The 93,816-nt window shown below is 61.5% G+C and carries 88 protein-coding genes (1 of these 88 cut by a window edge); 41 read left to right on the forward strand and 47 right to left on the reverse strand.

Translation table 11 applies throughout. The features are described 5' to 3' along the window. The 3 genes from G7009_RS19285 to betC form a co-directional block, all read right to left on the reverse strand. Positions 1-1,454, reverse strand: the 5' portion of a protein-coding gene (locus G7009_RS19285; protein ID WP_181131688.1) for a SulP family inorganic anion transporter. Its footprint begins 112 nt before the window's first position; only the first 1,454 of its 1,566 coding nucleotides appear in the window; its start codon is at positions 1,452-1,454; its stop codon lies beyond the left edge, outside the window. Between the two features lie 665 nt (positions 1,455-2,119). Beyond that, positions 2,120-3,052 (reverse strand): choline ABC transporter substrate-binding protein, encoded by a 933-nt coding sequence (gene choX / locus G7009_RS19290; protein WP_181131689.1) that lies wholly within the window; start codon positions 3,050-3,052, stop codon positions 2,120-2,122. Between the two features lie 16 nt (positions 3,053-3,068). Further along, positions 3,069-4,580, reverse strand: a complete 1,512-nt coding sequence (betC, locus tag G7009_RS19295) for a choline-sulfatase (protein WP_181131690.1) — start codon at positions 4,578-4,580, stop codon at positions 3,069-3,071. 109 nt (positions 4,581-4,689) lie between these two features. Between betC and G7009_RS19300 the strand changes: the two genes are divergently transcribed. Beyond that, positions 4,690-5,589: a choline sulfate utilization transcriptional regulator gene (locus G7009_RS19300; RefSeq protein WP_181131691.1), complete on the forward strand. Its 900-nt coding sequence runs from the start codon at positions 4,690-4,692 to the stop codon at positions 5,587-5,589. Here G7009_RS19300 and G7009_RS19305 read toward each other — a convergent pair. Next, positions 5,586-6,203 carry an NAD(P)-dependent oxidoreductase gene (locus tag G7009_RS19305; protein ID WP_181131692.1) on the reverse strand — a complete coding sequence of 206 codons (618 nt, stop codon included), beginning with the start codon at positions 6,201-6,203 and terminating at the stop codon, positions 5,586-5,588. The genes G7009_RS19300 and G7009_RS19305 overlap by 4 nt on opposite strands. A gap of 78 nt (positions 6,204-6,281) precedes the next feature. Here G7009_RS19305 and G7009_RS19310 point away from each other — a divergent pair, with 78 nt between their 5' ends. Further along, positions 6,282-6,614, forward strand: coding sequence for a DOPA 4,5-dioxygenase family protein (locus G7009_RS19310; RefSeq protein ID WP_181131693.1), 333 nt, complete (start codon positions 6,282-6,284; stop codon positions 6,612-6,614). 51 nt (positions 6,615-6,665) lie between these two features. Here the strand turns inward: G7009_RS19310 and trpA are convergent, their stop codons facing one another. Both trpA and trpB read right to left on the reverse strand, forming a co-directional pair. Next, positions 6,666-7,475, reverse strand: coding sequence for a tryptophan synthase subunit alpha (gene trpA, locus G7009_RS19315; RefSeq protein WP_181131694.1), 810 nt, complete (start codon positions 7,473-7,475; stop codon positions 6,666-6,668). Then, on the reverse strand, positions 7,472-8,689 hold the full coding sequence (trpB, locus tag G7009_RS19320) for a tryptophan synthase subunit beta (RefSeq protein WP_181131695.1): 1,218 nt from the start codon (positions 8,687-8,689) through the stop codon (positions 7,472-7,474). Before trpB ends, trpA begins: the two co-directional genes overlap by 4 nt. A gap of 109 nt (positions 8,690-8,798) precedes the next feature. Here trpB and G7009_RS19325 point away from each other — a divergent pair, with 109 nt between their 5' ends. Then, a complete protein-coding gene (locus G7009_RS19325; protein ID WP_181131696.1) occupies positions 8,799-9,695 on the forward strand; it encodes a LysR family transcriptional regulator in 897 nt (298 codons plus the stop codon). Here G7009_RS19325 and G7009_RS19330 read toward each other — a convergent pair. Continuing rightward, positions 9,692-10,018 (reverse strand): DUF883 family protein, encoded by a 327-nt coding sequence (locus G7009_RS19330; RefSeq protein ID WP_181131697.1) that lies wholly within the window; start codon positions 10,016-10,018, stop codon positions 9,692-9,694. The genes G7009_RS19325 and G7009_RS19330 overlap by 4 nt on opposite strands. 155 nt (positions 10,019-10,173) lie before the next feature. Here G7009_RS19330 and G7009_RS19335 point away from each other — a divergent pair, with 155 nt between their 5' ends. Then, positions 10,174-10,389, forward strand: coding sequence for a dodecin (locus tag G7009_RS19335; protein ID WP_181131698.1), 216 nt, complete (start codon positions 10,174-10,176; stop codon positions 10,387-10,389). 106 nt (positions 10,390-10,495) lie between these two features. Next, entirely contained in the window at positions 10,496-10,714 is a 219-nt protein-coding gene (locus tag G7009_RS19340; protein WP_181131699.1) for a DUF1161 domain-containing protein, read from the forward strand. Between the two features lie 328 nt (positions 10,715-11,042). On the opposite strand, the gene G7009_RS19345 is transcribed toward G7009_RS19340, so the two are convergent. Continuing rightward, the gene (locus G7009_RS19345; protein ID WP_181131700.1) at positions 11,043-12,047 is read right to left on the reverse strand and encodes an LLM class flavin-dependent oxidoreductase; all 1,005 of its coding nucleotides are present in this window, start codon (positions 12,045-12,047) and stop codon (positions 11,043-11,045) included. A 149-nt stretch (positions 12,048-12,196) separates the two neighbouring features. On the opposite strand from G7009_RS19345, the gene G7009_RS19350 reads away from it, so the two are divergent. Together G7009_RS19350 and G7009_RS19355 are read left to right on the forward strand one after the other, a co-directional pair. Beyond that, the gene (locus tag G7009_RS19350; RefSeq protein ID WP_181131701.1) at positions 12,197-12,622 is read left to right on the forward strand and encodes an OsmC family protein; all 426 of its coding nucleotides are present in this window, start codon (positions 12,197-12,199) and stop codon (positions 12,620-12,622) included. Between the two features lie 71 nt (positions 12,623-12,693). Then, on the forward strand, positions 12,694-12,927 hold the full coding sequence (locus tag G7009_RS19355; RefSeq protein ID WP_181131702.1) for a DUF1161 domain-containing protein: 234 nt from the start codon (positions 12,694-12,696) through the stop codon (positions 12,925-12,927). A 3-nt stretch (positions 12,928-12,930) separates the two neighbouring features. On the opposite strand, the gene G7009_RS19360 is transcribed toward G7009_RS19355, so the two are convergent. Then, positions 12,931-13,344, reverse strand: a complete 414-nt coding sequence (locus G7009_RS19360) for a PA0061/PA0062 family lipoprotein (RefSeq protein WP_181131703.1) — start codon at positions 13,342-13,344, stop codon at positions 12,931-12,933. Between the two features lie 54 nt (positions 13,345-13,398). Then, on the reverse strand, positions 13,399-13,812 hold the full coding sequence (locus G7009_RS19365) for a PA0061/PA0062 family lipoprotein (protein WP_181131704.1): 414 nt from the start codon (positions 13,810-13,812) through the stop codon (positions 13,399-13,401). A gap of 68 nt (positions 13,813-13,880) precedes the next feature. Here G7009_RS19365 and G7009_RS19370 point away from each other — a divergent pair, with 68 nt between their 5' ends. Then, positions 13,881-15,005 (forward strand): aminopeptidase, encoded by a 1,125-nt coding sequence (locus G7009_RS19370; protein ID WP_181131705.1) that lies wholly within the window; start codon positions 13,881-13,883, stop codon positions 15,003-15,005. Positions 15,006-15,238: 233 nt separating this feature from the next. On the opposite strand, the gene G7009_RS19375 is transcribed toward G7009_RS19370, so the two are convergent. Both G7009_RS19375 and G7009_RS19380 read right to left on the reverse strand, forming a co-directional pair. Continuing rightward, positions 15,239-15,898 (reverse strand): HAD family hydrolase, encoded by a 660-nt coding sequence (locus tag G7009_RS19375; protein ID WP_181131706.1) that lies wholly within the window; start codon positions 15,896-15,898, stop codon positions 15,239-15,241. Positions 15,899-15,905: 7 nt separating this feature from the next. Next, positions 15,906-16,478 carry a gamma carbonic anhydrase family protein gene (locus G7009_RS19380; RefSeq protein ID WP_181131707.1) on the reverse strand — a complete coding sequence of 191 codons (573 nt, stop codon included), beginning with the start codon at positions 16,476-16,478 and terminating at the stop codon, positions 15,906-15,908. A gap of 66 nt (positions 16,479-16,544) precedes the next feature. On the opposite strand from G7009_RS19380, the gene prlC reads away from it, so the two are divergent. From prlC to G7009_RS19410, 6 genes are all read left to right on the forward strand, one after another. Further along, complete coding sequence (gene prlC, locus G7009_RS19385) at positions 16,545-18,632, forward strand: oligopeptidase A (protein WP_181131708.1); 2,088 nt, start codon at positions 16,545-16,547, stop codon at positions 18,630-18,632. Beyond that, positions 18,629-18,907, forward strand: coding sequence for a YheV family putative zinc ribbon protein (locus tag G7009_RS19390; RefSeq protein ID WP_219856674.1), 279 nt, complete (start codon positions 18,629-18,631; stop codon positions 18,905-18,907). The genes prlC and G7009_RS19390 overlap by 4 nt, the downstream gene beginning before the upstream one ends. 123 nt (positions 18,908-19,030) lie before the next feature. Further along, on the forward strand, positions 19,031-21,064 hold the full coding sequence (locus G7009_RS19395) for a M3 family metallopeptidase (protein WP_308813336.1): 2,034 nt from the start codon (positions 19,031-19,033) through the stop codon (positions 21,062-21,064). Between the two features lie 66 nt (positions 21,065-21,130). Then, positions 21,131-22,189 carry a PA0069 family radical SAM protein gene (locus G7009_RS19400; RefSeq protein ID WP_181131709.1) on the forward strand — a complete coding sequence of 353 codons (1,059 nt, stop codon included), beginning with the start codon at positions 21,131-21,133 and terminating at the stop codon, positions 22,187-22,189. Positions 22,190-22,432: 243 nt separating this feature from the next. After that, the gene (locus G7009_RS19405) at positions 22,433-23,152 is read left to right on the forward strand and encodes a carbonic anhydrase (protein WP_181131710.1); all 720 of its coding nucleotides are present in this window, start codon (positions 22,433-22,435) and stop codon (positions 23,150-23,152) included. Positions 23,153-23,335: 183 nt separating this feature from the next. Continuing rightward, complete coding sequence (locus G7009_RS19410) at positions 23,336-24,865, forward strand: SulP family inorganic anion transporter (RefSeq protein WP_219856675.1); 1,530 nt, start codon at positions 23,336-23,338, stop codon at positions 24,863-24,865. Here the strand turns inward: G7009_RS19410 and G7009_RS19415 are convergent, their stop codons facing one another. Continuing rightward, positions 24,866-25,951 carry a hypothetical protein gene (locus G7009_RS19415; RefSeq protein ID WP_181131712.1) on the reverse strand — a complete coding sequence of 362 codons (1,086 nt, stop codon included), beginning with the start codon at positions 25,949-25,951 and terminating at the stop codon, positions 24,866-24,868. Positions 25,952-26,072: 121 nt separating this feature from the next. Further along, positions 26,073-26,720, reverse strand: coding sequence for a hypothetical protein (locus G7009_RS19420; protein WP_181131713.1), 648 nt, complete (start codon positions 26,718-26,720; stop codon positions 26,073-26,075). Between the two features lie 365 nt (positions 26,721-27,085). Here G7009_RS19420 and coxB point away from each other — a divergent pair, with 365 nt between their 5' ends. Genes coxB through G7009_RS19440 form a run of 4 tightly spaced genes read left to right on the forward strand, consistent with a single transcriptional unit; the run spans position 27,086 to position 31,331 of the window. Continuing rightward, positions 27,086-28,210 (forward strand): cytochrome c oxidase subunit II, encoded by a 1,125-nt coding sequence (gene coxB, locus G7009_RS19425; protein WP_181131714.1) that lies wholly within the window; start codon positions 27,086-27,088, stop codon positions 28,208-28,210. 52 nt (positions 28,211-28,262) lie between these two features. Next, positions 28,263-29,852, forward strand: a complete 1,590-nt coding sequence (gene ctaD, locus G7009_RS19430) for a cytochrome c oxidase subunit I (RefSeq protein ID WP_181131715.1) — start codon at positions 28,263-28,265, stop codon at positions 29,850-29,852. Positions 29,853-29,865: 13 nt separating this feature from the next. Further along, complete coding sequence (locus tag G7009_RS19435; RefSeq protein WP_181131777.1) at positions 29,866-30,432, forward strand: cytochrome c oxidase assembly protein; 567 nt, start codon at positions 29,866-29,868, stop codon at positions 30,430-30,432. Between the two features lie 11 nt (positions 30,433-30,443). Beyond that, positions 30,444-31,331, forward strand: coding sequence for a cytochrome c oxidase subunit 3 (locus G7009_RS19440; protein WP_181131716.1), 888 nt, complete (start codon positions 30,444-30,446; stop codon positions 31,329-31,331). 6 nt (positions 31,332-31,337) lie between these two features. Here the strand turns inward: G7009_RS19440 and G7009_RS19445 are convergent, their stop codons facing one another. Further along, entirely contained in the window at positions 31,338-31,541 is a 204-nt protein-coding gene (locus G7009_RS19445) for a twin transmembrane helix small protein (protein WP_181131717.1), read from the reverse strand. 61 nt (positions 31,542-31,602) lie between these two features. On the opposite strand from G7009_RS19445, the gene G7009_RS19450 reads away from it, so the two are divergent. The 4 genes from G7009_RS19450 to G7009_RS19465 all read left to right on the forward strand — a co-directional run bounded on the left by G7009_RS19450 (position 31,603) and on the right by G7009_RS19465 (position 34,717). After that, positions 31,603-32,343 carry an SURF1 family protein gene (locus G7009_RS19450; RefSeq protein WP_181131718.1) on the forward strand — a complete coding sequence of 247 codons (741 nt, stop codon included), beginning with the start codon at positions 31,603-31,605 and terminating at the stop codon, positions 32,341-32,343. After that, positions 32,309-32,893: a hypothetical protein gene (locus tag G7009_RS19455; RefSeq protein WP_181131719.1), complete on the forward strand. Its 585-nt coding sequence runs from the start codon at positions 32,309-32,311 to the stop codon at positions 32,891-32,893. Before G7009_RS19450 ends, G7009_RS19455 begins: the two co-directional genes overlap by 35 nt. A gap of 9 nt (positions 32,894-32,902) precedes the next feature. Continuing rightward, on the forward strand, positions 32,903-33,976 hold the full coding sequence (locus G7009_RS19460; RefSeq protein ID WP_181131720.1) for a COX15/CtaA family protein: 1,074 nt from the start codon (positions 32,903-32,905) through the stop codon (positions 33,974-33,976). A gap of 108 nt (positions 33,977-34,084) precedes the next feature. Continuing rightward, the gene (locus G7009_RS19465) at positions 34,085-34,717 is read left to right on the forward strand and encodes an SCO family protein (RefSeq protein WP_181131721.1); all 633 of its coding nucleotides are present in this window, start codon (positions 34,085-34,087) and stop codon (positions 34,715-34,717) included. Between the two features lie 82 nt (positions 34,718-34,799). On the opposite strand, the gene G7009_RS19470 is transcribed toward G7009_RS19465, so the two are convergent. From G7009_RS19470 to G7009_RS19480, 3 genes are all read right to left on the reverse strand, one after another. Continuing rightward, positions 34,800-35,570, reverse strand: coding sequence for a MetQ/NlpA family ABC transporter substrate-binding protein (locus G7009_RS19470; protein ID WP_181131722.1), 771 nt, complete (start codon positions 35,568-35,570; stop codon positions 34,800-34,802). 62 nt (positions 35,571-35,632) lie between these two features. Then, the gene (locus G7009_RS19475; protein WP_181131723.1) at positions 35,633-36,304 is read right to left on the reverse strand and encodes a methionine ABC transporter permease; all 672 of its coding nucleotides are present in this window, start codon (positions 36,302-36,304) and stop codon (positions 35,633-35,635) included. Beyond that, a complete protein-coding gene (locus tag G7009_RS19480) occupies positions 36,304-37,311 on the reverse strand; it encodes a methionine ABC transporter ATP-binding protein (RefSeq protein WP_181131724.1) in 1,008 nt (335 codons plus the stop codon). The genes G7009_RS19475 and G7009_RS19480 overlap by 1 nt, the downstream gene beginning before the upstream one ends. A gap of 425 nt (positions 37,312-37,736) precedes the next feature. Here G7009_RS19480 and katE point away from each other — a divergent pair, with 425 nt between their 5' ends. Then, on the forward strand, positions 37,737-39,881 hold the full coding sequence (katE, locus tag G7009_RS19485) for a catalase HPII (protein ID WP_181131725.1): 2,145 nt from the start codon (positions 37,737-37,739) through the stop codon (positions 39,879-39,881). Between the two features lie 182 nt (positions 39,882-40,063). On the opposite strand, the gene G7009_RS19490 is transcribed toward katE, so the two are convergent. The 4 genes from G7009_RS19490 to zur form a co-directional block, all read right to left on the reverse strand. Further along, positions 40,064-40,777, reverse strand: coding sequence for a PA5502 family lipoprotein (locus G7009_RS19490; protein ID WP_181131726.1), 714 nt, complete (start codon positions 40,775-40,777; stop codon positions 40,064-40,066). A gap of 135 nt (positions 40,778-40,912) precedes the next feature. Continuing rightward, complete coding sequence (gene znuB / locus G7009_RS19495; RefSeq protein ID WP_181131727.1) at positions 40,913-41,695, reverse strand: zinc ABC transporter permease subunit ZnuB; 783 nt, start codon at positions 41,693-41,695, stop codon at positions 40,913-40,915. Continuing rightward, positions 41,688-42,461, reverse strand: coding sequence for a zinc ABC transporter ATP-binding protein ZnuC (gene znuC / locus G7009_RS19500; protein WP_181131728.1), 774 nt, complete (start codon positions 42,459-42,461; stop codon positions 41,688-41,690). The genes znuB and znuC overlap by 8 nt, the downstream gene beginning before the upstream one ends. Continuing rightward, entirely contained in the window at positions 42,458-42,943 is a 486-nt protein-coding gene (gene zur, locus G7009_RS19505; RefSeq protein ID WP_181131729.1) for a zinc uptake transcriptional repressor Zur, read from the reverse strand. The genes znuC and zur overlap by 4 nt, the downstream gene beginning before the upstream one ends. Before the next feature lie 66 nt (positions 42,944-43,009). Here zur and znuA point away from each other — a divergent pair, with 66 nt between their 5' ends. Further along, positions 43,010-43,948: a zinc ABC transporter substrate-binding protein ZnuA gene (gene znuA, locus G7009_RS19510; protein WP_308813337.1), complete on the forward strand. Its 939-nt coding sequence runs from the start codon at positions 43,010-43,012 to the stop codon at positions 43,946-43,948. A gap of 103 nt (positions 43,949-44,051) precedes the next feature. Here the strand turns inward: znuA and G7009_RS19515 are convergent, their stop codons facing one another. Further along, entirely contained in the window at positions 44,052-45,002 is a 951-nt protein-coding gene (locus G7009_RS19515) for a homoserine kinase (RefSeq protein ID WP_181131731.1), read from the reverse strand. 69 nt (positions 45,003-45,071) lie between these two features. Next, positions 45,072-45,359 carry a DUF2782 domain-containing protein gene (locus tag G7009_RS19520; RefSeq protein WP_181131732.1) on the reverse strand — a complete coding sequence of 96 codons (288 nt, stop codon included), beginning with the start codon at positions 45,357-45,359 and terminating at the stop codon, positions 45,072-45,074. Positions 45,360-45,434: 75 nt separating this feature from the next. Between G7009_RS19520 and polA the strand changes: the two genes are divergently transcribed. Further along, positions 45,435-48,206 (forward strand): DNA polymerase I, encoded by a 2,772-nt coding sequence (gene polA / locus G7009_RS19525; RefSeq protein ID WP_181131733.1) that lies wholly within the window; start codon positions 45,435-45,437, stop codon positions 48,204-48,206. A 394-nt stretch (positions 48,207-48,600) separates the two neighbouring features. On the opposite strand, the gene yihA is transcribed toward polA, so the two are convergent. Continuing rightward, positions 48,601-49,233: a ribosome biogenesis GTP-binding protein YihA/YsxC gene (gene yihA / locus G7009_RS19530; RefSeq protein WP_181131734.1), complete on the reverse strand. Its 633-nt coding sequence runs from the start codon at positions 49,231-49,233 to the stop codon at positions 48,601-48,603. A 124-nt stretch (positions 49,234-49,357) separates the two neighbouring features. Between yihA and G7009_RS19535 the strand changes: the two genes are divergently transcribed. The 7 genes from G7009_RS19535 to G7009_RS19565 all read left to right on the forward strand — a co-directional run bounded on the left by G7009_RS19535 (position 49,358) and on the right by G7009_RS19565 (position 56,777). Next, a complete protein-coding gene (locus tag G7009_RS19535) occupies positions 49,358-49,729 on the forward strand; it encodes a c-type cytochrome (RefSeq protein WP_181131735.1) in 372 nt (123 codons plus the stop codon). A gap of 31 nt (positions 49,730-49,760) precedes the next feature. Further along, positions 49,761-50,378, forward strand: coding sequence for a c-type cytochrome (locus G7009_RS19540; protein WP_181131736.1), 618 nt, complete (start codon positions 49,761-49,763; stop codon positions 50,376-50,378). A 205-nt stretch (positions 50,379-50,583) separates the two neighbouring features. Further along, positions 50,584-51,216, forward strand: coding sequence for a thiol:disulfide interchange protein DsbA (gene dsbA, locus G7009_RS19545; RefSeq protein WP_181131737.1), 633 nt, complete (start codon positions 50,584-50,586; stop codon positions 51,214-51,216). 11 nt (positions 51,217-51,227) lie between these two features. Further along, positions 51,228-52,082, forward strand: coding sequence for an endonuclease/exonuclease/phosphatase family protein (locus G7009_RS19550; RefSeq protein ID WP_181131738.1), 855 nt, complete (start codon positions 51,228-51,230; stop codon positions 52,080-52,082). 27 nt (positions 52,083-52,109) lie between these two features. Next, positions 52,110-54,107 (forward strand): diguanylate cyclase, encoded by a 1,998-nt coding sequence (locus G7009_RS19555; RefSeq protein WP_181131739.1) that lies wholly within the window; start codon positions 52,110-52,112, stop codon positions 54,105-54,107. A 198-nt stretch (positions 54,108-54,305) separates the two neighbouring features. Then, on the forward strand, positions 54,306-55,082 hold the full coding sequence (locus G7009_RS19560; RefSeq protein ID WP_219856677.1) for an N-acetylmuramoyl-L-alanine amidase: 777 nt from the start codon (positions 54,306-54,308) through the stop codon (positions 55,080-55,082). A gap of 72 nt (positions 55,083-55,154) precedes the next feature. Continuing rightward, positions 55,155-56,777: an EAL domain-containing protein gene (locus tag G7009_RS19565; RefSeq protein ID WP_181131741.1), complete on the forward strand. Its 1,623-nt coding sequence runs from the start codon at positions 55,155-55,157 to the stop codon at positions 56,775-56,777. Here the strand turns inward: G7009_RS19565 and G7009_RS19570 are convergent. Then, positions 56,774-58,540, reverse strand: a complete 1,767-nt coding sequence (locus G7009_RS19570; protein WP_181131742.1) for a KinB sensor domain-containing domain — start codon at positions 58,538-58,540, stop codon at positions 56,774-56,776. The genes G7009_RS19565 and G7009_RS19570 overlap by 4 nt on opposite strands. Before the next feature lie 8 nt (positions 58,541-58,548). Next, positions 58,549-59,895, reverse strand: a complete 1,347-nt coding sequence (gene algB, locus G7009_RS19575; RefSeq protein WP_181131743.1) for a sigma-54-dependent response regulator transcription factor AlgB — start codon at positions 59,893-59,895, stop codon at positions 58,549-58,551. Positions 59,896-60,101: 206 nt separating this feature from the next. Between algB and G7009_RS19580 the strand changes: the two genes are divergently transcribed. The 6 genes from G7009_RS19580 to G7009_RS19605 all read left to right on the forward strand — a co-directional run bounded on the left by G7009_RS19580 (position 60,102) and on the right by G7009_RS19605 (position 65,521). Next, the gene (locus G7009_RS19580) at positions 60,102-60,932 is read left to right on the forward strand and encodes a BON domain-containing protein (protein ID WP_181131744.1); all 831 of its coding nucleotides are present in this window, start codon (positions 60,102-60,104) and stop codon (positions 60,930-60,932) included. Between the two features lie 175 nt (positions 60,933-61,107). After that, positions 61,108-61,395, forward strand: coding sequence for a hypothetical protein (locus G7009_RS19585; protein WP_181131745.1), 288 nt, complete (start codon positions 61,108-61,110; stop codon positions 61,393-61,395). Positions 61,396-61,441: 46 nt separating this feature from the next. Beyond that, positions 61,442-61,603 carry a DUF1328 domain-containing protein gene (locus G7009_RS19590; RefSeq protein WP_181131746.1) on the forward strand — a complete coding sequence of 54 codons (162 nt, stop codon included), beginning with the start codon at positions 61,442-61,444 and terminating at the stop codon, positions 61,601-61,603. Between the two features lie 2 nt (positions 61,604-61,605). Then, a complete protein-coding gene (locus G7009_RS19595; protein ID WP_181131747.1) occupies positions 61,606-62,073 on the forward strand; it encodes an inhibitor of vertebrate lysozyme family protein in 468 nt (155 codons plus the stop codon). 727 nt (positions 62,074-62,800) lie between these two features. After that, positions 62,801-64,132: a glutamate/aspartate:proton symporter GltP gene (gltP, locus tag G7009_RS19600; RefSeq protein ID WP_181131748.1), complete on the forward strand. Its 1,332-nt coding sequence runs from the start codon at positions 62,801-62,803 to the stop codon at positions 64,130-64,132. Between the two features lie 159 nt (positions 64,133-64,291). Next, positions 64,292-65,521: a nucleoside recognition domain-containing protein gene (locus G7009_RS19605; protein ID WP_181131749.1), complete on the forward strand. Its 1,230-nt coding sequence runs from the start codon at positions 64,292-64,294 to the stop codon at positions 65,519-65,521. Here the strand turns inward: G7009_RS19605 and G7009_RS19610 are convergent. From G7009_RS19610 to G7009_RS19630, 5 genes are all read right to left on the reverse strand, one after another. After that, positions 65,503-66,537 carry a DUF5924 family protein gene (locus G7009_RS19610; RefSeq protein ID WP_181131750.1) on the reverse strand — a complete coding sequence of 345 codons (1,035 nt, stop codon included), beginning with the start codon at positions 66,535-66,537 and terminating at the stop codon, positions 65,503-65,505. The genes G7009_RS19605 and G7009_RS19610 overlap by 19 nt on opposite strands. Before the next feature lie 43 nt (positions 66,538-66,580). Continuing rightward, complete coding sequence (locus G7009_RS19615) at positions 66,581-67,993, reverse strand: M16 family metallopeptidase (protein WP_181131751.1); 1,413 nt, start codon at positions 67,991-67,993, stop codon at positions 66,581-66,583. 32 nt (positions 67,994-68,025) lie between these two features. Continuing rightward, the gene (locus G7009_RS19620; protein ID WP_181131752.1) at positions 68,026-69,684 is read right to left on the reverse strand and encodes a Na/Pi cotransporter family protein; all 1,659 of its coding nucleotides are present in this window, start codon (positions 69,682-69,684) and stop codon (positions 68,026-68,028) included. Positions 69,685-69,973: 289 nt separating this feature from the next. Then, positions 69,974-70,744 carry a TerC family protein gene (locus G7009_RS19625; RefSeq protein ID WP_181131753.1) on the reverse strand — a complete coding sequence of 257 codons (771 nt, stop codon included), beginning with the start codon at positions 70,742-70,744 and terminating at the stop codon, positions 69,974-69,976. Positions 70,745-70,815: 71 nt separating this feature from the next. Further along, positions 70,816-72,123 (reverse strand): CitMHS family transporter, encoded by a 1,308-nt coding sequence (locus G7009_RS19630; protein ID WP_181131754.1) that lies wholly within the window; start codon positions 72,121-72,123, stop codon positions 70,816-70,818. 270 nt (positions 72,124-72,393) lie between these two features. Between G7009_RS19630 and G7009_RS19635 the strand changes: the two genes are divergently transcribed. Further along, a complete protein-coding gene (locus tag G7009_RS19635; protein WP_181131755.1) occupies positions 72,394-72,846 on the forward strand; it encodes a GFA family protein in 453 nt (150 codons plus the stop codon). Here G7009_RS19635 and G7009_RS19640 read toward each other — a convergent pair. The 15 genes from G7009_RS19640 to G7009_RS19710 form a co-directional block, all read right to left on the reverse strand. Then, a complete protein-coding gene (locus G7009_RS19640; protein WP_181131756.1) occupies positions 72,802-73,887 on the reverse strand; it encodes a hypothetical protein in 1,086 nt (361 codons plus the stop codon). The two genes, G7009_RS19635 and G7009_RS19640, sit on opposite strands and share 45 nt — an antisense overlap. Before the next feature lie 16 nt (positions 73,888-73,903). After that, positions 73,904-77,587 carry a tubulin-like doman-containing protein gene (locus G7009_RS19645; protein ID WP_181131757.1) on the reverse strand — a complete coding sequence of 1,228 codons (3,684 nt, stop codon included), beginning with the start codon at positions 77,585-77,587 and terminating at the stop codon, positions 73,904-73,906. A gap of 108 nt (positions 77,588-77,695) precedes the next feature. Then, positions 77,696-78,094 (reverse strand): hypothetical protein, encoded by a 399-nt coding sequence (locus tag G7009_RS19650; RefSeq protein WP_181131758.1) that lies wholly within the window; start codon positions 78,092-78,094, stop codon positions 77,696-77,698. 27 nt (positions 78,095-78,121) lie between these two features. Next, a complete protein-coding gene (locus G7009_RS19655) occupies positions 78,122-79,597 on the reverse strand; it encodes a hypothetical protein (RefSeq protein ID WP_181131759.1) in 1,476 nt (491 codons plus the stop codon). Next, positions 79,585-81,030: a hypothetical protein gene (locus tag G7009_RS19660; protein WP_181131760.1), complete on the reverse strand. Its 1,446-nt coding sequence runs from the start codon at positions 81,028-81,030 to the stop codon at positions 79,585-79,587. The genes G7009_RS19655 and G7009_RS19660 overlap by 13 nt, the downstream gene beginning before the upstream one ends. A 177-nt stretch (positions 81,031-81,207) precedes the next feature. Then, complete coding sequence (locus G7009_RS19665; RefSeq protein WP_181131761.1) at positions 81,208-83,166, reverse strand: DUF7844 domain-containing protein; 1,959 nt, start codon at positions 83,164-83,166, stop codon at positions 81,208-81,210. After that, positions 83,163-83,483, reverse strand: coding sequence for a DUF2388 domain-containing protein (locus G7009_RS19670; protein ID WP_181131762.1), 321 nt, complete (start codon positions 83,481-83,483; stop codon positions 83,163-83,165). The genes G7009_RS19665 and G7009_RS19670 overlap by 4 nt, the downstream gene beginning before the upstream one ends. Further along, positions 83,468-83,812, reverse strand: coding sequence for a DUF2388 domain-containing protein (locus tag G7009_RS19675; protein WP_181131763.1), 345 nt, complete (start codon positions 83,810-83,812; stop codon positions 83,468-83,470). The genes G7009_RS19670 and G7009_RS19675 overlap by 16 nt, the downstream gene beginning before the upstream one ends. An 81-nt stretch (positions 83,813-83,893) precedes the next feature. Continuing rightward, entirely contained in the window at positions 83,894-84,211 is a 318-nt protein-coding gene (locus tag G7009_RS19680) for a DUF2388 domain-containing protein (protein ID WP_181131764.1), read from the reverse strand. Between the two features lie 308 nt (positions 84,212-84,519). Continuing rightward, on the reverse strand, positions 84,520-84,735 hold the full coding sequence (locus G7009_RS19685; protein ID WP_181131765.1) for a DUF1127 domain-containing protein: 216 nt from the start codon (positions 84,733-84,735) through the stop codon (positions 84,520-84,522). Positions 84,736-85,053: 318 nt separating this feature from the next. After that, positions 85,054-86,547 carry an acetyl-CoA hydrolase/transferase family protein gene (locus G7009_RS19690; RefSeq protein ID WP_181131766.1) on the reverse strand — a complete coding sequence of 498 codons (1,494 nt, stop codon included), beginning with the start codon at positions 86,545-86,547 and terminating at the stop codon, positions 85,054-85,056. A gap of 179 nt (positions 86,548-86,726) precedes the next feature. Beyond that, positions 86,727-88,163 (reverse strand): NAD(P)(+) transhydrogenase (Re/Si-specific) subunit beta, encoded by a 1,437-nt coding sequence (locus G7009_RS19695; protein WP_181131767.1) that lies wholly within the window; start codon positions 88,161-88,163, stop codon positions 86,727-86,729. A 2-nt stretch (positions 88,164-88,165) separates the two neighbouring features. Next, positions 88,166-88,480: an NAD(P) transhydrogenase subunit alpha gene (locus G7009_RS19700; protein ID WP_181131768.1), complete on the reverse strand. Its 315-nt coding sequence runs from the start codon at positions 88,478-88,480 to the stop codon at positions 88,166-88,168. A gap of 12 nt (positions 88,481-88,492) precedes the next feature. Next, positions 88,493-89,614: a Re/Si-specific NAD(P)(+) transhydrogenase subunit alpha gene (locus tag G7009_RS19705; protein WP_181131769.1), complete on the reverse strand. Its 1,122-nt coding sequence runs from the start codon at positions 89,612-89,614 to the stop codon at positions 88,493-88,495. 399 nt (positions 89,615-90,013) lie between these two features. Next, positions 90,014-90,940, reverse strand: a complete 927-nt coding sequence (locus G7009_RS19710) for a LysR family transcriptional regulator (protein ID WP_181131770.1) — start codon at positions 90,938-90,940, stop codon at positions 90,014-90,016. Between the two features lie 160 nt (positions 90,941-91,100). Here G7009_RS19710 and G7009_RS19715 point away from each other — a divergent pair, with 160 nt between their 5' ends. Together G7009_RS19715 and G7009_RS19720 are read left to right on the forward strand one after the other, a co-directional pair. Beyond that, entirely contained in the window at positions 91,101-92,282 is a 1,182-nt protein-coding gene (locus tag G7009_RS19715; protein ID WP_181131771.1) for an acyl-CoA dehydrogenase, read from the forward strand. 15 nt (positions 92,283-92,297) lie between these two features. Further along, on the forward strand, positions 92,298-93,518 hold the full coding sequence (locus tag G7009_RS19720; protein WP_181131772.1) for a CaiB/BaiF CoA transferase family protein: 1,221 nt from the start codon (positions 92,298-92,300) through the stop codon (positions 93,516-93,518). The last annotated feature ends 298 nt before the right edge of the window (positions 93,519-93,816 follow it).

Genomic DNA, 93,816 nt, shown 5'->3' on the forward strand with positions numbered 1-93,816 from the left:
CGTCGCGCTTCACGATGCAGCATGTCTACCCCCGAGTAATCGATGAAGTTGATCTGTCGAGCGTCGATCACCACATGCGGGCCTTGGCAGCGTTGCAGTCTTACTTGTAGATAGTGAGCGGCCCCGAAGAAGATCGACCCTCCGACGCGCAGTACATCGGCATCGTTCTCGCGCGATTGCTGGACCCGTGGCCGTGATGTGCGCTTTAGGTAGAAAAACAGCGACGCCAACACGCCCGCGTAGATGGCGGTCTGCAGTTCCAGCAACAAAGTCGCGGCCGTGGTCAGGGCCATGACCAGAAATTCCGAGCGACTGACACGCAGCAGCGCCCGCATGCCACGATGATCCACCAGCCCCCAGCAGATCAGCAGAATGCTCCCCGCCATGGCAGGGATCGGCAGATGAGCAATCAGCCCGGCGCCGGTCAGGGCAAATATGCCGACCCATAACGCTGAAAACACTCCCGCCATGGGTGATCGGGCGCCTGCTTCATAGCTCAGGCCGGAACGGGTGAAGGAGCCCGCAGACAGGTAGCCGGAGAAGAAGGCGCCGACGATGTTCGACAGTCCCTGGGCACGGACTTCCTGATTGGCATCGGTCAATTGCTCCGAGCGGGCCGAGAGGGAGCGGGCAATCGACAGGCTGGTCACCAGCCCCAGCATGCCGACGGCGACGGCGCTTGGCAGCAACCGCAGGATCAGTTCCAGGTCCAGCAGCGGCAAGGGGCTCAAGGGCGGCAGCTGCCCGACGAAGCCGGGTACCCGCTGCACATGGCCGAAGATCGACGGTAGCATCCACGCGATGAGGCTGACGCATACCAGACTTATCAACAGCCCCGGCCAGCGTGGGCGCCAGAGTTTCAGCAGCAAGCCCAGCACAAGCGTGCCCAGACCCAAGGCCAACGACGGCAGGTCGATCTCGCCAGCGTGCCCGAGCAGTTCCTGAAATGTTTTCAACGCGGTCGCCTGGCTGGGCAGATCCATGCCCAGCAGGTTCGGCAGTTGCCCCAGGGCAATGACCACCGCTGCCCCCAAGGTGAAGCCGAGCACCACGGAGTGCGAGACGAAGTTGACTACCGCGCCGAAGCGCAGCAGGCCGAGCAACAACTGGAAGATGCCGCCCAGGAAGGTCAGCAGCAGCACCAGGGTGATGTAATCATCGCTGCCACTCACGGCCAGTGGGCTGACGCTGGCGTAGAGAACGACAGACAGGGCTGCCGTCGGCCCGCAGATCAGGTGCCAGGAAGAGCCCCACAGACAAGCGATCATTACCGGGACGATCGCGGCGTATAGGCCATATTCCGCCGGTAGGCCGGCGATCAGTGCGTAGGCGATGGATTGCGGCAGGGCAAGAATGGCACCGCTCAGGCCGACCAGCAGGTCCTGCCGCAGGCTTCGGCGGGTCTGTAGCCGGAGCCAGCTGAGGAAAGGCAGTACAAGGTCGAGCCGGGGCATGCGAACTCTCGATTGTCCAGGGGCGCGGGCTTGGCCCTATGCCAGTCTGTTGAGGAAATGAAGCCGTTTTTCAGGCACAGAAGCTTATTTTGCAGCTCCTGAATTTCCTGTGAAGCTTGTGGCCTCATCGCGGGGCAAGCCCGCTCGCCACTGGTGCGTGGTGCAGCGCAGATATATTTTTGGTGAATTTTTAGTTCCTGAATTTCCTGTGAAGCTTGTGGCCTCGTCGCGGGGCAAGCCTGTTCGCCACTGGTGCTTGGTGCAGCGCAGATATATTTTTGGTGAGTTTTTAGTTCCTGAATTTCCTGTGAAGCTTGTGGCCTCGTCGCGGGGCAAGCCCGCTCGCCACTGGTGCGTGGTGCAGCGCAGATATATTTTTGGTGAATTTTTAGTTCCTGAATTTCTTGTGAAGCTTGTGGCTTCGTCGCGGGGTAAGCCCGCTCGCCACCGGGAATGTGACTTGGCTCCGCCGCGCACCGGTGGCGAGCGGGCTTGTCCCGCGATAGCGTTCTCAGCAACACAGCAAATCTCAGCAGCAGAAATCGTAGGCTTTTTCTCCTGGACTGGCTGGCAGGAGGTTAGACCACGATAGCGTTACAAAGCGCGCCAGTACTCGGAACACGGGTAGTGGGTAAGCCGAACGCCGCTTGGAAACAAGCGCACGGCTACAACTTGGCCTTCACTGCCTCTACGGCACTGCCACCATCCTTGCTGCTGACTCCGGCCAGCCAGTCATCGAGCTGGTCGGGGTGGGCCTTGACCCAGGCTTTGGCAGCCTGGTCGAACTTCACCTTCCTGCTTTCGACCTCGGCCATGATGCTGTTTTCCATGTCCAAGGTGAAGATCAGGTTCGAAAGCAGCTTCGCAGCATTCGGACACGCCTGTGGATAACCCTTGCGCGTCAGGGTGTAGACCTCACCCTTGCTGCCGAACCACTTCTCGCCCCCGGTCAGGTAATGCATCTTCAGGTTTATGTTCATGGGATGGGGCGTCCAGCCGAGAAACACGACGAAGTCCTGTTTCTTGGTCGCCCGCTGGACCTGGGACAGCATGGCTTGCTCGCTGGATTCGACCAGCTTCCAGTCACCCAGGTCGAACTCGTTCTTGTCGATGATTTCCTTGAGGGAAAGATTGGCCGGTGCGCCCGAGCCGATACCGTAGAGCTTCTTGCCGAACTTGTCGGCGAAGCGCTGCAGGTCGGCGAAATCCTTCACGCCGGCATTCCACACGTAATCGGGTACCGCCAGGGTGAACTCGGTTCCTTCCAGGTTTCGGCTCAAGCGGTGCACATCGCCTGTCTCGACGAACTTGTCATGAAAACCCTGGTGAGCAGGCATCCAGTTGCCCAGGAATGCATCCACCTGACCGTCCTTGAGTCCTCCATAGATGATCGGCACGGCCAAGCTGTCGATCTTCACCTTGTACCCAAGGCTTTCCAATAGCAGACGAGCTACGGCATTGGTCGAAGCGATATCGCTCCAGCCTGGATCAGCCATCTTGACGGTCGTGCAACGGTCGTCCGTGTCGACGGCGGCCCGAGCGGTGACAGCACAAAGGCTGAGGGCAAGGAAAGTCAGGGCTGTGGACAAGTTTTTCATGGCGACCTCTTTGCAATCATTTGGCGGGCTGTGGATAACGGGCCTTGCGCTCGAGGTCGTCGAGATCGATGTGGTTGCGCATGTACTGCTGGCTGGCATCCACCCAAGGTTGGTGGTCCCAGCTGTGCAGCTTGCCGACGGCCAGTGCCTCGGCTACCAGGCGGCGGCGACGTTGGCTGGCCAGCACCTGCCGACGCAGTTGCGGAACATCCCAACGCTGGCGGGCTTCATCGACAAATGCCTGCAGCAGCGCTTGGTGATCCAGGCTGCCGGCGAGATTCTCCCGCTCGTGCGGGTCGTGGCTCAGATCATAGAGTAGACAAGGGTCGTCCTCGCTATACACGAACTTGTACGGGCCTCGACGAATCATCATCAATGGGCCGACTGTCCCCTCGGCCATGTACTCGCCGATGACCTCGTCATGGCCGCCCTGCCCTTGCAGGTGCCCCATCAGAGAGCGTCCATCGAGCGCCAGGCCCGGTTCGGTCGTACCGCCCGCCAGTTCGACCAGCGTCGGCAGCAGGTCGCAGGTCGAGACTGCGGCGCCGACTCGACGCGCCGCGAACTGGCCAGGCGAATGGATCAACAGCGGCACGCGGGCCGCCATCTCGAACCAGTGCATCTTGTACCAGAGACCACGCTCGCCGAGCATGTCACCATGATCGCCGGAGAAAACGATCAGGGTATCGTCGGCGAGATCGCACGTTTCGAGGGTCTGCAGCAATCTACCGATAGTGTCGTCGATGTAGCTGCAGGCGCCGAAATAGGCGCGTCGGGCGTCGCGGATCTTGTCCGTTGGCAACGGCTTGTCCCACAGGTCGTAGACCTTGAGCAGACGCTGCGAATGCGGGTCCAGTTCATCCTGGGGCAAGGTCTCGTGCGGCATCGGAATGTCCAGGTTCTCGTACAGGTCCCAATAGGGCTTGGGAATGGTGTACGGATCATGAGGGTGGGTCATCGACACCGTCAGGCAGAAAGGCCGCCCGTCGTCGTTGCGGATATGGTCATAGAGATATTGCTGCGCCCGGAAGACCACCTCCTCGTCGAAATCCAACTGATTGGTGCGCACGCACGGTCCGGCCTGAAGAACCGAAGACATGTTGTGGTACCAGCTCGGACGTTCATCCGGGGCGTCCCAATTGACCGACCAGCCGTAATCGGCCGGGTAGATATCGCTGGTCAACCGCTCTTCGTAACCGTGCAACTGATCGGGTCCGCAAAAGTGCATTTTGCCGGACAGTGCCGTGTGATACCCGAGCCGGCGCAGGTAATGTGCATAAGTGGGCGTGTCGGCCGGAAAATCGGCGGCGTTGTCGTAGGCGCCGATGCGGCTTGGCAATTGCCCGCTGACCAGGGTGAAGCGCGAGGGGGCGCACAGTGGGCTGTTGCAATAGGCGGCGTCGAATACCACTGCCCGCTCGGCCAGCTTGCTCAGGTGCGGCATCTTGATCGGCGACGGACCGTAGATCGGTAACACGGGCGCGGCCATCTGGTCGGCCATGATGAAAAGTATGTTCTTGCGCTTCATGTTGCCATCCATCGTCGAAGGTTTATGGGAATCGCTTGCCCTTGAGGATGCGGCTGTGGATAACTTGGGTAAAGCCCATGGGGCGCAATGACTGGGATAAGCCAGGCTTATGTTAGAAACGCTCGGTACGATGTCGCTCGACAGTCTCAGGATCTTTGAGTCCGCAGCGCGTTTGCGTAGCTTCACCTCGGCTGCGCGCGAGCAAGGCACCACCCAGCCAGCCATCAGCCAACAGGTCAAACGCCTGGAGGCGCAGTTGGGCACGCGATTGTTCGATCGCATCTATCGGGGCATCGAACTGACCGAGGCGGGTGTGCTGCTCTTCACCCAGATCCATCAGGCCCTGAGGATCATCGATGAGGGCATTGCCCAAGCCAGTGGCCGGGGTCAGCGCGAAGTGTTGCAGGTGGCTACCGACTTCGCCTTCGCTTCGTTCTGGCTCATGCCGCGCTTGCCGCGTTTTCATCAGGCCAATCCGCTCGTGGATGTCAGCCTGGTGACGGGTGAGCGAAGCCAGGCCATGTTGCGGCCGGATATCGATGTCGCGTTACTGTTCGGGGATGGCCGTTTTCGTCATGGCGAAAGTCGTCGATTGTTCGAGGAAGAGGTTTTCCCCGTTTGCAGCCCGCGATTGATCGAGGGCTGCGCGCAAACGTGCGCGGACTTGCAGCACCTGCCCTTGCTTCACCTGCGCGGAGAACAGGCCAGCGGTTGGTTCGACTGGGCCGGCGTGTTTCGCGAGCTGGGCCTGGCCATGCCGCCCACGCCGGGGCAATTGCGCTTCGACAATTACACCCTGCTGATCCAGGCCGCGATTGCCGGCCAGGGGGTGGCCATCGGTTGGGGGCATCTGGTCGATGCCCTGGTGGAACAGGGGCTGTTATGCCGACCGATCAAGGAAAGCCTGCGCTCGGAGCGGGGTTATTACCTGGTCTTGCCTCCCCGCAAGCGCCGGAGCGAACTGATCCAGCGTTTCGTCGACTGGTTGGGCGAGGAGCTCGCGCGCTAGCCTACGAAGTTCAAGTGTTCGCCCTCATGCAGCCCCAGGTCGAGAGTATCCACGATGCCTGCCGCAATTCGCGCCAGGCGGTGCAAGGGTTCGGCCAGGCCAGGCTCCAGCGTGCCCTGGATATGGCGAAAATGCTCGATGCCCAGGCCCGACGGTTCCTCGGGTGCGTTGATCAGCGTCCAGCGAAGCCCGCCACGCCGCAGCAGGTCGACGATGCCATCGACACAGATGCGCTTTTCGGGACTGTGCCGCGAAGGTTCATCCAGTACATCGAAATCGCCCACCAGCAGCAGGCGGCGTATAGTCGTGCGGGAAAGACCGGTGATCAGCGCCTGGACCATCGCCTGTTGCGCGCAGGCATCGTCGGGGGCCAGGGTCGACAGCAGGGCGACGACGGCCGAGCCGCCCGCCACGCTCTGCTCAGCTTGATCGGCGTTGTCCAGGCCACCTATCTTGGTGTGCAGCCCAGGCCGTGGCGCATATCGGTTGAGGTCGTCGACGATTACCGTGACTTCATGCTGGCGCGACAGCGACTCGACGATCAACGCGCTGCCCAGGCTGCCTTCGGAGCCGAAGAGGATCAGTTTGAACACGGGGGTCTCGGCATTTTTCACCCTGTCACTCCCTGATTGGCAGGTGATCGTTGGACCCGTCCATCAAGGCAGGGGTTCGTTTGTCATCGAGGAATAATCGTGCAAAGGATCAAGGGGTATCACGCCCATGTGTATTACGACGCAACCACCCTGGATCACGCGCGCCAGCTCTGCGAGGATGCCGCGCGGCTGTTTCCGGTGACCATGGGACGCATGCATGAGAAGCCAGTCGGCCCGCATCCGGACTGGAGCTGCCAGCTGGCGTTCGAGCCCGAGTGGGTGGGTGTGGTGTTGCCATGGCTGGCGCTGTACCGCAACGGGCTGGTGATCTTCCTGCATCCGCTGACGGGGGACGAACTGGCCGACCACCGCGATCATGCGATCTGGATGGGAGCCATGAGGCCATTGAAACTGTCGGTGTTTGGTGGCTGATGGGAGGGCCCTGCAGCGGCCCTCCCGCACCTGAATGCCGTCAGAACGGGTTCATGCGCGAGCCGCGCGAACACCTTCAGCCAGCGCCGAGCATAGGTCGAGGACATCCCTGACCGCCTGGTCGGCGTCCTTGGCCTGGGCAATCTTGTCGACCAGCGCCGAACCGACCACTACGCCATCGGCCAACTTGGCGATGGCTGCGGCTTGCTCGGGGGTGCGGATACCGAAACCGACGCTGATCGGCAGGTTGGTGTGGCGACGCAGGCGGGTGATGGCATCTCGCACGTTTTCACTGGTGGCCGATCCTGCCCCGGTCACACCGGCGACCGACACGTAGTAGACGAAGCCGGAGCTACGCTGGAGCACACGCGGCAGGCGCGCGTCGTCGGTGGTCGGTGTGGTCAGACGGATGAAGTCGATGCCCACCGCGTGCGCCGGCTCGGCCAGTTCGGCATCGTGCTCGGGTGGCAGGTCGACGATGATCAGGCCATCGACCCCCGCTTCCTTGGCCTCGGCCACGAAGCGTTCCGCGCCGAAACGATGGATCGGATTGTAGTAGCCCATCAGGACGATCGGCGTGGTCTGGTTGCCGACGCGAAACTCACGAACCATCTGCAGGGTTTTTGCCAGGTTCTGACCGGCTTCCAGGGCGCGCAGGGTGGCCAACTGAATCGCGACACCATCGGCCATCGGATCGGTGAAGGGCATCCCCAGCTCGATCACGTCGGCGCCTGCGTCAGGCAAGCCCTTGAGGATCGCCAGGGAAGCGTCGTAACCAGGGTCACCCGCGGTGATGAAAGTGACCAGGGCGGAGCGGCCTTCGGCCTTGAGGTCGGCAAAGCGTTGTTCGAGACGGCTCATGCCAGTTTCTCCTGGGCAGCCATGTGGTTCATGACGGTGTGCATGTCCTTGTCGCCTCGACCGGAGAGGCACACGACCATCAGGTGGTCCTTGGGCAGAGTCGGCGCGCGGCGCATTGCCTCGGCCAGCGCATGCGCGCTTTCCAGGGCCGGGATGATGCCTTCGAGACGGCAGCTGGCATGGAAGGCATCGAGGGCCTGATCATCGGTGATGCTGACGTACTCGACCCGCTTCACTTCATGCAGGTGTGCATGCTCCGGGCCGATGCCTGGGTAGTCCAGGCCCGCGGAAATCGAATGGGCATCGGTGATCTGGCCATCATCGTCCTGCAGCAGGTAGGTGCGGTTGCCGTGCAGCACGCCGGGGACGCCGCCGTTGAGGCTGGCGGCGTGCTTGTCGGTATCGACGCCATGGCCACCGGCCTCGACGCCGATGATCTGTACGCTGGGCTCATCGAGGAATTCGTGGAACAGACCCATGGCATTGGAGCCACCGCCGACGCAGGCGACCAGGCTGTCGGGCAGGCGCCCTTCCTTTTCCTGCAACTGGGCGCGGGTTTCCTTGCCGATGATCGACTGGAAATCGCGAACCATGGCCGGGTACGGATGCGGACCGGCAACGGTACCGATCAGGTAGAAGGTGTCGTCGACGTTGGTGACCCAGTCGCGCAGCGCTTCGTTCATCGCGTCCTTGAGCGTGCCGGTACCGGCGGTGACCGGCACGATCTCGGCGCCCAGCAGCTTCATGCGGAACACGTTGGCCTGCTGGCGCTCGATATCGGTGGCGCCCATGTAGATCACGCAGGGCAAGCCGAAGCGTGCCGCAACCGTGGCGGTGGCCACGCCGTGCATGCCGGCGCCGGTCTCGGCGATCAGGCGTTTCTTGCCCATGCGCTTGGCCAGCAGCACCTGGCCGATGCAGTTGTTCACCTTGTGCGCGCCGGTGTGGTTGAGCTCTTCACGCTTGAAGAAGATCTTCGCGCCGCCGCAATGCTCGGTAAGGCGTTCGGCGAAATACAGCGGGTTCGGCCGACCGATGTAGTCGCGCTGGAAATAGGCCAGCTCGTCGAGGAATTTCGGATCGGCCTTGGCGGCTTCGTATTCACGTGCCAGGTCGAGCACTAGTGGCATCAGGGTTTCTGCCACGTAGCGGCCGCCGAAAGAGCCGAACAGGCCATTGGCATCGGGGCCGGCGCGGAAGTTGGTCTGGGTCATGGTCGCTCCAGGACTGGATGAGTTCTTGATGGGCTTTACTTTAACCACCACATGGCTAACTGAAAACCGATAAGATTGTTGCAACCTGTCAGGAAAACTCACACATCCCATGCGCCAGGAACTGCCCCCCCTGAATGCCTTGCGGGCATTCGAAGTCACCGCCCGACTCAACAGCGTCAGCCGTGCGGCGGAGCAACTGCACGTGACGCACGGGGCCGTCAGTCGGCAGATCAAGGTACTGGAAGCGCATTTGGGGGTGGCGCTGTTCGTCAAGGACGGTCGCGGCATCAAACTCACAGATGCGGGCAATCGCCTCCTTGACGCCAGCAGCGAGGCGTTCGCCCGTCTGCGCGATGTTTGTACCGAACTGAGCCATGACGGCAGTGAGGCACCGTTCGTTCTGGGTTGCTCGGGTAGCTTGCTGGCGCGCTGGTTCATCCCCCGACTGGGACGTCTGAAGGCGGATCTGCCGCAGTTACGCTTGCACCTGTCCGCGGGGGAAGGCGATCTGGATCCTCGTCGGCCTGGCCTGGACGCCTTGCTGGTATTTGCCGAGCCGCCATGGCCGGCTGACATGCAGGTGCACGTGCTGGTCGAGGAGCGTATAGGGCCTGTGCTGAGCCCGCATTATGCAGGGTACTCTCGTCTGCAGAGCGCCCCGGCTCATGCCTTGCTCGGCGAGACATTGTTGCAGACCAGCTCCCGGCCGCAGGCGTGGCCGACCTGGGCGCACCAGCAGGGAATCGACCCTGGGACGATGACGTATGGGCAGGATTTCGAGCATCTGTATTACTTGCTCGAGGCCGCGATGGCAGGCCTGGGGGTGGCCATCGCGCCACAACCCTTGGTGGCGGATGACCTGCGGGCGGGACGCCTGACGGCGCCCTGGGGATTTTCCCCTACCCGCGCGGCACTGGCGCTATGGGTTCCGAAGCGCGCCGCCGATGAGCGCGCCGAGCAGCTGGCGCAGTGGCTGCGCGCCGAGCTGGAGCGTCAGATCGGTTAGTCGTTGCGCTTGCACATCAGCCATGCGGCCAGCAGGCCCAAGGCGCCTACGGCAACGCCCGCGGTGGTCCAAGGATTCTCCTGGGCGTAATCGCGGGTGGCGATGCCGGTCTGGCGAGTACGCTCCTTCACTTCTTCATAGGTATCGCTAAGCAGGCTGCGCGAGTGCTTCAGTGCGGTTTCGGCGTTGCTGCGGATGGCCTTCAAGGACTTGCGCGATTCGTCCGAGGTATCTCCCTTCAGTTCTTCCAGAGTCTTGAGCAGGCTTTCGATTTCGGCTTCCATGCTTTCCAGGGATGTCTTGCGCAGCGAATTACGGGCCATGGTGACTCTCCTTCAGATTGAAATAGGTTGTCAGGGGATGCGACTTCGAGCGCAGCGGAAAGTGCGATCGAACTTTTCGCCCCGCTGATCGCTCGCAGGTAAACCAGGCCTGCGCTATCGGGCCCGATTTCGAATGTCATCCAAGGAGAGCGCTCATGTCAGATCATCACACGTACAAGAAGGTCGAGCTTACCGGCTCCTCGCAGAACAGCGTCGAGGAGGCGATCAACAATGCGCTGGCCGAAGCCAGCAAGAGCATCCAGAACATGGAGTGGTTCGAGGTGACGGAGACCCGCGGGCATATTCGTGACAACAAGGTCGAGCACTTCCAGGTCACCCTGAAGGTCGGCTTCCGCATCGCCAACAGCTGATTGCGGTCGGGGTCGGTCTTGACCGGCCCTTTACGGGAAAGAGGCACAGGGCGTCCGGGTGATCACCCGCGCTCTTCCATGTTGCCCAGAACAAGGAAATCGTTCGATGAAGAAGTTGATCCTGGCGGTAGGCCTGATGACATTGACGGGGACGGCACTGGCGGCCAAGCCCTGTGAGGATCTCAAGTCCGAGATCGATTCCAAGCTTCAGGACAAGGGTGTCACCGGATATGTGCTGGAAGTCGTTGATAACGGTGCAGGTGGTGGCAAGGTCATCGGTCGTTGCGATGGTGGGAACAGGGAGATCGTCTACCGGCGCGAGTGAGTGGACCTGTGCCAATCCGTATCAGGTGGGTTCAGCGGGCTCGGGCCGCATGGTGCTGAGCGCGTAAGCGTACGGGCGCATGAAGGAGCTGTTTAACCGCTGCTGCTGCGGTGGATAAGCTTTTCTGCATTGCCAGGCGAGTCCTTCGGCCTCGATCGCGGGTCAAGCCCGCTCGCCACCTGGTGTATCGCTTCCTGCCTGAAGTGTGGTTTGCCCGCATGTCGGTGGCGAGCGGGCTTGACCCGCGATCGAGGCCGAAGGACTCGCCTGGCAATGAAGAAAGACAAGTCCCACGATAGTGGCGGATGCTTAGAAAGACCCTCTTTGCTCAATCGTTACGCAGCACCTGCGCCAGCAGCTCATACGACCGCACCCGATCCGCGTGCTCGTACAGATCACAGGTAAAGATCAGCTCATCCGCCCCGGTCTGCTCCAGCAAGACTTCGACCTTGCCCTTGACCTTCTGCGGGCTGCCGATCATGGCCAGTCCCAGGAAACTGCTCACTGCTTCACGTTCATGCGGCAGCCACAACCCATCCATGGTCTGCACGGGTGGCCGCTGCATGAGACTCTGGCCACGCATGAGCGCGAGTATGCGCTGGTACACCGAGGTTGCCAGGTAGTTGGCGTGCTCGTCCGTTTCGGCGACCACCATCGGCACGCCAAGCATCACATAGGGCTTGTCTAGCGCCTCGGACGGTTGGAAGTGATCGCGGTACACGCGGATGGCCTCATGCATGTAACGCGGTGCGAAGTGTGAGGCAAAGGCATACGGCAGCCCGCGCATGCCCGCCAGCTGCGCGCTGAACAGACTTGAGCCGAGCAACCAGATCGGCACTTGGGTGTCGTGACCTGGCACGGCGATGACTTTCTGATCCGGTGTCCGCGGACCCAAGTAACGTACCAGTTCCTCGACATCGTCAGGGAAGTCGTCCGCACTGCCGGAGCGCTCACGACGCAATGCCCGCGCGGTCATCTGATCCGATCCGGGCGCGCGGCCCAGACCCAGTTCGATCCGGTCGGGATAGAGACTGGCAAGGGTGCCGAATTGCTCGGCGATCACCAGAGGCGCATGGTTGGGCAGCATCACGCCACCTGCGCCCAGACGAATGGTCGAGGTGCCGCCCGCCAGGTAGCCAAGCAGGACCGCGGTAGCGGAACTCGCGATGCCGTCCATGTTGTGGTGTTCAGCGACCCAGAAGCGGTTATAGCCAAATCGCTCCACCTCGCGTGCCAGGTCCAGCGAGTTGCGCAGGGCCTGTGCAGGACCTCCGTCGGCACGGACCGGCACCAGGTCGAGCGTGGAAATCTTCAGGTCATGCAGCAAGCTCATGGGAATCTCCAAGGTTGATTGGCCAGTGGCCTCTGGATCTCTGTATGGGCATATTCGAAGGTTTCAATACCTAGGGGCAGATTGCTCTGAACTTGCTGTAGGCACAATCCTCTAGATTTTAGACATCGCGACCTACTTCAGGAGGCATCATGAAAAAGACAGCATCGGCGGTTTGGCAAGGTGGTTTGAAAGACGGCAAAGGCACACTCTCCACTGAAAGTGGCTCGCTCAAGCAGAACCCCTATGGCTTCAACACCCGGTTCGAAAATCAGCCAGGGACCAACCCTGAAGAGCTGATCGGCGCAGCACATGCAGGCTGTTTCTCTATGGCGCTGTCCATGATCCTGGGTGAGGAAGGCCTCACGGCGGATCGCATTGACACCACTGCGGAAGTCACTCTGGACAAGCAACCTGATGGTTTCGCCATCACGGCAGTGCATCTGATCCTCAAGGCCAAGGTCCCTAATGCGACCGAGGAACAGTTCAAGGAAATCGCCAACAAGGCCAAGGCTGGCTGCCCGGTGTCCAAGGTACTCAATGCCAATATCACCCTGGATGCCACTCTGCTGTCCTGAAGCGCAACCGGAGCGGTTTCCTATAGTCTGAACAACGTTGGCAGCCCGACTGCCCTTGAAGGAGCCGTTCCATGAAGCGTTTCGTATTGGCGGTGCTGGCTTCGACGCTGGCAATGGCAACCCAGGCGGCACCCAAGCCTTGCGAGGAACTCAAGGCCGAGATCGAAGCCAAGATCCAGGCCCAGGGCGTCACCTCGTATACGTTGGAAATCGTTTCCAACGAAGAAGCCCACGATCAGAACATGGTCGTGGGTAGCTGCGATAATGGTACGCGCAAGATCATCTATCAGAAGAACGATCGCTAGTTCTCAGGGAATGCAGAAGACATTGCTCGGTTCGTCTACCACTACGTTACGCGCTGCGTCGTAGAGGTAGACGACCGGCTGCATGACCGGCGCGCGCGCCTCCAGGCGATAGCGCTGGCCGGCCTTGAAATCGTTGTACCTGACTGTCAGGTAACAGGTGCGCTCGGTCGGATCCGTGGTGAACCCTCCCGAATACACTTCGAAATCGAAACGCACGACCAACTCGTGCTTGCCGGGGCTTACCTGGAAGAAACGGCCGTCATCGAGACGTTGGCCATCGAGTCGATCGGCCATGACCAGCCTGCCCGGAGTGATGGTGTAGAGGTCGATCCAGGCCTGTTTCGGATCGGCAGGTGGCAATGGGCTGGCGCATGCCCCCAGTGCACCGAGGGCAATCAGCAGCATGGGCTGGCGCATGGCGATACTCCTGCTCGCGTTCCATTGGCTACAAGCATAGCGCCATTATGGAACTCAGGTACGCTGGCAGCCCCCTGGCAGGCCTTGGCCGACCAGGTTCTGCTGATCGTCGTAAAGTTTCACCCACGGCCTGAAGCCGATGCTGCCGGCCTGCATCTGATATCGCTGGCCGGCACCGAAGTCCTTGAACGTCAGGTTGAGCTGGCAATCACGGCCCAGTGGCTCGCTGCCAGGGCCGATATTGGTCGGCTCAACGGTGAACAGGTAACGGACAGTCAATTCATGGCGTCCTGGAGCAACTTCGAAGTACCGGTTGTCGGCCCAGTCTCGCTCGTCTACCTGCACGGCATGCAGCGCGGTTTCATCGTTCGGCGACAGGTCGATCCAGGCCTGGCTCGGATCCGGATTCGGTAGGCTTGAGCAGCCCGTCAGCAGCGCGAGCGCGCCGATGGCAATCAGTGTACGCATGGCGAAACTCCACCCTGGCAAGTTAGTCTTGATACGCGACGGCAGTTTGAGCGAGATGAGCAGTCCCGATGTCCCGATTTTTTCTTTTCCTACGCACGAACCTTGGGGCACTCGACCGCTTTTTACGGTGCTTGGTTCCCCCAGCGGCCATTTTCCTGCTGGGCGGTTGCAGCGGTCTTGCCTATTACGGCCAGTTGGCCGAAGGTCAATGGCAGCTGTTGCGAGCACGGGTACCGGTAACGGATATCGTCGCGGATCCATCGACCGATCCGCGGCTGCGTCAGCGTCTGCTGCATGCTGAGCAGGCTCGCCGTTTTGCCAGTGAGCAGTTGAAACTGCCGGACAACCGCAGCTACCGGGTCTATGCCGACCTGGGGCGGCCCTTCGTGGTCTGGAATGTCTTCGCCACCCCCGAGTTGTCGCTCGAGCCAGTGACGCACTGCTTTCCCATAGCGGGCTGCGTCGCTTATCGCGGTTACTATCACCAGGGCGCGGCCCGGGGCGCGGCGGCGCTATTGCGTCAGGAGGGGCTGGATGTCTACGTGGGCGGCGTCGAGGCCTATTCGACCCTGGGCTGGTTCGATGACCCGATTTTGTCATCGATGGTCAGCTGGAGCGACGAACGCCTGGCATCACTGATCTTTCACGAATTGGCCCACCAGCGCCTGTATGTGCAGGACGATACGCAATTCAACGAGTCCTATGCCACCTTCGTCGAGCAGGAAGGTACCCGCCAATGGCGTGCCCGGCATGGGCTTCCGGCAGCGTCGCAGGATAGCGTGCGCCAGCGCGATCAGTTCATCCACCTGGTGCTCGCCAGTCGCCAGCGGCTCGAGCGTCTCTACGCTTCGCCCCTGACGGTGGAAAGCAAGCGTGCGGCCAAGCAGGCGGAGTTCGAGCGCCTGCGCCGCGAGTATCGACAGTTGCGCGATAGTCAGTGGAAAGGCGTCGGGCGCTATGACGGCTTTATCAATGGCCCGTTGAGCAATGCCAAGCTGTTGCCGTTCGGGCTGTACGATCAATGGGTGCCGGCGTTCGCGAGACTGTTCGCATGGGTGAACGGGGACTGGGCCCGCTTTCATGATCGCGTCGAGGCGCTGGGTCGGCTGTCTGCTGCCCAACGCAAGGCAGCATTGGCCGAGCTGGCAGGCCAGGCCCGGCCTGATGCTGGTCAGTCAAGGAAAGGCATTTGATTTTCCGATGCTGGAGGTTATCTGGCAGCTTTCAAACTTTCTGTGATGCTGATGGCCTATCGCGGGACGAGCCCGCTCGCCACTGATGCGCGGTGCAGCGAAGACACATCCCTGGTGGCGTCCCGCGATAGGCCATCAGCATCATGAGAGGCTCCACAAGCCGAAGGCTAAGCTTCAACATCGAACATCGAGCGCGTTTCCTCGACTGGCCGGCACTGCGTCTGGCCAGCTTTTCAGGAGATTGAAGCCCGCAGGAACGCCTGGTGCATCTGGGCCAGGGTCGGGAAATGGAATGCCGGCTGTTCGGCCATCAATTCCTCATGGCTGCCAAAGCCGTAACCCACCGCGACGGCCTGCAGCCCATTGCTGCGCGCGCCGATCAGATCGTGCTTGCGGTCCCCGATCATCAGCGTCTGGGTCGGGTCCAGGCCTTGCTCGTCGAGCAGGTGTCGGATCAGGTCGACCTTGTTGGTACGGGTACCGTCCAGCTCGCTGCCGTAGATCACCTTGAAGTGATGGTCGAAGGCAAAATGGCGGGCGATCTCGCGGGCGAACTCCCAAGGTTTCGAGGTGGCGATGTAGAGCGTGCGGTCCTGATCGGCGAGCGCTTGCAGCAACGCGGGTACGCCTTCGAACACCTGATTTTCGTACAGGCCGGTCACGCGAAAGCGTTCACGGTAGAAATTCACCGCCTCCCAGGCCTTGGCCTCCTCGAAGTCGTAGAACTGCATGAAGGCCTGCAGCAGTGGCGGGCCGATGAAGTGCTCGAGACGGGCCAGGTCCGGCTCATCGATACCCAGCTTGGCCAGTGCATACTGGATCGAGCGGGTGATGCCCAGGCGCGGGTCGGTCAAGGTACCGTCTAGGTCGAAAAGGATATTCTGCTGGCGCATGGCAGTCTCAGGAAGGGCTGTGGGCGGGAGTGGATTCCGGACGGTCATAGCCTTCGGCCAAATGCTGGTCCTTGAGCTTGACGTAGTTGCCCGCGCTGTACGAGAAGAACGCGCGCTCCTTGTCGGTCAGCGGCCGCGCTTGTTTGACCGGGCTGCCGACATACAGAAAGCCGCTGGCCAGACGTTTGCCAGGCGGCACCAGGCTGCCGGCACCGATGATGACCTCGTCCTCGACCACGGCACCGTCCATGATCGTGCTGCCCATGCCTACCAGGATCCGGTTTCCAAGAGTGCAACCATGCAGCATGACCTTGTGGCCGATGGTCACCTCGTCGCCGATCAACAGCGGGAAACCCTCGGGATTGAAGGGTCCGGCGTGGGTGATGTGCAGCACGCTGCCATCCTGCACGCTGGTGCGCGCGCCGATGCGGATACGGTGCATGTCGCCGCGGATGACCGTCAGTGGCCAGACCGAACTGTCCTCGCCGATCTCTACATCCCCTAGAACGACCGCCGAACGGTCGACGAAGGCCCGCGGTCCGAGCACAGGGGTGTGTTGCTGGAAGTTTCTGATGGCCATGATAGCGCCTCTTTTCAATGCCGATAGGCAGGCTGCCTGCTGCGGTCGGCGTCGATTGTAATTAAGATGGGGAAGTGTTTCTCCTGCCAAGGTATCCAAATCGTGAGTGCGAACAATCCGCTTCTGCAGTCCTTTGATCTGCCGCCCTTCTCGGCAATCCGTGCCGAACACGTGCTGCCGGCGATCGAACAGATCCTGGCCGACAACCGCAAAGCCATAGCCGACATCCTCAAGACCCAAGGCCAGAAGCCGACCTGGGCCGGGCTCGTGCTGGCGATGGATGAACTCAATGACCGCCTCGGCGCCGCCTGGAGCCCGGTGAGTCACCTCAATGCCGTGTGCAACAGCCCGGAGCTGCGCGAGGCCTATGAATCATGCCTGCCGGCCCTGAGCGCCTACTCCACCGAGCTGGGGCAGAACCGTGAACTGTTCGAAGCCTACCAGGCGCTGGCCAACAGCCCGGAAGCGGCGAACTTCGAGGTGGCGCAGAAGACCATTCTCGAACACGCCTTGCGTGACTTCCGCCTGTCGGGCATCGATCTGCCAGCCGACAAGCAACAACGCTATGCCGAAGTGCAGAGCACGCTCAGCGAACTGGGCAGCCGTTTCTCCAACCAGTTGCTCGATGCCACCCAGGCCTGGAGCAAGCACGTTGCCGATGAAGCCACGCTGGCCGGCCTGACCGACTCGGCCAAGGCACAGATGGCCGCCGCCGCCCAGGCCAAGGGCCTCGATGGCTGGCTGATCACCCTCGAGTTCCCCAGCTACTATGCCGTGATGACCTATGCGGACGACCGTGCCCTGCGCGAGGAAATCTACGCCGCCTACTGCACCCGCGCCTCGGACCAGGGACCCAATGCAGGCCAGTTCGACAATGGCCCGGTCATGCGCGAGATTCTTGACCTGCGCCAGGAACTGGCCGAACTGCTGGGCTATGCCAACTTCGCCGAGCTCAGCCTGGCTACCAAGATGGCGGAGTCCAGCGATCAGGTTCTGAGTTTCCTGCGCGATCTGGCCAAGCGCAGCAAACCCTTCGCTGTCCAGGACCTGGCCCAACTCAAGGCCTATGCCGCCGAACAAGGCTGCCCGGACCTGCAAAGCTGGGACGCGGGCTACTTCGGCGAGAAACTGCGCGAGCAACGCTACAGCGTGTCCCAGGAAACCCTGCGCGCCTACTTCCCGATCGACAAGGTGCTGTCCGGCCTGTTTGCCATCGTCCAGCGCCTGTATGGCATCGAGATCGCCGAACTCAAAGGCTTCGACAGCTGGCACCCGGAAGTACGACTGTTCGAGATCAAGGAAAACGGCCAGCACGTAGGGCGCTTCTTCTTCGACCTCTATGCCCGCGCCAACAAGCGCGGCGGTGCCTGGATGGACGGCGCCCGGGATCGTCGTCGCACCATCAGCGGCGAACTGCAAAGCCCGGTGGCCAACCTGGTGTGCAACTTCACACCGGCCGCCCCTGGCAAACCGGCCCTATTGACCCACGATGAAGTGACCACGCTGTTCCACGAGTTCGGTCATGGCCTGCATCATCTGCTGACGCGTATCGAGCATGCCGGCGTTTCCGGCATCAATGGTGTCGCCTGGGATGCGGTCGAACTGCCGAGCCAGTTCATGGAAAACTGGTGCTGGGAGCCGCAAGGCCTGGCATTGATTTCCGGTCATTACGAAACCGGGGTTCCGCTGCCTCAGGATCTGCTCGAAAAGATGCTCGCGGCGAAGAACTTCCAGTCTGGCCTGATGATGGTTCGACAACTGGAATTCTCCCTGTTCGACTTCGAGCTGCATGCCAACGCAGACAAGGGCCGCAGCGCTCTGGAAGTACTCGAGGCCGTACGCGACGAGGTCTCGGTGATGCGCCCGCCTGCCTACAACCGCTTTCCCAACAGCTTCGCGCACATCTTCGCCGGTGGCTATGCGGCGGGTTACTACAGCTACAAGTGGGCTGAGGTGCTGTCGGCCGATGCCTTCTCGCGCTTCGAGGAAGAGGGCGTATTCAACGCCGACACTGGCCGTGCCTTCCGCGAGGCGATCCTGGCCCGTGGCGGTTCACGCGAGCCGATGGTGCTGTTCGTCGATTTCCGTGGCCGTGAGCCGTCGATCGATGCACTCTTGCGTCATTGTGGCCTCAGCGAAGAAGTGGCCGCATGAGCGAGGTGACCGTGAACAAGACCAAGAAGCGCTTTGTCGCCGGGGCTGTCTGCCCGGCGTGCAGTGCAGCCGACAGATTGATGATGTGGAGCGAGGATGGCGTGCCGCACCGCGAATGCGTGGAGTGCGGTTTCTCCGATACCCTCAACGAGCAAGGGCTGTCCGTGCCCAAGGAGCTGGGCACACGGGTCAATCAGGCCGCGCCCAAGCCGGCCGCGCCGGTACAGACCGTGCAATTCTTCCCTAATCCGAAGCTGAAGAAGCCAACGCAATAGCGCATGAGCCGGGCTGGGGCCCGCGGCCCCAGTCCTGGCTTGCGCGGGTAGCACGTAGTTAACGCATGGCCGAGGTCATGGCATAGCAAGCTCGAGTCTTCATGACCCGAGCAAGGAAATGCCGTGACCACTGCCAACCCGCTGCTGAACCCCACTCCCCTGGTCGACTACGACCAAGTCATGCCCGAGCATGTGCTTCCCGCCATCGAACAGGTGATCGCGGAGCACGAGGCCGGTCTCCAACGCATCATCGAAGCCCAGGAAGCATTGCCCACCTGGGACGACCTGGTACTGGCCGTGGATGCACTGGATGCTCGCTTGCAGGGTGTCTTCTATTCGATCGTACCCCTGATGTTTCGTGACGAAGCGTGGCAGACGCAGGTCCACGCGTGTTTCGGCCTGGTCGATGTGCGCTTCAAGCAAAAGCTCAAGAACGCACGGCTGCATGCCCTCTACCGGCGTCTTGCCGACAGTGAGCTAGGCGTCAACCTCGATGCTCACCGGCGCAGCACGCTTGCACAGGCGCTGGAAGAATTCCGTCAGGCCGGAGCCCTGCTGGACGATGCCGACCAGGATCGCCTGGTGCAGCTCGAAGCGCAGATCCGAGAACTCGAAGGTCTGTTCGCAGCCAATATCGGGCGGTCGGTCGAGCATTCCGCTATCCACCTTACCGATGGACAGCGCCTCGGCGAAGTGCCACAACGGCTGCGCGACGAGATGGCCCAAAAGGCCAAAGCCGCTTCCCTCACGGGATGGCTGATAGCCTGCGAAGAGGCAGCCTGCAAAGCCATACTCGAACATGCCTCGGACCGGGATCTGCGCCAGCAGGTCTACAAGGCCTATCACACCCGTGGTTGGGATGCCGAGGCCGGCCACGATAATGAACCGGTACTCGAACGATTGGCGAAGGCCAGGCATGAGAAGGCACGGTTGCTTGGCTTTGCCAATCACATGGAACTGAGCTTGCGGACCAAGAGCGCCGGCTCGGTCGAGCGGGTGCACGAGTTCCTGGATGACCTGGCACGCAGAGTGAGCCCAATGATGCAGCGATGGCAAGCAGGGCTGCGAAGGACTGCATCGGACATGGGCCTGACCGACGTGCAACCCTGGGACCTGGACTATCTCCAGGCCATGGGCAGACGTGCGACGCAGGCTCTGTCCGTCGAACGCTTTCGTGAGTTCTATCCGCTGGGCCGGGTGGTCGAAGCTCTGCGCGATCTGGCCCGCCAGTTGTTCGGCCTGACCTTGAACCCATATGAGGCGGTAGGTGCATGGGACCCGAGCGTCAGTACCTTCGAAGTGGTGCAAGACCATGCCGTGATCGGCTACCTGTATCTGGACCTGGTCGAGCGGCCAGGCAAGCAGAGTGGTTCTGTGTTCACCTCCTATGTCTGGAACCGCCGCATCGACGCCGAGGGTATTTACCACGGGGCAGTGGCGATCGTGTTCAGCGACACGTCCGCCGGCCTGGAAGGCGCGCCGCCATTGCTCGATCCTCTGGCCTTGCGCAAGCTGTTCCACGAATTCGGCCATGCCCTGCACCACTTGCTGGTGCGTACCAGCAATCATGTGTTGTCCGATGTCCGTCGGTTTGGCACCGATGGTGTCGAAGTCTCGGGCAAGCTGCTGGAGCGCTGGGCTTGCAACGCCGCCTACCTGGCCAGCATTTCCTCTCATGTCGAGAATGGCGGCGTATTGACCGAGGCGCAGGTGCAGTCGGTATTGGCGAGCCAGGAGACTGGTGTCCGGGAGTGTGCCGAAAACCTGTCACGGGCCTTGTTCGATCTGGACCTGCATCAGGCGCCTGACGACGGCAGGACGATTCACGAGCGAGCCGAGGCCAGTTACGCGAAGGTCTCGCGTTGGCCAATGGCCGGGTTCGAAAAACCGATGCACGCTTTCGATTACCTCATCAGTGGCTATGACGCAGGCTACTACGCCTATCTCTGGTCCGATGTGCGGGCCTTCGATCTGTTCTCGCGTTTCGAGCGTGAAGGATTGCTCGATGCCGCTGCCGGGCGTGCGCTTCAAGAGGACTTCTTCGCGCATGGAACCGCACGCTCGCTTGCCGAAAGCATCGAGACGTTCCTCGGCCGACCGGTGAGCGCAACGTCGTACTTGCGCGGACTCGGCCTGAATGACACTGGAGGCGAGTGATGAAAGGCGCTGGAACATCGGCATGTTCCGGATTACTGTATATGGATACAGTTTCCAGGTGATGCCATGCCCATTCCAGCGCCGCAAAGAGGCCGTGGTACGACCCACAATCCGCACAATCGCTTCGCACCTCATCGTTCGCTGGCCGAGGATGACGGCTGGACTCGGGAGGTGCCCTTGACCCAGGGCACCGAGGTGCGCAGCGAAACCGCCAAGACCATCATCACCCGCAACAACTCCCCGGATCTGCCGTTCGATCGCTCGGTCAATCCGTACCGCGGTTGCGAGCATGGTTGCATCTACTGCTATGCGCGTCCCAGTCATGCTTACTGGGACCTCTCCCCCGGGCTCGATTTCGAAACCAAGCTGATCGCCAAGACCAACGCCGCCGAAGTGCTCGAACAGCAATTGAGTAAGCCAGGCTACGTGTGCGCGCCGATCAACCTGGGTTCCAATACCGATCCTTACCAACCTATCGAGCGCGAGCAGCGGTTGACTCGGCGCCTGCTGGAAGTCCTGTTGCGCTATCGCCACCCGGTGACCATTGTCACCAAGGGGTCGCTGATCCTGCGTGACCTGGACCTGATTGCCGAGCTGGCGCAACAACGGTTGGTCGCAGTGATGATCAGCCTGACCACTCTGGACGACGAGCTCAAGCGTACGCTTGAACCTCGCGCCGCGGCGCCCAAGGCACGGCTGCGGGCCATAGGCGTCTTGCGTGAAGCCGGTGTTCCGGTAGGCGTACTCTGTTCGCCGATAATTCCGATGATCAACGACTGCGAATTGGAGCGTCTGCTCGAAGCGGCCAAGACCGCCGGCGCGCAGAGTGCTGCCTACATGATGCTACGGCTGCCCTTGGAGGTAGCACCCTTGTTCGAGCAGTGGTTGCAGGACCATTATCCGCAGCGCACCGCGCACGTGCTCAGCCTGATTCGTCAGAGCCGGGGCGGTAAGCTCTATGACAGCCGCTTCGGTGCCCGCATGCGGGGCGAGGGTGTGTTCGCCGAGTTGCTGGCGCAGCGCTTCGGCAAGGCGATCCGCCGCCTGGACCTGAACCGACGTGAGGGATATGCACTCGATTGCACCGCGTTCTGTCCGCCTGGGGGCCAGCTCGCCTTGTTCTAGGCACATGCTGGTTAGTGGCCGCTAATGTTTTTTTGCTATTATTCAGGCTCCTTCCTTTTGAAGCTGGAACGCCCGTTCTAGACGATTCTAATTCAGTTTCAGTTAAGTTTTACCCGGTAGCGTAGGAAAACAGTTCACAAGGACTGTGATTAATGTTCGGTGCCTGTCATCTAAATGCCACGCATAGCCAGAATCTTTAATCGGTAAAATGGATTTACCTACAAACCGTCAAGAGGATGAATCATGCCCGTCAAGGACCCCTCCAAGGTTGTTCCGGATGTACCTGCCGAAAGCGCCGATGCTGCCCTGAAGCACATCGTCGACGGCTTCGTCAGGTTTCATCATGAGGTCTTCCCGGAACAGGAAGCCCTGTTCAAGAAGCTCGCCACCGCGCAAAAGCCTCGCGCCATGTTCATCACCTGTGCCGATTCGCGCATCGTGCCCGAGCTGATCACCCAGAGCTCGCCCGGCGATCTGTTCGTGACCCGCAACGTCGGTAACGTCGTGCCGCCGTATGGCCAGATGAATGGCGGCGTGTCCACCGCCATCGAGTACGCGGTCATGGCTCTGGGGGTTCACCACATCATCGTGTGCGGTCACTCCGACTGCGGTGCGATGCGTGCAGTGCTCAACCCGCAGAGTCTGGAGAAGATGCCGACCGTCAAGGCATGGCTGCGCCATGCGGAAGTCGCTCGGACCGTGGTCGAGGACAACTGCTCGTGTGGCAGCGAGCATGAAACCATGCAGGTGCTGACCAAGGAAAACGTCATCGCCCAGTTGCAGCATCTGCGTACCCACCCTTCCGTGGCTTCGCGCCTGGCGGCGGGTCAGCTGTACATCCATGGCTGGATCTATGACATCGAGACGAGCCAGATCGAAGCCTATGATGCCGAAAGAGACAGCTTCAGGCCGTTGACTTCCGGCGATGCCGTTCCCTGCGCAACGCCGCGAGGACGCTACTAAGCGTCCCTTGCCCACACGTTGAAACCTTGACTGGCGACCGCACCCTTTGGGTGTGGTCCCGTCATCGGCTGCCTTGAATTTCCCTTATTGCCCTGCCGGGTCGCTGGCGGCTTACGGCTGCGCGTCCGACGGGTCCCTGTTACTGGCCATAGGAATGGCCTCGAGATCGAGAGAAGGAATCTGATGGTGAACAAGACACAGATCAAGGCGGCCGTGCCGCGTGAGTTGCTGGCGTCAGTAGTGGTCTTTCTGGTGGCCCTGCCGCTGTGCATGGGCATTGCGATTGCTTCGGGCATGCCACCGGCCAAGGGGCTGATCACCGGTATCATCGGCGGCCTGGTCGTGGGCTTCCTGGCGGGCTCGCCCCTCCAGGTGAGCGGCCCTGCCGCAGGCCTGGCGGTATTGGTGTTCGAGCTGGTACGCCAGCACGGCATGGCGATGTTGGGCCCGATCCTGCTACTGGCCGGCCTGCTGCAGTTGCTGGCCGGGAGGTTTCGGCTGGGATGCTGGTTCAGGGTCACGGCGCCTGCCGTGGTGTATGGCATGCTTGCCGGTATCGGTGTGCTGATCGTGCTGTCGCAATTGCATGTCATGTTCGATACCTCACCACAGCCTTCCGGCATGCAGAATCTGATGGGCTTCCCCGCTACCTTGGCGGCTGCGCTGCCGCTGGAAAGCGCAGCGAGCGGTTGGCAGGCCGGCGCCCTGGGACTGGGCACCATTGCCATGATGTGGGGATGGGAACGCTGGCGACCGCAGCGTCTGCGCTTTATCCCGGGCGCGTTGCTGGGGGTGGCGTCGATGACCGCGATCAGTGTCTGGCTCGCGTTGCCGGTCAACCGAGTGGTAGTGCCCGCGGACCTTACCGAAGCCATCGACTGGATCCGTCTGGACGACCTGACGAAACTGGCTGACCCGACACTGCTGGTAGCGGCCGTGGCCCTGGCGTTCATCGCCAGCGCGGAGACTCTGCTGTCTGCCGCAGCGGTCGACCGCATGCACAGCGGACAGCGTTCGGACTTCGATCGCGAATTGTCGGCCCAAGGCATCGGCAACATGTTGTGTGGCGTGTTAGGTGCCCTGCCGATGACCGGGGTGATCGTACGCAGTTCGGCGAATGTCCAGGCTGGTGCCCAGACACGCGCCTCGGCCATCCTGCATGGCCTATGGTTGCTCGGATTCGTGGTAGTGCTGAGCCAGGTGCTGCAGCAGATTCCGGTCGCGAGCCTTGCCGGCGTGCTGGTCTTCACCGGCGTGAAACTGGTCGACTTCAAGGCGTTCCGCGGTCTCAGCCGCTATGGCCGCATGCCGATGTTCACTTATGCGGCTACTGCATTGGCGATCGTCTTCACCGATCTGTTGACGGGTGTACTGCTGGGCTTCGCCCTGACCTTGCTGAAGCTTGCGTTCAAGGCGGCGCGTCTGAAGATCAACCTGGTGGACCTCGAAACACCCGGGCACATGGAGCTGCGACTGACAGGCGCCGCCACCTTCCTCAAGGTACCGGCCTTGACCCAGGCACTCGACAGCGTACCAGCAGGCACGACCCTGCATGTGCCACTGGCCAACCTGCGTTACATCGATCACTCGGTGCTGGAGTTGCTGGAGGACTGGGGCCGAGCGAACCGCGCCATGGGGTCGCGCCTGATGCTCGAGCAGCGTGGGCTCAAGCGCAGGATCGAGGGTGGGTTGCGCACGGCCGCAGAGGTCTGATCAGTCCTCTTCGACCACTTTCATGGTGGGGGAGCCGGGCCAGGTGCCATACAGGTTGATGGTCCGGCTACCCCCTACCCACTGGCTCAGCGGCGTGGCCCAGTTGAGCACCTGGATATCGTTCTGGCCAATGTTGACGAACTCCGCGCTTACTTGCAGGCGCGTGGCATTCAGGGGAATGTCGTTGAAATTGGCCGAACTCCCGCCGGTGATCAACGTTTTCCTTTCGACACGCCCGGCCGGGGTTTCGTAGGTAACGGTGACCTTGGTGGTGTAGGTCGTCGCGGAAGTAGCCTTGCTGTCGATGTGCAGCTTGAGCGAGCCGATCTTTCTGACCCAGGTCGGAATCAACAGTTTGCTGCCGCCGAACGAGGTAAAGCTATAGGCCACTGGCAGTGGATGGGTGGCCACCTCGCCATCCTTGCCAGGTAACGTATGCGACTCGACGGCTGAAGTGTCACGGCTTGCGATGAACGACGCGCCGCCCTTGCCGGAAATACCGTCCTCGCCCAGCAAGGTATTCAAGCCGCTGGCAGTCCCTGACAAGGAAAACTTTGCATTCTTGCGTTTGGCGCCGGCATTTATGCCGCTGTCGGCATAAATAACGTTGTTGACCACGCCAAAGCCTTCGGCAATACCGCCGTTGCTGGCCATCCCGACCGATTTGGCCTGCTCGTACAACCACTCGTATTGTCCGTGGATCAAGGACATGTCGCTGAGGCGATGCTCGCTGTTGATGGCGAACTCGGAGGCGATGGATTCCTCTTTCCCAAAGGTCCACTCCAAGGTGATGTCAGGCTTGGCCAAGGCGCCGGTCGCGGGATCGAAAACGGTCCCCTGGATATTGGCTTTCATTTCCTTTCGCTGCACGTCCTTGGAGCTGATGGCCCACCGACGCCCTTGGCTGATCCTGATGGTTTCAGTCTTGGGCATTGCCTCCCTCACCAGGGTGAACTCGCCGGATGCCGGATCGACGATACCCACAGCGCCTGGCTTGATGATCGGATTGAGCGCCCAGTTGCCCCACAGGGTCGGGCGGCTGCCACGCAGCAGGTCGGTGTAGATTCGATTCCATTTGATAGCCATGTCGTCTTCCTTTCCTGTTGTGAATGATCCGCCCTCGCGAACGGATGCAGAAGACGCTATCAAGCAGGTGGGAATGGCATCAGCGGGAGCCGCTTCCTGGCGGCTCGTGCGGGGGCGGGAATCAGTGGAGCGTATTGAGGGAGAGTTCGACGTTCAGCTGCCGCGACAGGCAGGGCCAGCGCTTCCACGCGGCACCGGTAGCCGGGCTGCTCAAGGCTTCACGGTACGCTTCGACCGATTCCAGCGCGAAGCTGGCCTCGTCCAGCATCTCGTCTACCGAGTGATGCACCACTTCATCCAGCTGGTTGGCAAAGCTTTCGCCGATGAGCTGGTGGGCGATCAGGTTGGCCACGGTCGTATCGACCGGGATCAGTGGTTGTCGGAAATGACGGATGTACAGGTCGTTCACTTCTTCGACCAGGCGATGGGCGAGGTAGGCTTCATCCAGCAGGCAATCGAGCCCGACCTGGCCTGTCATTATCTCCGGCGGCTGCAGGAAATAGGCTTCGGCTAGCTTCAGCACCGGCTTGACCTGGCTTTCAATGCCCGCTTCCTGCGCTACCGCATGAGCGGCCTCGAGCAACTCCGGGACCTGGTCGATATAGGCACCGACGAAGCGGGTCATGGTGCCAGGCGCATCTTCCCGCGGCAGCTGGATGGACGGGTGCAGGAGAGGCAATTGCTGTTCGAGCCGCTGTTTCAGCTGGCCGGTCTGGCTTTCATGTTGGTGGGCAAAGGTAATCTGCTCGCGCAATGCGGCGATGTTCATGACAACTCCAGGGACAGGACATGACAAACGGAAGACACTAAGTTAGCTCGGCTGGAGAATTACTTAAGACATAATTGTTATAAATGAAACGATTAACTAGCTGATCAGGAATATAAATGGCGATAAGGGGCGTTTAGGCCTGTATTTATGGGGTTCATGCCTGAAGCGACAATTTCATGAAGGTGTTTTCATGAGGCCATGGCGGGCCTTCGTCCCCTGGCTATACTCCGCTTGAAGATGATTCGTTGATGAGGCCCGACTGCTATTCGCAGAGAGCTCGGTCGTCGAAGTACGCAGTCTTGACGCCGTACCCTTCGCCTTGAGTCCACGCCTCCGGGACAATAAGAACGATAAGGGGTACCCGCATGCGACATCCATACGTCTGGATGGGCCTGCTGTCGTGGATGGCGTTCGGTCAGGCGCAAGGCGCCTGGACGGTGAACATGGCTCCGGGGGTCACGGAAGTCTCGAACGCCGTATTCGAGCTGCACATGATCATTTTCTGGATCTGCGTGGTGATCGGCATCCTGGTGTTCGGCGTGATGTTCTGGTCGATGGTTCTTCACCGGCGCTCGACGGGCCAGCAACCGGCCAGCTTCCACGAGCACACACGGGTAGAGATTCTCTGGACCGTAATCCCCTTCCTGATTTTGGTGGCCATGGCGATTCCCGCCACCAAGACGCTCATCGACATCTACGACGCCAGTGAGTCGGACATCGATATCCAGGTGACCGGGTACCAGTGGAAGTGGCACTACAAGTACCTGGGCCAGGACGTGGAGTTCTTCAGCAACCTGGCCACGCCCGCCGGGCAGATCAGCAACCAGGCGCCCAAGGGTGAGCATTACCTGCTCGAGGTCGACCAGCCATTGGTGTTGCCGGTCGGTGCCAAGGTGCGTTTTCTGGTGACCGCCGCCGATGTCATTCATTCCTGGTGGGTACCGGCCTTCGCGGTCAAGCGTGATGCTATTCCTGGGTTCGTCAACGAGGCCTGGACGCGTATCGAAAAGCCTGGCATCTACCGTGGCCAGTGCACCGAGTTATGCGGCAAGGACCATGGCTTCATGCCTGTGGTGGTCGAGGTCAAATCCCGTTCCGATTACGACAGCTGGCTTGGCGAGCGCAAGGCGGAAGCAGCCAAGCTCAAGGAATTGACCAGCAAGGAGTGGACCCTGGAGGAGCTGGTCGAACGCGGCGACAAGGTCTATCACACCACCTGTGTCGCCTGCCATCAGGCCGAAGGCCAGGGCCTGCCGCCGATGTTCCCGGCGCTCAAGGGCTCGAAGATCGCCACCGGACCGCTCGAAGACCACCTGGGCATCGTCTTCCATGGCAAGCCCGGCACGGCCATGGCCGCTTTCGGCAAGCAGCTGTCGGAAGTCGATATCGCCGCGGTGGTCACTTACGAGCGTAACGCCTGGGGCAACGCCAAGGGCGACATGGTCACGCCCAAGGATGTGCTGGCGCTCAAGCAGGCGCAGAGCCAGTGAGCCGGATCATCGCAGGTTGCCGCAGCCGTCATCGGATTGCAGGAGACAGGACATGAGTGCAGTAATCGACGAGCATGGCCATGGGCACGAACATGTGCATGGTCCGGCCAAGGGCTTGATGCGCTGGGTGCTGACCACCAATCACAAGGACATCGGAACGATGTACCTGTGGTTCAGTTTCACCATGTTCCTGCTCGGCGGCTCCTTCGCCATGGTGATTCGCGCCGAGCTGTTTCAGCCGGGTCTGCAGATCGTGGAGCCGGCCTTCTTCAACCAGATGACCACCATGCATGGCCTGATCATGGTCTTCGGCGCGGTGATGCCGGCGTTCGTCGGGCTGGCCAACTGGATGATCCCCTTGATGATCGGCGCGCCGGACATGGCCTTGCCGCGCATGAACAACTTCAGCTTCTGGCTGCTGCCGGCCGCCTTCCTGCTACTGGTCTCGACCCTGTTCAGCCCAGGGGGCGGACCGAACTTCGGCTGGACCTTCTACGCGCCCCTGTCCACGACCTACGCGCCCGAAAGCGTGACGTTTTTCATCTTCGCCATTCACCTGATGGGTATCAGCTCGATCATGGGTGCGATCAATGTCATCGCCACCATCCTCAATCTGCGCGCTCCCGGCATGACCCTGATGAAGATGCCCCTGTTCGTCTGGACCTGGCTGATCACCGCTTTCCTGCTGATCGCCGTGATGCCGGTGCTCGCCGGGGTGGTGACCATGATGCTCATGGACATCCACTTCGGCACCAGCTTTTTCAGCGCGGCGGGTGGCGGCGACCCTGTGTTGTTTCAGCATGTGTTCTGGTTCTTCGGCCATCCGGAGGTCTACATCATGATCCTGCCGGCCTTCGGCGCCGTCAGCTCGATCATCCCGGCCTTTTCGCGCAAGCCCCTGTTCGGCTACACCTCCATGGTCTACGCCACCGGGGCGATCGCTTTCCTGTCGTTCATCGTCTGGGCGCACCACATGTTCGTGGTCGGCGTCCCGGTGGTCGGCGAGCTGTTCTTCATGTACGCGACCATGCTTATCGCCGTGCCTACCGGGGTGAAGGTGTTCAACTGGGTCAGCACCATGTGGCAGGGAGCGCTGACGTTCGAGACGCCCATGCTGTTCGCCGTGGCATTCGTGATCCTGTTCACCATCGGCGGCTTCTCGGGGCTGATGCTGGCGATCGCGCCTGCCGACTTCCAGTACCACGACACCTATTTCGTGGTCGCTCACTTCCACTACGTGCTGGTTCCCGGCGCCATCTTCGGCATCTTCGCCTCCGCTTACTACTGGCTACCGAAATGGACCGGGCACATGTACGACGAAACCCTGGGCAAGCTGCATTTCTGGTTGTCCTTCATCGGCATGAACATGGCGTTCTTCCCCATGCATTTCGTCGGCCTGGCAGGCATGCCGCGGCGGGTACCGGACTACAACCTGCAGTTCGCGGATTTCAACATGGTCTCGTCGATCGGTGCGTTCACCTTCGGGGCCACACAGATTTTCTTCCTGTTCATCGTCATCAAATGTATCCGCGGTGGCGAGCCGGCCCCCGCCAAGCCATGGGACGGCGCCGAGGGGCTGGAGTGGTCCGTGCCCTCGCCCGCGCCGTACCACACCTTCCAGACCCCGCCCGAGGTCAAGTAGGAGCGCCATGGACATGCACGGCCTCTCGCAAAGACGTCTGGTCCTGCGCCTGTCATTGATGACAGTGGTGATGTTCGCCTTCGGTTTTGCCCTGGTGCCCCTTTATGACGTCATGTGCCAGGCCTTCGGCATCAATGGCAAGACCGCGGGGCAGTATCAGGGCTCGCAGGTCAGCGATCCTTCGCGCTCGATTCGCGTGCAGTTCATGTCGACCAATGCCAGCGACATGGTCTGGGAATTTCATGCCAAGGCTGACCAGATCGAGGTCAACCCAGGTGCGGTCAACCAGATGGTCTTCATCGCGCGCAATCCGACCGGCAGATCCATGACGGCACAGGCCGTGCCCAGCATCACTCCGGCTGAGGCGGCGGCCTACTTCCACAAGACCGAGTGCTTCTGCTTCAGCCAGCAGGTGCTGCAGCCGGGCGAACGCATCGAGATGCCGGTGCGCTTCATCGTCGACCGTGACCTGCCTGCCCATGTGAAACACCTGACACTGGCGTACACCTTGTTCGATATCACTGCTCGCCAGCCGCCAGTCGCCCGACTGACGGCAGAGGATGTCCAGGGCGCCCGATAAGGAGAACAGCAATGGCAAGTCACGACCACTATTACGTCCCGGCGCAGAGCAAATGGCCCATCATTGCCACGCTCGGCCTGCTCATTACCGTGTACGGCCTGGGCACCTGGTTCAACGATCTCAAGGCGGGACGCCCGGATTCACACGGGCCGTTGATCTTCTTCGTTGGCGGGCTGTGCGTGGCCTACATGATGTTCGGCTGGTTCGGCGCGGTGGTCAGGGAAAGTCGTGCCGGGCTGTACAGTCCCCAGCTCGACCGCTCCTTCCGTTGGGGCATGGGCTGGTTCATCTTTTCCGAAGTGATGTTCTTCGTGGCTTTCTTCGGCACGCTTTTCTACGTGCGCATACTGGCCGGCCCCTGGCTCGGCGGAGAAGGCCACAAGGGCGTCTCCCATATGCTCTGGCCGAGCTTCGAATTCGCCTGGCCGCTGCTCAATACGCCTGACCCCAAGCTGTTTCCAGCCGCACGCGACGTCATCGACCCCTGGCACCTGCCATTGATCAACACCATCCTGCTGGTCAGTTCCAGCGTAACCATCACCCTCGCCCATCATGCCCTGCGCAAGGACCATCGCAGTGCATTGAAAGGCTGGCTGGGAGTGACAATCCTCCTGGGGATCGCTTTCCTAACATTGCAGGCCTACGAATACCACGAGGCCTACACCGAACTCGGACTGACCCTAGGCTCCGGAATCTACGGAGCGACCTTCTTCATGCTCACCGGCTTTCACGGTGCGCACGTGACGATGGGCACCTTGATTCTGATCGTCATGTTCGCGCGCATCCTGCGAGGGCATTTCTCACCCGACAAGCATTTCGGCTTCGAAGCCGCCAGTTGGTATTGGCATTTCGTCGATGTGGTCTGGGTCGGGCTGTTTATTTTCGTGTACGTGCTCTAGAGCGCCTCAGAACGGGGCGTGGGAAACCAGCTGACCGCTCAGCAGACCCCAGGTCACCAGAGCCAGGGTCAAGACGGCCAGGGTGACCCTTACCGTCAGGGCCTTGAGCAGGCGGGTGGACTGGCCGTCATCTCGGGCCAGGAAGAACAGGCCACTGAACAGGCTGGCGATAGTGGCCAACAGCATCAGGACAATCGCGGCTTTGAGCATGGCGAACTCCGAGGGAGGCACTGATGGGTACAAGTATAGCGAGCGCGCGGGTGGGGATATCGTGAAGCGGTTTCGCCCCGGGGTGATGCCGACCCTGGTCGTGCTTGTGCTGCTCGCAGGGCTGATCGGCCTGGGGTGCTGGCAGCTCGGACGCGCCGAGCAGAAGCGCGATCTGCTCGCAGCGTACGCCGAGCGTCGCGTGCAAGCGCCTGTGGACGCTGGCCGACTGATGGAGATGGAAGATCCCGCCTATCGGCGTATCGCTCTGCACGGACACTTCGACGGCGAGCACAGCCTGCTCCTGGACAACCGTCTGCGTGACGGTCAGGCCGGCGTGGAATTGCTGCAGCCTTTCCATGATGAGCCCAGCGGGCAGTGGTGGCTGGTCAATCGCGGCTGGCTGCCCTGGCCGGACCGTCGCGAGCCGGTGCATTTCGATACGCCCAGTGACCTCATGACGCTGAACGCCTGGGCCTATGTGATGCCGGGCAGAGCATTTCAGCTGCGCGCCGATGCGATCGGCGGGCAATGGCCGCACCTGTTGACGGCCATCGATGCCCGCCAGCTGTGGCAACAGCTGCAGCGTAATGGCTTCGGTCACGAGGTGCGCCTGGAAGCGGGGCCCGCCAGCTATCGGGTTGACTGGGCCGTGACCTCCATGGGGCCGGAAAAGCACCTGGGCTATGCCGTCCAGTGGTTTGCCCTGGCCCTGGCTCTGACGCTGCTCTACCTCTATTTCGGCTGGCATGACCACAAGGAGAACACCCATGGGCGCCGCCATACCTCCACTGGACATCCCTGAACGTCGCACGTCCCGCGGCCGTGGGCGTTTGCAACTGTTCCTGATCGTGTCGCTGGTTCTGGGCCCGATGATCCTCGCGACGAGCATGTACAAGCTGCAGTTCTGGGTACCGGAGGGACGCAGCTTCCATGGCGAGATGATCGGTAACGGCCAGATGCGCGCCGATATCGGGATCGACGCCAAGGAACAGCGCTGGCAGTTGCTGGTCAGCGCGCCGGCGGCATGCGATCAGGATTGCCGTCAGCTGGTCTACTTGGCGCGGCAGATCCAGATCGGGCTGGGCCGCGACGCCAGCCGTGCCAGCCACGCGCTGGCCACCGCCCAGCCACTGGCGGCCGACTATCAGGCCCTGCTGGGACAGGAGTACCCGCAGCTGCAGCGCTATTCGCTGGACCTGCAACGTTATGGCCGGCAGGTGAGCGAACCGGGTCCCCAACTGTGGATCGTCGATCCGCATGGCAATCTGGTTCTGCGCTACGACGGCCAGGTGAACGGCAAGCAGGTGCTCAACGACCTGCGCCACCTGCTCAAGCTCTCCAACATCGGCTAGGAGCTCGTCATGGCCAGACCCGGTTTTCGCCTTGCCGTTTTCGCTACCGTGCTCGCCTTGCTGGTCGTCATGCTCGGTGCCTACACGCGGCTGACCCATGCCGGACTGGGTTGCCCCGATTGGCCAGGGTGCTACGGCTTCATCGGCGTGCCCAAGACCGAGGCCCAGTTGGCCCATGCCGAGCGGCACTTTCCGGAAAGCCCGGTGGAAGCTCACAAGGGCTGGGCGGAAATGACCCACCGTTATTTCGCCGGAACCCTGGCGCTGGTGATTGCCGTACTGGCCTTGCAGGCCGTACGCAGACACGCTCGTGACGGTCAGCCTTACCGCTTGCCCTTGCTGCTGCTGGCTGTGGTGCTGGCGCAGGCGGCGTTCGGCATGTGGACGGTGACACTCAAGCTCTGGCCCCAGGTGGTCACCCTACATCTGCTGGGTGGCTTCATGACCTTGAGCCTGTTGTTTCTGCTGAGCATGCGCCTGTCACGGGCGTTTGCCCCTGCACCCAGGCTGCCTCTGAGTCTGCGTCGATTGGCGGCCTTGGCCCTGTTGGTCGTCATCGGACAAATTGCCTTGGGCGGCTGGGTCAGCGCCAACTATGCCGCCATGGCCTGCATCGACCTGCCCACCTGCCAAGGTCAGTGGTGGCCCACTGCCGACTTCACCAATGGCTTCCACCTGACCCAGCATATCGGTCCGAACTACCTCGGCGGGCAGTTGGACAGCGAGGCGCGCACGGCCATTCATCTCGGGCATCGGGTGGGGGCACTGCTGGTCATCGCCGTGCTGTCGGGCCTGAGCTGGAAGTTGCATCGCCATGGCTTGCATGGCCTGGCCCGTCTGTTGTTGCTGGCGTTGATGGCACAGGTCGGACTCGGCATCAGCAATGTGCTGCTCCATCTGCCGCTGGCCCTGGCCGTGGCGCACAATGTCGGTGGCGCCTTGCTGCTGCTGTCGGTGGTACTGGTGAACTACCGTATCCGCGTGGTCGACAAGGTTCGCATCGGCCAAGGCTGGCGCCTGACCCCGCTCTATACGGGCGCTGGCGACCATTCCTCGGGGGAGGATGCGCGGCGGCGCTTTTGAGCGACTGCTCGGTGATGTACCGTGACGGTCGGCTGCACGCGATTCGGCACATGCCCACGCAGACCCCCAGCCCTGTTCATCACCGACCCCTTAGCCATTGTAGAGCCTATGACCCGAACCCAGAAAACCGTTTTCATCCTTGCCGCCCTGGTCGCGTTGATCCTGGGCCTGACCGTCAACAAGGTGCTCAGTGGCCGAAGCGAAGGCAACTCGGCGGCGCTGATCGATGCCGGCATCATCCTGCTGCCGCAGAGCCGTGCGGTGCCGGATGTACGGATGACCGACCAGGATGGGCAGCCAGTGGCACTCGATTCGCTCGAGGGCAAATGGTCGCTGCTGTTCTTCGGCTATACCTACTGCCCGGATATCTGCCCGACTACCCTGGCACAACTTCGCCAAGTGAAGAGCGAGCTGCCCAAGGAGGCAGTCGAGCGCTTGCAAGTGGTGCTGGTCAGCGTCGATCCGAACCGCGACACGCCCACGCAGCTGAAGCAGTACCTGGGCTATTTCGACAAGGACTTTCGCGGGCTGACCGGATCGGTGGAGGATACCCAGACCCTGTCCAACGGCCTGAGCATCCCCTTCATCCCCGCCGATACCCGCAAGCCGGGATACACCGTCGATCACAGCGGCAACCTGGCCATCGTCGGTCCGGACGGACGTCAACGCGGGTTCATCCGCGCACCGATCAACAATCAGAAGCTGGTGGCGCAACTGCCTGTATTGGTTCGTCGGGACTGACCAGAAAGCAATGCGGGACAACCGTTAAACCGGTTGTCCCACACTGGGTGACGCAGTCGTGAAGCGACGTGGTGCTCGGCTATCAGAATGCCGGGATCACCGCGCCTTTGTATTTTTCGGTGATGAACTGCTTCACCTCTGGCGAGTGCAGGGCCTCGGCCAGCTTCTTCATGGCGTCCGAATCCTTGTTGTCGGGACGGGCTACCAGGATGTTCACGTACGGCGAATCGCTGCCCTCGATGACCAGGGCATCCTTCTCGGGATTGAGCTTGGCTTCCAGCGCATAGTTGGTGTTGATCAGCGCCAGGTCGACCTGGGTCAGCACGCGCGGGATGGTGGCGGCCTCCAGCTCACGGAACTTCAGGCCCTTGGTGTTCTCGCCGATGTCCTTGACGGTGGCCAGGATGTTCTGGTTGTCCTTGAGCTTGATCACGCCTGCCTTGTCCAGCAGCAGCAAGGCGCGGCCGCCGTTGGTGGCGTCGTTGGGGATGACCACGGTGGCGCCGGAAGGCAGTTCGTCCAGCTTCTTGAACTTGCTGGAGTAAGCGCCCAGCGGTTCCAGGTGCACACCGGCAACGCTGACCAGGTCGGTACCCTTGGCCTTGTTGAATTCATCCAGATAGGGCTGGTGCTGGAAGAAGTTGGCATCCAGGCGCTTCTCGGCGACCTGTACGTTGGGCTGGATGTAGTCGGTGAATTCCTTGACCTTGAGCTCCACGCCTTGCTTGGCCAGCTGAGGCTGGACGAACTTGAGAATCTCGGCATGCGGCACCGGGGTGGCGGCAACGGTCAGGGTCTCGGCCTGGGCAGAGAAGGCCGCGACAGCGGCGACGACAGCAAGCAGTTTCTTCATTGATCACTCCTTGTGAGGGCCGCTACGGCCCCCGACGGGCCGGCGAGGCTGCCCTATTGGGGTTATTTACGGGAAAAATGCACGACCAGCCGGTCGCCGACACTTTGCAGGATCTGCACCAGCACCAGCAACAGGACCACGGTGACGATCATCACATCGGTCTGGAAGCGCTGGTAGCCGAAACGGATGGCCAAATCGCCAAGACCGCCCGCCCCCACCACACCGGCCATGGCGGTGTAGGAAACCAAGGTGATCGCGGTAACGGTGATCGCGGCGAAGATGCCCGGACGAGCCTCGGGCAGCAAGGCGTTCATGATGATCTGGCGCGTGGTGGCGCCCATCGACTGGGTCGCCTCGATAATGCCGCGATCCACTTCGCGCAGGGCGGTCTCCACCAGGCGGGCGAAGAATGGCGTGGCTCCCACCACCAGTGGCGGGATGGCACCGGCGACACCTAGCGAGGTACCCGTGATCAACACCGTGATCGGGATCATCACGATCAGCAGGATGATGAACGGCAGCGAGCGCAGGATGTTGACGACCAGCGACAGCAAGGCGTAGACGCCCTTCTGTTCGAACAGCTGGCGCGGTCCGCAGAGGAACAGCAGCACGCCCAACGGCAGGCCCAGCAGCACGGTGAAGAACAGCGAGCCGAAGAGCATGATCATGGTGTCGATGGTAGCCAGCCAGATTTCGGCCCAGTCGACGTTGGCAAAGTAAGCCAGGATATCCATCAGCGCAGAACCTCCATATGTACATCTGCCGCCCTGAAGCGGTCGAACGCTGCCTCCAGATTGCCGCCGCTGACGGCGAGGGTCAGTTGGCCGTAGGGAGTGTCCTTGATGCGATCGATGCGCCCGGCAAGGATGCTGTAGTCCACACCGGTCTCGCGAGCCACGGTGCCCAACAGCGGTGCATAGGTGGCGTCACCCTGGAAGGTCAGGCGGACGATCCGGCCTGGCACATGGGCGAAGTCGTCGCGTTGCTCGGACTCGTCGACCTGCTCGTCTTCCTGGACGAAACGCTTGGTGGTCGGGTGCTGCGGGTGCAGGAAGACATCGGCTACCGCGCCCTGCTCGACGATCTGACCGGCATCCATGACGGCGACGCGGTCGCAGACTCGACGGATCACGTCCATCTCATGGGTGATCAGTACGATGGTCAGGTTCAACTCGCGGTTGATCTGCGCCAGCAGTTGCAGGACCGAGGCCGTGGTCTGCGGGTCGAGCGCGCTGGTGGCCTCATCGCAGAGCAGGATCTTCGGCCGGGTGGACAAGGCGCGGGCGATACCCACGCGTTGCTTCTGGCCACCGGACAGTTGTGCCGGATACTTTCTGGCGTGATCGGACAGGCCGACGCGTTCGAGCAGCTCGCTGACCCGTTGGTCGATGGCGGCCCGCGACAACTCGCCCGCCAGGTGCAACGGCAGCGCGACATTGTCGGCAACGGTCTTGGAGGCCAGCAGGTTGAAGTGCTGGAAGATCATGCCGACCTGCTGGCGAAAACCCCGCAGCTTATCGGCGGCGAAGGCGGTGACCTCCTCGCCATCGACGATGATCTTGCCACCGGTCGGGGCCTCCAGCCGGTTGATCAGGCGCAACAAGGTGCTCTTGCCGGCTCCGGAGTGGCCGATCAGACCGAAGACCTGTCCATTCTCGATGGTCAGGCTGGTCGGTCGAAGGGCGGGAATATCCCTACCGGCGACGCGGTAGGTCTTCTGGACATCTTGAAACTCAATCACTTAGCGAACCTTGTGGGGCGCATGAAATTTGGGCCAGCGGTGAACTGGATCGCGCATTTTAGCCTTTTCCCATAGTTGTTCTTAGCATTTATTTTGGAAACGACCAATCAATCGGGCATATCGCGACCACCGGTAATCCGATTGAACGCTGGGTGGCTCCGGTCGGTCACTAGCTGGACAAGCCCTGGAAGAACCTGGTGCTGTTCCAAGGATCCCAGGGCAACTCGCAGCGGCGAATCGCCGCTCCTACACGGTGTGCGTCGAGCCTGGTCAAGTAGCGATCAACAGGACACGCACGGAACCTGCAGGAGTGGTAGTTCGCCGTTGCGACTTGCCCTGCGGTGAGGCCGAAACAGGTCGCACACTGCTCCAGTGAACAGCATCTCCTCGAAGGGCAAGCCTGAAGACCATGAGGAGAGCCAGCCATGCCCAGCAACAAGACGGATGCGCCGAAGGAAAGCCAAGTCGCCGGTACGCAGACCCCCGACCGTGCCAATACCAACGCCAAGCTGCAAAGCCTCGAAGACGTTCGCAGCGATGCGACTGGCCAGGCCTTGCGCACCAACCAAGGCGTAAAGATCGCTGACAATCAGAATACGCTGAAAGTCGGAGAGCGCGGTCCCTCGCTGCTCGAAGACTTCATCATGCGCGAGAAGATCACTCACTTCGACCATGAGCGTATCCCGGAGCGCATCGTCCATGCTCGTGGCACGGGCGCGCATGGGTATTTCCAGAGCTATGGCAACCATGCCGCGTTGACCAAGGCCGGTTTCCTGCAGGATCCCGAAAAGGTCACCCCGGTATTCGTCCGCTTCTCGACCGTCCAGGGCCCGCGTGGCTCGGGCGATACCGTGCGTGACGTACGCGGCTTCGCCGTGAAGTTCTACACCGACGAGGGCAACTTCGATCTGGTGGGCAACAACATGCCAGTGTTCTTCATCCAGGACGCGATCAAGTTTCCCGACTTCGTCCATGCGGTGAAACCCGAGCCGCACAACGAAATCCCTACCGGTGGCTCGGCTCACGACACCTTCTGGGACTTCGTCTCCCTGGTGCCCGAGTCGGCCCACATGGTGATCTGGGCCATGTCCGACCGCGCCATTCCGCGCAGCCTGCGCATGATGGAAGGCTTCGGCGTGCATACCTTCCGCCTGATCAACGCCGAAGGCGTTTCCAGCTTCGTCAAGTTCCACTGGAAGCCGCGTCAGGGGGTGCATTCTGTCCTGTGGGACGAAGCTCAGAAACTGGCAGGCAAGGACACGGACTATCACCGTCGAGATCTCAGGGAGTCTATCGAGACTGGCGACTATCCGGAGTGGGAACTGGGGGTGCAGATCGTTTCGGCCGAAGACGAGCACAAGTTCGAATTCGACTTGCTCGATCCGACCAAGATCATTCCCGAGGAACTGGTTCCGGTAACACCGCTGGGCAAGATGGTGCTCAATCGCAACCCGGACAACTTCTTCGCCGAAGTCGAGCAGATCGCCTTCTGCCCGGGCCATATCGTGCCAGGCATCGACTTCACCAACGACCCGTTGCTGCAGGGTCGTCTGTTCTCCTATACCGATACTCAGCTCAGCCGCCTGGGTGGACCGAACTTCCACGAGATTCCGATCAATCGTCCGGTGGCGCCCAACCACAACAACCAGCGCGATGCCTTGCACCGCACCCGTGTGGACAAGGGCCGAGCTTCCTACGAACCCAACTCCATCGATGGTGGCTGGCCGAAGGAAACGCCGCCGGCCGCACAGGATGGCGGTTTCGAGAGCTTCCACGAGCGTATCGATGCGCACAAGATCCGTCAGCGCAGCGAATCCTTCAGCGATCACTTCTCCCAGGCACGCCTGTTCTTCCAGAGCATGAGTCCGAACGAGCAGCAGCACATCATCAAGGCCTACAGCTTCGAGTTGGGCAAGGTAGAGCGCGAGCATATCCGCGCACGTGAAGTGAACGAGATTCTCGCCAACATCGACCTCAAGCTGGCGGCGGCCGTGGCGGAAAACCTCGGTCTGCCAGCGCCCACGGCCGGCACGGTACAGGTCAAGCAGATGAGCCTGGCGCAGTCGCCCGCGCTGAGCCAGATGAACCATCCCGGCACGATCGGCATCAAGGGGCGCAAGGTCGCGCTGCTCGTGGCCAATGGCGTCGACGGCGCCAGTGTCGACAAGCTGGTCAAGGCGCTGGAAGCACAGAGCGCCAAGGTCTTGCTGCTGGGGCCATCATCGGCACCGGTGAAGACGGCGGACGGCAAGGCGTTGCCGGTAGATGCCTCGATGGAAGGCATGCCTTCGGTCATGTTCGACGGTGTCTGGGTGCCGGCTGGTCAGGCATCGCTGGAAGCCTTGGGCAAAAGCGGCCTCGCCAAGCATTTCCTGCTCGAAGCCTACAAGCACCTGAAGCCGATGGGCCTTGCCGCCCAAGGCAAGACGTTGCTGGACGCGCTGGGCCTGCAGGAAGATACCGGTCTGTTGCTGGGCGACGATCAGCCGGTCTTCGAGAAATTCTTCGAGGCGCTGAAGCAGCATCGGGTGTGGGCGCGGGAAGCGGCGGCCGAGGCCATTCCGGCCTGATGCATGAGCTGGGGCCGGGTCGTGCTCGACACGGCCCTGTCACTCCGGCGTTGCTCCGTGATCACTGAATGACCAAAGGGCCGCTTGACGGCCCTTTTGGTTATTCAAAGACTTGGCCCGTTTAGGCGCAGCGCCACAAGTGATGCGCAGTTGCTCACATTTGGGCAGTCCAATTCAGGTGGTCAGGAGCGATGGGGAATCAGCACCACCTGCGCCGGGAGCGCACGCTGGACCTCGTGGCGCTGCTCCAGATCGAAGGCGCTGTCGAGTTTCTGCACGCGCTTGCCGAGCAGTGTCTTGAGCCAGGGCGCATCCTGCGTACGCGGTACCTGGAACACTACCTCGCAGCGGTAGTTCACCACATCGGCGGCAATGTCATCGAGCTGGCGGCGCAGGCCGACGATATCCGTGGTCTTCAAGGCTACTACGGTGCTGGAGGCTGTCGGGTCGATTAGACGCGCGGCTGGCTTGGCTTCCGCCGCCTTGAGGGCTGCCTCGGCTTTTTCCAGCTCGGCCTTGCGCGCGTGGGTGATGGCGCCATTGACGCCCCCGGTCAATGCGGGCGCTTGCGGCATCAGGGCCCTGGCGCGGGCCAGCGCGGTGGCCGCGGCATTCACGTCGCCCTTTTGCAGCACGATCTGGCTGCGCTGCAGATAGGCTTCGGCCAGTTGGCGCTGGTATTGCTCCAGGCGCTCGTCATCGGGCGACTGGTTCTGCAATGTCGCCAGCTGATCTTCGGCGGTGGCCAATTCGTTACTGGTGATGCTCTGCTGCAACTGTTCCCAGCCATCGGGCGGAATGAGCGCCTTCGGCTGCTCGACCGGGGCGCTCGAACAAGCCCCCAGGATCAAGGAAAACACGGCAAGGAGCAGATAACGGGTGGCGAACGGCTTCATTCCTGCGACTCTCTATTTGCGCAAAAAGCGAGCAAGTCTACACCCAGGCGCGCACGCTCGAAAACAAGTCTTACAGACCCTTCCCAGGCGAGGCCTGCAGCTCGGACGTGCGTGTCCTTGAGGTGCGTCACCTGATCAGCGCTTGGGCAAGGCCAGGCTCAGCAAGAATAGCACCGCCGCGCAGACCACGATCGACGGCCCCGCGGGGGTGTCCTTGAACCAGGAGAGAGCCAGGCCACCGCATACGGCCGCCACCCCCAGTACACTGGCCCCCAGGGCCATCTGCTCCGGCGAACGGGCATGACGCTGTGCCGCGGCAGCGGGAATGATCAGCAAGGAGGTGATCAGCAGCACGCCGACGATCTTCATGGCCACCGCGATCACGACCGCGATCAATAGCATCAGCGCCATGCGCAAGGCGGCCACGGGCAGCCCTTCGACCATGGCCAGTTCCTCATGGACGGTAATGGCCAGCAACGGCCGCCAGAGGGCGGCCAGCAGCACCAGGACCAGTGCGCTACCGCCCAGGATCCAGCCCAGCTCGGCGGGGCTGATCGCCAACAGGTCGCCGAACAGGTAGGCCATGAGGTCGATGCGTACATCGTGCATGAAGCTCAGCACCACCAGGCCCAGCGAGAGCGTGCTGGGCGCCAGGATCCCCAGCAAGGTATCGGAGGCCAGTGGTTGGCGTTGTTGCAGGGTCACCAGGAGAATCGCCAGCAACAGGCAGCCGATCGTGACCGCCAGTGCCGGGCTGACATCCAGGACAAAGCCCAGGGCTACGCCAAGCAACGCGGCATGCGACAGGGTATCGCCGAAGTAGGCCATGCGCCGCCAGACCACGAAGGAACCCAGGGGACCGGCCACCACCGCCAGGGCCAGACCTGCAAGCAGGGCATAAAGAAGAAAATCAGCCATGCTTGCAGTGCTCTCCGTGGACATGGGTGCCAGGTGCGACCACCGAGCCATGCAGGTCGTGGCTGTGGTCATGATGATGGTGGTAGACGGCCAGGCTCGGTGCGTTCTTGCCGAACAGCTCGACGAAGGCCGGATCCCCGCTGACCTGTTCCGGATGGCCGGAGCAGCAGACATGGCGATTGAGGCAGACCACCTGGTCAGTGGTGCTCATCACCAGGTGCAGATCGTGGGAGACCATGAGTACGCCGCAACCGTGGCGATCTCGCAGGCGCGTGATCAGTCCGTACAGCTCGGCCTGGCCAGCGACGTCGACACCCTGCACAGGTTCGTCGAGCACCAGCAGCTGCGGCTTGCGCAGCAGTGCGCGGGCCAGCAGAACCCTCTGCATTTCGCCGCCGGAGATGTTCTGTACCGGATTGTCGATGACCTGCTCGGCCCCGACCTCCTTGAGTGCGGCGACCGCGGCCACGCGGTCGACGCCGGGTACCAGGCGCAGAAAGCGCAGTACCGACAATGGCAGCGTGGCGTCCACCTGGATCTTCTGCGGCATGTAGCCGACGCGCAGGCGCGGCTTGCGCCAGACCGTCCCGCGGTGCGGCTTGAGCAGGCCGAGCACGGCGCGTACAAGGGTCGTCTTGCCCGCGCCGTTGGGCCCGATCAGCGTGACGATCTGACCAGGCGAGACACTCAGGTCGATGCTGTCGAGTACGGCTTCTCCGGCAAAGGTGACACCGACCTGTTCGAGTCGGATCAAGCTGTCGCTCATGCCGCGCTCCGGCAGTTGCCGCACAGGCCCACGACCTCCACGGTCTGGGCCTCGACCCGGAAGCCGACGGCTTCGGCGCTGCTGACGATGGCTCCGCTGATGCTTTCCTGTTCCAGCTCGATGGCGACATGGCATTCACGGCAGATCAGGAACTGACCCTGATGCGAGTGCTCGGGGTGGCTGCAGCCGATGAAGGCATTGAGCGAGGCGATGCGGTGCACCAGGCCGTTTTCGAGAAGGAAGTCCAGCGCGCGATACACGGTCGGCGGCGCGGCGCGGCGGCCATCCTGCTCGCTCAGCACGGCGAGGATGTCGTAGGCACCCATGGGCTTGTGGCTCTGCCACACCAGCTCTAGCACACGGCGGCGCAGAGCGGTCAGGCGCAGACCCTGGCGGACACAGATGGCGTCGGCTTCGGATAGCGCACTGTGGACACAGTGGGAGTGATCATGGGGGCGGTGGGCCAACAGCGTGATGGACATGGGCAGCGACGGTTCTGGTTAGAGACGTTATTATGTTACCTGTTTTTGGTCTGTCGAGTATTCACCGTGTCCCGATTCTCCACGCTTTTTGTCGCTTTTATTACCTTCGCCGGGCTCGGTCAGGCGCATGCCGATGTTCGTGTCCTGACCAGCATCAAGCCCCTGCAACAGATTGCCGCGGCTGTGCAGGAAGGCGTCGGCAGCCCTGACGTGCTGCTGCCGCCTGGCGCATCGCCGCACCACTATGCGCTGCGCCCTTCGGATGTACGGCGTGTGGCTGACGCAGACCTGTTGTACTGGATAGGCCCGGACATGGAGAACTTCCTGCCCCGCGTTCTCGGTACCCGCAGTAAGCCGAGCGTTGCGGTGCAGAGCCTGCCGCAGATGCAGCTGCGGCATTTCGGCGAGGACAGCCACTCTCACGAGCAGGCCCACGAAGATGCTCACCAAGCCCATGACGGACACGATCATGACCACCGTCCCGGGAGCCTGGACGCCCATCTGTGGCTGTCGTCGGCCAACGCCCGGATCATCGCGGCCAGGATGGCACAGGACCTGGCTGCCGCCGACCCCGCCAATGCCAGCCGCTATCAGGGCAACCTGCAAGCGTTTACCCAGCGTCTGGATAGCTTGGATCAGCGCATCAGGACACGGGTGGCCAAGGTAGCGGGCAAGCCTTACTTCGTCTTCCATGAGGCATTCGACTATTTCGAAGCAACCTACGGCCTGAAACACACCGGTGTGTTCAGCGTGGCTTCGGAAGTCCAGCCGGGTGCCCAGCATGTGGCAGCCATGCGCAAGCGATTGCAGGAGGTAGGCAAGACGTGCGTATTCAGCGAGCCGCCGCTGCGACCGCGTCTTGCCGAAACCCTGACGGCCGGCTTGCCGGTGCGCCTGGCGGAGCTCGATGCGCTGGGCGGTACCGAGACGGTGGATGCTCATGGGTACGAGCAGTTGCTGGAAAACCTGGGAAATGATTTGGCGAACTGCCTCGAGCAGCTGTAAAGCCGATACGTCGGGCCTGGCCTAATGCCAGCCAGACAGGAAGATCGAATGATGCTTCTGCCTGACTGGCATCACGAGGCGGGCGGTATGCCCGCCCCCTCGTTCAAAGAGCGAATGGCAAGCGCAGGGTGACCTGTTGCCGCGCGGCCAGGCGTGCCTCGAACTCTGCCGGGTCGTGGATCATCACGTCCATGCCGGCGAACGACTCCGCGGCGATCAAGCGCGACAGCCAGAAGCGCACGCAGGCCACTCGCAGCATCAACGGCCACAGCTCGGCCTCGCTGGCGGTAAAGGGACGCAGGGTCGCATAGGCGCCCAGCAGGGCTTGCGCCCGAGGAACGTCGATGCGTCCCTGCTCGTCGCAGCACCAGTCATTCAGGGTAATGGCGATGTCGTAGAGCATCGGCCCCGAACAGGCGTTGTAGAAATCGATCACGCCTGTCAGGTGGGTCCCTTCGAACATCACGTTGTCGCGGAACAGGTCGGCATGCAGGTTGGCCCGTGGCAGCGCCATGATCTGTGCCTTGGCGCTGCCGATCTCTGCCAGGGCTGCCTGCAGCAAGGTTTGCTGCGCCGGGTTCAAGCGCGGCATGAGCTCTTCGCCGCACGCCTGCATCCAGTCGAGCCCCCGATCGGTGCGACGCTCGATGATCTGCCCGCGGGTAGCCAAGTGGATGTGTGCCAGCAGCTCGCCGACCTGGGCGCAATGCTGGCTGTTGGGCGACTTGATGTGCTTGCCGGATAACCGCGGCTGGAGCAGCGCGGGTTTGCCGGCTACCTCGCGCAACGCGTTGCCGTCACGGTCACGCAGCGCATAGGGGACCGGCATGTCGGCGTCATGCAGCACGTCGAGCAGTTCGATGAAGAACGGCAAGTCTTCGCTGGGGCCACGTTCGACCAATGTCAGGACGAACTCCCCCTGTTCCAGGCTGATGAAGAAATTGCTGTTCTCGGTCCCGGCGGCGATACCCTGGAAGTCCAACAGACGGCCGAGGCCATACGGCGCCAGGAAGGTTTCCAGCTCAGGCCGGGTCAGGGGGGTGAAGACTGACATGATCAAAAAATGCCCATGCGGGCACTTCCCTTTGGAAGTGCCAGGTTGATTTGAAAAGTGCGCGCTACCTTACCACTCGAAGATCTTCCACGATGGAATCAGCATGTCCGGCTGGTCGGATCTCACGAAATTGCCCTCCGAACCATCAGCGCGCACCAGGAAATAAGGCTTGCCGCTCTTGGGCGTCACCTTGATCGCATACAGGAAGCCGTTCTGACGGTACTCCTGAATGGTCTTGTCGCCTTCCGTGCGAATGGTCACCTCGGGATCTGCCGAGGGGGCGTCGTCCGCCGCCAGGGTGACGACCGGCATGGTGGCCAGCAGACCGAGCAGTAACAGGCGTGTGGGTGTGCGCATGATAACCTTGTCCCTTTGTCGTCATTGATTCCGGTTATTCTAGCGCCGGACCCGTCGAAAAGGTTGATTCTGCTCATGAGCCAAGCGCCTCTCGTCCTCGTGGACGGTTCCTCCTACCTCTACCGCGCGTTCCATGCGCTGCCGCCCCTGACTACGTCCAAGGGCATGCCGACCGGCGCGGTCAAGGGCGTGCTGAACATGCTCAAGAGCCTGCGCAAACAGTATCCGGACGGCCTGTTCGCGGTCGTCTTCGACGCCAAGGGCGGTACGTTCCGCGATGCCATGTTCGCCGAGTACAAAGCCAACCGCCCCAGCATGCCGGCGGACTTGCGCGTGCAGGTCGAACCGTTGCATGCCAGCGTCAAGGCGCTCGGTTATCCGCTGCTGTGCGTCGAAGGCGTCGAGGCGGACGATGTGATCGGCACGTTGGCTCGCAGCAGCGCGGCGGCAGGCCGACCGGTGATCATTTCCACCGGCGACAAGGACATGGCGCAACTGGTGGACGGTCACATCACGCTGGTCAACACCATGACCGGGAGCGTGCTGGACGTCGCGGGCGTGCACGAGAAATTCGGCGTCGGCCCCGAGCACATCATCGACTTCCTTGCGCTCATGGGCGACAAGGTCGACAACATTCCCGGTGTGCCGGGGGTGGGCGAGAAGACGGCGGTCGGCCTGCTGACGGGCATTGGCGGCGGTTTGCGTGAACTCTACGAAAACCTCGACAAGGTTCCCGGCCTGGCCATCCGTGGCGCCAAGTCCTTGCCGGCCAAGCTGGAAGAGCATCGTGATTCGGCGTTCTTGTCCTACGAGCTGGCGACCATCAAGATCGACGTACCTCTGGACATCGAGGTGGAGGCCCTGGTGTGCGGCGAGCCGGATCGCGATGCCTTGCTGGCGTTGTACACGGAAATGGAATTCCGCAGCTGGATTGCCGATGTCCAGCGGGAAGCCGCGCAGGTGGGCGAGACGCTCGATCCCGTGGCCGACGCCGAGCCCGTGGCGCGAGTCGAGCCCAAGTATGAAACCATTCTCGACCAGGCCCGCTTCGACGCCTGGCTCGAAAAGCTGCGCGAGGCGCCCCTGTTCGCGTTCGATACCGAGACCACCAGCGTCGACGCCCAGCAGGCACGGTTGGTCGGTGTCTCCTTTGCCGTAGAGGCGCACGAGGCGGCCTACGTACCGTTGGCCCATGACTACCCCGACGCGCCGGTCCAACTGGACCGCGACCAGGTATTGCTGGCGCTCAAGCCGCTCCTGGAAGATCCGGCCAAAGGCAAGATCGGCCAGAATGCCAAGTACGACATCAACATCCTCGCCAACTGCGCGATCGGCGGCGATCTGTCCCAAGGCATCCACATGCGCGGCGTGGCCTGCGACACCATGCTCGAGTCCTATGTGTTCGACTCGACCGCCACGCGTCACGACATGGACAGCCTGGCGCTCAAGTACCTCGATCACAAGACCATCGCCTTCGAAGACGTTGCGGGCAAGGGTGCCAAGCAGTTGACCTTCAACCAGATCACCCTGGACAAGGCCGGGCCCTATGCCGCCGAAGACGCGGACATCACCTTGCGCCTGCATCAGGCCCTGCAGGCGCGCCTGGCCAAGACGCCGAGCGTGCAGCCGGTGTTGATGGACATCGAGATGCCGCTGGTGCCGGTCCTGGCCAAGATCGAGCGCCAGGGCGCGCTGGTCGATGCCGAGCTGCTGGGCATCCAGAGCAAGGAACTGGGCGTGAAGCTGGCGCAGCTCGAGCTCGAGGCCTTCGCGCTGGCGGGTGAAGAGTTCAACCTGGGGTCGCCCAAGCAGCTGGGCGCGATTCTCTATGACAAGCTGGGCATGCCGGTCCTGAGCAAGACCGCCAAGGGCCAGGCCTCGACGGCCGAGGCCGTGCTGGCTGAGTTGGCCGAGCAGGACTATCCATTGCCCAAGGTGCTCATGCAGTACCGCTCGCTCAGCAAGCTCAAGAGCACCTACACCGACCGCCTGCCGGAGCAGATCAATCCACGCACCGGACGTATCCACACCTCGTATCAACAGGCCGTGGCCGCTACCGGGCGCCTGTCGTCCAGTGACCCGAACCTGCAGAACATCCCGATCCGTACCGCCGAAGGCCGACGTATCCGCCAGGCCTTCATCGCCAGCCCGGGCTACAAGTTGCTGGCGGCGGACTACTCGCAGATCGAACTGCGGATCATGGCCCATCTGGCCAAGGATGAAGGCCTCCTGCATGCCTTCCGCAACGATCTGGACGTACACCGCGCGACCGCCGCCGAGGTCTTCGGCGTCGCGCTGGAAGCAGTCACCCATGATCAGCGTCGCAGTGCCAAGGCGATCAACTTCGGGCTGATCTACGGCATGAGCGCATTCGGCCTGGCCAAGCAGATCGGAGTCGACCGCAAGCAGTCCCAGGACTACATAGATCGCTACTTCGCCCGCTATCCGGGCGTGCTGGCCTACATGGAGCGCACCCGCGCGCAAGCCGCCGAGCAAGGTTTCGTCGAGACCCTGTTCGGCCGCCGTCTTTACCTTCCGGATATCAACGCGAAGAATCCATCATTACGCAAAGGTGCCGAGCGCACGGCGATCAACGCGCCGATGCAGGGTACAGCGGCCGACATCGTCAAGCGGGCCATGGTCGCGGTGGACGACTGGTTGACCGAGAGCGGTCTGGACGCGCGGGTCATCCTGCAGGTCCACGATGAACTGGTGCTGGAGGTGCGCGAGGACTTGGTCGAGCGGGTCAAGGCCGAGATCCGGCCGTTCATGAGCAATGCGGCGCAGATGGATGTGCCATTGCTGGTCGAAGTGGGCGTCGGCTCGAATTGGGACGAAGCTCACTAGAGGCCGTGGCAGGCCTTGATAGAGCCCGTGGCAGAGTGCCATGGGCTTTCTTGCCGAGAAGGGTTGCATCCTCGTGGCCGGAAACATGGGAAACGCGATTGCAAATAGTTTCCGGCGCAAGGAACTAAAGCGGTTAAGCAAGACTCAGAGTACCTGAATGGCTGGTGAAGCCCTTCGATGCTCCTATGTTGTGTTAAGTGTTGGCAGATATCTGGACCCCGCCCTAGCGGTCCGGACTTAGACCCCGAACTTCCCCCTCCCCATATGAAGTCCGGGGTTTTTTTTGCCTGCGATTTGGTAAAGCTTGGCCTTGCCCTCGCCGTCCCGCTTGCGAATGCTCGTCAAGGATCGGCAGGCGGCCCGCTCATGCCTGCCGGGCCCTTCATTCACCGCCTCAAACCGCCGGCTTGTCAGGCAGCTCCATCCAGTTCGCCAGCACACCGTAGGCCTCTTCCAGGCCCTGACGCTTCGGCGCCGAGAACAACTGGATGGTCACGCCCTCGCCCCAGCCCTTGCGAATTGCCGACTGCACCTTGAGCAATACGCCCTTGCCCGCGCCATAGGTCAGCTTGTCGGCCTTGGTCAGCAGGATGTGCATGGCCATGCCGCTGGCCTTGGCCCAGTCGAGCATCATCTTGTCGAAGTCGGTCATGGGGTGACGCACATCCATCATCAGGATCACGCCCTTGAGGCATTCTCGACCGCCCAGGTAGGCCTCGAGGTGACGTTGCCAATGCTGCTTGAGCGGAATCGGGACCTTGGCGTAGCCGTAGCCTGGCAAGTCGACCAAACGCCTTTCATCGTCCAGACTGAAGAAATTCAGCAACTGGGTGCGCCCGGGGGTCTTCGAGGTACGGGCCAGGTTGGCATGGGTCAGGGTATTGAGGGCGCTGGACTTGCCGGCATTGGATCGACCGGCGAAGGCGACTTCATAGCCCTGGTCGTCCGGGCACTGATCGACCTTGGCGGCGCTGAGGGCGAATTTGGCCTGCTGGCACAGGCCGAGGATGGGGTTCTTGACTTGCATGGGATATCCGATGTGGGTGTTGCCAAGGCCAGGCCCGGCAAGCGGTGTCGTTTCCGTCTGGATGCCGGAAGTATATAATGCCCCAGTTTTTGTGTGCGCATTATCCCAGCGTAGGATGATGTGCATGGGGCGTCGGTCAGAAGGTTGCGCATCAGAACGCAACGCGGCCCCCAACCCTGAAAGGTCGTTCCGCAAGGCGAAATGGCTGCTTGTCGTCGGTGTGTTCCTACCGTTCTTCAGCGCTCAGGCTACACAGGATCCCGAGGCGTTGTACAACCGCACGTGTGCGGCCTGTCACGCCGGACAAATGCCGCAGGCCCCCGAGAGGGGTGATCGGGCGGCCTGGGAGCCAAGGCTGGCGCGGGGTGTGGATGTACTGGCAGAGCAGGTTGTACAGGGTTTCAAGGCGATGCCGCCGCGTGGATTGTGCATGGACTGCAGTATCGAGGACTACCGTTCGGTCATCCTCTGGATGAGTGGCAGCCCTGATACATAACATTTCACCCTTAGCCGTGTTGGATTAGCTGATGAACAAATTATTCGTGAGTCTGCTGTTGACCATGGGCGTCGCCGGTGCGGCCACTGCTGCGCAACCCATTCAAGGCGATGCCGCCGCGGGCCAGGCCAAGACCGCCATCTGTGGCGCCTGCCACAACCCTGACGGAAACAGCCTTGCACCGAACTTCCCCAAACTCGCCGGCCAGGGGCCGCGCTATCTCGAGAAGCAATTGCACGACATCAAGTCCGGCAAGCGTGTCGTGCTGGAAATGACCGGCATGCTCGACGGTTTCAATGATCAGGACCTGGCGGACATCGCCGCCTATTTCTCCAGCCAGAAAGGCAGCGTGGGTGCCGCCGACCCGCAATTGGTCGAACGAGGCAGAGGTCTGTTCAATGGCGGCGACCTGGAAAAAGGCATGCCTGCCTGCATCGGTTGCCATTCTCCAAATGGCAGCGGCATCGCTCTCGCGGGTTTCCCTCATCTGAGCGGCCAGCATTCGCAGTACCTGGCCAAGCAGCTTACCGACTTCCGCGAGGGCAATCGTACCAACGACGGCGATGCCATGACCATGCGCGCCATCGCTGCCAAGTTGAGCAACAAGGATATCGAAGCCCTCTCCAGCTACATCCAGGGGTTGCACTGACAGCGCTGTTAACCCGGTGTTAATGAAGCAAGGCTAATAAGGGTGGCCCCAGCCGATGCCGCGACGCTCAAGCGAACCGCATCAGGCGCCGGTCACCCTTTTTTATGTCCGTAACCGGTACACTCTAGAACTTGAGCCCCATTCGACCTGTCTCAACGTGGTCCAGGTCGTGTCGAGCCCATCCATGACTGTCCAGGAGTAAAGCATGCGTAAACTGATTCTCAGCGCCGCGCTGGTCGCCGCCAGCGTATTCGGAGTCACCACCGTCCAGGCTGCGGAGCCTGTGGCTGGCGAGCAGTATTTCGAGCTGAGCAAGCCGGTACAGGTTTCCGTACCCGGCAAGATCGAGGTCGTGGAGCTGTTCTGGTACGGCTGCCCCCATTGCTACCACTTCGAGCCGACCGTCAATCCGTGGGCCGAGAAGCTGCCCGCCGACGTCAATTTCAAGCGTGTTCCAGCCATGTTCGGCGGTCCTTGGGACGCACATGGGCAAATGTTCCTGACCCTGGAAGCCATGGGTGTCGAACACAAGGTTCACGCGGCCGTCTTCGATGCCATCCAGAACCAGCACAAGCAATTGACCAAGCCTGAAGACATGGCCGAATTCCTCGCGACCCAAGGCGTGGACAAGGACAAGTTTCTCGCTACCTTCAACTCGTTCGCGATCAAGGGCCAGGTGCAGAAAGCCAAGGAGCTCGCCAAGAAGTACGAGATCACCGGCGTACCGAGCATGGTGGTCAATGGCAAATACCGCTTCGATCTGGGCACTGCCGGCGGTCCCGAGGGCGTGCTGAAGGTAGCCGACCAGCTGATCGCCAAGGAGCGCGCCGCTAAGTAAGCGGCGATCCTATGCGTCGTATGCGCCCTGGACGTCTTGTCGGCCTGCACGAGCCGCGGGTCAACGAGCATCACCTGCAGACCCCGGGCCTGCCGGCGGACGGACGTCTGCGTCTGCTCAGCTTCAATATCCAGGTGGGCATCAGCACCGAGCGCTACCGGCATTACCTGACCCGTGGCTGGCAGCATCTGCTGCCGCACATCGGGCGGGCGGGCAATCTGCAGAAAATCGGCACTCTGCTGAACGATTTCGACCTGGTCGCGCTGCAGGAGGTCGATGGGGGCAGCTTGCGCTCGGGCTATGTCAACCAGGTCGAGCACCTGGCCCAGTTGGGCGCCTTCCCGTACTGGTACCAGCAGCTCAACCGCAATCTCGGTCGTTTCGCCCAGCACAGCAACGGTGTGCTGAGTCGCCTCAAGCCAGACGTGCTCGAAGATCACCCCCTGCCCGGTCCGGCCGGGCGCGGGGCAATCCTCGTGCGCTTCGGCGAAGGCCCGGATGCTCTCGTCGTGGTGATGATGCACCTGGCCCTCGGTGCAAAGACCCGTGCCCGGCAACTGGCGTATATCCGCGAGCTGATCGGGGGTTATCGGCATCAGGTCCTGATGGGCGACATGAATACCCATGCCAACGACCTGCTCGACCACTCGCCGCTGCGCGATCTGGGGCTGGTGGCGCCACAGATCGAGGCTACCTTCCCGAGCTGGCGTCCCCAGCGCTGCCTGGACCACATCCTGCTCAGCCCAACCCTGACGCTGGAACGGGTGGAGGTCCTGGCCCAACCCATCTCCGACCATCTTCCCGTCGCTGTCGAGATTCGATTGCCTGACGCACTGACTATGGATACGCTGCCGGTTTTGAGCTGATTGCCCTTATCTGCAGCGGATCCAGCCATGACCGACGACGCCCAGCGTTGGAAAGAAAAATACCTCGAAAGCATCGATCAGCAGGAAAAACTGGAACGACGCTGGGACGCCCGTCTCGACCTTCTGCGTCGTGGCCTGGTGCGCAGCACATTAGCGGCGGAAGGCAGCGACAAGGCAGTCGACCAGTGCATGAAAGAAATGCGCGATGTCATTCGCAGCAAGAATATGGACGCTGCCCTGGCTGGCCTCATTCCACGGCTGGAAAAAGCCGTGCTCGATTCCGAGCAGCGACGCGAAACCCGTCTCACCCAGGTCAGCACCGCGTTGAACGCATTGGTCAGCCAGCTACAGGCCTTGCCGTTGCCAGGCGATGTGGCTCGACCCCTGAAGAAATACGCCAAGCAGCTGGACGCGCGGATAGGCCAGACGCGCGAGCTGCCGCTGTTGCTGGGCGAGCTCAGTGGCTTGCAAGGGCAGGCGCTGATGGTCTTGCAACAATCGGAGGAGTCGGCGCGACCCGGGCTCCTGCAAAGGCTGTTCGGCAACCGTGAGCACGAGTCACAGGCTCGGAACGAGACGCGACAGGCTTCTGTGGAGGTTGTCTCGCCACCCTCCGTGGCGGCGCCCATGGAGCAGGACTTCATGTCGACGATCCCGGCCCCGGAGCCGGTACCCGTATCTCTGACGCTCGAGAGGGTCGAGCCTTTTCCCGATACACCTGAATCCCTGCCCATGGCAGGCGCTGAACCGCTTGCCGTGCAAGCTACCGAGCCTGCCCAGGAAATGGCCGGGCCTGCCTTGGTCGACGCTATCGAGGTCCCGTTGCCTGAAGGCCAGGGCTTCTCTTTGCCGCCAACGCTCAAAGCCGAGCACTTTGACGAGAAAGGTGTGCCGGACGCGGGCTCTGCGGTGCTCGATGCAGTGTCCGATTCCCTGGACGAAGACAGTCTCTACGCCCTGCCCGACGCCGCCGAACCACCCTACAGCTCCGTGGCGGCGCATATTGAACAAACGTTCATCGGCTTGCTCGACGACCTCACCCTGCCAGAGCACCACAAGGCGCAGGCCCTGGCCATGCGTGAGCGCGTGGCGCGTGGCCTGAACTGGTACGAGCTGATTCCCGTGCTCGACGACCTGGCCGTGCTCATGCTGGCGATCAATGACAGTGGGCAACACGAATTCGAAGCCTATCTGCAGCAACTCAACGAGCGTCTGGAAACTTTCCAGGGCCATTTGCACGACGCCAGCACAGGGCACGCCGACAACAGCTCCGCCGCCCGTGAGCTCGACAGCCAATTGCGCGAGCAGGTGGACGGCCTGCAGACCAGTGTCCAGGGCGCCGCGGACCTGGGCAGCCTCAAGCGCGTGCTGGAGCAGCGCCTGGAAGGCCTGCTCGTGACCATGGACCATCACCAGCATGAACGTGGCCAGCGTGAACAGGAGCTGGCTGATCGCTTGCAGGGCCTGGCCGAGCGGGTTGCCAGCATGGAGCAGGAGGCGTTGGGCTACCGTGAGCACCTCGAAGAGCAACGCCAGAAAGCCCTGATCGACCCCCTGACCGGTCTCCCCAATCGCGCTGCTTGGGCCGAGCAGGTCGAGCGGGAGATTCTTGCCTGGCAAGAGCACGGCGGGCATCTGCTGATAGCGATCCTCGACCTGGACGACTTCAAGCGGATCAATGACAGCTATGGTCACCTGGCGGGCGACAAGGTCCTGAAGATCGTCGCCAACGTGTTGCGCAAGCGCTTGCGTGGGCGCGACTTCATTGCGCGTTTTGGAGGCGAAGAGTTTGTCCTGCTCTTGCCACAGACGTCGATGACCGTCGGCGTCCAGTTCGTCCAGATGCTACGGGCGGCCATCGAAGCCTGCCCGTTTCATTTCAAAGGCGAGCGCGTGGTGATCACGAGCTCCATCGGTATCAGTGCCTTTAGAACCGGAGAACGGGGCGATGCCGTGTTCAAGCGGGCGGACAAGGCGCTCTATCGAGCCAAGGGCGCGGGGCGCAATCGGGTGGAGCAGGATTGAGTGGGGCGCTGGCATTGGGGCAAGCGAGCTCCAGAGGGGAATACGGTGTCCGTGCTGCCGGGCATTGCATGGGTACCGTGAAAGGAGCTGGTCTCGATACCGCGTGTCCATCGGGCGGTTGCCAGGAAAGGTATCGCACCAGAGCGATCGCGTTATATTGTAGCGATCCTGACTGACGCTTATGACGTGCTTCTCGTGATGAAAAAACTCTTCGTTGCCTCCTTGTTGCTGCTGCTCGCCGGTTGCTCCAGCGGATTGCGGATCGACCGCAGTCACCCCTCTGCCAATCACGATGAGCGCATCCAATTCGTTGTCCTGCATTACACCAATGCCTCGCTCGAGCGCTCCCTGGCGCTCCTGACCAAGGGCGAAGTGAGCAGCCACTACCTGATTGGCGATGGCCCGGCCAGGATCTATCAGTTGGTGGACGAGAGCCGTCGCGCCTGGCATGCCGGTGACAGTCAGTGGCAGGGCCGCACGTGGCTCAATTCCAGCTCCATCGGTATCGAGATCGTCAATCCTGGCTTCGACGACACGCCCAATGGTCGGGTCTGGTACCCGTATAGCGAAGCCCAGGTTCAGGCTTTGATCGCGCTGCTCAAGGACATCGTCAAGCGTAACAATATCAATCCGCAGCACATCATCGGTCACAGCGACATCGCTCCGTCGCGCAAGCTCGATCCAGGACCGATGTTCCCATGGAAGCGCCTGGCGGACGCGGGCATCGGTATCTGGCCGAATGCCACCGCCGTTGCGCGGCAGCAGGCGTATTTCAGCGTCAACCCACCCACCATCGCCTGGTACCAGCAACAGTTGGCGCGCTTCGGCTATGCCATCGAGCAGACGGGCGAGCTCGATCCGGGCACCCGACATGTACTGGCCGCGTTACAGATACGTTTCCGCCCGCAACGGTTCGACGGCATGCCGGATGCCCAAACGGCAGCTATCCTGCAAGTTCTCAACACCATGCGCTAAAGCACCGCCAAACGGGCAGGCCGACTTGCCAGACAGTTGCTATACCTCTGGGTAATCAATTGGATGCCCTAGATGTCAGCTCTTCTCGCCACGCTGCGCCAAATTTTTCATCGTCCCTGGCTGCTGGCCACACTTGCCGCGCTTATCAGCGCCTGTGTGCTCCTGCTGGCCAGCGTTGGCGTGAACCTGCAACAGATCAGGGAAAGTGAACGCGCAGTAATGAATGCGCGAGGTGAACGCTTTCTGGAACGCCTTGAACAGGTATTCGGCCAATTGCGCGAAGGGGTCGACAAGCTCAAGGCTCAACCCTTGCGCAAGTGCGATGCGGCAATGATCGCGGCCCTCCAGCAAGTGGGGCTCAGCTACCGCTTCATTTATGAAGCTGCCTATGTCGATGGCACCGTCACGTGTTCGAACCGGGGGGGGCAGCGCAGTCCGGAACCTCTGCGCCCCCCGGACATCCACGGCCCCAGCTACAGCTACTGGCTCAACACGACCACCGAACCGAATGAAAACCTCGCCGCTCTCATGCTGGGGAGCGGCAGGTTTCTCGTCTCGACATCGCGTGGGCACCTGACCGATGCGGTCGACCTGCCGCGAGGTGGCAGTCTGCTGGTGGTCCTGGACCGGGGGGCGCGCGCCATCCCGGTATTGGGGCCTGCGCAACCCTGGCCTCCTGGTGACGGCTGGGCCTCGACCTCCAGCGAGTTGCTGGTCGAGCTCGTCGATCGGCTGATCTACCGCATGCCGACCAAGTCGCCCGATTACCAACTGGTGCTTATCGTTCCCCGATCCGACATGCCATTGAAGATGAATGGCATGCTTTGGGTCCTGTTCCCGGGCAGTCTGCTGGTAGCCACGTGCATCGGGTGGCTGGTGCTGCAACTGATCCAGCAGCGACGCTCCATGAGTTCGGAGCTGCAGGGCGCGTTGCGCCGGGGTGAGCTGCAAGTGCTCTATCAGCCGATCTTCGAACTCATCAGCCGGCGTTGCGTGGGAGCCGAGGCGCTGGTTCGATGGCGGCGACCGGACGGTACCCTGACCAGTCCCGACCTGTTCATCCCCATGGCCGAAAACACGGGCCAGATTTGCGAAATCACCGATTTCGTCCTGCAGCGGGTTCTCGAACAACTGGGTCAGTTGCTCAGGGCCAATCGCAGCCTGTATATCTCCGTGAACCTGGCCGCCTGCGATGTCATGGAGCCGCGAATCGGCCCCATAGCCGCGCGGCTACTGGCGCTTCACCACGTAGCCGCCAGCCAGATCGCGTTCGAAGTCACCGAGCGTGGACTGGTGGATGTGGTCGTGGCCAGGGAGAACCTGCAGGCGCTAAGGGCTGTCGGGCATCAAGTGCTGATCGACGATTTTGGTACCGGCTATTGCAGCCTGGCCTATCTGCAAACCTTGCCGGTCGATTGCTTGAAGATCGACAAGGCTTTCATCGACGCACTTGGCCACGATGCCGCCAGCAGCGGTGTTGCGCCCCATATCATCCGCATGGCCCATGCCTTGCAATTGCGGGTGATCGCCGAAGGGGTCGAATTCGAAGACCAGGCCGAGCTCCTCAACAGCGAGGGTGTCATCTATGGTCAAGGCTGGTTGTTCGCCCACCCCCTCAACGCGGCGCATTTCGTGGAGTTGATCACTCGAGACCGGCGTCCGGCCGGTCGACGGCTCGACGACGAGCCCGCCTAGGCCGGCAGCGCCATGTAGAACTGCGTCCCTTGACCGGGACGAGAGAACACGCCCATCCGCCCGCCATGCAACTGTACGATCTCCTTGCACAGCGCCAGGCCCAGACCCGCCCCGCCTTTCTTGCGGCCTACCTGGACAAAAGGCTCGAAGATCCGGCCCTGCTGTCCGTAGGCGATACCTTCGCCATCGTCTTCGACACTGATGATCACCCGTTCGGCATGCCGCCGGGCATGCAGACGGATGCGCCCGCCACTGGCCGTATGACGGATGGCATTGTGCAACAGGTTGTCCAGCACCCGGTCGAGCTGGGCCACATCCGCCTGGATGCGTGGCAGGGGCAGCTCCAGGTCGGTGACCAGTTCGATCTGTTTGTCGTCGGTCTGTTCCTGATAGCGCAACCTGGCTCGATCAAGCAGATCATCAATGGGGCACGGCGCCAGCTCGAGCTTCTGCAGACCGCTCTGGTAACGCGAGAAGTTGAGCAGATCGTTGATCAGTTGAGTCAATCGCTGCATCTCTTCGCCGATGGTTTCCACCAGGTCGCTCTCGCGCGCCTCCGCCGGGAACTTCAAGCGCTCGCGCAACAGACCGAACGCCATGTGCATGCCCGTGATGGGCGTGCGCAGCTCATGCGAGGCCCGCAGGACGAACTCACTGCGAACACGCTCGAAGGCGCGCTGCTCGGTCACGTCATGCAACACCATGACCGCTCCCAGAATCGGCCCCTGGGGATGGCTGACGGGTGTCAGGCTATAGGTCAGCAATCGGCTTTCGTCGTCCACTTCCAGGCTCAGGTCCTCGGGCGGACGATCCAGGCTGCCCCCTCGCAATACCTGGCGCAGCTGTTGCTCCAGTTCGGGCCGCTGCAGGGCTTCTGCAAGCCCTACGCCGAGGCGGCTGTCGACCCATCCCAATTGACGTTGAGCCACCGGGTTAAGGTGCTCCAAGCGGCCTTGCTGGTCGATGATCAACAAACCATCGTCGATGCTGTCGAGCACCGCTTGCAGGCGTTGCTGACCGGCGAGCAGCTCGTCGATATTGGTGGCCTGGTGCCGGCGCAATGCGTCCGCCATCAGGCCAAAGCGTCGGGTCAGCTGGTTGAGTTCGGTGGCATGGGTGACGGGCAGGGTGACATCGAAGTTGCCCTGACCGACCTGATCGGCCGCCTTGGCCAGGGCTTCGATAGGGTGGCCGAAACGGCGTGCGATGTTGTGCGCGGTGATGAACCCCAGCACCAGCACGGTCAGGCCCATCAGGCCAAGCATGCCGCTGATCAACAGGGCGCGGTCGCGGGCTTGTTCCTCGCCTTGGGTGATATGGTCGAGTGTCTGCCGGTGGGAGTCGACCAGGTCGGTGCGCACCTGGTTGAACGCCGACCAGAGCGGTTGATCGCCAATAACGCTCTGGCCAGAGAGGCTGCTGTCTCGATAGGCCTGCAGAAACGTCTGATAGTTACGGCTGGCCTTGCTGAACCCGGTACGCTCGCCACCGCGTTCGAGCCCTTCGTTGAGCAGCGTCTGGAAGTCTCCCTGCAACGCAGCGAGATGCTGGGTGCCGCTGTCCTTGTTGAGAATCAGGTTGAGTTGCTCGCCCAGGTTCTGGCGCAGCTTGAGCCCCAGCTCGAGCGTATGCGTGGCATCGCGCACCATTACTTGCTGCACCGTGGCCATCTGCAGCACGCTGACCAGCCCCAGCAACAGCCCCAGCAGGGCAACGGTCACCAGCGCCGAAATACTGAGAAAAAGCCGCGTACGCAGCTTCATCGCCCACCTCACAGGTTGTACTGCTTACGCTTGCGATACAGCGTCGAGGCATCGATGCCCAGCGTCTTGGCCGCCTGATCGAGAGTGTCGCTGGTCGCCAGTACCGCGCCGATGTGCGCGCGTTCGAGCTCATCCAGGCTCAAGGCGGCACCCACGCGAGGTGCGTTGCCGGTGGGCTGCTCGCCCATGCCCAGGTGGCTGATTTCCACGCGCTCCTGACCACAGATGATGCTCGCCCGTTCGATGACGTTGCGCAGCTCGCGGATATTGCCCGGCCATCGATAATTGAGTAGCGCCGCACGGGCCTCGTCGCTGAATCCGCGCGCAGGCCGCGAATATTCCTTGACGAAGCGCGCGAGGAAGCGGTCGGCGAGGATCAGCACGTCTTCGCTGCGTTCACGCAGTGGCGGCAGATGCAGGGTGATGACGTTGAGGCGGTAGAGCAAGTCCTCGCGGAAGCGGCCCTCGCGCACCATCTCTTCGAGGTTGAGGTTGGTGGCAGCCAGGATACGTACATCGGCGCGGCGAGTGACGGGGTCACCGACGCGTTCATATTCCTTGTCCTGGATGAAACGCAGCAGTTTAGGTTGCAAGGTCAGCGGGAAGTCACCGATCTCATCGAGGAACAATGTGCCGCCATCCGCCTGGTTCACACGACCGAGCGTACTTTCGCTGGCGCCGGTGAAGGCTCCGCGGCTGTGTCCGAACAGCTCGCTCTCCATCAGCTCCGCGGTCAAGGACGGACAGTTGATGGTGACGCATGACTTGCGTGATCGCTTGCTCCAGCCATGAATGGCCCTCGCCAGCTCGCCCTTGCCGGTGCCCGACTCACCCAGGATCAGGATGTTGGCATCGGTAGTGGCCACCTGGCGCGCGGTCTCGAGTACCGCCATCATCGCCGGGCTATGGGAGTCGAGCCCGTCCTTTGGCTTGCGCACCTCGCCTTCCAATGCTTCCAGGCGTGCCGAAAGCTGACGTACTTCGAGCTGTTTGGCGGTTGCCAGGCGCAGCTGGTCTGGGCTGCAAGGCTTGACCAGGTAATCGGCGGCGCCAGCCTGGATAGCGTCGACCGCCGTATCGATCGCGGAGTGGGCCGTGACGATCACTACCCGCATCCACGGTGCCTGGATACGCATCTGTGCCAGCACATCCAGGCCATTGTCCTCACCCAGTCGCAAATCGAGGAAACACAGGTCGAAGACCTGGCGTTGAAGCAGGGTTTCCGCCTGTGAGGCGCTGTTGGCTGTCGCCACGCTATAGCCTTCGTCTTCGAGGCAGTAGCGGAAAGTACGCAGGATGGCGGACTCATCATCTACCAGCAGAATGCGGCCTTGATTGTCCGGGACTGATTCCATTTCCTGCGCTCCTGTAGGATTAATCTTGGTTAGTGTCGGAAATATCGGGCAAGTTGCATGGTCAATTCTGATTGATTCCGTTATCTGCATGCTAGCTCGTTGACTTCTGCTTGGCTAACTTACTGAAAAAACAGAAATTGCCTACAGAAAAAATGATGGCACCAAGATTGCGGCACTCTCGGATTTGACCAGAAGGATGGTGTCCCATGCCCTTTCCACCCCGGTCCGCTGCGCTGGCAGTGGGTCTTCTGCTTAGCCAGTTCCTGGCACCCACCGCATTCGCCGACAGCGAGCAAGACGCACGTCTGGAGGGCGCTTTGCAGACAGCGCTATCCTTGAATCGTGTCCTCAATCCTTTCCGCATCACGGCCCAGGTCGCAGGGCAATCCGTTCAGCTGTCCGGCGAAGTGGAAAACGAGGTTGAGCGTCAGCTGGCCGAACGCGTGGCACTGGCCACCCGTGGCATCGAGCATGTGGATAACCGATTACAGGTCAATGCCGACCTGGTCGAGCAATCCCTGGAGTTGCGCGCCTATGCCCAGCGTCTGGAAGACGCGACGCTTTCTGCCATCGTGCGCGCTCGCCTGCTCTGGAGCCGCGTCACGCAAAAAGCTCCCATCGAGGTCGAAAGCCGTGAAGGTGTGGTGACCCTGCGTGGCAGAGTCGACAGTACCGAAGCCAAGGAGCTCGCCGGGGTGCTGGCCCGAAGCACGGACGGGGTATACCTGGTGAACAACCTGGTCAGCCTCGATACCGCCGCCATGGCGAAGGCCCGAACAACGCCAGTCGATGCCCCTGTCGGACCGCAACCGAGCGATAACTGGATCATCGACAAGATCCAGAGCAGCTTGCGCTATAGCCGCAATCTGGATGGCCTGACCATCAAGGTGTCAAGCCAGGAAGGCTTGGTGCGATTGTCCGGCGAGGTGGTCAGTAGCGAACAGAAATCCATTGCCGTGGACGTGGCGCGTCAGATCGTCGGAGTACGCGGCGTAGACGCTGATTTGCTGAAGGTGGCCACCAAGACCGAAGGGTGAATCATGCAAATCGCACGACGCCAGGGAGGGCATCGTGCAGGATACGTCCCCACCTTAATCTGATTCATTAGTTAAGTTATTGATTTGTAAGTAGTTTTTATCGAATCCAATACTGGCATGCAGGCTGCACTGTTCTATTCAGAGTTGAATAAAAAGTACAGCACGAGGAGCCGGTATGAACCGCCAAACCATCACTCGCGAACAGACCGCTACATTGCCACTGCGCCAGTTCCTGTTTCTCAGCCTGGCGCTGATGCTGACCCTGGCCGCCGGCCAGGCGTACCACAGCTGGCAGACTGCGCGTTTGGCCGAGCAGGTGGCAGCGCACACTGCGCTGTTGGTGCATATCCAGGCGACTCGCGCGAACACCTTGGTAAGAGCGGCAGAACCGGTTTCGACGCAGGAGCGTGCGACGCCGGCCACCCTCGAAAGTGTTGTACCTCAAGAGCGCTGGGTGTTCTAAGCGCAGCCACGAGCGGATTTCGAACAAAACGGTAAGGAGAATCATCATGTTGAGCTGGGCTATCACTTTCCTGATCATCGCCATCGTCGCAGCTGTGTTGGGCTTCGGTGGTATCGCGGGCGCGGCGACGGGTATCGCGAAGATCCTGTTCATCATCTTCCTGGTGCTGTTCATTGCTTCGTTCTTCTTTGGACGCCGTAGAGGTTGACGATGAAGAGGTTGTATAGCGCTGTTGCTGCTGCCCTGCTGATGGGCAGTAGCATGGTGGCGATGGCCGCCAATGACGGACAGGTCCGAGCCAATGAGCTATTGGGCTCAGATCCCGAATATCGCGAAACGTGGCAGCAAGTGGTCAAAAAGGAAGAGCGCTTGCCCGAATGGGTACTCAACCTCAGCGGTAGCTCTCCTCAACAGATGTCCGCGGTCACCGAGGATGGGGACAGGTATCTGGTCGGTCCTCTGTGTGAATCCGAAGGCAAATGCATCAACAAGCGTCTGATCGTGGCTTTCAAGTGGGACAAGGACGATGCCTACGCGATGCTGGTAGAAGTTCCTGAAGGGCTGCCCAAGGACAAGGCACCAACCCGTCATGCCGATTATCGTTGGCTGGGTGAGCCTGACGAAGGGATGAAGGCGCTCTTGCTCGAACAGCTCAAGCGTGATCCCAACTGGTACTGAGTGAAGACAGACGAACGGTAGTGCGCTGTAACTAAATAGAAGCCGAACCTTTTTATGATTCTGGCTTCTATGTTGCTTCGCTTCGATGAGACGCGATGCATGACCAGGGGGCCGGGCTGTTCTGATTGTTACAGGATCGGAATGGCTTAGGGGTACAGGGAGTACCTCCCGTAAGGGGCCGGGTCAGGAAAGGCGGCATCGGAAGTTTCAGGCCAGCCGTGCCCGGTTGGCACCTGGCCTGGCTTCCGAGGCGCTTCCACTCCATTGCTGCGTTACTGATGCCGTATGCGTCAGACCGATAGTTTTCTCGACCGTATATCGAAATATTTTCCCAGAGAACTGGTACGTCCGTACTGTCATTTCTCTTCATTCGGTTTGTCGAACAACTTCCTATCCGTACCCTGTATACAGACAAATCTGCCCTTGTTTGGCGTATCAGCCATGTTCGGAAAACCGAACAGCTGTAATTCACGTTCATGCGCAGGCTAATTTTCAGGCTACAGGTTATGCCGATTCGGCATGGGGTAGTCGTTTCCGGCATTAGACTGCCCCCTTGTGCATGGCAATAGTTGCCGCCTTTTTCGCTGGCCAGCGCGCATTGCGCTCGCTTGCTGCGACCCTACAGGGACATGCCGATTGGGCCAAAGCGAATTTCCAGACTGCTTGAAAGGCTCTGGATCAAGGCTTCCAGCAGGGTGTCCAGGTCAATTAGAACAAGGGTAACGACATGAAGAAGGCAAAACTCAGCCTCGCCTGGCAGATCCTCATTGGATTGGTACTCGGTGTTGCGGTAGGCGCGCTGCTGAACCATTTCAGTGCAGAAAAGGCATGGTGGATCAGCAATATCCTGCAGCCTGCGGGCGACATCTTTATTCGCCTGATCAAGATGATCGTCATCCCGATCGTGATTTCGTCACTGGTCGTCGGTATCGCCGGTGTAGGCGATGCCAAGAAACTTGGCAGCATCGGCTTGAAGACCATTCTCTATTTCGAGGTGGTAACGACCATTGCGATCGTCGTGGGCCTTGTCCTGGCGAATGTCTTCCATCCAGGTGCCGGTATCGACATGAGCACGCTGGGCACCGTGGACATTTCCAAGTACGCCGCCACCGCAGCCGAGGTCCAGCATGAGCACGCGTTCATCGAGACGCTGCTGAACCTGATCCCGTCCAACATCTTCGCCGCGCTGATGCGAGGCGAAATGCTGCCGATCATCTTCTTCTCGGTGCTGTTCGGCCTGGGCTTGTCCAGCTTGCAAGCTGACCTTCGCGAGCCGCTGGTGCGTACCTTCCAGGGCGTTTCGGAAGCTATGTTCAAGGTCACCCACATGATCATGAACTATGCGCCGATTGGTGTTTTCGCCCTGATCGCCGTGACGGTCGCCAACTTCGGCTTCGCTTCGCTGCTGCCACTGGCCAAGCTGGTGCTGCTGGTGTACTTCGCCATCGCCTTCTTCGCCTTCATGGTGCTGGGCCTGGTCGCACGTCTGTTCGGCTTCTCGATCATCAAGATCATGCGCATCATGAAGGACGAGCTTGTCCTCGCCTACTCAACCTCCAGTTCCGAAACCGTGCTCCCACGCGTGATCGAGAAAATGGAAGCCTATGGCGCGCCCAAGGCTATCTGCAGCTTCGTGGTCCCCACCGGCTATTCGTTCAACCTCGATGGTTCGACCCTGTACCAGAGCATCGCGGCACTGTTCATCGCGCAGCTCTACGGCATCGACCTGTCGTGGAGCCAGCAGTTGCTGCTGGTCGTGACCCTGATGGTCACCTCCAAGGGCATTGCCGGTGTGCCGGGCGTATCCTTCGTGGTCTTGCTGGCGACCTTGGGCAGTGTCGGCATCCCGTTGGAAGGCCTGGCCTTCATTGCCGGTGTCGATCGCATCATGGACATGGCTCGTACCGCGCTCAACGTGATCGGCAACGCCCTGGCCGTGCTGGTCATCTCGCGCTGGGAAGGCATGTATGACGCCGCCAAGGGCGAGCGTTACTGGAACAGCCTGCCGCACCTGCGCGGCAAGGAAGCGGTCGTGGCTGGCAAGACAGCCAATCGCTAAGGCGTCCGCGTACTGACAGAAAGCCCCGACACGTCGGGGCTTTCTGCTTTTTGCCGGGCAAGGGATGAAACCATGGCCTGACAGGCAGGTGGCCGACTAGCCCCTGACCGGCGTGCGGGTGGGTTATCATTCGTGGCATTTTTCGGGGGGTACACGCGGATGCTCAATGGCCTTTGGCTCGGCTTTTTCCTGGTGGCGGCGGTTTCCGCCATGGCCCAATGGCTGATTGGCGGGAATGCCGACATTTTCGCCGCGATGGTCGAGAGCATCTTTGCCATGGCCAAGCTGTCCGTGGAAGTCATGATTCTGCTGTTCGGCACCCTGACGCTGTGGCTGGGCTTCCTCAAGATCGCCGAGCAGGCAGGGATCGTCGAGTGGCTGGCCAAGGTGCTCGGCCCCTTGTTCGCGCGGTTGATGCCGGAAGTACCCCCCGGCCATCCCGCTCTCGGACTGATCACCATGAACTTCGCCGCCAACGGCCTGGGTCTGGACAATGCGGCAACGCCCATCGGCCTCAAGGCCATGCGTGCGCTACAGGAACTCAATCCGAGCAGTACTACCGCGAGCAACGCGCAGATCCTGTTCCTGGTGCTCAATGCATCCTCCCTGACGTTGTTGCCGGTGACCATCTTCATGTACCGGGCCCAACAGGGCGCGACCGATCCGACCCTGGTCTTCCTGCCGATCCTGCTGGCCACCAGTTGCTCGACCCTGGTCGGCCTGCTGTCGGTCGCAGTGATGCAGCGCTTGCGGTTGTGGGATCCGGTAGTGTTGGCCTATCTGGTGCCCGGCGCCCTGCTCCTGGGAGGCTTCATGGCTTTCCTGGGCACCTTGTCGGCCGCCGCCCTGGCGAGTCTGTCGTCGATCCTGGGCAACCTGAGCCTGTTCGGAATCATCATCCTGTTCCTGGTAATCGGCGCATTGCGTCGAGTAAAGGTCTACGAGGCGTTCATCGAGGGCGCCAAGGAAGGTTTCGACGTCGCCAGGAGCCTGCTGCCCTATCTGGTGGCGATGCTCTGCGCGGTCGGCGTGCTGCGTGCCTCTGGCGCACTGGAACTGGCGCTGGATGGGATTCGTCATGCCGTCGAATGGATCGGCCTGGACACGCGCTTTGTCGATGGCCTTCCGACCGCCCTGGTCAAGCCGTTTTCAGGCAGCGCTGCGCGGGCACTGCTGATCGAGACCATGCAGACCCATGGCGTCGACAGTTTTGCGGCACTGGTCGCAGCAACGGTTCAAGGCAGTACCGAGACCACCTTTTATGTCCTGGCGGTGTATTTCGGCGCGGTCGGCATCCAGCGCGTGCGGCATGCCGTGGGCTGTGCCCTGCTGGCCGAGTTGTCGGGGGTGATCGCGGCGATCCTGGTCTGCTACTGGTTCTTTGCCTGAGCCTGAGCGTCGTCCACTACGCGAAAACGCAGTACACCGATGACCTGGCCGTCCTCGGTGAGCACCCTCACCTGCCAACGGCCAGCCGGTTTGGGCGGGAAGTTCTGCTTGTGGGTCCAGGCCCGGTAGCCTTCCTTGCGACCGCCATGGATATCCAGCGCGATGCGATCGACCTCCTGACCGTTGTGCTGCCACACATGGTAGATGCGTTCATTCAGTCCACGCGGGGCGTTGATGGCGGTATAGGCGTAGAGCCCATTGCCACGCAGGCGACTGGTCTCGATCTGCCTGAGAGAGGCGCCTGGCTTGCGGTCCTGGACCTCGGTGCTGACCGCCACCTCGGTCATCCACAACGTCGCCGGCGGCACCCACGAGCGCAGCGTCCAGCCGGCCGCGCCAACGCCTACCGTCAGCAGCACCAAGGCAATCGCCCGTCGCCATCCATTGATCGGGAACGTGCTGGCCAGGCTTGGAAAAGACAGCAGCATGGTGATACCCAGTGCCAGCTTGAAGCTCTGCGCCGTCGTCAGGTGCAGGATGATCGGCAGGGCCGTGAGGAGCGCGGCGAACAACGTCAGGGTATGCAGCGCGAGGAACAACCATCGCCGCGGCGCCAGCCATCGGTAATAAAGTGGATCGACGATGGAAATCAACCCGGCGGCGGCCAACAAGCCCGTGAATACCAATTGACCGCTGTTCCACGTGGTGGTGATGAAGAAGAACGGCAGGACGAAGAACAGGCTCTCCTGGTGAATCATCTGCGTGGCATAGCGCAGCAGCGGTTGCGGGATCTCCCGGTTGAAGGTACGACTGAACAGCTTGGTCAGCGTGTTTTCCAGCATCAGCCAGATCCAGCTGACCAACAACACGATAGCGATCCAACTGGCCAGCCCAGCCTGGCGATCGACCAGGATGAAGCTACCGATCCCGGACAGAAAGCCACCCAGGGCGATGACTCCAGGGTAGCGCTTGAGCAGTTCGATCACGCGCTGGGCGATTTGAGCTAATGGAGGCATGGGCAACGACTGAAAATAAATACGCCTAGAGCATACCGCTGAATCATCGCTTGCGTGTAGCGCCGCTACGGCGTGGCGTGGGACGACGACGCAGGCGCAGACGCAACAGGCCCAAGGCGAGAATCACGCCAACGGTCAGGGCGGCGAGGCCGTAAAGCTCGTCGTCGCCCAGCAAGGGTTTCTCGATACGCAGATAGCCGGGGTCCTTGAGCAGTTCATGCAAGGCCTCGTCGGCCTCCTTCAGAGTAACGTCGCGGATCTTGCGCACCGGATCCTTGAAGCGTCCATTCTCGTAGTCGTTCAGCGCGCCCCAGTAGTAGTCGGCCAGGGCGCTGTTACCTTGGGTGGCCCAGCTTTCCCGTGCCATGGCCGCCTGTTTGATGCGCTCGAAGGTCTCCGCATCCAGTCCGTTTTCACGCAAATTGTCGAACATCGCCTCGAGGACCTTTACCGCCTCGTTGATATCGTCCCGCTCGAGGTCGGCATTGAGGCTGAGCATGCCGCTGTCACCGAAGCTCTCCCGCTGCGTGGACGGGCCATAGGACAGACCGTGGCGCAGGCGCAACTGGTCGTACAGGGCCCAGTCCAGGTAGCGCGATACCAATTCCAGTGTCTGATCATGCGCGTTGTCGAGCACCGGCTCGATGAACAGCCAATGCAGCTTGACGCTGTCGCCAAGCCAGCCTCGGGTCAGCTCGCGGCGCTGTTCGGCCTGCTGGCTGATGCTGTCCAGGTTGCGTCGCTCTTCGGGTTCGGAGGGCGGCAGCTCGGCGTAGGTACGGTCCAGATAGGCGGGTAGCAAACGGTCGAGGCCGCCGACGACGATCAGGGTCATGTTGTTGGCGGCGTACCAGCGATTGCGCAGGGCTTGAGTCTGCTCCAGGGTCATGTCTTCGATGGACGAGCGCTCGGGGCACTTCAAGCCGAGCTCGGTGGCCAGTTGGTCGCTGGCGCGGTGGCCGATGTCCTGGCGGTCCAGCCAGCGTTGCAGGTGCCCATAGTGACCGCCATCCTCGCGCTCGATGATCTTCTTGGCGGTGGCAAGGTCTCGCTCGTCGAGATCGGTATCGCGGATGGCCGACAACAGCAGGTCGAGCACCTTGCGCTGATTGCGTGCCGGCGTTTCGATGACGAAGGTGGTGTCCGCACTGCTGGTAAAGGCATTCCATTCGCCGCCCAATGCCTGCATGCGCTGCTCCAGACCGCCTTCGCCCGCCTCGTCGAGGCCGCTGAACAAGAGGTGTTCAAGCAGATGCGGCAGCTCTTTCTGCTCGCAATTGAAGTCGTCCAGGCCGACGCCCACTACTAGGCGAATGGCCACATGGTCGCTTTCGTAGCCCGACTTGAGGATCACCTGCAGGCCATTGGGCAACAAATAGCCTTCGACCCGCGACCGGTCGAGGGCCATGCCGGACAAGCTGCAGAAGAGAAGACAAACGAACAACACACAACGCATGGGCGAGCTTCCAGGCCAGTATCCAAGTCGGTTCAGGACAGGCGGACTTCGTCCGGCACGCTGTCGAGCATGAGCCCGCCGGTATCCGAGCCACCCAGTACGACATAGGCACTGCTACAGAACAGAGAGTTCAAACGTTTCATGTCGGCGATCAGTTCCAGGTGCATCGAACTGGTCTCGATACTCTGCACGACCTTGCGCTGCAGGCGGCTGACATGGGCATGCGCCAGACGCCGCTCCTGGGCGCGGAAACGGCGCTTTTCCCGTAGCAGCTGGCGGGCGCTTTCCGGGTCGGCGCTGAGGAAAACCGACAGGCCCAGGCGCAGGTTGGCGAGCAGTTGCGCCTGCAGCGTGGTCAGCTCTTCCAGGCCGACCTGGGAGAACTCGCGGCGCTGCGCGGTTTTCTGCTGCTGGACCTTGCGCAGCATGCGCTCGATCACATCGCTGGCCAGTTTCAGGTTGATCGCCAGTTCGATGATCTCGGCCCAGCGCCGGTTGTCCTGCTCGCAGAGGTCCTCGCGAGGCATCTGCGCCAGGTAGAGCTTGATGGCGTTGTACAGGGCCTCGGCATCTTCGCCCAGCGCCCTGACCTGCTGGGGTACGGCAGTGTGCGTACCGCGCAGCGCCCCAAGCATGACCTCGAGCATGCTGTCGATGATGTCGCCCAGGCGCAGGGTCTCGCGTACGGCATTCGCCAGCGCCAGACTGGGGGTATCCAATGCGGCGGTGTCCAGGTGCCGGGGGCGCGCCTTGCCGTTGCTCTCTTCACGATCAGGCAGCAGGGAATTGCACAGCTTGGCCATGGGCGTGACCGTCGGCAGCATCAGCACGCAGCGCAGGGTGTTGTAGAGCAGGTGGAAGCCGATCACCAGCTCCTGGGGGCTGAAGTCGAGGCTGTTCATCCATTCCACCAGCGGGTGCAGTACCGGTATCACCAGCAGCAGACCGATCAGCTTGTAGAGCAGGCTGGCCAGCGCCACTCGCCGACCCGGGGCGTTCTGCATGCTGGTTGTGAGGAACGCCAGCAAGCCGCTGCCGATGTTGGCGCCGATCACCAGGCCGATGGCGACCGGCAGGCTGATCACTTCGGCACCGGCCAGGGTAGCGGTCAGCAACACCGCCGCCAGGCTGGAGTAAGTGATCAGCGCGAACACGGCGCCGACCAGTGCGTCGAGCAGGATATCGCCCGTCAGAGAGGCGAACAGGACCTTGACGCCCTGGGCCTGAGTGATGGGCGCGGCGGCCTCCACGATCAATTGCAGGGCGAGAATGATCAGGCCCAGGCCGATGCCCACCCGGCCTAGCTGTCCGGCGCGGGTCTGCTTGCGCGAGAGGAAGAAGATGACCCCAAGAAAGAGCAACAGCGGCGATAGCCATGAAAGATCGAATGTCAGCACGCGCGCCATCAGGGCGGTGCCGACATCGGCGCCAAGCATGATCGCCAATGCGGGGGTCATCGCCATCAGACCCTGGCCGACAAACGAGGTCACCAGCATGGCGGTGGCGTTACTGCTCTGCACCAGCGCGGTGACGCCAATACCCGCCAGGAACGCCAAGGGGCGGCGGGCCATGTTTTCACCCAGAACGCGCCGCAGATTGGACCCGAACACACGCAACACGCCAGTGCGCACGATGTGCGTGCCCCAGACCAGCAGGGCAACGGCGGACAACAGGTTGAGCAGGGTCAGCATGTGCAAGGCCTCCCTGGTGAAGACATGCCCTATGGATGGTCGATGGAATCGTCAGCCTGCATCCGCGCAGGTGTTTTATTCCAAGGCTTACTTACAGCTGTAGTTGTGTTGTGGCTGAGTCGCCAGCCGGGAATGGGCTGAAACATATTTGTAACATATCGCGAGCTTGCTTCAAGGCCGATGGTTCCTGTTGTGAACCCGCGACAGGGCCAGCAGCCATCACTCAAGGTTCGGATCGGGGAAATCAAAAAGGCCCCGAAGGGCCTTTTGCTGCAAGCGCGCTCTGAACTCAATGACCAGGACGGTCCGTACGCAGTTTCACTGCTTCGTTGTCCTTGCCGCGCTTGCGCGCCAGGGCGGTGCGCATACGGATGTTGATGGCTTCCACCGCGAGCGAGAAGGCCATGGCGAAGTAGACGTAGCCTTTCGGTACATGGACATCGAAGGATTCGGCGATCAGTACCGTACCTACGACCATCAGGAACGAAAGCGCCAGCATCTTCAGCGAAGGATGTTTCTCGATGAAGTCGCTGATGGTGCCCGCGCACAGCATCATCACCAGGACCGCGACGATGATCGCGGCGATCATGACCGGCACATGGGACACCATGCCTACCGCGGTGATCACCGAGTCCAGGGAGAACACGATGTCGATGATGGCGATCTGGATGATGGTGTAGAGGAACTTGCCACCCGCGCCCTTCGGCCCGTCGTTTTCCTCTTCTTCGCCTTCCAGGCCATGGTAGATCTCTTGCGAGCTCTTCCAGAGCAGGAACAGGCCACCGAAGAACAGGATCAGGTCGCGCCCCGAGATGCCTTGTCCGAAGACTTCGAACAGGTCGGCGGTCAGGCGCATGACCCAGGTGATCGACAGCAGCAGCAAGATACGCGTGACCATGGCCAAGGCGAGGCCGAAGATCCGGGTCCTTGGCTGCATGTGCTTGGGCATGCGGCTGACCAGGATGGAGATCATGATGATGTTGTCGATGCCGAGAACGATCTCAAGCGCTGTGAGGGTGAAAAAGGCAACCCAGATTTCCGGGCTGGTCAGCCATTCCATGTGTATTCCTTGAACGATAAAGGCGATGCGGCCGGTCGAGGCGCGCATCGCGGTGGGGTAATGCTCTTGTCTTACAGACTGCTGAACAGTGGAAAGATCCCCATCAGCAGCGCGGTGAGCATTATGCACATGCACACCAGGACTGCCCACTTGAGGGTAAAGCGCTGATGGTCGCCGAACTCGATGCCCGCCAGGGCCACCAGCAGATAGGTGGAGGGTACCAATGGGCTGAGCAGATGCACGGGTTGCCCGACGATTGACGCGCGTGCCATCTCAACCGGCGTGATGCCGTAATGCGCGGCAGCCTCGGTCAGGACCGGCAATACGCCGTAGTAGAAGGCATCGTTGGACATGAAGAAAGTGAAGGGCATGCTGACGATCGCGGTGATCACCGCCATGTACGGCCCGAGTGCTTCAGGGATCACTGCCAGCAGGCTCTTGGACATGGCATCCACCATGCCGGTACCGGACAGGATGCCGGTGAAGATACCCGCCGCGAAGATCAGGCCGGTGACCGCCAGAACGCTCCCTGCATGGGCGGAGATGCGATCCTTCTGCTGTTGCAGGCACGGGTAGTTGACGATCATGGCGATACTGAAGGCGATCATGAACAGCACGGGCAGCGGCAGCAGGCCGGCGATCAGCGCCGCCATCAGGACGAGCGTCAGGGCGCCGTTGAACCAGAGCAGCTTGGGCCGACGGGCATCCGGGAACTGCGACACGCTGATTTCGCTGTGATCGATGTCATCGGTAGGCAGGCTCAGTTCGCCCAGGCGCGCGCGTTCGCGCTTGCCGTACATGTAGGCGATGCCCAGGATCGCCAGGATCCCGAACGCCATGGCAGGGATCATCGGCACGAAGATGTCCGAGGGATCGACATGCAAGGCGCTGGCGGCGCGGGCGGTCGGCCCGCCCCAGGGCGTCATGTTCATCACACCGCCCGCCAGGATGATCAGGCCGGCCATGATCCGCGGGCTCATGCCCAGGCGGCTGTACAACGGCAGCATGGCGGCTACGCAGATCATGTAAGTGGTGGCGCCGTCGCCATCCAGGGAGACGACCAGGGCCAGCACCGCGGTGCCGACGGAGACTTTCAGCGGGTCACCCTTGACCAGCTTGAGGATCTTGCGCACGGCCGGATCGAACAGGCCCGAGTCGATCATCAGGGCGAAGTAGAGGATGGCAAACATCAGCATGACGCCGGTCGGTGCCAGTTTGCTGATGCCCTGCAGCATCATCGGTCCGATCTCGGATGAGAAGCCTCCGAACAGAGCGAATATGATCGGTACCAGGATCAGCGCGATCAGCGCGGACAGGCGCTTGGTCATGATCAGGTACATGAAGGTGATGACCATGGCAAAGCCGAGGAAGGTCAGCATGGCGGTACTCCAGGCAAGGCGCGGCGAAAGGGGGAACGATTCGGGCGGGTCAACGCGTCATGCGTCGTGCTTGGGGTAACGGAAAAGAAACGAGGGAACGGCGGGCACGGGAAAACATCAGTATCACCATTGTTGTTGTTGGATTGGGCCGGGTTCGGCAGTTTCCTGAAACCCTGGCTGACCGGTCTTACGCCGGTGGTGTCCCTATCCTATGGGCGAAAGCTTTCAGCCAGCTTTCGCTGGGACAAACTCGACAGGAGGTAAGTGGACATGGCCGATACATATGAGGGCGGGTGTCATTGCGGTGCGTTGCGCTACAGGGTGCGAGCGTTATCGGAGGATGTCGCGCACTGTCATTGCTCGATCTGTCGGCGGGTCAGCGGTGGCCTGGTGATGACCTGGCTCAGTCTCCCCCTTGACGATTTCCAGTGGCTGGGCGAGGAACCCCGATGCTATGTCGCCCCCACAAGCTGCAAGCGCTATTTCTGCGGCCGGTGCGGTGCGCATGTGGCGCTGGTTACCACACATAGCCCCGATACCGTGGATATCACCGTGACGACGCTGGACCAGCCGGAGCTGGTCAGGCCGCACAAGCACATCTGGACGGACAGCCGCTTGCCCTGGCTGCACCTGGACGAGCAACTCCCCAGCGAAGCCGGGGAGTCGATCGCTGCCGGGTCATTCGATGATCACGCCGCCGAGGGCCTTGGGCGTATCGAATGACGGCTGCTGTCGGCCGCGCAGTTGCTCGGCCTGGCGCAAGATGTTCTGCGCCTGACGGTTGCCGGGATCCTGGCGCAGCACGGTGTTGGCCAATGCCCGGGCCGCATTGCCGTCGCGGCGTGCCAGGGCGCGGCGCGCCTGGGACAGCTGCTGGCCGACCAGCCCAGGGTTGAGCGGGGCCGCCGTCGGGCGCGGCGCTGGCCGTGTGAGCGGCGCCTGTTGCACCTGGCGCTGGGCCTGGCGTTGCTGCTCCAGGTACTGTTGTTGCTTGCGGTTGACCTCGGCTTGGTCACTGAGCAGCTCTTGCAGGGCCTGGGCCTGCTTGGCAGCGACCTGGTCTTGCGCTTTACGCTCACGCTCGGCGACGGCGCGGGCCTCTCGTTCCTGGCGCGCCTGCTCGTTGGCGGCCTTGCGCGCAGCGGCGCGGTTGGCGGCCGCTGCCACTGCCTGTGCCTTGGTCTCCTGATCCCGCTGCTGGCGTTCGAGCCCTGCCTGCGCGCGTTGCAGCAGACTGAGGGCGCGTGGGTCCTTGCTATCGGTTCGCAAGGCCCGCTCGGCATTTTCCAGCGCACAGTCGAAACGGTTGCTGCGCAGGCAGCCTTGCCCCGCGGCCAGATCGGCCTCGAACTGCTGCAGAGCGTTACGCGCATTCATCTGGTACGCACCATAACCCCCGATGGCGGCCAGCACGGCGCCGACCAAGGCGAGCTTGCGTCCGAGACGGCGTGGCCTGGCGGCAACCACGGGTATCGCAGGCGCGGGCTTAGGAGCAGGCTTGGCGGCGACAATCGCCACTTCAGGCGCCGGCGCCCGTGGCTTGGCGATGGGAGCGGTAGCCGATTGAGCAGCCACGGCAGTCACGACCGGAGCAGCCCGTGCCACGCTGGCCGCCACCGGCACCTTGCTGGCTGCAGGGGCAGCCAGTACCTGGCTACCGCTGCCGCAGTACGGACAAAATCTAACCGGCCCTTGCAGTGGCCGGGCGCAAGCGGCATTGGCGCACTCAAGCGGAAACGCCGGTGTCTTGGCGGATGCGGACATCGTTGGCGATCCTCGCTCAGGTCAACGGCGGCGGCGCCACGGAGGCAACCGGTGGTGGTGTGCCAGCTACCGGCAAGGCCGGGGCGAACAGCGCGGTCAGCTCGACGATCTGCCCGGCAGGGAGCCAGGCGGTCATGCCTTCGCGCCACAGCATGCTGTCCCGATTGATCTGGTTGCCCTGAGCGAACTGCTGCAGCTGAGCATAGGTGTAGGGTCCGTAATTGGTGCCCGCCACGTTCAGGTGATAGTTGTGTTGGGGCACCGCTACGGCAGGGGGTGCCATGCCGGGCATGGGTGGCGGCGGTGGCGCCATGCCCGGTGCCGGGGTAGCGAAGCCTGGTGTCACTGCGGCAGCGGGCTGGAACAGCGTTTCGACCCAGGCGCTGTCGAAGAATGCCTTGCGCAGGGTGCGCTTCTCGCTGTGATCGTCGTGGACTTCGTCCCGATAGACATCGGCACGTGAACCGGCGACAGGCTCGGCAAACTGCTCGAGCAACGTGCGTGCCTGCTGGACCAGGCGCTCGGCCTGATCGGGGGCCTGGCGAACAAGGCGATTGTCGTATTCGTTTCGCAGCAGCTCGGCGATCTTGTTCGGAAAGGTGTGGTAGAGAGATGAGACACCGTTCTCGTCATGGCGCATCTGTGGCTTGTAGGTTCCACGGCGCATGTCATCGAACAACGCGACCATGGCGGCCAGTTGCTGTGGCGTACGCAACTGCTCGTAGCGCTTGCGCAACTGGTCCTCGATGTCCTTGCGTTGCAACTGGTGTAGGCCGTTCTGGCGAATCGCGAATTCGTCACCGATGGTGAAGTAGTCCTGGTCGATCATGAATTCGTAGCGTTCGCCCTGGGTACGCCGTACCACGCCGAGGGCGATAGCGTGCAGGTAGAGCTTGAAGTCTTCCGCGAACTGGCGGTACTGCTCCTGGGTGAACTGGATCGGCTGGACGAACTGGCTGATGCGCTTGTGGCTGTGCAGCGGGATGGTCGTGCTTTCCTTGCGGTAGCTGGCCAGGTAGGTCGGCAGCGGCGTCAGTGCAGGCAAGGGGAAGCCGCTCAGCTCGGTGAAGCAGATCAGCTTGCCTGGGGTACCCGATTCGACGAACTGGATCTGCCCCGCGTTCAGACCGGTGCCTTGCGGCAGGCACTGCGCTAGCATCGGGCCGTAGGTGCGCTTGAATTCGGCGGCATCGTTGACCCCTACCAGGCAGGTGTAACGGTCCTTGGCGATGCCGAAGCCACCGTTGAGGTTCAACGGCGCCCATGGCATGGCGCGTTGCAGCAGCTGGCGGAACTTGTCGCGCTGCTCGTCCGGGGTCAGTGCTGCCAGCGCGCTCATCAGTGGGTCGGCCCCCTGAGGCTGGCGCGGCAATTGCTGGACGGCCTTGTTGCGCAATTTGCAAAGCAGCTCTTCCTGCCCCTCCTCGTCCTGCAACTTGGCAAACAGGGTCTTGGAACCGCCGAAGTCCTTGAAGGCCTCCTTGGCCCATTCGCGTACCTGCAGGGTATCGACGGCCTGTTCCTCACCGCTCTGGACCTGGGCCAGGGGAATCAGCGTGGCATGCTTTTCCTTGATGCTGGCGTCGATCTTGCTGATATCACCCTCGATCCGGCGCAGCAACTGGTCGACCGCATGGCGCCCGTCCTGCAGGCGTCCGACGAAACCGTTCCATACGGCGCGGCCACCCTGATCGACCGATTCCTTGCGGCCCAGCCATTCGGAGACATCGCGCAGCAACTGGGCGGCCTCGCGCGAGGCTACGAAGCGTACGTAGAACAGCAGGCTGTCGCGCAGCGTGTCCTTGACCTGCGACAGGACGGTGTCGGCCTGCTTGTCCTTGCCGCTCAGGCGCGCCATCAGGCCGCCGCCGGTGGTTTCCTTCAGTCGCTCGAACTCACGCGCCAGCTCGGCGGACTCCAGCTTCTCGGCCAGTTCCTTGAAGCGCGCGGCGTTCTTCTCCAGCGCGGGAATGATGCCGCTGCTTTCGTTCTCCAACCGGTCCTTGAGCATTTCGACCAGCGCAAGGGTGTAGTCCAGGCCACCGCGTTCGTCATCGTCCAGGCGGCGGAAAAGTTTTTCCGGCAGGGCGCCCTCGCGGACCAGCTCGGCCAGGCGACGTACGCGATTTTCGCGAATACGCACTTCGTGATTGCGTTCGGCGCTGTCGACGCTGCCGCCCTTGGTATCGCGCTCCAGTTGCCGCTGGATCTCGCGCACGTGGGTCAGCCACTGGTCCTTGTCCGCACCACTGCTCTGCAGGCGTTCGAACAGTGCTTCGACCTTCTGTTCGATCTGCGCGGTGACGCTGTTGTCGCCCTCGACCAGTAGCAGGTCGTCGGCCAGTTGGTAGTGAGTGAACTCGCCGGTGGCCAAGGTCAGTTCGACCCGGGACAGGAACTCCGGCATATCGGTGAAGGTACGGGGGGTGACGTTGAGCTGTTCCTTGAGGAAGTCGTCACGCTCGCGATCGGTCGGTCGATTGTCGTTCAGCGCGCTGTTGGCGATGCCGAAGAACGCCTTGAGCATATGTTGCACCTGGCGGCTCAGGTGCACGTTGCGGCGTGCATCGATCTGCGTGTCGAGCACGGCCTGTCCGACCGACGAATACGAACAGGGGAAGCGCAATTCCGTGTCGTCACCGTAGTCCTGTGGCAGGCGCACGGTGTAAGAACGGATCTTGTGCTGGTTCTGGTTGACCGCGATCGAGCGCTTCTTGTTGGCGAAATCCTGGGAGGTGAAATCAGTGAACAACACGTCCGAAAGCATCTCGTAGACGTCTTCCTGCTCGCTGGTCTTGGCCTGGGCGACGTTGCTGTTGTCGATGATGTAGACATCGTCGTAGGGACGGTTGTCGATGAACAGATTGTCGCTGGCATCCCAGTGGCGAACCAGGCGGTTACCGCGCATGGCGGTCTCCAGCTCCATCAAGGCCGCGTAGCCGTTGGCCTGTACCCGCTCGGTGTTGTAGGCATGGAAGCCACCGGGCAAGACGAAGAACAGGTCGACCTTGCCGGCGATGTTGTGCTCCTTGAGGATCGCCTTGGCCAGGTAGCCCATGTCGAGGAAGGAGCCGGAACCGGTACCGCCCGCCGCGGAGCCCGTGATGACGATGCGGATCTTGCCTGGGTCGATTTCCAGGCCCAGCTTCTTCAGCTTGTCGGCATGTCCGCCAATGTTGCTCAACAGTCTTCCGACCTTGTCGCGCAGCTTGTCGCGGATCACTGGATACTTGTCGAAGAAGTACAGGCGCGACAGCGCGCGGATCTGCCCGGCACCCTTGGAGGGGTCGATGCCCAGCGCGCGGATCTTGTCCGGGGTCAGCGGGAACCACTCGGCCACTTCGCGATGACGGTTGAGTTCGTCCATCGAGTGGGTGTACTTGCTCAGGTTGAGCGACTCGATGATCTTCTCTTCGGAGGTGAAGGCGACCTGCTCGGCCAGTACGTCGGTCTTGGTCGACTTGCCGTCCTGGGTCACTTCGCCAGCATCCAGGTCGAAGTTGATGAACTGCACCAGCGGGAAGTCAGCGATCTGCTGCACTTGGCTGTTACCGCCCCAGATGGCATTGAGAATGCGCCGGCGCAGGCGAATGCTGATCTTCATCCCTGTCCCGCCGAGGGCGATGAACAGTGTCGGATGGATCTTTTCGCTGACCGCGTTCGGGGCCACCGGGGCGGCAGCTTGTACTTGCTCGTTCATCGTGAAACTCCATGAGCCCTGGCAGGGCTGGCCGACTCGGGTCGGCATGCTGATCCGTACATCAGGTAAAAGCGGCCGGGATGCCGGCCTTGGGACATGCCGCGGGTTCTAGCGTTTGGCCGAGAAGGTCATCAGCCAGGCAACCAGCGAAAGCGCGCCTACACCCATCAGCGGGCCCAGGTACAGCGGCGTGAGAAACTGACCGGAGTTGATCACCGCCAGCACGGCCATGGCCGAGACCATCAACAGACCCAGGAACAGGAACCAGCCGGAGGCGTTGGCGCGGCTGGGCGCCACGCGTTCGCGCACGCGCCAGTTGGCATAGGCGTTCTTGATCACGAAGAACACCAGGGCCAGGACCACCAGCACGGCGACGCCGATCATGGCGTCGCGGCTATCGACCTTCTTGGGGCCCAGGTCGAGCATCGACGCGGGCGCGCTCAAGGTATTGGCGGTGACGGGCGCTTGGTTTTCTACAGGGGCCGGCAGAGAGCTGGTTTGAGCCATTTCGAATTTTCCAGGACGTTGCGAAAGTTATTTGAGGCGGACGGCGGTATCGCCGGAGAGCTTTTCCAGACGGGCACCGAACAGGCCCCGCTTGACCGTGGCGACCTTGTTCTGCCGGTCGTCGTAGACGCTGGCACTGGCGAAGGGCTTGAGCGGGTACTGTCGCGCCACGCCTTCGATCAGCACCGTCACCGACTTCTTGCCGGCCAGCAGCGCCATCGCCACCAGGGCGCCTATCACGGCCAGCACCAGCAGCGCGAGAAGGAGCATGACCGGGCCGATCGGGTAGTTGACCTGCAGCACGATGGGCAGACGCGTCGCCGATGACGTGGCTTCACTGGACGGGATGAACACATCTGGCAGTGCATCGTTGGGGAAGAGTTCGTTCATGCGCTCGATGAATTGCTGCGAAATGCGCAATTGCTGGTCGTCGAGGCGTACTTCGATGGCGCCGGCGCGCTGATAGCCGCTGGACAGCAGCACCTCCCGGGACCACTGCGACGGCAATGGCGGCAACTGCAGGCTGATGCTCAGCTCATCGGAGCGCGCGCCGGGCTCCAGGTCGTTCAGGCTATCCATGGAAATCGACGATTGCAGTACCTCGCCAGGGACATCCAGGTGCAACGCTACCTTTGCGGAGTGGATCTGGTAGGGGTTGAACTGATTCTCGATGCGACCCACGACTACAGCGGTCTTCGGCGAGCTGTCGACGTCGATGTCGAGCACCAGGGTCTGCTGGTCCGGGGCCAGTTGGGCGCTGACGTCCGGAGTATCCTTGACGCCGGTGGGAATGAAGCGCACGGCTGCCTGGGTCAGGGGTTTGAGGCGTACCCGGTCATCCTGGAGCAGGGTGGCCAGCGCGGGCTGGGCGAGGACCTGCTCCAGGGCGACTCCGGCTTTCTCGCCGTATGCCAGGGCATAGATCATCAGGCCATTGGCGCTGAAATTGCGACTGCGGACCTGCATCTTCTGCGGGAAAGCGGCGATCCGGCTGATCACGTCTTCCTTGTGCAGCAGGTCATAGAACTCGCGGTTCCTGACGCGCGTCTCGCTGCTGTTGTTGGGACTGTTCTTGTTGTTGGTGACGATCCAGATAATGCCTTCGCGGCCCTCCAGGCCAGTCTGGATGGCGGCCAGCAAGGCTTCCTTGAAGTCGGTGTCGGCATAGACTCCGCTGGCCTTGCGCGCCAGTTGCAAAGCCAGGACGCTTTCGCCGAGCTTGGCGTGGGTACCCGGCCCGCGGTAGGTCCACTGCGGGGAAGGATGGGCGTTGTCAGCCTGGTTGAAGGCGCCGATGACTACTTCGCCATTGCCCGCGGCGGTGGCTGCCAACTGGGTGACCAAGGGCTTGAAGCTCGAATCGGGATCGAGGTAGAAGGGCTCCATCCAACCGGAGTTCTGCACCAGGAAGACCTGACGCAGGGTATCGGCCTTGACGCCGGCACAGGCAAGGCCCAAAGCCAAGAGCGCGGCGCGCAACATGAAGCGGGTCAGACGTTCCATCGGTAGAGCGCTCCAGACGAGTCGATGTACAGCCACAGGGCGTTGTCGAAGAAGAACCATTGCGCATTCCAGGGCTGCGCGACCTTGAGGAACAAGGCCAGCGGGGGCTCGCCGATGCGTTCCAGGCGGTATTCGGAGTCGATGGGCTGATCCTGCTCGAAGAGCTTCTGCAGACCTGATGTCTCCTTCACGTAGAACGACAACAGGCACTGGGCATCGCTGAATTCGATGAAGGGATAGATCACATCGCGGGTGGCCGGATTGGTGTACTCATCGTTCTCGGCCCAAGGTGCTTCCAGGCGGGCTTTGAACTTGAAGCTCAGGTGGCCGGTACCCAGGCGCGACCCGCGGACTTCCTTGCGCTCGTCCGAGTCCAGACGCAGGCAGTACTGGCCCTGTTCATCGAACAGCTGCTGCCAGGTGCCGTAGCCGTCGACGAAGGGTGGACCATATTCGGGTTGTGCTCTGGCGCCTTGAGGCCAACGCAGCCATTGTGCTTCCACCTGCTCGCCGATCTTGACACTGAGGTAGCCGTGCTCGCCGATCCATAGCAGGCGACGCGAGGATGGCTGCGACAGGGGCGCCGACAGGCCGATCAAGGTCGGGTCGGCGCCAGTGATCGGGTGCTCCAGCCAACCATCGGCGGTACGTTCGACCAGGCACAAGTGCCCGCCCGGCAGGCGCTGCGGGACCAACAGGCGGTCTTCCAAGGTGCCGGGCGCGGCCAGGGCCTGGCCCAGGCAGCGTTCCAGGCGATAGCGGCCACGCAGTGGATCGACACTGATCTCACAGGCGCCCTCTTCGCCCGCCAGGATCAGGTGTTGCCGTTCGCCGACGTTGCGCAAGGCCACGCCCCAGGCCCAGGATGGCAGGCTGGAACGTCCGATCGGCGCAGCGTCGGGCAACAGGGTGCGCCACTGTTCAGCGCGTGACTGCCAGAGGAACAAACCTCCTTCGCGGTCCAGCGCGAACAAGGCCTGACGATGGCCTCCCAGGTTGGCGACCATGAAGCTCAAGCCGTTCTTGCGAGGCGCGGCGATCGGGGTAGCGTGGTCGTTGAGGTTGCGCTGGGCACTGGTACCGATCCGGTCCAGCAGCGAGGCAAGAATGTGCTGGGCGGCATCGAAACCGCAGCTGCTCTCTATCACGCGGCGTCCTGTACCGTTGCCGTAAGGAGGAAGCCAACGGCAACGGGCGTCATAGGCTACAGGCGGCAGGAGCTTGCCGGTACGCGGGCAGTGGCTGAAGGCAGCGGGCAGGAAACCCTTGCCGTCCGGTGCCGGTCGGGCGCCGGCCAAGAAGTCCAGGTCGAGGGAGTCGGCGACAGTCTGGCCGTTCATTTCCCTCAGGTTGAAAATGCCTTGCGCATTCTGTACCCAGTGTTGACCGTCCACTGTCCACTCGTACTCGCGGTCGTCACCGACAACGTCCATTCAATCCACCCTGCCAGCAGTCGTCCATGTACGGCCATGCCTGGCGAAATGCAGACCGACACGTCGAGAGAAAAGGTTGTGGCGCGGCCTTCCTAGCAGGGCAGCCGGCCAAATGGCATCAAAGTGCCATTTTTAGGGGCGAAATAGTGGCATAGGCAGTTTCAATGTCAACCATGTTCAAGGCAACTGTAAGCCACCAGCCGCTTTGTGAAGGGCGCGCAGGTGGATGCCGATCTCTTTGACGTTGGCCTCCACGGCAGCGATTTCCTTGGCCCGTTGCGGTTCAAGGAGGGCGCGGGCCTCTACGTCCAGGTCGGTACTGAGCCGGTGCAGGTGCGCTTGCCGCTCGCTGCTGGCCTTTTCCAGGGCGGCGCGCTCATCCGCCTGGGGCAGGCCATAGCCCTGGCCGGTGAGCAGTTCAGCGGGACGGCTCAGGAAGCCACTGTTCGCGAGGATCTGCTGTAGGGTGTCATTGGCTTTGGCGATACTGCCGTCATTGAGCGCGCGGGCATTGAGGTATCGCTGCTTGACCTCGTCCTGGGCGAGCAGCAACTGGCGGCGCAGGCTGGCCTGTTCGAGCAGAAGCAAGGCCGCGCTGGTGCGCAGGTTGGCGCGATCGAGCCATTGGCGACGCTGCAAGGCATCCTGTTCGAGCCAGCTCTCGACAGTCGTCTGCGGGATCGGCAACTGCTGCTTGAGCACCTCGAACATGGCCTGATAGCGGTCCCGATAGGAGTCGAAGCGGTAACCCAGGCGCAGCGCTTCCCGTGGATCATCGAGCACGCTAGCATCTGCCAGGCCGCGGCCTTCGAGTACTTCCAGCAGGCCATTGGGCATGATGCTGTCGAGGTCGTTCAGGCGTGGATTGCCGGTGCCGCTGCGCAGCAGCTTGAGTGTTTCCACGGCACAGTTGTTGGACAGGAAATAGTAGTTGCCATCATAGCCCCAGTGCATTTCGGCGGCCTGGCGGACCAGGTTTTCCAATTGCTCGCGGTTCAGCTTCAGCGGGATCGACGCCAGGCTGCGCAGTTCGGTCTTGGTATATTCGTCGATAACCTGCCCCAACGGCAGCACGAACAGCCGTGACGGGTAGGCGCCGACCAGGCCATCCCAGCTGGACAGTTGCAGGTCGTTGACGAAGGCGCGGTACGACAGCACCAGGTGCTGGTCCAAGTCCAGGCGGCAATCCGGCCCCCTAGGGCGTCCCGGTGCACAGATGACCAGACGCAACATGCTGTGGCCCCAGCGACTCACCCAGTTCTGGTTGGCCTCTGCCAGTAGATAGTCAACGGAGTAGACACGTTCGGGATCGATTTCGCCCAGTGGCTGGCGGGCAAAATCGTTGCCTGCGTTGAGGAAGGGCAAGCCTTTGGCGCAAGGGGTCTGCGTCGGCGCCCAGTCGAAATGATCACGCAGATACTGGTTAAGGGCCGGGCGGCGGCAGGCGTAGCTCGGGTCGAGGAGGAAGTACTCCAGGTTGACCGCGATGAATTCCTTGGGGCTGCTCAGCTCGTAGCTGTCGGGACTGCGCGCCACTTGCCCGTTGTGTTGCTCGCGTTCTCCTCGCCTGCCCACGTATTGTGGCCAGCCGGCCAGGTCCAGTAGGCGTGGATCGTCACTGAGGGTAAAGCGCCGCTCGGTCTGCCCCCGGCAACGCTCGGGCAGGCCGATGGCGCCCAGGCTGGACGCCTGCCGCTTGCAGCGCGAGATCAGTTGCTGCTCGGATGTGTCCCACAGGCGTGCCCGATCATAGAGATGGGTGAGTTCGTGCAAGACGGTCGCCAGCAGTTCCTGGCGAACCGTGCCGTGCGCACGCCCGGTCTTTTCCAGTGCGGCGCTGCCATCGACGAGCCCAGGGAGCAGTCGGCGATTGAGTTCCAGGGTCGAGACCAGCGAAGCCTGGCCGTAGGCTTCTTCGGGCATGCGATCAGTCCAGTTGACCTGCACGCGTCGATCCAGCTTTTGCCTGAGCCTCGGCGGGAGCTTGCCAAGGGCTTCGTCAAGCAAGGCCTGAGAGGCCTGCTGTTGAGAAGGGTTCAGGTCGACAGCCTGCAGATCGAGCTGCAGGTCGGCCAGAGCGGGCGTGCCCAGCAGCGTCAGGGCGCAGCCAAGCAGCCAGGCACGCGCGCACTTCACAGAGAAAGAATGGCTTCGGCGAGCACCTGGTCGCTGGCGTCACGAGCCTCCGGTACCCGCTGGCGCAGGGTGTCGAACGCGGCTTCGAGCTGTGCACCACGGATGTCACCTGCGCTGGCGACGAAACTGGCGGCATCGTCACGGGCCTCACGCACGACCTTGGAGTCTCGGATGGAGGTGGTGGTATCCGACGTGAAGTCGATCGAGCGGCCAAAGGCGCGCACGATGATGTTGCTGGTGGCCACCAGGGTTTGCGCATGGGCCACTTCGGCCAGCAGGAGGAAGCCGAGGGCGGCGGCGATCAGCGGTTTACGCATGGAGCATCTCCGGAAATACAGGGAGTCGAATGTGATGGTTGGACGAGAATTGCCTGTGCCAGTTCAAGGTCGTCGACAGAGAGTCTCGGGCGCCTGGCATGTAGCGCAGAAAGGGCTGCCTGCAACCGGGCTCCACGGATTCGTCCATCGCTGGCGACAAAGGCTGCAGCGTCGTCGCGCGCTTCGAGTATCAGCTTGCGGTCGAATGGCGCGGAGGTCACTTTGCTACTGACATAGCTCGATATGACCAGACCTTGGGTGGTGGTATCCATGGCCTGAGCATTGCTCATGGCGATAAATGCGAAAAGTGATGGCAACAGATAACGCATGGTGTGCTTGGCTGGTGATCTCGTGAGCAACGATGGCCCGACTGCGCGGCAAGCGCCGACGCAGCGGGGCTGGCAGCGGCGTCAGATGGCGAGGATGGCCTGGGCCAGCTGTGCGTCGTCGGCTTGCAGGGCAGGCGCCTGTTGGCGAATGTGCGCAAAGGCGCTTTCGAGCTTCGCGCCACGGATCGCTCCTTCACTGCCGACGAAGCTGGCCGCATCGTCACGCGCCGCCTGGACGATCTTGTCGTCACGCAAGGATGACGAAAGGTCCGAAGTGGCATCGGTGGAAGCAGCGACTGCACGTACGACCGCGTCGGTAGTGACGACGAAGCTGGAGGCGTTGGCCGCGCCAGTCAGGGAGAGCAGCAGGGCTGCGCCAAACAGAGGGTAACGGGACATAGTCGATGACTCCTGCGTAGGAACGGGCAATTCAAAAGGTCAGACGCACGCTGTGCCTGGTGAGGTACTTTTCTGCACGGCTGCCGGTGTATCCGTCTGAAGATGTGAAGCGTACCACGTGCCGCTATTTCTGTAGGCGTCACCAACCTGTGCGCCTAACAACTGTGCTTGTCTTTATAGATAAATAACAAACTGTAATGGTCCACGCTCTGCGCCCGATGGTGCGCGCTTCAGACGCAAAAAAACCGCCACAGTTTCCTGTGGCGGTTTTTAAATTCGCGGTCGGCTCCAGTACGAGCCGAACCTGCTTAGCGCCAGAAAGGCTTGCTCAGCTCTTCGTAGCGCTGCGACTCGCTGATACCGGCGTCGGCCAGCAGGCGTGCATCCAGTCGAGCCAGTTGACGGCGGCTGGAAACGCGACGCTGCCAAAGCAGGAGGCTGGAAAGAACGCGCAGCGGCAGGGAAGTCTTGGAAACTTGGGCGTTGTTGTCGAAAACCAGATCGGAACTGAGGGTACGTTCCATGATGTGTCATCCTTCCGCTTATGGCGGCATTAGATAGTGATTTAACTGGTACCAATGATCCTCCTCCATCGTCCAGTACAGTAGATACAGTTACAGTCTATTGCGATGGGCCAGTTAACTGTTTAAAGCAGCTGTTGCACCTGAAATTGGCATAACTGTACTGGTCTGCACTTTGATGGTGCATAATTAGTAGAAGATCGATGAAAGAACGATAGGGATGGCGGTTTTCGAGCAGTACAGTAGTACAGTTTCCTACCCTTAGCTCAACGAGCTGTACCAGTCACCAGGCATTGCACCCGATGACTGGCAGATTCGCTATCAGCTGGCGATCATCCGACCGGTCATTTCCAGGTTTTCATGCCAGGCCAGGGCTTCACGCAGCAGGTGCGGGGTATGGCCACCACGTTCGCAGGCACGCTCGAAATAGTCGTTGAGGGCGGCACGGTAATCCGGGTGGACGCAGTTATCGATAATCACCCTGGCGCGCTCGCGTGGCGCCAGGCCACGCAAGTCCGCCAGGCCTTGCTCGGTGACGAGGATATCGACGTCATGCTCGGTGTGATCCACATGACTGACCATCGGCACCACGCTCGAAATCGCGCCACCCTTGGCGATCGATTTGGTGACGAAGATCGCCAGGTGTGCGTTGCGAGCAAAGTCACCCGACCCACCGATGCCGTTCATCATGCGTGTGCCACAGACGTGGGTCGAGTTGACGTTGCCGTACAGGTCGAACTCCAGGGCGGTGTTGATACCGATGATACCCAGGCGACGGACCACCTCGGGATGGTTGGAGATCTCCTGTGGGCGCAGGACCAGCTTGTCCTTGTAGCGCTCGAGATTGCCGAACACGTCGGCGTTGCGACGCGCCGACAGGGTGATGGAGCTGCCCGAGGCGAAGCTCAGCTTGCCCGCATCGATCAGGTCGAAGGTCGAATCCTGAAGCACTTCGGAGTACATGGTCAGGTCTTCGAAGGGCGAATCGATCAGGCCGCACATCACGGCGTTGGCGATGCTGCCGATACCGGCTTGCAGTGGGCCGAGCTTGTTGGTCATGCGCCCCAGCGCCACTTCCTGCTTGAAGAAGGCGATCAGGTGATCGGCAATGCCCTGGGTATCCTGGTCGGGCGGCAGTACGGTCGAAGGCGAGTCCGGCTGCTCGGAGATGACGATGCCGACGATCTTCGCCGGGTCGATGGCGATCGCGCCACTGCCAATGCGGTCGTCGACCTTCACCAGCGGGATCGGTGTGCGGGTCGGACGATAGGTCGGTATGTAGATGTCATGCAGGCCTTCGAGATTGGCGTTGTGCGCCATGTTGATCTCGACGATCACCTGCTTGGCGAAAATGGCGAAGCTCGCCGAGTTGCCTACCGACGTGGTCGGTACGATATGGCCTTGCTCGGTGATGGCGACTGCTTCGATGACCGCGATATCCGGAAGCTTCAGCTGCTGGTTGCGCAGTTGCTCGACAGTTTCCGAGAGGTGCTGGTCGATGAACATCACCTGGCCATCGTTGATGGCCTTGCGCAGCGTGCTGTCGACCTGGAAAGGCATGCGACGAGCCAGTACGCCGGCCTCGGTGAGCTGCTTGTCGAGGTCGTTGCCCAGGCTGGCGCCGGTCATCAGGCTGATCTTCAGGGGTGATTGCTTGGCGCGTTCGGCAAGGGCGTGGGGGACGGCCTTGGCTTCGCCGGCGCGGGTGAAGCCGCTCATGCCGACGGTCATGCCATCCTCGATAAGACCAGCGGCATCAGCCGCACTCATTACCTTGCTATGCAGGGAGGACAAGCGGATACGGTCACGGTACATGGATTATTATCTCGGGCTACTGAAGCGAGATGCGCAGTCTAGTGTTTTAGCCCGACGCCGTCCCGCGACCAAGGTCGAATGCCACGTGCCGCAATAGAGCCTTCGGTCGCTGGGCCGGGCATGAAAAAGCCCCGGGCGTTGCCGCGCCGGGGCTGATTGTCGCAGCTTGCGCAGGCGCGCTATTCGACAGCCTTGACCATGTCCTCGATGACCTTCTTGGCGTCACCGAAGACCATCATGGTCTTGTCCAGGTAGAACAGCTCGTTGTCCAGGCCGGCATAGCCGCTGGCCATCGAGCGCTTGTTGACGATGATGGTCTTGGCCTTGAAAGCCTCCAGGATGGGCATGCCGGCAATGGGCGACTTGGGATCGTTCTTGGCCGCCGGGTTGACCACGTCGTTCGCGCCCAGCACCAGCACGACGTCTGCCTGGCCGAATTCGGCATTGATGTCGTCCATCTCGAAGACCTGGTCGTACGGCACCTCGGCTTCGGCCAGCAAGACGTTCATGTGCCCAGGCATGCGGCCTGCGACGGGATGGATCGCGTATTTCACCGTGACGCCGTTGTGGGTCAGCTTCTCGGTCAGTTCCTTGAGCGCATGCTGGGCGCGTGCCACGGCCAGGCCATAGCCCGGAACGATGATCACGCTGTCGGCATTACTCAGGAGGAAGGTGGCATCGTCGGCCGAACCGGTCTTGACCGGCCGCTGTTCCTTGGACCCGGCCGCAGCGCTGTCGGCCACATTGCCGCCGAAACCGCCGAGGATCACATTGAAGAACGAGCGGTTCATCGCCTTGCACATGATGTACGAAAGGATGGCGCCGGAGGAGCCGACCAGGGAGCCTGCGATGATCAACATCGAGTTGTTCAGTGAGAATCCGATCCCGGCGGCCGCCCAGCCCGAGTAGCTGTTGAGCATCGACACCACGACCGGCATGTCGGCGCCTCCGATCGGAATGATGATCAGCACACCCATGATGAAGGCCAGGATCAGCATCAGGGTAAAGGCGCTGTAGTGTCCGGTGAAGGTAAACAGCAGACCCAGGACGATCGTGGTGATGCCCAGGATCAGGTTCAACTTGTGCTGGCCGGCAAACTGTACCGGTGCGCCCTGGAACAGGCGGAACTTGTACTTGCCCGACAGTTTGCCGAATGCGATCACAGAGCCTGAGAAAGTGATCGCGCCGATGGCCGCGCCCAGGAACAACTCCAGGCGATTGCCTGTGGGGATCGGATCGCTGATGCTGGCCACGATGCCCAGCGACTGAGGCTCGAGCACTGCGGCAATGGCGATGAACACCGCAGCCATGCCGATCATGCTGTGCATGAAGGCGACTAGCTCCGGCATCTTGGTCATTTCGACGCGTTTGGCCATGATCGAACCGGCGCTGCCGCCGATCAGCAGGCCGATGAGCACGTATCCGATGCCGGCCGTGGCCAGCTCGGCCCCCAGCTTGTAGATGAGGCCCACGGTCGTGAGGATGGCCAGAGCCATGCCGAGCATGCCGAAGAAATTGCCTCGGCGTGAGGTAGTCGGGTGTGAAAGCCCTTTCAATGCCTGGATGAAGCAGATCGAGGCCACCAGGTAGAGAAGCGTTACCAGATTCATGCTCATGGTTACTTCTGCCCCTCGTGACGGTTTTTCTTCTTGAACATCTCCAGCATGCGCCGGGTGACGAGGAAGCCACCGAACACGTTGACTGCCGCCAAGGCAACCGCCAGGGTGCCCATCAGCTTGCCTGCGGGGGTAACGGTGAGGGCCGCGGCGAGCATGGCGCCCACGATGACGATGGCCGAGATGGCGTTGGTAACGGCCATCAGTGGTGTATGCAGTGCGGGCGTGACATTCCAGACCACGTGGTAGCCGACGTAGATCGCCAGCACGAAGATGATCAGGTTGTAGATGCCGTCAGAAATCAGTATGTCTTCCATTGTCCTGGCTCCTTAACCGTTCTTGCGCACGATCTGGCCGTCGCGGCACATCAGGCACGCGGCGACGATGTCGTCTTCGAGGTTGATCGTCAGTGCTGCTTCCGGTGTCGTGACCAGCTTGAGGAAGTCCAGCACGTTGCGCGCGTAGAGCGCCGAGGCGTCGGCGGCGACCTGGGCAGGCAGGTTGGTCGGCCCGACAAGGGTGACGCCGTGCTCGATGACCACCTGGTCGGCGACGGTAAGGGGACAGTTACCCCCTTGGGCGGCAGCCAGGTCGATGACCACGGAACCGGGCTTCATCTGTGCCACGGTTTCGGCGCTGAGCAGGATCGGCGCCTTGCGGCCGGGGATCAGCGCGGTGGTGATGATGATGTCCGCCTGTTTGGCGCGTTCGTGCACTGCCTGGGCCTGACGCTGCATCCAGCTTGCAGGCATGGGGCGTGCGTAGCCACCCACACCTTCGGCGCAGGCGCGCTCTTCATCCGTCTCGTAGGGGACGTCGATGAACTTGGCGCCAAGGGATTCGATCTGCTCTTTCACCGCTGGGCGCACGTCCGAGGCCTCGATCACCGCGCCCAGACGCTTGGCCGTGGCGATGGCCTGCAGGCCCGCTACGCCAGCGCCGAGAACCAGCACGCGCGCGGCCTTTACCGTGCCGGCGGCGGTCATCAGCATGGGCATGAAACGTGGGTAGTGGTGAGCGGCCAGCAGTACCGCCTTGTAGCCGGCGATATTGGCCTGGGAGGACAGCACGTCGAGGCTCTGGGCCCGTGAGGTACGAGGCGCGGCTTCAAGCGCGAAGGCGGTGATGCCCTGCTCGGCCATCTTGCCGATCCGTTCGCTGTCGAACGGATTGAGCATGCCTACCAGTACGGCTGCGCGGTTGATCTGCACGAGTTCGCCGTCGCTGGGGGCGACGACCTTCAGGATCAATTCGGCGCCGAATGCATCGGCTGCGTTGCCAAGGGTGGCACCCACCGCTTCATAGGCACTGTCCGGAATACTGGCATTGGCCCCCGCTCCCCGCTCGACCGTGACCTGATGACCTTGGCCAATGAGTTTCTTGATGGTTTCCGGGGTGGCAGCCACCCTTGTCTCGCGTGTCTGTGTTTCGAGAGGAACACCAATGTGCACGACTTTTCTCCTGCGTGACCTTTTGATTTTGTTTAGCCAGCGCACTTCGGTTGTTGCGGCTGGGGCGGTCGATCAGCACAAACCCACCCGTTCCTGGGTGGGCGCAGCATTTTGCAGACGAACCCAGGGGGCTTCAACCGCTTATGGAGTAATACGAAGCCAAAACTACAAGTCACCCTGTGACCGTATGTCGCAAGAAGGCAGTCTCAGCCCGTCAAACTCGGGACATTGGGAGATTAGGAGATATTTTTGGAAAATCTTCACTTATTTCGCTGATGACGGTGTGAATGTCGTAAATCAGGCTGTAAGCCGCGCTGTCAGGGGCTTACAAGCGAAATATAGAGTGAGAGAGACAGTTTTCTCTAATGCGACAAATCTGTATATCTGTAGGGGTAATTTTTAACCGACTACAGATGTCGGGTTAGCGTTGGCGGAGCTTTCGTAGGCCTTGGCCTGTGTCAGGAGCCAATCGCGGAAGGCGCGCAATGAAGCTGACTCGACCTTGCGCTCCGGGATCATCAAGTAGTAGGCCTTGGCGCTTGCCAGCGCGTCGTGATTGGCGATGACCAGCCTGCCCTCTGCCAGTTCGCGCTGTATGAGAAACGGCGGTATGAGAGCGACTCCCATGTCGTGGAGTGCCGCCTGGGCAAGCATGGAGAACAGTTCATAGCGTGGCCCGGACATGTCATGCGCCACGCTCACGCCTTGGCTGTCGAACCATTGTCGCCAGGCGTACGGGCGAGTGGTCTGCTGCAGCAGCGGCAAGCGTGCGACTTCTTCTGCCGATAGATCGCTGGCGGCCGTCAGTAACGTCGGACTGCAAACCGGCATGGGGTTTTCTCCCATGAGTCGGTGGGACTGAGTACCGGACCAGTCGGCATCCCCGAAATAGATGGCGGCGTCGAACGCGGTGTCGGCAAACAGGAAAGGCCTGGTGCGGTTCGTAAGATTGACCGTCACCTGCGGATGGTTCTGCTGGAAATCCTTGAGGCGTGGCAGGAGCCACTGGGTGCCGAAGGTGGGCACGATGGCCAGCTCGATCACGCTGGCACCTTGTTGACGCATGACGGACAGCGTATCCCGTTCGACGGCATCCAGCTGCGTGGCGACCTGGCGACTATAGGAAAGCCCTGCTTCGGTCAGCTGCACACCTCTGCGGGAACGGCGGAACAACTCGACATTGAGGAAGACCTCCAGGCTGCCAATCTGGCGACAGACCGCGCCCTGCGTCAATGCCAGCTCCTGTGCGGCCTTGGTGAAGCTCTGGTGGCGCGCCGCGGCTTCGAAGCAGACCAGGGCGGCGGTACTGGGGATCTTACGTCTCATGTACAACAACCTCACTAGTGACAAAGAAAATATGAGTCATTCAAGAATCCTGGAGTGAGAAATTATCACAGGTCAGTGCGTAATCCTCGTTTGTAGCCTGCTCCGAACGCGCCTAGGATCAAGGCATCTGTCCCTGTTACTCCCCTGCGAGGAATCACTCATGGCTGGCAAAGCAAGCTTCAACTGGATCGATCCCCTGCTGCTCGATCAGCAGCTCGAAGAAGAGGAGCGGATGGTGCGCGACAGCGCCTTCCAGTTCGCCCAGGACAAGCTTGCGCCACGGGTGCTGGAAGCTTTTCGTCATGAGCAGACTGATCCGGCGATCTTCCGCGAAATGGGCGAGGTCGGCCTGCTGGGCTCGAGCATTCCTGAAGAGTACGGTGGCAGCGGCCTCAATTATGTCTGCTACGGCCTGATTGCTCGCGAGGTGGAGCGGATCGATTCGGGCTACCGGTCGATGATGAGCGTGCAGTCTTCCCTTGTGATGGTTCCGATCAACGAGTTTGGTAGCGTGGCGCAGAAGCAGAAGTACCTGCCGAAGCTGGCCACGGGCGAGTGGATCGGTTGCTTCGGGCTGACCGAGCCCAACCATGGCTCCGATCCCGGTTCGATGATCACCCGGGCAAAGAAGGTCGACGGCGGTTATCGTCTCAGCGGCAGCAAGATGTGGATCACCAATAGCCCGATCGCCGATGTATTCGTGGTCTGGGGCAAGGATGACGAGGGCGACATTCGCGGCTTCATTCTCGAGAAGGGCTGGCAGGGCCTGAGTGCGCCGGCGATCCATGGCAAGGTCGGCCTTCGTGCTTCCATCACCGGCGAGATCGTCATGGACAACGTGTTTGTCCCGGAAGACAACATCTTCCCGGATATCCGTGGCTTGAAGGGACCGTTCACTTGCCTCAATTCGGCCCGCTATGGGATTTCCTGGGGCGCGCTCGGTGCGGCGGAAGCCTGCTGGCACACTGCGCGCCAGTACACGCTGGATCGTCAGCAGTTCGGTCGTCCGCTGGCGGCCAACCAGCTGATCCAGAAAAAGCTGGCCGACATGCAGACTGAGATCACCCTCGGCCTGCAGGGCTGCCTGCGTCTGGGGCGAATGAAGGATGAGGGGACCGCGGCTGTCGAAATCACCTCCCTGATGAAGCGCAACTCCTGTGGCAAGGCATTGGATATCGCGCGAATGGCGCGTGACATGCTGGGCGGCAATGGTATTTCCGACGAGTTCGGGGTCGCTCGCCATCTGGTCAACCTTGAGGTCGTCAATACCTACGAGGGTACGCATGATGTGCATGCATTGATCCTGGGGCGTGCGCAGACCGGCATCCAGGCCTTCTATTAATAGAGGAGCCAAACCATGGGGGCTTTATCTCATCTGCGTGTGCTTGATCTTTCGCGTGTTCTGGCCGGTCCCTGGGCGGGGCAGATCCTTGCCGATCTGGGTGCCGACGTTATCAAGGTAGAACGTCCGGGTAGTGGCGACGATACGCGCTCCTGGGGCCCGCCCTTCCTGAAGGATGCCGAAGGCGAAAACACCAGCGAGGCGGCCTATTACTTGGCCGCGAATCGCAACAAGCGCTCGGTGACCATCGACTTCACTCGGCCGGAAGGGCAGCGCCTGGTGCGCGAGCTGGCCGCCAAGTCCGATATCGTCATCGAGAACTTCAAGGTGGGGGGGCTGGCGAGCTATGGGCTGGACTACGAAAGCCTGAAAGTTGGTAATCCCCGGCTGATCTATTGCTCGATCACGGGCTTTGGTCAGACTGGGCCTTATGCCAAGCGGGCCGGCTATGACTTCATGATCCAAGGCCTGGGTGGGCTCATGAGTCTGACGGGCCGTCCTGAAGGAGACGAAGGTGCAGGGCCTGTAAAGGTGGGAGTTGCGCTGACGGACATTCTGACGGGGCTGTATTCGACCGTGGCCATTCTGGCCGCCCTCGCCCACCGGGATCAGCATGGTGTCGGGCAGCATATAGATATGGCACTGCTGGACGTGCAGGTGGCGTGTCTTGCCAATCAGGCTATGAACTACCTCACAACCGGGACCTCGCCGCGTCGGTTGGGTAATGCGCATCCCAATATCGTGCCTTACCAGGATTTCCCCACGGCGGATGGCGATTTCATTCTTACCGTGGGTAACGATGGGCAGTTCCGCAAGTTCGCTGAAGTGGCGGGCCAGCCACAGTGGGCTGATGATCCGCGTTTCGCTACCAACAAGCAGCGGGTGGCGAACCGGGCGGAGCTGATTCCATTGATTCGGCAGGCGACCGTGTTCAAGACCACCAGCGAGTGGGTCCTGCTTCTGGAGCAGGCAGGGGTGCCGTGTGGACCTGTGAACGACCTTGACCAGGTGTTCGAGGATCCCCAGGTGCGTGCACGGGGACTGGCAATCACCTTGCCTCATGCTCTGGCGGGGGCTGTGCCTCAGGTAGCCAGCCCGATCCGTCTGTCACAGACTCCCGTGGAGTACCGTCATGCGCCTCCTTTATTAGGAGAGCATACGGAGGATGTATTGCAGGACGTGCTGGGCCTTCCTGTAGAAGCGATACAGGGATTACGAGACGCTGGGGTTTTGTGAGTGGTCGAGCAGGTTCTCGCGACGGTTTTGGCCTGTTTTCACTTATTTGAATCTTTTATGAAATAAGGGGTTGACGCATTTCTCCAGGTCCTTATAATGCGCACCACTTCCAGCGTAGTTGGAACGAGAAACTCCTTGAAGATCAATGAGTTAAGCGTTTCAGGCGATGCAGGAAGGGCTTCGATCGACAGATCGACAGCGGTGAAAAAGGTGGTTGACAGCGGTTTTCAACGCTGTATGATTCGCCTCCCGCTGACGAGAGATCGCAGCGCGTCAAGTGGTTGAAGTTGAACGAGTT

The organism is Pseudomonas capeferrum, assembly GCF_013523055.1.
Taxonomy (GTDB): domain Bacteria; phylum Pseudomonadota; class Gammaproteobacteria; order Pseudomonadales; family Pseudomonadaceae; genus Aquipseudomonas; species Aquipseudomonas capeferrum_A.

Bases quoted from the DNA above. Each gene is read 5' to 3' on its own strand.
- G7009_RS19370 (WP_181131705.1), top strand. From the start codon at position 13,881: ATGTCCCGATTTTTTCTTTTCCTACGCACGAACCTTGGGGCACTCGAC.
- G7009_RS19555 (WP_181131739.1), top strand. From the start codon at position 52,110: ATGACCGACGACGCCCAGCGTTGGAAAGAAAAATACCTCGAAAGCATC.
- G7009_RS19605 (WP_181131749.1), top strand. From the start codon at position 64,292: ATGCTCAATGGCCTTTGGCTCGGCTTTTTCCTGGTGGCGGCGGTTTCC.
- G7009_RS19445 (WP_181131717.1), bottom strand. From the start codon at position 31,541: ATGCTCAAAGCCGCGATTGTCCTGATGCTGTTGGCCACTATCGCCAGC.
- G7009_RS19415 (WP_181131712.1), bottom strand. From the start codon at position 25,951: ATGGCTATCAAATGGAATCGAATCTACACCGACCTGCTGCGTGGCAGC.
- zur (WP_181131729.1), bottom strand. From the start codon at position 42,943: ATGTCCATCACGCTGTTGGCCCACCGCCCCCATGATCACTCCCACTGT.
- coxB (WP_181131714.1), top strand. From the start codon at position 27,086: ATGCGACATCCATACGTCTGGATGGGCCTGCTGTCGTGGATGGCGTTC.
- gltP (WP_181131748.1), top strand. From the start codon at position 62,801: ATGAAGAAGGCAAAACTCAGCCTCGCCTGGCAGATCCTCATTGGATTG.
- G7009_RS19330 (WP_181131697.1), bottom strand. From the start codon at position 10,018: ATGGCCCGTAATTCGCTGCGCAAGACATCCCTGGAAAGCATGGAAGCC.
- G7009_RS19455 (WP_181131719.1), top strand. From the start codon at position 32,309: ATGGGCGCCGCCATACCTCCACTGGACATCCCTGAACGTCGCACGTCC.
- trpA (WP_181131694.1), bottom strand. From the start codon at position 7,475: ATGAGCCGTCTCGAACAACGCTTTGCCGACCTCAAGGCCGAAGGCCGC.
- G7009_RS19350 (WP_181131701.1), top strand. From the start codon at position 12,197: ATGAAAAAGACAGCATCGGCGGTTTGGCAAGGTGGTTTGAAAGACGGC.
- prlC (WP_181131708.1), top strand. From the start codon at position 16,545: ATGGGGAAGTGTTTCTCCTGCCAAGGTATCCAAATCGTGAGTGCGAAC.
- znuB (WP_181131727.1), bottom strand. From the start codon at position 41,695: ATGGCTGATTTTCTTCTTTATGCCCTGCTTGCAGGTCTGGCCCTGGCG.
- yihA (WP_181131734.1), bottom strand. From the start codon at position 49,233: ATGCAAGTCAAGAACCCCATCCTCGGCCTGTGCCAGCAGGCCAAATTC.
- G7009_RS19520 (WP_181131732.1), bottom strand. From the start codon at position 45,359: ATGCGCACACCCACACGCCTGTTACTGCTCGGTCTGCTGGCCACCATG.
- G7009_RS19610 (WP_181131750.1), bottom strand. From the start codon at position 66,537: ATGCCTCCATTAGCTCAAATCGCCCAGCGCGTGATCGAACTGCTCAAG.
- G7009_RS19380 (WP_181131707.1), bottom strand. From the start codon at position 16,478: ATGGCCATCAGAAACTTCCAGCAACACACCCCTGTGCTCGGACCGCGG.
- G7009_RS19420 (WP_181131713.1), bottom strand. From the start codon at position 26,720: ATGAACATCGCCGCATTGCGCGAGCAGATTACCTTTGCCCACCAACAT.
- G7009_RS19390 (WP_219856674.1), top strand. From the start codon at position 18,629: ATGAGCGAGGTGACCGTGAACAAGACCAAGAAGCGCTTTGTCGCCGGG.
- G7009_RS19360 (WP_181131703.1), bottom strand. From the start codon at position 13,344: ATGCGCCAGCCCATGCTGCTGATTGCCCTCGGTGCACTGGGGGCATGC.
- G7009_RS19630 (WP_181131754.1), bottom strand. From the start codon at position 72,123: ATGCTGACCTTCCTCGGCTTTGCCATGGTCATCACCTTCATGTACCTG.
- G7009_RS19475 (WP_181131723.1), bottom strand. From the start codon at position 36,304: ATGGATATCCTGGCTTACTTTGCCAACGTCGACTGGGCCGAAATCTGG.
- G7009_RS19670 (WP_181131762.1), bottom strand. From the start codon at position 83,483: ATGCGTAAACCGCTGATCGCCGCCGCCCTCGGCTTCCTCCTGCTGGCC.
- G7009_RS19710 (WP_181131770.1), bottom strand. From the start codon at position 90,940: ATGAGACGTAAGATCCCCAGTACCGCCGCCCTGGTCTGCTTCGAAGCC.
- G7009_RS19535 (WP_181131735.1), top strand. From the start codon at position 49,358: ATGGGGCGTCGGTCAGAAGGTTGCGCATCAGAACGCAACGCGGCCCCC.
- algB (WP_181131743.1), bottom strand. From the start codon at position 59,895: ATGGAATCAGTCCCGGACAATCAAGGCCGCATTCTGCTGGTAGATGAT.
- G7009_RS19410 (WP_219856675.1), top strand. From the start codon at position 23,336: ATGGTGAACAAGACACAGATCAAGGCGGCCGTGCCGCGTGAGTTGCTG.
- znuC (WP_181131728.1), bottom strand. From the start codon at position 42,461: ATGAGCGACAGCTTGATCCGACTCGAACAGGTCGGTGTCACCTTTGCC.
- G7009_RS19655 (WP_181131759.1), bottom strand. From the start codon at position 79,597: ATGGAACGTCTGACCCGCTTCATGTTGCGCGCCGCGCTCTTGGCTTTG.
- G7009_RS19435 (WP_181131777.1), top strand. From the start codon at position 29,866: ATGCACGGCCTCTCGCAAAGACGTCTGGTCCTGCGCCTGTCATTGATG.
- G7009_RS19325 (WP_181131696.1), top strand. From the start codon at position 8,799: ATGCGCCAGGAACTGCCCCCCCTGAATGCCTTGCGGGCATTCGAAGTC.
- G7009_RS19460 (WP_181131720.1), top strand. From the start codon at position 32,903: ATGGCCAGACCCGGTTTTCGCCTTGCCGTTTTCGCTACCGTGCTCGCC.
- trpB (WP_181131695.1), bottom strand. From the start codon at position 8,689: ATGACCCAGACCAACTTCCGCGCCGGCCCCGATGCCAATGGCCTGTTC.
- G7009_RS19400 (WP_181131709.1), top strand. From the start codon at position 21,131: ATGCCCATTCCAGCGCCGCAAAGAGGCCGTGGTACGACCCACAATCCG.
- G7009_RS19440 (WP_181131716.1), top strand. From the start codon at position 30,444: ATGGCAAGTCACGACCACTATTACGTCCCGGCGCAGAGCAAATGGCCC.
- G7009_RS19470 (WP_181131722.1), bottom strand. From the start codon at position 35,570: ATGAAGAAACTGCTTGCTGTCGTCGCCGCTGTCGCGGCCTTCTCTGCC.
- G7009_RS19615 (WP_181131751.1), bottom strand. From the start codon at position 67,993: ATGCGTTGTGTGTTGTTCGTTTGTCTTCTCTTCTGCAGCTTGTCCGGC.
- G7009_RS19620 (WP_181131752.1), bottom strand. From the start codon at position 69,684: ATGCTGACCCTGCTCAACCTGTTGTCCGCCGTTGCCCTGCTGGTCTGG.
- G7009_RS19645 (WP_181131757.1), bottom strand. From the start codon at position 77,587: ATGAACGAGCAAGTACAAGCTGCCGCCCCGGTGGCCCCGAACGCGGTC.
- G7009_RS19660 (WP_181131760.1), bottom strand. From the start codon at position 81,030: ATGGACGTTGTCGGTGACGACCGCGAGTACGAGTGGACAGTGGACGGT.
- polA (WP_181131733.1), top strand. From the start codon at position 45,435: ATGAGCCAAGCGCCTCTCGTCCTCGTGGACGGTTCCTCCTACCTCTAC.
- G7009_RS19715 (WP_181131771.1), top strand. From the start codon at position 91,101: ATGGCTGGCAAAGCAAGCTTCAACTGGATCGATCCCCTGCTGCTCGAT.
- G7009_RS19465 (WP_181131721.1), top strand. From the start codon at position 34,085: ATGACCCGAACCCAGAAAACCGTTTTCATCCTTGCCGCCCTGGTCGCG.
- G7009_RS19345 (WP_181131700.1), bottom strand. From the start codon at position 12,047: ATGAGCTTGCTGCATGACCTGAAGATTTCCACGCTCGACCTGGTGCCG.
- G7009_RS19340 (WP_181131699.1), top strand. From the start codon at position 10,496: ATGAAGAAGTTGATCCTGGCGGTAGGCCTGATGACATTGACGGGGACG.
- choX (WP_181131689.1), bottom strand. From the start codon at position 3,052: ATGAAAAACTTGTCCACAGCCCTGACTTTCCTTGCCCTCAGCCTTTGT.
- G7009_RS19695 (WP_181131767.1), bottom strand. From the start codon at position 88,163: ATGAGCATGAATCTGGTAACGCTTCTCTACCTGGTGGCCTCGATCTGC.
- ctaD (WP_181131715.1), top strand. From the start codon at position 28,263: ATGAGTGCAGTAATCGACGAGCATGGCCATGGGCACGAACATGTGCAT.
- G7009_RS19560 (WP_219856677.1), top strand. From the start codon at position 54,306: ATGAAAAAACTCTTCGTTGCCTCCTTGTTGCTGCTGCTCGCCGGTTGC.
- G7009_RS19365 (WP_181131704.1), bottom strand. From the start codon at position 13,812: ATGCGTACACTGATTGCCATCGGCGCGCTCGCGCTGCTGACGGGCTGC.
- G7009_RS19515 (WP_181131731.1), bottom strand. From the start codon at position 45,002: ATGTCAGTCTTCACCCCCCTGACCCGGCCTGAGCTGGAAACCTTCCTG.
- G7009_RS19590 (WP_181131746.1), top strand. From the start codon at position 61,442: ATGTTGAGCTGGGCTATCACTTTCCTGATCATCGCCATCGTCGCAGCT.
- G7009_RS19595 (WP_181131747.1), top strand. From the start codon at position 61,606: ATGAAGAGGTTGTATAGCGCTGTTGCTGCTGCCCTGCTGATGGGCAGT.
- G7009_RS19405 (WP_181131710.1), top strand. From the start codon at position 22,433: ATGCCCGTCAAGGACCCCTCCAAGGTTGTTCCGGATGTACCTGCCGAA.
- G7009_RS19565 (WP_181131741.1), top strand. From the start codon at position 55,155: ATGTCAGCTCTTCTCGCCACGCTGCGCCAAATTTTTCATCGTCCCTGG.
- G7009_RS19550 (WP_181131738.1), top strand. From the start codon at position 51,228: ATGCGTCGTATGCGCCCTGGACGTCTTGTCGGCCTGCACGAGCCGCGG.
- G7009_RS19635 (WP_181131755.1), top strand. From the start codon at position 72,394: ATGGCCGATACATATGAGGGCGGGTGTCATTGCGGTGCGTTGCGCTAC.
- G7009_RS19640 (WP_181131756.1), bottom strand. From the start codon at position 73,887: ATGTCCGCATCCGCCAAGACACCGGCGTTTCCGCTTGAGTGCGCCAAT.
- betC (WP_181131690.1), bottom strand. From the start codon at position 4,580: ATGAAGCGCAAGAACATACTTTTCATCATGGCCGACCAGATGGCCGCG.
- G7009_RS19355 (WP_181131702.1), top strand. From the start codon at position 12,694: ATGAAGCGTTTCGTATTGGCGGTGCTGGCTTCGACGCTGGCAATGGCA.
- G7009_RS19720 (WP_181131772.1), top strand. From the start codon at position 92,298: ATGGGGGCTTTATCTCATCTGCGTGTGCTTGATCTTTCGCGTGTTCTG.
- G7009_RS19625 (WP_181131753.1), bottom strand. From the start codon at position 70,744: ATGGAATGGCTGACCAGCCCGGAAATCTGGGTTGCCTTTTTCACCCTC.
- G7009_RS19580 (WP_181131744.1), top strand. From the start codon at position 60,102: ATGCCCTTTCCACCCCGGTCCGCTGCGCTGGCAGTGGGTCTTCTGCTT.
- G7009_RS19490 (WP_181131726.1), bottom strand. From the start codon at position 40,777: ATGAAGCCGTTCGCCACCCGTTATCTGCTCCTTGCCGTGTTTTCCTTG.
- G7009_RS19335 (WP_181131698.1), top strand. From the start codon at position 10,174: ATGTCAGATCATCACACGTACAAGAAGGTCGAGCTTACCGGCTCCTCG.
- G7009_RS19375 (WP_181131706.1), bottom strand. From the start codon at position 15,898: ATGCGCCAGCAGAATATCCTTTTCGACCTAGACGGTACCTTGACCGAC.
- G7009_RS19690 (WP_181131766.1), bottom strand. From the start codon at position 86,547: ATGTACCGTGACCGTATCCGCTTGTCCTCCCTGCATAGCAAGGTAATG.
- G7009_RS19300 (WP_181131691.1), top strand. From the start codon at position 4,690: ATGTTAGAAACGCTCGGTACGATGTCGCTCGACAGTCTCAGGATCTTT.
- G7009_RS19540 (WP_181131736.1), top strand. From the start codon at position 49,761: ATGAACAAATTATTCGTGAGTCTGCTGTTGACCATGGGCGTCGCCGGT.
- G7009_RS19585 (WP_181131745.1), top strand. From the start codon at position 61,108: ATGAACCGCCAAACCATCACTCGCGAACAGACCGCTACATTGCCACTG.
- katE (WP_181131725.1), top strand. From the start codon at position 37,737: ATGCCCAGCAACAAGACGGATGCGCCGAAGGAAAGCCAAGTCGCCGGT.
- G7009_RS19700 (WP_181131768.1), bottom strand. From the start codon at position 88,480: ATGGAAGACATACTGATTTCTGACGGCATCTACAACCTGATCATCTTC.
- G7009_RS19650 (WP_181131758.1), bottom strand. From the start codon at position 78,094: ATGGCTCAAACCAGCTCTCTGCCGGCCCCTGTAGAAAACCAAGCGCCC.
- G7009_RS19570 (WP_181131742.1), bottom strand. From the start codon at position 58,540: ATGAAGCTGCGTACGCGGCTTTTTCTCAGTATTTCGGCGCTGGTGACC.
- G7009_RS19685 (WP_181131765.1), bottom strand. From the start codon at position 84,735: ATGGAACGTACCCTCAGTTCCGATCTGGTTTTCGACAACAACGCCCAA.
- dsbA (WP_181131737.1), top strand. From the start codon at position 50,584: ATGCGTAAACTGATTCTCAGCGCCGCGCTGGTCGCCGCCAGCGTATTC.
- G7009_RS19680 (WP_181131764.1), bottom strand. From the start codon at position 84,211: ATGTCCCGTTACCCTCTGTTTGGCGCAGCCCTGCTGCTCTCCCTGACT.
- G7009_RS19675 (WP_181131763.1), bottom strand. From the start codon at position 83,812: ATGCGTTATCTGTTGCCATCACTTTTCGCATTTATCGCCATGAGCAAT.